The organism is Pedobacter sp. AK017, assembly GCF_014200825.1.
GTDB classification, from domain to species: domain Bacteria; phylum Bacteroidota; class Bacteroidia; order Sphingobacteriales; family Sphingobacteriaceae; genus Pedobacter; species Pedobacter heparinus.
In genome coordinates, this window is the sequence record NZ_JACHCW010000013.1 from 1 (window position 1) to 115343 (window position 115343).

90 protein-coding genes and 1 tRNA gene (1 of these 91 running past the window's edge) are annotated in these 115343 nt (G+C 42.1%); 53 read left to right on the forward strand and 38 right to left on the reverse strand.

Annotation, left to right across the window (positions count from 1 at the left end; translation table 11 throughout):
- Positions 1–255 precede the first annotated feature (255 nt).
- Positions 256–2016 carry a S8 family peptidase gene (locus HDC92_RS17870; protein WP_183876499.1) on the forward strand — a complete coding sequence of 587 codons (1761 nt, stop codon included), beginning with the start codon at positions 256–258 and terminating at the stop codon, positions 2014–2016.
- A gap of 83 nt (positions 2017–2099) precedes the next feature.
- On the opposite strand, the gene HDC92_RS17875 is transcribed toward HDC92_RS17870, so the two are convergent.
- Positions 2100–3125, reverse strand: coding sequence for a GntR family transcriptional regulator (locus HDC92_RS17875; RefSeq protein WP_183876501.1), 1026 nt, complete (start codon positions 3123–3125; stop codon positions 2100–2102).
- Positions 3126–3406: 281 nt separating this feature from the next.
- Here HDC92_RS17875 and HDC92_RS17880 point away from each other — a divergent pair, with 281 nt between their 5' ends.
- From HDC92_RS17880 to HDC92_RS17925, 10 genes are all read left to right on the forward strand, one after another.
- Positions 3407–6586 carry a SusC/RagA family TonB-linked outer membrane protein gene (locus HDC92_RS17880; RefSeq protein ID WP_183876504.1) on the forward strand — a complete coding sequence of 1060 codons (3180 nt, stop codon included), beginning with the start codon at positions 3407–3409 and terminating at the stop codon, positions 6584–6586.
- Between the two features lie 18 nt (positions 6587–6604).
- Positions 6605–8176: a RagB/SusD family nutrient uptake outer membrane protein gene (locus HDC92_RS17885; protein ID WP_255484575.1), complete on the forward strand. Its 1572-nt coding sequence runs from the start codon at positions 6605–6607 to the stop codon at positions 8174–8176.
- Between the two features lie 17 nt (positions 8177–8193).
- Positions 8194–9093, forward strand: coding sequence for a DUF5017 domain-containing protein (locus HDC92_RS17890; RefSeq protein WP_255484576.1), 900 nt, complete (start codon positions 8194–8196; stop codon positions 9091–9093).
- Positions 9090–11669 (forward strand): glycerophosphoryl diester phosphodiesterase, encoded by a 2580-nt coding sequence (locus HDC92_RS17895; protein ID WP_183876510.1) that lies wholly within the window; start codon positions 9090–9092, stop codon positions 11667–11669. The genes HDC92_RS17890 and HDC92_RS17895 overlap by 4 nt, the downstream gene beginning before the upstream one ends.
- 12 nt (positions 11670–11681) lie before the next feature.
- A complete protein-coding gene (locus tag HDC92_RS17900) occupies positions 11682–15092 on the forward strand; it encodes a hypothetical protein (RefSeq protein WP_183876512.1) in 3411 nt (1136 codons plus the stop codon).
- Positions 15079–16440, forward strand: coding sequence for an SGNH/GDSL hydrolase family protein (locus tag HDC92_RS17905; RefSeq protein WP_255484577.1), 1362 nt, complete (start codon positions 15079–15081; stop codon positions 16438–16440). Before HDC92_RS17900 ends, HDC92_RS17905 begins: the two co-directional genes overlap by 14 nt.
- A gap of 62 nt (positions 16441–16502) precedes the next feature.
- Positions 16503–18329 (forward strand): glycoside hydrolase family 97 protein, encoded by a 1827-nt coding sequence (locus tag HDC92_RS17910; protein ID WP_255484578.1) that lies wholly within the window; start codon positions 16503–16505, stop codon positions 18327–18329.
- Positions 18330–18453: 124 nt separating this feature from the next.
- Positions 18454–21183, forward strand: coding sequence for a hypothetical protein (locus tag HDC92_RS17915; RefSeq protein ID WP_255484579.1), 2730 nt, complete (start codon positions 18454–18456; stop codon positions 21181–21183).
- Between the two features lie 15 nt (positions 21184–21198).
- Complete coding sequence (locus HDC92_RS17920; RefSeq protein WP_183876516.1) at positions 21199–23493, forward strand: FAD-dependent oxidoreductase; 2295 nt, start codon at positions 21199–21201, stop codon at positions 23491–23493.
- 2 nt (positions 23494–23495) lie between these two features.
- Positions 23496–25166, forward strand: a complete 1671-nt coding sequence (locus HDC92_RS17925) for a sodium:solute symporter family protein (RefSeq protein WP_183876518.1) — start codon at positions 23496–23498, stop codon at positions 25164–25166.
- A gap of 36 nt (positions 25167–25202) precedes the next feature.
- Here the strand turns inward: HDC92_RS17925 and HDC92_RS17930 are convergent, their stop codons facing one another.
- Positions 25203–25553 carry a helix-turn-helix domain-containing protein gene (locus HDC92_RS17930; RefSeq protein WP_183876520.1) on the reverse strand — a complete coding sequence of 117 codons (351 nt, stop codon included), beginning with the start codon at positions 25551–25553 and terminating at the stop codon, positions 25203–25205.
- Positions 25534–26088: a cupin domain-containing protein gene (locus tag HDC92_RS17935; RefSeq protein ID WP_183876521.1), complete on the reverse strand. Its 555-nt coding sequence runs from the start codon at positions 26086–26088 to the stop codon at positions 25534–25536. The genes HDC92_RS17930 and HDC92_RS17935 overlap by 20 nt, the downstream gene beginning before the upstream one ends.
- Before the next feature lie 126 nt (positions 26089–26214).
- Here HDC92_RS17935 and HDC92_RS25200 point away from each other — a divergent pair, with 126 nt between their 5' ends.
- The gene (locus HDC92_RS25200; protein ID WP_255484580.1) at positions 26215–27426 is read left to right on the forward strand and encodes a PEP/pyruvate-binding domain-containing protein; all 1212 of its coding nucleotides are present in this window, start codon (positions 26215–26217) and stop codon (positions 27424–27426) included.
- Positions 27420–28652: a phosphoenolpyruvate synthase gene (gene ppsA / locus HDC92_RS25205; protein WP_255484581.1), complete on the forward strand. Its 1233-nt coding sequence runs from the start codon at positions 27420–27422 to the stop codon at positions 28650–28652. The genes HDC92_RS25200 and ppsA overlap by 7 nt, the downstream gene beginning before the upstream one ends.
- A gap of 9 nt (positions 28653–28661) precedes the next feature.
- Here the strand turns inward: ppsA and HDC92_RS17945 are convergent, their stop codons facing one another.
- The 5 genes from HDC92_RS17945 to HDC92_RS17965 all read right to left on the reverse strand — a co-directional run bounded on the left by HDC92_RS17945 (position 28662) and on the right by HDC92_RS17965 (position 34132).
- Positions 28662–30413: a sialidase family protein gene (locus HDC92_RS17945; protein ID WP_183876523.1), complete on the reverse strand. Its 1752-nt coding sequence runs from the start codon at positions 30411–30413 to the stop codon at positions 28662–28664.
- Entirely contained in the window at positions 30385–31554 is a 1170-nt protein-coding gene (locus HDC92_RS17950) for a sialidase family protein (RefSeq protein ID WP_183876525.1), read from the reverse strand. Before HDC92_RS17950 ends, HDC92_RS17945 begins: the two co-directional genes overlap by 29 nt.
- Before the next feature lie 6 nt (positions 31555–31560).
- Entirely contained in the window at positions 31561–32286 is a 726-nt protein-coding gene (locus tag HDC92_RS17955; protein WP_183876527.1) for an SGNH/GDSL hydrolase family protein, read from the reverse strand.
- A gap of 17 nt (positions 32287–32303) precedes the next feature.
- Positions 32304–33164, reverse strand: a complete 861-nt coding sequence (locus HDC92_RS17960; RefSeq protein WP_183876529.1) for a dihydrodipicolinate synthase family protein — start codon at positions 33162–33164, stop codon at positions 32304–32306.
- Between the two features lie 245 nt (positions 33165–33409).
- A complete protein-coding gene (locus tag HDC92_RS17965) occupies positions 33410–34132 on the reverse strand; it encodes a FadR/GntR family transcriptional regulator (RefSeq protein WP_015809380.1) in 723 nt (240 codons plus the stop codon).
- 122 nt (positions 34133–34254) lie between these two features.
- Here HDC92_RS17965 and HDC92_RS17970 point away from each other — a divergent pair, with 122 nt between their 5' ends.
- The 16 genes from HDC92_RS17970 to HDC92_RS18045 all read left to right on the forward strand — a co-directional run bounded on the left by HDC92_RS17970 (position 34255) and on the right by HDC92_RS18045 (position 52929).
- Positions 34255–37434, forward strand: a complete 3180-nt coding sequence (locus HDC92_RS17970; RefSeq protein WP_183876531.1) for a SusC/RagA family TonB-linked outer membrane protein — start codon at positions 34255–34257, stop codon at positions 37432–37434.
- Positions 37435–37457: 23 nt separating this feature from the next.
- Positions 37458–38927: a RagB/SusD family nutrient uptake outer membrane protein gene (locus HDC92_RS17975; RefSeq protein WP_255484582.1), complete on the forward strand. Its 1470-nt coding sequence runs from the start codon at positions 37458–37460 to the stop codon at positions 38925–38927.
- Between the two features lie 29 nt (positions 38928–38956).
- Positions 38957–40108: a sialidase family protein gene (locus HDC92_RS17980; protein ID WP_183876533.1), complete on the forward strand. Its 1152-nt coding sequence runs from the start codon at positions 38957–38959 to the stop codon at positions 40106–40108.
- Positions 40098–41033, forward strand: a complete 936-nt coding sequence (locus tag HDC92_RS17985; protein WP_183876535.1) for a succinylglutamate desuccinylase/aspartoacylase family protein — start codon at positions 40098–40100, stop codon at positions 41031–41033. Before HDC92_RS17980 ends, HDC92_RS17985 begins: the two co-directional genes overlap by 11 nt.
- Complete coding sequence (locus HDC92_RS17990; RefSeq protein WP_183876537.1) at positions 41023–41838, forward strand: SDR family NAD(P)-dependent oxidoreductase; 816 nt, start codon at positions 41023–41025, stop codon at positions 41836–41838. Before HDC92_RS17985 ends, HDC92_RS17990 begins: the two co-directional genes overlap by 11 nt.
- A 1-nt stretch (position 41839) precedes the next feature.
- Positions 41840–42940, forward strand: a complete 1101-nt coding sequence (locus tag HDC92_RS17995) for a pyridoxal-phosphate dependent enzyme (RefSeq protein ID WP_255484583.1) — start codon at positions 41840–41842, stop codon at positions 42938–42940.
- An 11-nt stretch (positions 42941–42951) separates the two neighbouring features.
- Positions 42952–43866: a dihydrodipicolinate synthase family protein gene (locus HDC92_RS18000; protein WP_143715913.1), complete on the forward strand. Its 915-nt coding sequence runs from the start codon at positions 42952–42954 to the stop codon at positions 43864–43866.
- A gap of 9 nt (positions 43867–43875) precedes the next feature.
- On the forward strand, positions 43876–44256 hold the full coding sequence (locus tag HDC92_RS18005; protein WP_015809372.1) for a RidA family protein: 381 nt from the start codon (positions 43876–43878) through the stop codon (positions 44254–44256).
- Between the two features lie 3 nt (positions 44257–44259).
- Positions 44260–45726, forward strand: a complete 1467-nt coding sequence (locus HDC92_RS18010; RefSeq protein ID WP_183876541.1) for a M81 family metallopeptidase — start codon at positions 44260–44262, stop codon at positions 45724–45726.
- Between the two features lie 19 nt (positions 45727–45745).
- Complete coding sequence (locus HDC92_RS18015; RefSeq protein ID WP_183876543.1) at positions 45746–46552, forward strand: SMP-30/gluconolactonase/LRE family protein; 807 nt, start codon at positions 45746–45748, stop codon at positions 46550–46552.
- 66 nt (positions 46553–46618) lie between these two features.
- Positions 46619–47647, forward strand: a complete 1029-nt coding sequence (locus HDC92_RS18020; protein WP_183876545.1) for a hypothetical protein — start codon at positions 46619–46621, stop codon at positions 47645–47647.
- A gap of 10 nt (positions 47648–47657) precedes the next feature.
- Positions 47658–48599, forward strand: coding sequence for an aldo/keto reductase (locus HDC92_RS18025; protein ID WP_183876546.1), 942 nt, complete (start codon positions 47658–47660; stop codon positions 48597–48599).
- A gap of 12 nt (positions 48600–48611) precedes the next feature.
- Positions 48612–49400, forward strand: a complete 789-nt coding sequence (locus HDC92_RS18030; RefSeq protein WP_015809367.1) for an SDR family oxidoreductase — start codon at positions 48612–48614, stop codon at positions 49398–49400.
- Positions 49401–49428: 28 nt separating this feature from the next.
- Positions 49429–50697 carry a spinster family MFS transporter gene (locus HDC92_RS18035; protein ID WP_015809366.1) on the forward strand — a complete coding sequence of 423 codons (1269 nt, stop codon included), beginning with the start codon at positions 49429–49431 and terminating at the stop codon, positions 50695–50697.
- A gap of 33 nt (positions 50698–50730) precedes the next feature.
- Positions 50731–52038 carry an aspartate aminotransferase family protein gene (locus HDC92_RS18040; RefSeq protein ID WP_183876548.1) on the forward strand — a complete coding sequence of 436 codons (1308 nt, stop codon included), beginning with the start codon at positions 50731–50733 and terminating at the stop codon, positions 52036–52038.
- A gap of 12 nt (positions 52039–52050) precedes the next feature.
- Positions 52051–52929: an aldo/keto reductase gene (locus HDC92_RS18045; RefSeq protein WP_183876550.1), complete on the forward strand. Its 879-nt coding sequence runs from the start codon at positions 52051–52053 to the stop codon at positions 52927–52929.
- A 283-nt stretch (positions 52930–53212) separates the two neighbouring features.
- Here HDC92_RS18045 and HDC92_RS18050 read toward each other — a convergent pair.
- A tRNA-Met gene (locus HDC92_RS18050) sits at positions 53213–53286 on the reverse strand.
- Between the two features lie 104 nt (positions 53287–53390).
- Between HDC92_RS18050 and HDC92_RS18055 the strand changes: the two genes are divergently transcribed.
- The 3 genes from HDC92_RS18055 to HDC92_RS18065 all read left to right on the forward strand — a co-directional run bounded on the left by HDC92_RS18055 (position 53391) and on the right by HDC92_RS18065 (position 56585).
- Positions 53391–53771 carry an START-like domain-containing protein gene (locus tag HDC92_RS18055; protein ID WP_015809363.1) on the forward strand — a complete coding sequence of 127 codons (381 nt, stop codon included), beginning with the start codon at positions 53391–53393 and terminating at the stop codon, positions 53769–53771.
- Between the two features lie 30 nt (positions 53772–53801).
- Positions 53802–55244: an LptF/LptG family permease gene (locus HDC92_RS18060; RefSeq protein WP_015809362.1), complete on the forward strand. Its 1443-nt coding sequence runs from the start codon at positions 53802–53804 to the stop codon at positions 55242–55244.
- A 129-nt stretch (positions 55245–55373) separates the two neighbouring features.
- Entirely contained in the window at positions 55374–56585 is a 1212-nt protein-coding gene (locus HDC92_RS18065) for a bifunctional 3,4-dihydroxy-2-butanone-4-phosphate synthase/GTP cyclohydrolase II (RefSeq protein WP_183876552.1), read from the forward strand.
- On the opposite strand, the gene HDC92_RS18070 is transcribed toward HDC92_RS18065, so the two are convergent.
- Entirely contained in the window at positions 56586–60986 is a 4401-nt protein-coding gene (locus HDC92_RS18070; RefSeq protein ID WP_183876554.1) for a translocation/assembly module TamB domain-containing protein, read from the reverse strand.
- Positions 60987–61103: 117 nt separating this feature from the next.
- Between HDC92_RS18070 and tsaD the strand changes: the two genes are divergently transcribed.
- Positions 61104–62105: a tRNA (adenosine(37)-N6)-threonylcarbamoyltransferase complex transferase subunit TsaD gene (gene tsaD / locus HDC92_RS18075; protein WP_015809359.1), complete on the forward strand. Its 1002-nt coding sequence runs from the start codon at positions 61104–61106 to the stop codon at positions 62103–62105.
- 11 nt (positions 62106–62116) lie between these two features.
- Positions 62117–62338: a hypothetical protein gene (locus HDC92_RS18080; protein WP_015809358.1), complete on the forward strand. Its 222-nt coding sequence runs from the start codon at positions 62117–62119 to the stop codon at positions 62336–62338.
- Positions 62339–62393: 55 nt separating this feature from the next.
- Here HDC92_RS18080 and recA read toward each other — a convergent pair whose 3' ends face one another.
- The 4 genes from recA to HDC92_RS18100 form a co-directional block, all read right to left on the reverse strand.
- On the reverse strand, positions 62394–63407 hold the full coding sequence (gene recA / locus HDC92_RS18085; RefSeq protein ID WP_015809357.1) for a recombinase RecA: 1014 nt from the start codon (positions 63405–63407) through the stop codon (positions 62394–62396).
- 109 nt (positions 63408–63516) lie between these two features.
- Positions 63517–64194: an endonuclease III gene (gene nth, locus HDC92_RS18090; RefSeq protein WP_183876556.1), complete on the reverse strand. Its 678-nt coding sequence runs from the start codon at positions 64192–64194 to the stop codon at positions 63517–63519.
- A gap of 102 nt (positions 64195–64296) precedes the next feature.
- Complete coding sequence (locus tag HDC92_RS18095; protein WP_015809355.1) at positions 64297–64488, reverse strand: hypothetical protein; 192 nt, start codon at positions 64486–64488, stop codon at positions 64297–64299.
- A gap of 133 nt (positions 64489–64621) precedes the next feature.
- Positions 64622–65197, reverse strand: coding sequence for an RNA polymerase sigma factor (locus HDC92_RS18100; RefSeq protein ID WP_015809354.1), 576 nt, complete (start codon positions 65195–65197; stop codon positions 64622–64624).
- Between the two features lie 265 nt (positions 65198–65462).
- On the opposite strand from HDC92_RS18100, the gene uvrA reads away from it, so the two are divergent.
- Positions 65463–68270, forward strand: coding sequence for an excinuclease ABC subunit UvrA (gene uvrA / locus HDC92_RS18105; protein ID WP_183876558.1), 2808 nt, complete (start codon positions 65463–65465; stop codon positions 68268–68270).
- A gap of 85 nt (positions 68271–68355) precedes the next feature.
- Positions 68356–68937 (forward strand): LysE family transporter, encoded by a 582-nt coding sequence (locus tag HDC92_RS18110; protein WP_255484584.1) that lies wholly within the window; start codon positions 68356–68358, stop codon positions 68935–68937.
- 6 nt (positions 68938–68943) lie between these two features.
- On the opposite strand, the gene HDC92_RS18115 is transcribed toward HDC92_RS18110, so the two are convergent.
- From HDC92_RS18115 to HDC92_RS18145, 7 genes are all read right to left on the reverse strand, one after another.
- Complete coding sequence (locus HDC92_RS18115; RefSeq protein ID WP_015809351.1) at positions 68944–71169, reverse strand: cation:proton antiporter; 2226 nt, start codon at positions 71167–71169, stop codon at positions 68944–68946.
- Between the two features lie 484 nt (positions 71170–71653).
- The gene (locus HDC92_RS18120; protein ID WP_183876560.1) at positions 71654–72589 is read right to left on the reverse strand and encodes a bifunctional riboflavin kinase/FAD synthetase; all 936 of its coding nucleotides are present in this window, start codon (positions 72587–72589) and stop codon (positions 71654–71656) included.
- A gap of 11 nt (positions 72590–72600) precedes the next feature.
- Entirely contained in the window at positions 72601–73419 is an 819-nt protein-coding gene (locus HDC92_RS18125) for a YitT family protein (protein ID WP_238326498.1), read from the reverse strand.
- A gap of 47 nt (positions 73420–73466) precedes the next feature.
- A complete protein-coding gene (truB, locus tag HDC92_RS18130; protein ID WP_015809347.1) occupies positions 73467–74153 on the reverse strand; it encodes a tRNA pseudouridine(55) synthase TruB in 687 nt (228 codons plus the stop codon).
- Positions 74150–74944, reverse strand: coding sequence for an undecaprenyl-diphosphate phosphatase (locus HDC92_RS18135; protein WP_183876562.1), 795 nt, complete (start codon positions 74942–74944; stop codon positions 74150–74152). Before HDC92_RS18135 ends, truB begins: the two co-directional genes overlap by 4 nt.
- 9 nt (positions 74945–74953) lie before the next feature.
- Positions 74954–75178, reverse strand: coding sequence for a DUF3098 domain-containing protein (locus HDC92_RS18140; RefSeq protein ID WP_015809345.1), 225 nt, complete (start codon positions 75176–75178; stop codon positions 74954–74956).
- Positions 75178–76056, reverse strand: a complete 879-nt coding sequence (locus HDC92_RS18145) for a cell division protein FtsX (protein WP_015809344.1) — start codon at positions 76054–76056, stop codon at positions 75178–75180. The genes HDC92_RS18140 and HDC92_RS18145 overlap by 1 nt, the downstream gene beginning before the upstream one ends.
- 263 nt (positions 76057–76319) lie before the next feature.
- Between HDC92_RS18145 and HDC92_RS18150 the strand changes: the two genes are divergently transcribed.
- The gene (locus HDC92_RS18150) at positions 76320–77216 is read left to right on the forward strand and encodes a DUF4886 domain-containing protein (protein ID WP_183876563.1); all 897 of its coding nucleotides are present in this window, start codon (positions 76320–76322) and stop codon (positions 77214–77216) included.
- Positions 77217–77356: 140 nt separating this feature from the next.
- On the opposite strand, the gene HDC92_RS18155 is transcribed toward HDC92_RS18150, so the two are convergent.
- Positions 77357–79327: an ATP-binding protein gene (locus HDC92_RS18155; protein ID WP_183876564.1), complete on the reverse strand. Its 1971-nt coding sequence runs from the start codon at positions 79325–79327 to the stop codon at positions 77357–77359.
- Between the two features lie 329 nt (positions 79328–79656).
- Between HDC92_RS18155 and HDC92_RS18160 the strand changes: the two genes are divergently transcribed.
- The 6 genes from HDC92_RS18160 (at position 79657) to HDC92_RS18185 (ending at position 90278) form a co-directional block, all read left to right on the forward strand.
- Positions 79657–80886, forward strand: coding sequence for an exo-beta-N-acetylmuramidase NamZ domain-containing protein (locus HDC92_RS18160; protein ID WP_015809341.1), 1230 nt, complete (start codon positions 79657–79659; stop codon positions 80884–80886).
- 122 nt (positions 80887–81008) lie between these two features.
- Positions 81009–81416 carry a lipocalin family protein gene (locus HDC92_RS18165; RefSeq protein WP_183876565.1) on the forward strand — a complete coding sequence of 136 codons (408 nt, stop codon included), beginning with the start codon at positions 81009–81011 and terminating at the stop codon, positions 81414–81416.
- A 67-nt stretch (positions 81417–81483) separates the two neighbouring features.
- On the forward strand, positions 81484–82731 hold the full coding sequence (locus tag HDC92_RS18170; RefSeq protein WP_183876566.1) for a chloride channel protein: 1248 nt from the start codon (positions 81484–81486) through the stop codon (positions 82729–82731).
- A gap of 88 nt (positions 82732–82819) precedes the next feature.
- Positions 82820–85630: a leucine--tRNA ligase gene (gene leuS / locus HDC92_RS18175; protein WP_183876567.1), complete on the forward strand. Its 2811-nt coding sequence runs from the start codon at positions 82820–82822 to the stop codon at positions 85628–85630.
- A gap of 178 nt (positions 85631–85808) precedes the next feature.
- Positions 85809–87761 (forward strand): LTA synthase family protein, encoded by a 1953-nt coding sequence (locus HDC92_RS18180; protein ID WP_183876568.1) that lies wholly within the window; start codon positions 85809–85811, stop codon positions 87759–87761.
- Positions 87762–87839: 78 nt separating this feature from the next.
- On the forward strand, positions 87840–90278 hold the full coding sequence (locus HDC92_RS18185; RefSeq protein ID WP_183876569.1) for a TonB-dependent receptor domain-containing protein: 2439 nt from the start codon (positions 87840–87842) through the stop codon (positions 90276–90278).
- Between the two features lie 4 nt (positions 90279–90282).
- Here HDC92_RS18185 and HDC92_RS18190 read toward each other — a convergent pair whose 3' ends face one another.
- Positions 90283–91944 (reverse strand): ABC transporter substrate-binding protein, encoded by a 1662-nt coding sequence (locus HDC92_RS18190; protein ID WP_317618102.1) that lies wholly within the window; start codon positions 91942–91944, stop codon positions 90283–90285.
- Between the two features lie 18 nt (positions 91945–91962).
- Between HDC92_RS18190 and HDC92_RS18195 the strand changes: the two genes are divergently transcribed.
- Positions 91963–92421 (forward strand): hypothetical protein, encoded by a 459-nt coding sequence (locus HDC92_RS18195; protein WP_015809334.1) that lies wholly within the window; start codon positions 91963–91965, stop codon positions 92419–92421.
- On the opposite strand, the gene HDC92_RS18200 is transcribed toward HDC92_RS18195, so the two are convergent.
- Positions 92408–92929: an NADPH-dependent FMN reductase gene (locus HDC92_RS18200; RefSeq protein WP_183876570.1), complete on the reverse strand. Its 522-nt coding sequence runs from the start codon at positions 92927–92929 to the stop codon at positions 92408–92410. The two genes, HDC92_RS18195 and HDC92_RS18200, sit on opposite strands and share 14 nt — an antisense overlap.
- A 183-nt stretch (positions 92930–93112) precedes the next feature.
- On the opposite strand from HDC92_RS18200, the gene HDC92_RS18205 reads away from it, so the two are divergent.
- The 5 genes from HDC92_RS18205 to lepB are packed head-to-tail and all read left to right on the forward strand — an operon-like array spanning position 93113 to position 97501.
- Positions 93113–93916, forward strand: a complete 804-nt coding sequence (locus HDC92_RS18205; protein ID WP_015809332.1) for a ParA family protein — start codon at positions 93113–93115, stop codon at positions 93914–93916.
- Positions 93917–93925: 9 nt separating this feature from the next.
- The gene (locus HDC92_RS18210) at positions 93926–94849 is read left to right on the forward strand and encodes a ParB/RepB/Spo0J family partition protein (RefSeq protein ID WP_015809331.1); all 924 of its coding nucleotides are present in this window, start codon (positions 93926–93928) and stop codon (positions 94847–94849) included.
- On the forward strand, positions 94849–95502 hold the full coding sequence (locus HDC92_RS18215) for a DUF5683 domain-containing protein (protein ID WP_183876571.1): 654 nt from the start codon (positions 94849–94851) through the stop codon (positions 95500–95502). The genes HDC92_RS18210 and HDC92_RS18215 overlap by 1 nt, the downstream gene beginning before the upstream one ends.
- 55 nt (positions 95503–95557) lie before the next feature.
- Positions 95558–96298 (forward strand): 4-hydroxy-tetrahydrodipicolinate reductase, encoded by a 741-nt coding sequence (gene dapB, locus HDC92_RS18220; protein ID WP_015809329.1) that lies wholly within the window; start codon positions 95558–95560, stop codon positions 96296–96298.
- 6 nt (positions 96299–96304) lie between these two features.
- A complete protein-coding gene (gene lepB / locus HDC92_RS18225; protein ID WP_015809328.1) occupies positions 96305–97501 on the forward strand; it encodes a signal peptidase I in 1197 nt (398 codons plus the stop codon).
- 2 nt (positions 97502–97503) lie between these two features.
- Here lepB and HDC92_RS18230 read toward each other — a convergent pair whose 3' ends face one another.
- From HDC92_RS18230 to HDC92_RS18275, 10 genes are all read right to left on the reverse strand, one after another.
- Positions 97504–98589 carry an Ldh family oxidoreductase gene (locus tag HDC92_RS18230; RefSeq protein ID WP_183876572.1) on the reverse strand — a complete coding sequence of 362 codons (1086 nt, stop codon included), beginning with the start codon at positions 98587–98589 and terminating at the stop codon, positions 97504–97506.
- A 5-nt stretch (positions 98590–98594) separates the two neighbouring features.
- Positions 98595–100181, reverse strand: coding sequence for a bacillithiol biosynthesis cysteine-adding enzyme BshC (gene bshC / locus HDC92_RS18235; protein WP_183876573.1), 1587 nt, complete (start codon positions 100179–100181; stop codon positions 98595–98597).
- Positions 100182–100227: 46 nt separating this feature from the next.
- The gene (gene rimO / locus HDC92_RS18240) at positions 100228–101562 is read right to left on the reverse strand and encodes a 30S ribosomal protein S12 methylthiotransferase RimO (protein WP_183876574.1); all 1335 of its coding nucleotides are present in this window, start codon (positions 101560–101562) and stop codon (positions 100228–100230) included.
- A gap of 24 nt (positions 101563–101586) precedes the next feature.
- Entirely contained in the window at positions 101587–102549 is a 963-nt protein-coding gene (ftsY, locus tag HDC92_RS18245) for a signal recognition particle-docking protein FtsY (RefSeq protein ID WP_015809324.1), read from the reverse strand.
- A gap of 72 nt (positions 102550–102621) precedes the next feature.
- On the reverse strand, positions 102622–102780 hold the full coding sequence (locus tag HDC92_RS18250; RefSeq protein ID WP_015809323.1) for a DUF4295 domain-containing protein: 159 nt from the start codon (positions 102778–102780) through the stop codon (positions 102622–102624).
- Between the two features lie 36 nt (positions 102781–102816).
- Positions 102817–102999: a 50S ribosomal protein L33 gene (rpmG, locus tag HDC92_RS18255; protein ID WP_015809322.1), complete on the reverse strand. Its 183-nt coding sequence runs from the start codon at positions 102997–102999 to the stop codon at positions 102817–102819.
- 40 nt (positions 103000–103039) lie between these two features.
- Positions 103040–103273 carry a 50S ribosomal protein L28 gene (rpmB, locus tag HDC92_RS18260; protein ID WP_015809321.1) on the reverse strand — a complete coding sequence of 78 codons (234 nt, stop codon included), beginning with the start codon at positions 103271–103273 and terminating at the stop codon, positions 103040–103042.
- A 104-nt stretch (positions 103274–103377) separates the two neighbouring features.
- Positions 103378–103896, reverse strand: a complete 519-nt coding sequence (locus tag HDC92_RS18265) for a hypothetical protein (RefSeq protein WP_183876575.1) — start codon at positions 103894–103896, stop codon at positions 103378–103380.
- A complete protein-coding gene (locus tag HDC92_RS18270; RefSeq protein ID WP_183876576.1) occupies positions 103886–104353 on the reverse strand; it encodes a sigma-70 family RNA polymerase sigma factor in 468 nt (155 codons plus the stop codon). Before HDC92_RS18270 ends, HDC92_RS18265 begins: the two co-directional genes overlap by 11 nt.
- Positions 104354–104687: 334 nt before the next feature.
- Positions 104688–105614: a helix-turn-helix domain-containing protein gene (locus HDC92_RS18275; RefSeq protein ID WP_162141667.1), complete on the reverse strand. Its 927-nt coding sequence runs from the start codon at positions 105612–105614 to the stop codon at positions 104688–104690.
- 325 nt (positions 105615–105939) lie between these two features.
- On the opposite strand from HDC92_RS18275, the gene acs reads away from it, so the two are divergent.
- Entirely contained in the window at positions 105940–107838 is a 1899-nt protein-coding gene (gene acs, locus HDC92_RS18280; protein ID WP_015809317.1) for an acetate--CoA ligase, read from the forward strand.
- 70 nt (positions 107839–107908) lie between these two features.
- On the opposite strand, the gene HDC92_RS18285 is transcribed toward acs, so the two are convergent.
- Positions 107909–110842 (reverse strand): M16 family metallopeptidase, encoded by a 2934-nt coding sequence (locus HDC92_RS18285; protein WP_183876577.1) that lies wholly within the window; start codon positions 110840–110842, stop codon positions 107909–107911.
- A 262-nt stretch (positions 110843–111104) separates the two neighbouring features.
- Between HDC92_RS18285 and surE the strand changes: the two genes are divergently transcribed.
- The 3 genes from surE to lpxB are packed head-to-tail and all read left to right on the forward strand — an operon-like array spanning position 111105 to position 113364.
- On the forward strand, positions 111105–111950 hold the full coding sequence (gene surE, locus HDC92_RS18290) for a 5'/3'-nucleotidase SurE (protein WP_036674772.1): 846 nt from the start codon (positions 111105–111107) through the stop codon (positions 111948–111950).
- A gap of 7 nt (positions 111951–111957) precedes the next feature.
- Complete coding sequence (locus HDC92_RS18295; RefSeq protein WP_015809314.1) at positions 111958–112233, forward strand: hypothetical protein; 276 nt, start codon at positions 111958–111960, stop codon at positions 112231–112233.
- Positions 112234–113364: a lipid-A-disaccharide synthase gene (gene lpxB, locus HDC92_RS18300; RefSeq protein WP_183876578.1), complete on the forward strand. Its 1131-nt coding sequence runs from the start codon at positions 112234–112236 to the stop codon at positions 113362–113364.
- On the opposite strand, the gene HDC92_RS18305 is transcribed toward lpxB, so the two are convergent.
- The 3 genes in view from HDC92_RS18305 to HDC92_RS18315 are tightly spaced (at most 12 nt apart) and all read right to left on the reverse strand, a layout consistent with a single transcriptional unit that may run on beyond the window.
- Entirely contained in the window at positions 113295–114557 is a 1263-nt protein-coding gene (locus HDC92_RS18305; RefSeq protein WP_255484585.1) for a phage tail sheath family protein, read from the reverse strand. The genes lpxB and HDC92_RS18305 overlap by 70 nt on opposite strands.
- Positions 114508–115077 carry an acyl-CoA thioesterase gene (locus tag HDC92_RS18310; protein WP_183876579.1) on the reverse strand — a complete coding sequence of 190 codons (570 nt, stop codon included), beginning with the start codon at positions 115075–115077 and terminating at the stop codon, positions 114508–114510. The genes HDC92_RS18305 and HDC92_RS18310 overlap by 50 nt, the downstream gene beginning before the upstream one ends.
- A 12-nt stretch (positions 115078–115089) precedes the next feature.
- Positions 115090–115343, reverse strand: the end of a protein-coding gene (locus HDC92_RS18315) for a Na+/H+ antiporter (RefSeq protein WP_183876580.1). The gene runs 1351 nt beyond the window's last position; 254 of the gene's 1605 nt are visible here — the last part of the coding sequence; its start codon lies off the right edge, out of view; it ends in the stop codon at positions 115090–115092.

Here is a 115343-nt window from a genome sequence, read left to right on the forward strand (position 1 = left end):
CGAACAGAGAAGTTAAGCCCACCAGAGCCGATGGTACTGCGGTAACACGTGGGAGAGTAGGTCGGTGCCAAATCTTAAAGAAAGCCGGTAGTCCAGATGACTACCGGCTTTTCTTGTTTCAAGCCCCCTCAAACACCTGGGCCAAAACCAAAAACTTGTTTAAACCCAAGTTTGTTAAAATATGCTAAATCTTTATCCTGAAGTCAATAAAACCGTATTATTGTATTTTACGTTAATTTATAGAAGCGCTGAACAATGAAACTGAGATCTATAGTATTTTTTATTGCCTGCTTTTTCCTGCATACTGCAGTTTTTTCGCAGGACAAGAATGTAAAGCTTCCGGCAAACTGGTATAATCTGGACCTGATAAAAGACGGATATTTTGGTATCAGTACTGAAAAGGCATATACTGAACTTTTACAGCATAGAAAGCCAAAAGAGAAGATCATTGTGGCGGTGATTGATGGTGGAGTGGACATTAGCCATGAAGATTTGAAGGATGTACTGTGGACAAACAAAAAGGAGATTGCAGGAAATGGCATAGATGATGATGGCAATGGATATGCGGATGATGTACATGGCTGGAATTTTATAGGCTCAAAAAAGGGGAACCTGGCTTATGACAATCTGGAGCTGGTAAGGATTTTCAGGGAGTATCAGCCAAAATACAGGTCTACAATTAAATCAACAATTTTGGACAGCACGCAAAAAGAGGAATTTGCCTTGTATACCAAGGTAACTGCGGCATTTGGAAAAAAATACGATGAAGCACATCAGACTTTTGCAGTTGTGGCTATGATCAATAAAGTGCTGGATTCTGTAGGGCAGATCAACCATAAGGCAATTCCTTCACTGGAAGATATTGAGCGTTATAAGGCCGACAGTGAAGAAGAGGAACAATGCAAAAAGATTATCAGGAAAGGGGCCAGGGAAAGCGGATCTATAGAGAAGTTCCACAAGGAAATGAAGGATGCTTATAAACAGTATGATGTGATGCTGAAGTATAACCTAAATCCTAAATATGATGAACGTGCGGCACTGGTGGGGGATGACTATTCGAATGCAAAAGAGCGGTTTTATGGAAATAATGATGTGGCCGGACCAAATGCGGAGCATGGCACACATGTTTCCGGTATAATTGCTGCAAATAGAAAGAACAACATAGGCATAAACGGTGTCGCCGATAATGTGAGTATTATGGCCATCAGAGTAGTGCCGGAAGGTGATGAGCGCGATAAGGATGTTGCCAATGGGATAAGATATGCGGTAGATAATGGTGCAAGAGTAATTAATATGAGCTTTGGAAAAGGCTTTAAATGGAATAAGGAGGTTGTTGATGATGCTGTTAAATATGCTGAGAAAAAAGGCGTATTGCTGGTACATGCAGCCGGTAATGATAACCAGAATAATGACCTGGAAGAAAATTATCCTACTAAATATTATGACAGTCCGGAAGCCATAGCCTATAAAAAGGCCCATAAGAAGCCAGACCTTAGTGCAATGTTGTTCAGGCCGAATGCCAATCAGCAGCAAGGCCCTGGCATGGGGCGTAATGTGCCGACACTGCCCTTGAAACCGGTAATTGATACCGCTAAGTTTAATTTGCCCCATGCCAATAACTGGATTGAGGTTGGTGCAAGTGCTTATAAGAACGATGCGAGTTTGAAGGCATCTTTTTCTAATTACGGCAAATATACCGTAGATGTTTTTGCGCCGGGTTTCATGATTAAATCAACTGTTCCGGGATCTAAGTACGAAGAGTTTGACGGTACCAGTATGGCTGCTCCTGTTGTTTCTGGCCTGGCTGCCTTAATTTTGAGCTATTATCCTGAACTTAAACCGCGTGAAGTAAGAGAGATCATTATGAAATCTGTGGTTAAGGTTGAGCAGAAGGTAAAGCATGAAAATTCAAGGGGTGAAAGTGAACGGATCAGTTTTAAGGAACTGTGTGTAAGCGGGGGTGTTGTTAATGCTTATGAAGCCTTAAAATTGGCAGAACATTATAAAACAAAATAGTCCGGTGGAGACGACCTATAGTCATGAGGTGGTAAAAGCATCTTTAATTATGCTTTTTTCAGGGGAATCAGTGACTGTTAAAGTTAAAGTGAATGCCGTTTTATAACTTTTGTGGGGTTTCTTTTTACAATGGTTTTGTCTTCCAGAATTGCTTGTACTACAGTTTTACCCATCGCTTCAAAATCTGTTGAAATGACTGTGATCCCATCTTCAAGTACTTCTTTCACCAGGGTGTCGTTGTAAGAGATCAGCCCTATATCTTTACCGAGTTTAAGTTTCTTTTTTCGGGCCAGTTTAATTAACATCACATCATCCGTATCATATCTGCTAAAGGTTACATATGCATTACCTTTCTGGAAGGTCTTTTCATCAATTTCAGATTGTATCAAGTAAGGGTGTTCAATTTCCGTACAATAATGTAAAAAACCTTCAATAACCAATCTGGCATGCACAGCTTCGGGATGTGCAACCAAAATCAGCCGGTCGTATTTCTTCAATTCATCTTTTAACTTATGAAGGCTATGGTAAATGTCGTAACCATAATCCTGGTATATACTGCTATAGTTGCCTGATAAACCTTGTTCGTTTAAATCAATGATTATTCTTTTTTTATCCGGAATTAGGTTTAGGAGTGGGGCTACATTTTCCTTCAGAAAAGTTGCAATGACATAATGCGTATATGTTCCCAGGTTTTCTTTGATTAATTTTTCAAATACCTGGTAATTATGATGGTGAAAGTAAATGTCTATATCGGCCCGGTCTTCCAATTGGTTAAAAAGAGTACGATAGAACTGCTCACGCAGGATATTCATTTTATCGAGCAGTAAAAAAACACGAAATGAGTGATGGATAGATTTTTTGCGTACGTAATATCCCTTCCTGTATACAGATTCTACAATACCTTTTTCTACAAGTTCATTTAGGCCTTTGAGTAAAGTTTCCTTACTCATTTTTAATTGTTGCTGCAGTTGTTTGAGCGAGGGTAGCTGATCTCCGATATGGAGCTGATCAATTTCAATCAATGACATAATATGATCGGCCAGTTGCTGGTATTTCATTTTACCATGACCACCTTTTTGATGCGGATTTTCAGTTAAAACTTCTGTCATGTGGATATTATTTAGACAAATGTAACTAATAGACCATACAAACCAAACCAGACAAGCTATCAAATTTTATGTAATCGCTTTTTTGGAGTGTTAAAAGGTATTTGTAAAATTTTATTTTTTTAATAGAAATAAAATGCTTTATATTTGTTTAGCAGACCAGACCATACCATACTAGATCACTTTAAGAGTGATTTATAGAACCAGAGCGATCTGTTTTGTGGCTTTTTGTGGAGGGGAAGAGAATGCGTGTAATACTACCAAACCAAATATAAATTATAAATATGAAACCAAACTTACTTTTTACCATGTTATTGGTTCTGGGTATTCCGCTGGCCGGTCTGGCCCAGGCGGTAAAAACCATAACCGGAACTGTTATTGATGAAAAAGGAGGTCCTTTACCCGGCGTAAAAGTAGTCCTTCAGGGAAAAGCTACATCGGGGGTAACAGATGGCCAGGGCCACTTTAGCCTTTCCAATACCAAAGAAGGCGATTTGCTGCTGGTCTCCATGATTGGCTACACCAGCAAAACCGTGATCGTAAGCAGCCAAAATCAGTATAAAATCCAACTGGAAACTAGTAGTACGTCCTTAAATGATGTGGTCATTATTGGTTATGGGGAAGTAAAGCGAAAAGACCTTACCGGTGCAGTGGGCTCTGTTAACATAAAAGATATGGAAAAGGCCCCGGTGGTTTCTTTTGAAGATGCCCTGGCAGGACGTGTGGCTGGTGTACAGGTCGGATCTGGCGATGGCCAACCGGGTAGTATCAGTAACATCACCATCCGGGGTGGAAATTCAATTACCCAATCAAACTCACCACTTTATGTGATTGATGGCTTTCCTTTGGAAAGTCCAGATAACAATACCATTAATCCGGACGATATTGAGTCAATAGATATATTGAAAGACGCATCCTCTACGGCAATTTATGGGGCAAGGGGGGCTAATGGGGTGATCATGATCAAAACTAAGGAGGGTAAGGTAGGCGCGCCGGTGGTTACCTATAACAATTGGCTGGGCTATCAGTACCCAGGTAAGCAGATAGAGGTGATGAGCCCTTACGAGTTTGTGAAATACCAGTTGGACTTGAATAAGACATCCGCTACCGCTTTGTATCTTAAGGATGGAAAAACCCTGGATGCATACCGGGATGAGCAGGGAATAAACTGGCAGGACCATGTAATGCAGAACGCATTTATGCAAAATCATAGCTTCTCTATGAGAGGTGGAACTGCGGCCACAAAGTATTCGGTGAGCAGCTCTTATTTAAATCAAAATGGAATTGTTATTAATGGTGGATATAAAAGATACCAGGGCCGGTTTCAAATAGATCAACGTGTGGGACAAAATATAAGAATTGGCCTTAATACCAATTATACATACGGAATCAAAAAAGGTCAGATTGCCAATTTAACCAGTGATAACCTAAACAGCAGTTCGGCAGGAAATGCCAGTTCATATTTGATGTACAGCACCTGGGGATACAGGCCGGTAACGGGTAGCGGGGATGATGGGAATTTCCTTGACCAACCTTTTGATGATGATGTTGCTTCCAATACAGATTTAAGGATCAACCCTGTGGTAAACTCCAACAACATGTATCAGTATGCTTTTAATAAATCGCTTAGTGCCAATGCTTTTGTGGAGTATTCTTTTCTGAAGTATTTTAAGTTTAAGGTAAGTGGAGGAATGACAGATACTCGTCTTGCGTTCGAACGTTTTAACAATTCCAATACGGCAGCCGGAAATCCGCGGACCGTTTATGGGCAAAACTATGGTATCAACGGTTCGCTTGAAAACCAGAATATCCGCAGTTTACTGAACGAGAACCTGCTCACCTTTAACAAAACATTCAACAAGAAACACCGTTTAGACGCTGTAGGTGGTTTTACCATGCAGAGGAATAGTATGGAGGGGGATGGATTTGTTTCTATTTTATTGCCAAATGAAGTACTGGGCGTGAGAGGGCTTGGCCAGGGCACCATACTTTCAAAAACAACTACCGGTACTTATTCCACACTGGTATCATTTCTTAGCCGGGTTAACTATACGTTTAACTCCCGCTATATATTTACCGCATCTTTACGTGCCGACGGCTCTTCCAAATTTGCTCCGGAAAGCAGGTGGGCATATTTTCCTTCCGGGGCCTTTGCCTGGAATATAGGGGAAGAGAAATTTTTGAAGGACATTAAAGCTATTTCTGCTGCAAAACTGAGGTTGTCGTATGGGATTACCGGAAACAACAGGGTTTCGGATTTTGCCTATCTACCTGTGTTAGGTATGGAAGTAGGTGCCAATACCGGGAATACCAAAAGTGGTTATTATTTTAACGGTCAATACATTAAAGGAACGGTTCCAATTGGGGTAGGAAATGAAGACCTCAAATGGGAACCTACCGGCAGTTTTGACGCGGGACTCGATCTCAGCTTTTTTAACCAGCGTCTGAGTATTACTGCTGATTTCTATCATAAAAGAACCTCTGATTTACTACTGAATGCTTCTTTGCCAACATCAACAGGATACCTTACTGCCTTTAAAAATATAGGTGTTGTGGTAAACAAGGGATTTGAGTTTACCCTAAATACGGTAAACCTGAGTTCAAAGCGGTTTAACTGGACATCCAGTTTCAACATTGCTTTCAATAAGAACAAAATTGATGAACTGAATGGCAACCAACCAAGCCTGATTACGCGGGTTACCAGCTGGAATGCCAATTTTAATAATTCACTGCCCTATATTGCTTTGCCAGGGCGGCAGGTAGCTTTATTTTACGGTTATGTTTTTGATGGACTATACCAATTGAACGATTTTAATGTATTGTCGAACGGAAGTTACGAGCTGAAAGGGGAAGTGCCTAACAATGGTAGTGCACGTTCGCTGATTAAGCCAGGGTTCATTAAATACAAAGATATCAATGGAGATGGTATTGTCGACGCAAATGATCAGACGATCATAGGTAATCCTAATCCCTTGCACATTGGCGGATTGACCAATAATTTCAGGTATGGACAATTCGACCTCAACGTTTTCTTACAGTGGTCGTACGGTAATGATATTTTAAATGCAAACCGGATCGTATTTGAAGGAGCGGAAGCAAGACCAAGCCTGAATATGTTTAAGACCTATGAAAACAGATGGTCTGTAGAAAATCAGAATAGTGTGCTGCCGGTTGCCGGTGGTTATGGCCCCAATGTATTCTCTGACAGAAATATTGAAGATGGTTCATTTCTTCGTTTAAAGACGGTTTCTCTTGGCTATAACCTATCCCCCGAACTGATGAAAAGACTGAAGATACAGTCGGTCCGCATCCATGTTTCGGCACAAAACCTGGTAACCTGGACGAACTATTCGGGTCTGGATCCTGAAGTTTCAGTGCGGCATTCTGCGCTTACACCTGGTTTTGACTGGAGCGCGTATCCACGGGCACGGACCATCACCTTTGGTATGAACCTAACTTTTTAACGATAAATGTTTTTACAAATGAAAACAACTTTATTTTATATCGCTATGATGCTGGCATTGGTTGTCACCTCATGTTCAAAGATCCTGGACACAACCCCACAGGATTTTGTATCACCAATAAATTATTACAATACAGAAAGCGAACTGCAATCTGCATTGGCCGGAGTATACGACCGTTTGGGCGATAACAGGGTTTATTCACAAGGTATGGCCTGCTATATGGTTTTTAGTGACGAGTTTTTCATGAAAAATCAGACATCGGGAATGAATGCCAATATTGTAGATGCTTCTACCCTGGAACTAAACAGGCACTGGGAAGCGATTTATACCGGCATTGAACGCGCAAATATGTTACTGGAGAACATAGATAAGGCGGTTAAGGTAACTGAAGAAAAGCGTAACGAAATAAAAGGGCAGGCACTTTTTTTAAGGGCTTACTATTATTTTATGCTGGCAGATGAGTTTGGGCCGGTACCTTTAAAGCTTCAATCCAGCAAATCGCCTGAAGAAGCCCCACTTCCGGGTACTCCTGTAAAAGATATTTATGCGCGTATAGTGGCCGATATGAAACAGGCAGAGGAGCTGGTAAAGTCGGTTTCTGACTATGGCTATAATACGCGAATTACGAAAACGACAGTACAAGGTATACTGGCCAGGGTTTATCTGACTATGGCGGGTTTTCCACTAAATGATGTTGCAAAATATGCTGATGCCAGAAGCTATGCAGAAAAAGTAATGCTATCTGGATTGCACGGGCTGAATCCTGATTTTAAACAGGTCTATATCAATCATGTGCAGGAAATATTTGACACAAGAGAAAGTTTATGGGAAGTCGAATTTAAAGGAACGAACCAGGGTGAAATACAGGAGGGTGGTATGATTGGCAGTTATAATGGCATTACCAGTGGAAACATTGAGATGGGCTATGGTTATGATTATGTGCATGCTACTGCAAAGCTTTACAATGCCTATGCAGCTGGCGACCAGAGAAAGGACTGGACGGTTGCACCTTTCAGATATGTAACTACCGGACAAACGGCGGTAAAGACCAATTGGGCGGCAGATCAGATATACGACAGGAGCAATGGGAAATGGAGACGGGAGTATGAACTTCTTCTGCCAAGAAATCAAAACTATACCGGTACCAACTGGCCTTTGTTAAGATATGCGGATGTATTGCTGATGTTTGCAGAAGCTGATAATTATGTAAACAATGGTCCATCTGCCGACGCGTACAAAGCCATCAATATGGTAAGGCGCAGGGGATATGGAAAAGATGTACTCCTGCCAGATGTCCAGGCAGATGCTGCTGCTGGTTTATCCCAGCCGGACTTTCTGGACCTGATCAGGAACGAGCGTCTGCGTGAGCTTGCTTTCGAAGGACTCCGGAAACACGACCTTGTAAGATGGGGCATTTATCCTTCTGTGATGCAGGCGCAGGTTAGAGAGTACCAGGCCAATATGCCTGCGACTTTAAAAGACCCTGCAATTGCACAGGCACAACGTGTAACAGAACGGGCCGTGCTGTTCCCGATTCCTAACAGCGAGCTGGCCGTTAACCCTAATATTAAACAAAACACAGGATGGTAACTACAAAATTGTATCAGATGAATAAGTTATTAATTGCATCTATCGTATGCTTTTTTCTGGCCTCCTGCCAGAAGACCTATGAACTGGCTGCTCCGGATGATTTTTCCGTTGAACCGGAAAAAACCAGTTATAAAATAGGTGATTCTGTGCGGTTTGTCATAAACGGAAAACCGGAGAACATTGTATTCTGGTCGGGTGAAGTAGGCCGTAAATATGAGTTTAGAAAAAGAACCGTAGTTGAAGGAAATTCCATTTCCCTCAATTTTAAGACTTTCGCCCAGTTCGGGCTCATGCCTATCGACCAGTCTGTAATAAAGGTATATGTATCAACCGATTTCAGTGGAAAATATGATGCTGCAAGTGTTAGGGCGGCTACCTGGGAAGACATTACCGATAAGGCTGTTCTTTCTTCCGGTCTGGACCAGACGCCTTCGGGGAACATTGACCTGAACAGTTTTGCTGCACGTAATAAAAGCATGGCATTGGCATTGGCTTACAAGACTAGTGTTATAAAGCCGGAAGCACAGCAAAACCGCTGGGTAGTCCGTTCTTTTGATCTTAAGAGCACCAACCAGCAGGGAGAAGAAACGGTGCTAGCTACCATGGCTACGGCGGGCTGGACTGCTTTTAACTTTAGTGGTCCTGCTACCACCTGGAGCATTACCTCGGCCCAGCTGCTTACCGTAAGGAACAGCACTGAACTGGATGACGACTGGGTGGTAACCAAACAGTTTAATCCCAACAGTACTACACCAGATATAGGGGAATCCATTAAGAACATTTCCCAAAACCTGACCAATTATACCAGGGTATATACCAAGGCTGGCGTTTACAAAGTGACGTTTGTGGCAACCAATGCCAATTTGGAGCGATCAGCAACAGTTGTAAAGGAAATAGAATTAAACATTACCCAATGAGATTGAACAGTTTAATCGTGATGCTGATTGCTTTTGCAGGCAATAGTTATGCCCAGCAAGCTGCTTTGACAAATCAGGTGCTTCGTCTGAATTGGGAAGATACCGGCAATGGGTATAAAATAAAGCAGCTATCGGTGAAAGGCCAAAATGGATGGCGCGCATTGTCGGGCACACTGGGGCAATATACCCTGCTTTACAGCGCAGGTGAACCTAAGATGGACTCTGAGGTTAAAGATAAGGACGGGAAAGAAATTCAGTTTCCTGAGCAGGAGTACCGTTATATCATCCCTACCTGGAAAGCCAATACTTCTGCAGTTTCTTTGAATAAAGAAGGGCGTTCCATATTATTTTATCCGCAAGGGTATAAAAAAGTTGGAAATACCATCGTATTTCAACAAAAAACAGATGTCGCCACCATTGAAGCTACCTGGCACCTTGACCCTGTCTACAAAAATGATCTTCGCGTTTCTATCCGCTTAACAGCTGTTAAGGACGGGTATTATTCAATAGCGAGTCCGGCAGTTAGTGCAAATGATAAAAACCACTTTGAATGGGGCTGTATTCCCGGCGTGTTTCAGGGCAACACAATCAACAGCGATTTTACTGATGCTTATGCTTATGGCCACGGAATTCCTGACAGACCAGTTGTTGTAAGAGAAAGAACAGCAGCAGCACTTACGGCCATGCTTACCAATAAAGAAGGGATTACGCTGGCCGTTACAGCCGAGCCAGGAACAGGCAGGGACCCATGGGAATATGATAGATCTACCCAGTCGAACTGGTTACTTGGCCTGTCCCTCATTAACCGTCAGGAGCAACTGAGCCCAACCTTATATCATCCGGTATTGGGGCAGCAAAAATCCTATTTAAAAAAGGGGGAAAGCATTTCGTTCAGTTTCAGGTACACCATCAATATTTCAAACTGGTACCAGGTATACCAGCATATAGTGAATGATGTTTACCGCTTTGATGAACTGCTGCATTTAAAACAAAGCAAGCAGTCCTTATCTGATCGCATGCTACAGCTTTTAAACTATGTAAAAAAGGACAGTACTTCCCGCTGGCGGACTTTTGACTATAACGGTGGTACTATTGGTGCCCAGGAATATTTAGGTGGCGTATATGAATCGGAAAAAGATGCCGTAAAAAATGCCGACTATGGTGCAATGTGGATGCTGGCCAATATTACACAGGATTCTGTCCTTATCCATAAACGGCTTAAAGATGCACTGAACTTTAAACTGGCACAGCAAAATACAGCCGTTGGATTTTTTAACGGAGCAGCTGCAGGGCAATATTATCTTTATCGTTCAAAACGCTTTACCGAAGAATGGGGCCCCTATACCGAGCCAATAGCGACCACCTATTATATGTTGCAGGATATGGGAAATGTGTCTTTATTTGAACCCGGCAATCAGCAGCTCAAATCGGGGATCCGTTTGGCGGCCGACTGGCTGCTGACTAAAATGAAGCCGGAAGGTTATTGGGAAGTAGCTTACAACAACCACACGCAGAAACCCATGTTTGAGGACCTGAAAGATTATAGGCCTACTTTTTACGGGCTGCTGATTGCATACCAGATACTAAGGGATAAAAAATATCTGGATGCCGCTGTAAAGGCGGCCGACTGGTATATTAGAAATGCGGTAGCGCAAGGTTATTTTTTAGGAGTTTGCGGAGATGCCAGGTTTGCACCCGATTTTGCAACCGGTCAAAGCGCCCAGGCATTGCTGGATCTGTTTGAGATCACAAAAGAACCAAGGTTTAAACAGGCTGCTGTTAAAACGGCCCAATTCTACACAACTTCCATATATTCCCATCCGATTCCTGATCGGAAGGGCAAAAAAAATGGAGCAAGGCAGTTGGAGGACTGGCAGATCAGCCAGGTAGGTCTAAGTTTTGAACATGGGGGTGTTTTAGGCTCTGCTAATAACAGCGGCCCAATTTTACTGGCTAGTCATGCAGGCATGTTTGTCAGGCTTTTTCAACTGACAAAAGACTCCCTGTATCTTAAAATGGCGAGGACAGCAGCTTTGAGTAAGAATGCTTTTGTAGACCCGGCCACAGGAGTTGCATCTTATTACTGGAGTGCTATGAACAAGGGTGCCGGGCCTTTTCCTCATCATGCCTGGTGGCAGATAGGGTGGATCACCGATTACCTGATGGCCGAACTTTCATTGCGCTCGCAGGGGCGGATTGATTTTCCTTCAGGTTTTCTTGCACCTAAGGTTGGCCCACATAAAACATTTGGGTTCCGGCAGGGAAAAATATTTGATCAGCAGGGGGATCTGACTTTAATCGAAAAGCTCGTGTCATTAAACAATCCCAATATGGACTATTTATGCGCCATGAATAAGCAGGATAAGGTATTTTATCTGTTTGTACTGAATAACGATGATGAAATACAGAAAGGTGCTATTCACCTAGACCAGTCAGGTTTTATTCAAGGGTATAGTCTGGACCTGAAAACTGCTGTGCGCCTTTCTGCTTCAGGCTCAAAGCTTCCTTTTTCTATAGGTGATCACATCGAAATAAAACCTTATGGCTTGCAGGTCTATGCACTTAAATATAAATAAATCTTAAAGAAGATGTACCAGAAAACCGGCCTATGTTTATTGCTAACAGCATTCTTGTTTTTAATAACAGGAACGGCTATAGCCCAGCAGGAAAAATACCTGTTGCTGGGAACCGATTTCCAGTTTAAGGGTAAATGGTTTACTGAAGTAAATAAAGATGGCATTGGTGGCAACATTTTAAGGTTTATGGAAGGGGAGCTGGACAGCACATCCGATGCGCTAACCGTAATGAACATAGGGAAGGCAGGCCGCTATACCATTTGGATAAGGACCCCTGATTTTGAAACCTCTCCGCGAACCCGGTTGTTCCAGCTTTCAGTTGGGAATGCCAGGTTAAAAAAAGCGGGCGGACATGGGAAGCCCGGATATGCCTGGGAACGTTTGGGGTATGCAGATCTGAAGAGTAGCGATGTGCTGCTGCGTCTCCACAATTTTAATTTTGGCAGGTGTGATGCCATCCTGTTTGTACAGGATAGCACCCTTAATCCAAATAACCTGGACAAGAAGGTGCTTCTGTCTTGGAAAGTAGCTCCTGCCTTACAGGAAGTGCTTAGCGAAGAAAAGAAGCGCACAAGCCCCTCACTGCAACTGAGCCCTACAGACAAGGTAATTGCAGGAATTGAAAACGAGGCCTTACGTGTACAATTTGTAAGGACGGGTGCGGATCATAAGGCTATTGCCTGTAAAACAGAAGTAAAAAAGGACGGACGGTGGCAACAGGCAGGCATTCCAAACATGGAAGACCACAGGATCTTTTTAATCAGTACTGATGCTACTGCCATCCGCTTTATTAAGTATTATCCGACCTGGGACAGCCAAACACCGAACGCCTATTTTGTTTTTAATGGCCGGAAGCATGCAGTGCAAAAGCCGGGCGCTGATATGGATCCTTTTGAAGCTGGGAATCTTAGTGAAGCCATTCCTGTATCGGCAGAAACTATTGACAAGCAAATCCTGAAAGTTCAGTATGTTACCCGCAATGGTTCCAGCATCACCGGCCTTTGGTCGCTACTTCCTGCACAACAGCATATTGATCTGCGTCTGATCTGTAAGGTTGCCCGGCCGGGATATTACAGTATGGGTGTTGCAGCCTTTCAACCTGTTGTTGATCAGGAGCTGGAAAACGTGCTGATGGCGCCGATGTTTCAATATAAACGGCTCTCTGATGGCCCACAGATGATGGTCACTTCTATGATGCAGCAACCGCTTGCCATAGTTTCATCGAAAACACAACAAGGTATTTTTTCGAGCTACGTTGCCGCAGGTCCTGAATTGTTTAAAAAGGACTGGGGGTCGGTAGATTATGCCCCTGCGGGGTTTACACTAAAAAACCATAACAACCAGATACAGCCGGTTATGTTTTCACCAGTGCTGGGAATGAACGATTCGAAATGTAGTGCAGGCGAGCTGATTGACAGAAGGTTTGTTATTGGTGTAAGGGCCGGCAACTGGGACTCGGCCATGGATTATGTATCGAAGGAGGTATTTGAGGTAAAGGATTACAGGAAACAGGAACAATCCTCGCTTACCGATGCAGTATTTAGCATGATTGAACTGGTTAAAAATGATAATGCTGCAGGTTGGGTTCCAGGATTAAAGGGTTTTTATGATATCGAAGGAGATCCTAAAACAGCTCCTACAGTGGTAAATGCTACGCCGCTGACTAATATTGCGCTCTCTGTACTGCAAAATGACGAAGAATTTTACATTAGCCGGTCGCTGCCAACAATAGAATTTACACTTTCCAGGAGCGGATACCGCTGGGCCACTGACATTGTTCCAACAGCATTTAATGCCACGCGAAAAACGCTGGAGCTGAACCCTTTTAGGTCCCAGTTTACCACCTCTTACTACGCCGGTTTAGACCGTTTGCTGGAAGGGTTGAATCCCTGGCTGAAAGGTATAGCATTGCCGGGAGATAGCCTGAGAGCAGTAAAGGGTTATTCGACCGATTTTCTTCCCTGGAACCAGGCGCTTTGGGCTTACCGGCTTACCGGGCAGGCTAAATGGCTGCAACTGGCAAAAAGAGATGCAGATCTTTTTATTCAGCATAAAATATATAACAATACCAATAAGTTGCTTAGCCATATCCCTTTTTACAATGCCACTTTTTATGCACCCTGGTGGGATTTGCTGGATATGTATGAGACCACAAAAGATGAAAAATATCTGAAAGCTGCAGAATACGGCGCTTACTTTACCATTGCGGGAATACGCAGCTATCCCAAAGTGGAAGACAGTCTGCAAACCATTCATCAGGGGAATCACTACGATGGTGTTACACGTATCTGGTGGAAAGGCAATCGGCCTTACCGCTTGGGCTTCCCCAGAGAAAAAGGTGATGTACAGGAAAAGAAAGTTCCGGAATGGCTCGTGTCGCCTGTAGGTCTGGGACTGGAGCAGCCCAGTACTTATTTTACCAGGGTAAAAGGCCAGACTGTTCATCCCGTGTTTATGAGCAGTTGGGCACCACACCTTTTGCGCGTGTTCCAATATGCAAACAAGCCTATTTACGAAACCTATGCCCGTAACGCGGTTATAGGTCGTTATACCAATTATCCAGGCTATTATGCTACCGGCTTTACAGATGTGCCTATGTCGGCAGATTTCCCTTATAAAGGCCCAGATGTGAGCTCTATTTATTATCACCACATCCCTCCACATATTGCATTTAGTCTTGATTACCTGATCACAGAAACCATACAGCGCTCTAACGGAAATGTAATGTTCCCATACAGTAAGCAGGAAGGATTTGTCTGGTTTAATAACCGGGTATATGGCGGTGGGAAAGGAAAGATTTTTGGAGAGGCAGGAGCGACACTGCGTATGCATAAAGGCCTGGTCAGCATTCAGCATCCGGGAATGAATTATGTTACAGCAGTTTCCGATAAAAACTTCTGGATCCTGCTTTCCTCGGAGGCCGGGACTGAACAAAAAGTAACTATACAATGGAGTGATGCTACAGGTGCACTGAAAGAAGGGAAAGGGCTCTGCTATCTGCCGGATGGTCAGTCCATTTCGCTGGATTTTAAAGCGGCAAAAGCCGATGTTGTTGTGCCTGCAAAGGGATTCAGGGCAATTTCCATTCCCTTAGCAGCGATACCAGCATTAAAGAAATATCAGCCGGTTAAAGACGGGATGAAAGTGATAGACCTTGGGGCGCCCTGGGGCCGGATATTCCTGTTCCGCATCCGCTCTCCCTTTGGATGGGATACTTGCTACGGATTTGCAGAAACGGCCCCTTTAAATGGCTATTCTGTAAAGGTTAACTGTAATAATAAGGTGCAGGAAATAAACCAGTATCCTTATGAATGGGGTTTTAACAAACTGGCTATGGGTGAAAGTGCAACACTGGAACTTATTTTTAAAAGCGATGATGGAAAAACAAAATCAAAAAAAATTGTACTCAATGGCAATGAATAAAATTGCAGTAAGAACTATATTACTTGGTTGTTTAATGATGTCTGCTACAGTATTTTCCCAAACCGGGCCAGCACGAGGTGACCGCGATAAGATTGCGGCTTCTCAAGCTGGAGCTTCTCCGATTTATTTTGAGGTTTCTGCTTTCAATATTCCAGCCATTGAACCTGGTAATTTTAACAATGAGTTGGAATGCAATGTCAGGGGAGGTTTTCCGGGTTTTTTTGAAAAGGTAAATCAAGGTAAAAAGGTTGTGGTCGCTTTTATCGGGGGGAGCATCACCCAGGCAAATTTTGGCTACCGCCTCCAGACTGCCAGGTACCTCGAGCAGGCTTATCCTCAGGCCAGATTTCAATGGATCAATGCGGGGGTCTCCGGTACCGGAACGGAACTGGGTGCTTTCCGGATCAAAGAACAGGTACTCAACCATAGGCCTGATCTTATTTTTATAGAATTTGCAGTTAATGGCGCCTATGCTCCCGGGATGGAGGGGATGATCCGCCAAACGATCAGAGAAAACCCTAATGCGTCTATTTGTTTGATCTACACTATTTTAACCGGTCAGACAGTTTTTTATCAAAAGAATGAACTACCGCCAAATATTAAAGGACTGGAACAGGTTGGCATACATTACAACCTCCCTGCTGTTAATTTAGGTATGGAGGCGGCGAGCCTGGAAGCAGAGGGGAAGTTGGTCTGGAAAGGTACTCAGGCTGATGAGGGTAAAATTTTGTTTTCTGAGGATGGAATTCATCCAACAACGGCAGGAGGGAACCTGTATGCAGCGGCTATAGCACGCGCCTTCAAAAAAATAGCGGCAGCAAAACAATTAAAAAAGAAGGAACTACCGGAGCCATTAATTACTGCAGCCTGGGATGAGGCAACGATGGTTGACCCATCGGCTTTGGAGGGGCTGGACAATGCCTGGCAATTAATGCCGACAGATGCCAATCCTAATCTTAAAAAGTTCAATCCCTGGTTTTCAAGCGTGTTTACCGCAAGTACGCCCGGAGCTACCTTTAGTTTTCGTTTTAAGGGAGATATGTTGGGCGTATTTGATATAGGCGGACCAGAGGCTGGACAGCTGGAATGGATTATAGACGGAAAACCGGTAAAAATTATGAACAGGTTCAACAGCTATTGCAATAACCGATACCGGGGGCAGTTTGATGTAGTTAATGTGCCACAGGGCATCCATTTGGTAAAGGTCGTTCTGTCTCGCCAAAAGGCTGATAAACTCATGATACTGCCGGAAGACAAGAGAGCAGATATAATTGAGCACCCAGAAAAATACGATCAGACAGTGGCCTACCTAGGGCGGATCTTATTGAGAGGAACATTACTGAAATGAGACAGATGGGTAAGAAAATAAGAATAACATTTGGGCTTGTGTTGTGCTTAACAAGTTGTTTTATGCATTCCGTCCGTTGTGCGGAGAAGGTTCTGGTACTTAAAAGTCCCTCATCTTCTTTAACGGTTCGTGTTTTTAAGGAGGGGGATAAAGGTTTTTTTTATACGCTTTCTTTGAAAAACAGGACGCTAATACATGCTTCTCATCTAGGTTTAAGTATTGCAGGCAGGCCCTTTTTGAATCCTGCAGCTAAACTGAAACTGATCAGCAGCAATAGCATAACAGAATCCTTTTCACTGCTCCGTCACAACTATCAGGTTAAAAATGTTTCATACAAAAGTTACCGGATTGGCATTGGCAAAAGCCTGATTGAGTTTGCTGTATTTGATCAGGGTTGCGCTATCCGTTATCATTTACCTGCTAAGCAGGTACACATTACAGCAGAGCAAACGAGTTTTGTTTTGGATGGAAGTGCAGGTGCCTGGTTCTTTGAGCGCACAAATAACTGGAAGCTTAAATCTTACGCCGGCTTGTGGACTGAAACGCGGATTGACAGTCTGGATAAAATTAGCCCTACTGGCCCTGTACAGGGAAAGCCTGTTGTGGCCCAACTGGCAGATAAAAGTTATTTGTTCATTACAGAAGCTGCATTGCAGGGGTATAGCGGGATGCGGCTTAAAGCCAATAAAAACAGTCTTACGGTAGATTTTACCGAAGGAGATAAAGGTTTTTATGTCCAGCCGGACCAGCTTCCTTTTACCCCCTGGCGCATCATCGGCTGGGCAGCAAACCTGAATGAGCTGGTTAATCAACCCCTGGTTGAAGCATTAAATGCAAACCCCGATAGTGCTTTGTTTAAAAATACGGATTATATAATGCCGGGAAAAAGTGCCTGGAGCTGGATTACAAAGGATGGGAACTACCTGGATCCTGTTACAGAAAAAAGTATCATCGATGCCGCTGCCCGGCTAAATTATACCTATACATTAATTGACGATGGCTGGGAGGAAAAATGGAAACAAAAATGGGAGGTGCTGAAAGATCTGGTAGAATATGGCCGTAAAAAAAAGATAAAGGTCTGGGTGTGGAAGGATTCCAAGTTTTTAAGGGATGTGGCGTATCGTGATGCTTTTCTGGATACCTTGGGCCGTTTAGGTGTTGCAGGAATTAAAATAGATTTCATGAACAGTGAAGCAAAGGAGCTGATAGATTTTGAGACCAGCTTTTTAAAAGCTGCCGCTAAAAAAAAGCTGATGGTCAACTTTCATGGCTGCCAGACCTCTACAGGGGAGTATCGTACCTATCCCAATGAAATGACCAGGGAAGGTATCAGGGGAATGGAACTGAACATCATGAATGAACCCATTCCAGCATGGCACAATGCGGCGTTGCCCTTTACAAGGTTTATCATGGGACCTGCAGATTATACACCTGGACTTTTTTCCAAAAGAGGGGCAACAACACTTACGCATCAGCTGGCCCTACTTTATTTGTTTGATTCACCTTTTCAATGCATTGCCGAAAATCCGGTAACACTTTTAAAAGATACCTTATATCGTCCTATACTTCCTTTGATAAGGGATTTACCAACAACCTGGGACAGTACATTGGTCCTAAATGGAAGCAGGATAGGCCATTGCGCCATTGCAGCCAAAAAGAAAGGGAATGACTGGTATTTAGCCGCAATTAACGGGCTTGCTGCAGAAAATTCCATAACCCTGGATCTATCCTTTATAAAAGACCTGTCGGCCTATACGGCAATTGTTATCTGCGATGCTAAGGGTGCATTTTCCGCTTCATCGGTAATTCCTGCCATGTTAGATAGAAAGAATATATCCATTCCCCCTTCGGGAGGTTTTGTAGTCCATTTGAAACGGAAAGATAAATAGTGTATTTATGAAAATAGTAAGCAGTACAATAAACACTTATATTAAAATCATTTGCTTTTCAATTGCTTGTTTTTCATGTATGCAGGCGAATGGGCAAAAGACAACTGACAGTAAGGGGTTTAAAATGAGCTCAAAGGGTAAAACGTACCTGTTTAAACCCGATTTTGTAGTAATCTGCAACGAAAAAGATCCAGAGCTGGCATTAAAACCCTCAGGTTTAAAAAAAGTTTCCTACAATGTCCCAACCTGGAAAACAAGTGATCCTAACCTGGCTGATTATCATCAGCAGTCAGTTAGCGCCAGTGTTGCCGGCGATGGATTTGATGATAAAATATTGAGGAGTGCAAAGCAAGATAGAACAGCCAATATCTATCATGCAGGAAAAACATACTTTCTTACTGCAACCAAAACAGTAAATTCCGGTGATTCCATCTGCTTTATCTTTCCGGAACATGCCATGTTCAGGCTAAAGGCATGGATCATCAAAAGTGGTACACCTTATCCCAGGATAGAATTTTTATTTATACCTAAAAAAGACGGCTTTTATAGTGTAGGGTATATTGGGGCACCCTCTTTTAAAAATGGTGATGTTGATGAACTATGGCAGCCGCTGATCTGGACAGAAAAAAGGGCTCCATTGCAACCCTATCTTACCGCGTCGTTTATGGCAACAATACCCACTACGCTGGTAAATGACGGGCACAATTCAATAGGTGTACTGGCAGCTTCCAGGTATTTGCCTTTTCAGCCCTTGCCACTGCTAAGTAACAGCCAGTTTGGAATTGCATTGCTGAATGACAGATCTGAATTACAGCCCCAGGTTTTTGCCCCTATGCCGGGTGGAATGAATTCGCAGATGAAGGCAGGACATTCTTTTGAGTTTTCGATGGGCCTTATTGTTGAACCATTGAGTATCACTAAAACATATGAGCAGATAGCAACCTCTGTATTCGGGTTTAAGGATTACCGGAGCAACGCCACTGTTTCTATGAATACAACTCTGGATAACCTGATTGATTATTCGAAAACACGCTACGCCTGGTTTATTGATAGCCTGAAAGGCTTTGCTTATGCTACAGATGTACCGGGGGCAGTGAAAAATGTTTCGAGCCTGAACCCTTTGGAACTGTCTATTGTGAGGGATGATCAGGAGATGTTTGATAAAAGGGCATACCCGTTAATGGAGTTTATGCTGTCGCGCGAGAAATTTCTGTTTGCGATTGACAGCAATCAGAAAATCCAATCCCCTTCCCGAAAACTAAGGGGCCCGATTGCTCCCCTATCCGAATTACAGGTATTGTCTGATGTTTTTGGTAAGAACAACTCTTTTTATGCTACCATGGCAAAAAAGGAATTTGGAACTGCACGCGTCAGAAATCTTGATGAGGAGCAGAAAGGCCGGAACTGGGTAAATGCAATGTTTATGTTTAAGCTGACCTCCGATTCGTCTTATTTGCGTTTAAGTAAGTTGCTGGCAGACCAATATCTGAAAGAAAGAGTAAATACCAGGATAAGCCAATTTGGTGATCCCTTGTTCAGCTCCAATTTTTTCTGGCCAACATTTACCAATAACTGGTCGGCCCTGCTGGAGTTATATCAACTTACTGCCGATCAGCGATATCTGGAGGCAGCAAGGGACGGGGCCAGGCATTATACCTTGTTTACCTGGATGGCCCCTGCCATACCAAATGATGCGATTACAGTGAATAAAGGGGGAAAAGCACCCATGTATTGGTACCTGAAATCAAAAGGGCACCATCAGATGTATTACCCTGAAGAAAAAGTCCCTGCATGGAGACTCTCTGAAATGGGATTAACACCTGAATCATCAGGTACTTCAACTGGTCACCGCGCTATTTTTATGTCTACCTATGCACCCTGGCTGCTGAGGATAGGCTATCAAACAAAAGATCCTTTTTTGATGAATGTAGCCAAAGCTTCTATTGTGGGGCGTTCCGAAAGTTTTCCGGGTTATCATATCAACACCGAAAGGACTACTGCCTATGAAAAAGTAGATTTTCCACTTCATGAACATAAAGACCAGAGTGTAAACTCCTTTCATTACAATCATATTCTGCCAATGGCCTCTATGTTTGTCGATTATCTGGTTTCAGATGCTTATGTAAAAAGCAATGGCAGGATTGACTTTCCAAGTGATTATATAGAGGGTTATGCTTATCTGCAGAATAAGTTTTACGGAGCTAAAAAGGGCAGTTTTTTTCAGTTTGAAAATGTTCAGCTGTGGATGCCATCCCGTTTGCTGCACATAGATGATATTGCTTTAAACTATATCAGTGCAAAAAAAGGAGATACACTATTTCTGGCTTTTATGAACCAGTCGCAGAAGGAAGTAAGTACACAAGTTTCTATAGATCCCTCGAGGGTTAATTTTTCGGACAATACCGGTTTGCGCATTTTATATCCTTCTGGGCAACCTTTGCCTTTAAAAGACGGCTCTTTCGGGATCAATGTTCCTGCGGGTGGTATTGTTGCTGTGGCTATTGCTGGTGTAAAAATCAGCAGTGGTTTTCAGGACCAGATCCTGAATGTGAAAAAAGATGAAAGGAGCGATTATACACATATCCCGGAGGGAGATACAAAGGCCTTATTGTTTAAGCTTGGTGCTTATGCACAAAAACTTTTTGTATTTCTTCAGGAAGACGATACCAGATGGAGGAAGGCCAGGATGATTTATAAGATTGATGGGAAAAGGAAACAGGTGATCGATAAAAATGAATACCCATTTGAATTTACCCTGCCCGTTGATAAAGATAAACCAATTCGTTTTTACCTGGAATTAACAGATATCCATGGAAAACTGATCAGGTCAAAAGAAACGGAATTAGGCAGATAACTAAAAAATAAAGTAATGATACGAAAAGAGGCAGAAGAAAGCCGCAGTTTAAGAATTGAAAGGTATAATGCAGATTTTGCCATAATTGGTGGCGGGATGTCTGGGGTATGCGCTGCAATAACGGCAGCCAGGCAGGGCTTAAAAGTAGTGCTTGTGCAGGACAGACCAGTTTTGGGGGGTAATGCATCCAGCGAGGTCCGGCTTTGGATACTGGGTGCTACTTCGCACATGGGCAATAACAACCGCTGGAGCAGGGAAGGGGGCATCATAGATGAACTGCTTGTAGAAAATACTTATAGAAATCCTGAAGGGAACCCTGTGATATTAGACATGATCCTGCTGGACAAAGTGAAACAGGAAAGTAATATTACTTTGCTGCTTAACACTGCCGTATATGAAGTAAATAAAATTAAAGCAGATCAGATTGACAGTATAAAGGCTTTCTGCAGCCAGAATGCTACTGAATATATAATTAGCGCCCCATTGTTTTGCGATGCCTCTGGTGATGGTATTGCAGGCTTTCTTTCGGGGGCAGCATTTAGAATGGGTGCAGAGTTAGCTGACGAATTTAATGAGCCGATGGCACCAGATGCCAGCTATGGTGAACTGCTTGGGCATTCCCTTTATTTTTATACAAAAGACATGGGCAAACCCGTTCAATTTACCGCACCGGCCTTTGCAATTGATGTTCAGAAAGAAATACCAAGATATAAAAGCTTTAATGCAAAGGAGCACGGTTGTAAGCTGTGGTGGGTAGAACATGGGGGGCGTATGGATACCGTGCACGATACCGAACAGATCAAATGGGAACTGTGGAAAGTGATTTATGGGGTGTGGGACTATATCAAAAACTCAGGTAATTTTCCTGAAGCAGAAAACTATACGCTGGAGTGGGTAGGGACAATACCTGGCAAACGGGAGAGCCGCAGATTTGAAGGCGACTATATCCTTTCGCAGTCAGATTTAATAGCGCAAAAACTCCATAGTGATGGGGTAGCCTATGGAGGATGGTCTATTGATCTCCACCCTGCTGATGGAGTGTTCAGTGATCGATCACCCTGCAATCAATGGCATAGCAAAGGCATCTTTCAGATCCCCTACCGCTGCCTCTACAGCCGGAACATAAAGAACCTGTTCCTTGCCGGGCGTATCATCAGTGTTAGCCATGTGGCTTTTGGTGGTACCCGGGTTATGGCCACGTGCGCTTATGTGGCACAGGCAGCGGCGGTAGCAGCGGCGCTATGTCTGAAATATAAAAAGTTGCCAGCCGAATTGTATCAGGAAAACTATTTGCCGCTTTTACAGAAGGAGCTGATAAAAACGGGTCAGTATATTCCGGGTGTAAGCTGGGAAGATAAAGAAGACCTGCTTCAGTATGCAGGGCTGCGGTCCAGCTCAAATCTGGAATTTAAAGGTTTTAGCAGGCAAAATTGCATATTTAAAATACTTTCTACTGCTGCTGCCCAATTGCTACCTTTACAAGCCGGTAAATTTCCATCATTTAGCGTATTGCTGAGGGCCGACATACCTACTACATTGGCTGTAGAATTAAGGGTGAGCAACAAAACAGGTGGTTTTACACCTGATACGACTCTTGCAGTAAAGCACATAGAACTGCAAGCGGGAGAACAGGAAGTAAATATAAGTTTTGATATTAGTACGGATAAAGAGCAGTATGTTTTTATTTGCTTCCTGATCAACAGCAAAGTACAACTGGCTTATTCCGATCAAAGAATTACCGGTATGCTCTCTGTTTTTAATGGAGTGAACAAGGCTGTTTCCAACAATGGCAAACAGCTGGCTCCCGATGGATCTGGAGTTGAGAGTTTTGAGTTTTGGTGCCCACAGAGGAGGCCGGAAGGCCAGAATATCGCTTTGCAGTTTAAACAAGCCATTCATACGTTTGCAGTTGGCCATATCAGAAACGGAACTGACCGGCCAACCGTACAACCCAATGCCTGGGTGGCAGATCCCAGTGATCCTGCGCCTGCCATTGAATTGGCATGGGAACAGACAAGGTTTATTAACCGGATTGACCTGGTCTTTGACACAGATACAGATCATGCTATGGAGTCGGTACTCATGACACATCCCGAAACTGTAATGCCTTTTTGCGTAAGGGATTATCATATTGAAGATGGAGATGGAAAGGTTATTTACCAAAAAACCGGCAATTATCATACAAGGAACGAAATCATATTTGACACGCCTTTACAAACTAAAAAACTAAAAGTTATATTGACGCATCCATCAGTTCATGTACCAGCGTCCTTGTTCTCTTTGAGATGTTATTCACCAAATCAATTTTAATCATGATAGATACAATAGTCGTAGTCGTTTTTTCTATTTTCATCATGCTGGTAGGCATCAGTTTTTCCAAAACGGGAAGAAACTTAAAATCCTTTTTTGCAGGGGGCGAATCTGTTCCCTGGTTTATTGGTGGTTTATCCTTATTCATGAGTTTTTTTTCTGCAGGAACTTTTGTTGTCTGGGGTGCAATTGCCTATCAACACGGATGGGTAGCGGTTACTATTCAATGGACGATGTGTATCGGCGCGTTAATTACCGGTCTTTACCTTGCGCCAAGGTGGAAAGCCACCGGCAACCTTACCGCAGCCGAGTTTATCAAGGCAAGACTGGGCAGCAATGTTCAGAAAAGCTACATTTTTATATTCACCATTGTGTCAGTATTTATTAAAGGGTCAGTTCTATACTCTGTGGCCAAACTGGTTTCTGGCTCACTGGACTATCCGCTGATGCAGGTTACAGTTGTACTGGGAATTTTAATGATTTCCTACACGGCTATAGGCGGCTTATGGGCAGTAATGGTTACAGATATTTTACAATTCGTAGTACTTACAGCTGCGGTGCTGATTATTTTGCCCATGGTATTTAACGAGGTAGGTGGTGTGCAGGGTTTTATAGACAAAGCTCCGGATGATTTTTTCAACCTGGTTCATGGCGAATATACCTGGGGTTTTATCTTTGCCTTTGCCATATACCATATCTTTTATATTGGTGGCAACTGGACATTTGTACAGCGCTATACCAGTGTAGACTCACCTAAAAGTGCTTCAAAGGTAGCTTATCTTTTTGCCGGCCTGTATATTTTAAGCCCTGTGCTTTGGATGTTGCCACCGATGGCTTACCGGGTTATTAATCCGGCACTTTCGGGACTGGATGCCGAGAATGCCTACATTATGGTTTGCAAACAGGTGCTTCCGGCAGGGCTCCTGGGCTTAATGCTGACAGGTATGTATTTCTCCACTTCGGCATCTGCCAATACAGCACTTAATGTGGTATCGGCCGTATTTACCAATGACATCTACAAAGGATCTGTAAATCCTGATGCCGATGATAAAAAACTAATGTTCGTAGCGCGTGCTTCTTCCTGGTTTTTTGGTCTGCTGATGATCGTGATTGCGCTGGGTGTTCCCTATATAGGTGGTATTGTTGAGTTTACATTAAGTGTGGGGGCCCTAACGGGAGGGCCGTTACTGCTGCCACCAATCTGGTCCCTGTTTTCAAAGCGCCTGTCCGGGAAAGCAACTATTTATATCACGTTGATATCACTTTCGGTAAATGTGGTATTTAAGATGATCATACCTTTTATAGATGGTTATAAATTATCAAGGGCCAATGAAATGTTGGTGGGGGTTTTACTGCCGTTTTTCATGTTGTTGATTTATGAGATCGTCAGAAGAAAGACTAAAGTAAGTCAGGATTACGAGAACTACCTGGTATATAAAGCAGACAAGAAGCAGGCCGCTGTAGCTATTGACGATGAAGAGCTGCAGATGATAAAAAAGCAAAATGTATTTGGTTTAAAAATGATCAGCTTCTCCTTATTGTTTATGTCTGTTTTACTGTTGCTGCTGGCTTTTATTACTTCAAAAGGAAATGGGTTAGTGGTAACCATTGCCATTGTCATCATGTTTGGTGCAATTATTCCCTGGAGGGCTTCAAGGCGTAAAGCGGCATGATGTTGCAGTTGGCCGTCATGTATTGGCAAGATTTGATTAATTTCTAAAACTCCGCCGATATTCTAAAGGCGATTTTTCGGTTTGCAATTTAAAGTATCTGTTAAAGTTTGATAAATTACTAAAACCTGAGTCGCGGCAAACTGAATTTACACTGTCGTTGCTTTCCCTTAACAATTTACAGGCATGTTCGATTCTTACCGCAATCAAAAAATCGAAGTAAGTTCTGCCGGTACGTGATTTAAAATAGTGACAAAATGCATTAGGGACCATATGGATTACATTGGCAATTTGTTCCAGCTTGATTTCTTTATAAAAATTATCCATTGTATATAGATAAACCATGGTTAACCTGGTTTCATCTATTTTTTTAAACGTTTTTTTTTTCATTGTAAGCTGATAGGCCCACTATTTCTTCAGATACACCAATTTTGTTTAAGAGCTGTAAGACTAAAGGTAGCTGCTCGTAATGAAGGGATGATTCGATTTTTTTTAAATATTCAATCACAGCCAGTTTTGTTTGTTCAGGAATTAAAAGACCTTTCTTTGCTTTTTCAAGCAGGTCTTTGATAACGATATTTTCAGGAAGCTTCAAAAAATCATTCCCCAGTTTATAAGGATCAAAATGCAGGGTTAACAATTGCAGTGGAACAATTCTTTTTGCGTGTTTCATGGCATAATCATAATATCTGTTGCTTTCAAATTTGAACATGTGCGGGATATTTGTACCTATCAGAATCATCGCGCCGCTTGAAATCCTTTTTGAGGTATGCCCTATGGAGAAGGTCCCTTCACCCGACCTAACATAAACGAGTTCTATTTCCTGATGATTGTGGAAGTTGTTCAGTGCATGATAGGCGCTTCCTTCTGCCAATGTGATTGTAGAAGTTGTAGCTTTTAATACTTGTTCAATAAAATCCTTCATTTATACTATATCTATATAAAAATAGTAAAAATAGAACTAATATTATTAATATAATATTAGTTCTGCTTAAAATTTAACAAAGGAAGCTGTAAGCAGGTGTATAGCTTTGTATTAAATATTTAAGATATGAAAGGTAACATATTTACGATGGAGCTTATTGAAGCTTCTATTGAGGACATTGATTTAGTAGGTGGTAAAAATGCATCACTTGGAGAGATGTTGCAGAAAATTACGCCCTTAGGTGTAAACATACCTGATGGGTTTATTGTAACCAGTTCAGCATATTTCCAATTTATTAAAGACAATGGTTTGGAGCAACAAATAAAAAATATTGTTGAACAGGCAAATATTGATCAGCTGAAAGCGCTGTCATCATGCGGCAATCAAATCAGGCAATTGATACAAAACGGACAGTTTTCTTCACAAATGGAAACTGAAATTATAGGTGCTTATAGAAAATTGATAGGTGATAACGAAGATAAGCTGGGTGTTGCTGTCCGTTCATCCGCAACCGCTGAAGATCTTCCAGACGCATCTTTTGCAGGGCAGCAAGATACTTTTCTAAATATCAGAGGGACTGGAAAGCTGCTTGTTGCAATTAAAAACTGTTTCGCATCACTATTTACAGACCGGGCGATTAGCTACAGGGAATCTTTTGACTTCGGTCACTTTAATATTGGTCTTTCTGTTTGTATCCAAAAAATGGTGCGCTCTGACATAGGCGTTTCGGGTGTTGCATTTTCAATTGATACGGAAAGTGGTTTTAAAGATGCTGTCATTATTAATGGTTCGTATGGTTTAGGTGAAATGATTGTGCAGGGGGCAATTAATCCTGATGAATTTATTGTTTATAAACCACTGCTTAAAAAAGGATTTGCGGCTATCATAGAGAAAAAACTGGGTAAAAAACAAGAACAGATGGTTTATGGAGTGCAACAAGGGAAAGCTGTTGAAGTGATCAGAACACCTGTTAAAGATGCAAAACGATTTTGTTTAACTGATCGCCAAATACTTCAACTTAGCAATTGGGTGATGATGATTGAAGCATATTATACAAAGTTGAAAGGTCACTGGTGTCCAATGGATGTGGAATGGGCGGTGGATGGCATCACCGGCGAGCTTTTTATTGTACAGGCAAGACCGGAAACCATACATTCCCGTAACAAGGTTGATTATATTACGGAATACCAGATTAATGATACCGAGCGCCTGCAAAAAATTATACTGACTGGTGTAGCTGTTGGTGATAAAATCGCATCTGGTAGGGTACACAATTTGGTGGGCTTGAAAAACACCTTATTCATGAAATCAATTTTTTACCAGGAGATATTATGGTAACCGAAATGACTGATCCGGATTGGGAACCTGTGATGAAAAAAGCCGCTGCAATTATTACTAATAAAGGCGGAAGGACCTGCCATGCTGCGATTGTTGCGCGGGAATTAGGGGTGCCCGCCATAGTAGGGTGTGATAATGCTACAGAAATATTGAAAACGAGCGAAGAAATTACCGTTTCCTGCGCAGAGGGAGAAACCGGTATTGTATATAGAGGCAGAATTGCCTTTACAAAGAAAGAACATCGCATTTCTGATTTACCAGAAATCAATACTCCGGTGATGATGAACATAGGGTCTCCGGATATTGCGTTTCGTTATGCCCATTATCCTGCAAAAGGGGTTGGACTTGCGCGCGAGGAATTTATTATTAACAATTACATCAAAATTCATCCATTGGCACTTCTCGGACATGAATATTTAGGAGATGCCGGGCTAACGACACTGATCAGGGAAACAATTTCGGGATATGAGAGCGAAGAGCAGTATTTCATTGAAAAACTATCTTACGGAATAGCAAAAATTGCAGCTGCTTATTATCCAAATAAGGTTATAGTTCGTTTTTCTGACTTTAAAACCAACGAGTATTATAACATGCCAGGGGGAAAGTATTTTGAACCTGCTGAGGAAAACCCGATGATTGGATGGAGGGGGGCTTCCAGATATTATTCGGACGTGTATAAAGCGGCTTTTGGGATGGAATGTAAAGCTATTAAAAGCGTACGCGAAAACATGGGCCTGGACAATGTAATTGTTATGATTCCATTTTGCAGAACCGTTGATGAACTTTCATTGGTGTATAAAACAATGGAAGAGTTTGGCTTAAAACGTGGACAAAATAAGCTGGAAGTATATCTGATGGCAGAAGTTCCTTCCAACGTAATTTTAGCAGAACAATTTGCTGAACAGATTGATGGCTTTTCTATTGGTTCGAACGATCTTACCCAATTGATATTGGGGCTAGACAGAGATTCCTCATTAGTTGCCAACCTATACAACGAACGAAATGATGCAGTGAAAATAATGATCTCCAGCCTGATCAGATCAGCAAAAAAAATGAACGTAAAAGTTGGGATATGCGGACAGGGACCGTCTGATTATCCGGATTTTGCACAATTTTTAGTAGAAGAAGGGATCGACTCTATATCAGTTACTCCTGATTCCTTTATGAAAACTGTAAATGCAATAAAGGAAATCGAGGATAAATTGGCTGTTAAAGTGATGGGCTAAAACGTTATCTTACCAGGAGGGGGACATTTTTACAGATCTAACAAGAAAACCATTATGATCTTGTATGTTTCCTCCTGGTATCCCTAAACGTAGATAATTAAGGCCAAAATAGGTATTGCGTTCAAACGGTTTTTCAGTAATGAGGTGATCGTTTAAGTATAACCAGGACTTTCCTTTTTGCATATCCCATGTCAGCCTGATTTTAAATGGTTTATCCATAAACGGCATATCTTGCGGTTTTATGGTGTGATAAATTACTGCACTTTTGGATGCCAATGAATCGTAAGAAACCGAAAAATTGTCGGTTATTGCCAGTATGATCCCCTTATTACCAGGGTTACTGATGACATTGATAAGCAGTTTACCTTTTGTGGCTATTGGGAAATTCCAAACGGCATCTTGAGTTCCATCAGTTTTACGGATCAGCAATCCCTTTTGGCTTAAAGAAAAAGCGGATCCCATGCTTGTCAAACCATCGTTATTAAAAAATGTCCATTTGGCTAAGTTCTCAGAAAAATCATCAGTTTGCGTAGTTTGCTCAAGCCAGTTTGGATCAAACTTAACAATAGCTCGTTCTTCTGCCTGGCCCGAAACCAATACGATTTTCCCATCGGCAGATTGTATGGCAGATGGATATGCAGTGCCCCTGTCACCTTTTTCTATCTGTTTTGTCGATGGGCTTGTGAGTACTTCTCTAAACCCTTTCCATGTTTTTCCTTCATCAGATGATATGGCAGCATGTAGTGTTTCCCGGCCACCAAGTGCATAGGTTCTTTTGTTATCCCATCGCTGGTTGCTGTTCCAAAACATAACAATCCGGTTGTCTGCAAGTCGCAAGGTGGCGGCCGGTGAGTCTGAAGAAATAAACTTTGTAGGCTCTGGTTGGTGCCACCTTGTACCTGAATCAGTGGAAAAAGACTGGTAGGTAACACCTTTATTGGTACGGATCAGCATCCATATTTTTCCGTCAGATAGTTCTATAATATTTGGTTCAACACCGCCATATCGGGTGGTTTGTGTTGATTCTATGGGTATTTTTAAATCATTTTCAGAAGATTGCCAGCTTTTTCCCATGTTGTCAGAATAAAGGGCACCAATGTCATGTAAACCATAATCAGTACTATTGTTGCTTGGTTTCTGGCTTCTTGCCGGTATTGCCTTAGCAAAGACCAATAAAAATCTTTTATTCTTTAACTGAATGAAACCCCTGATAGAACCAACATAACCATGGTAAATTTCTGTCGGTTCCGACCAATCTTTGCCATTGTTAAGCGTATGGCAGTACCACAAATTGAGATGCCTGCCTCGATAACCGTTTTTGCCTTCGCCGAAGATGTGGAAGATACAATGCAAGTTGCCTTCGGCATCTTTAAGTAGGGCGTTGGCATAATAAGCCTGTCCTGGCAGGTCAAATTCTTTTCGTGCTGCAGTCCAGGATAATCCATTGTCTGCAGAAGAAACCGACATGAGTTTGTTAGCATCTCCTGGTCTGTTTACAAAAAAAACTTTAATCTCGTTTTGCGAAGTACGTAATATGGTCGCTTCATTGCCAGGTCCCTTAGCCACAATAACTGGCTGATGAATACTACCGGCTTTTTTAGGTACTTTTCTTACCCGCATTCCAAATGAGTTTTCTTCCGGGAATGAATCTTTTAATGAAGCTATTCCACTATCATAATTTCTGTCGATAGAGAATGATATCAATCCAATGGATAACAGAATGAAAGAAAGTCTAATTTTTGTTGATGAAATCCTTTTCATATAATTTAACTCTAAGATCACCAAACATTGTTGTAACCCATAATTCGCCCGGATTTCGTTCTAAAAGATAGGGGTAAGATATTTGGGTGCCCTTTTTTGTTGTTTTTGCAAAGACAGTGGGTTTCGTCCATGTTTTTCCGTCATCCTCAGAAAACTTGATGGTTAATTCCTCCCGATGGTTACTTACCGGCACTTCAGACCACTGGTTGTCACCGCCTCTTAAAGGGTAGTCCGTTTTACCCTGGGGGTAGTATCTGTTCCATATGAGTACCAGACGACCGCTCTTTAATCGCTTTAGCATACCGGGAGCAGAGCTGGCATCAAAATCTGTTGCTTTGTAAGCTCCCCAATTTATACCGTTGTCACTGGAATAGGTTTCCCAGAATTTACCCCAATTGGTACGCAATAACATCCAAAGACGTCCGTCACGAAGTTGTTCTAATGTGGACTCTGTTACTCCTCCATGGTTTCCTACGCCGCCAAGGTCTATAATGTTGCTTCTTTTCCAGTTTTTACCATCATCACTGCTGGTATAAGTTACCACAGCGTGTCTGCCGGGATTGTGGCGCATCATCATCGAGGTAAAAACAACTTTGCCATCTTTTGTTTCGATCATATCCCTTATGGCTCCAGTCCAATCGTCATGCAGTTTCTGAAGGTTAGTCCAGGTTTTACCTCCATCCAGACTTCTTACTGCATAAGTTGGTAAGATTGCCCCTGGAGAGTCTCTGATATCTTTCTGCCAGTTCCAGTTTGCCTTTTCTTTGTCATTTGCGAAAGCGAGTATTATGGTGCCACTTTTGGTATATACCAGTGCTCTTTCAATCCGGATGGCAAATTTACCCGGTTCATTAAAAATAGGGTACGATTTCCATGTTTTCCCATTGTCTTTACTTATAAAACTGGATATGCTGTCTACGGTAAGCAGGCTCCCATCGGGTAAATTTATAAAAGGGCCCATCTTTAAGCCATTTATTTCTTTCACATTTTTAGCAATCCATACTCCATTTGTGGTTAGCTTTCCGCCCTTTGTATTGACGGTATCAGCAAATACAAAGTTGAGGGCAGCATTACTTTTTAGAGGCCTTAAACCGAAAGACACAATGATCAGAACGGATGCCAGGATAAGTTTTGTTTTCATACCATGTTATTTTTGTTGATTAATGATTTTTATCAATGCATCAGACATTATTTTCTGCCCTGCATCATTGGGGTGCATGCCATCAAGCAACAAGACGTCTACGCCATCAGTTTGATGAAAAGCGTTTTTATAAAACAAGGCCCATACATCCACCAGGGGTATTTCTTGTTGCTTAGCCAGGCGTTTGGTTGCCTTCATGTATTTTTTTAACCTTTTATGGCGCCAGCTTTCATATTTTTTTCCAATTGGGTTCGGCGTCATCAGGATGGGCTTGATCTTACTTTTCTTTGCCTGGTCAATAAAATAGGAGAGGTTGTTGCAGTATTGTTCTATAGATAGCCGGGAAGGGCTTTCCTTACCATTATCCTGCCAGGCATCGTTGATCCCGAAACTGATGACTAACCAGCTGGGTGCGTTGGTCAATACATCTTTTTCAAATCTATCCATTCCATGAGCTACCCTGTGGAGGTTATTGTCTTTTATGGAGCCGGAATGGCTACCAGCTACACCGGCATTGATTACACAAGAAGCTATGCCCAGCTGTGATAAGGTATCCTGAAGCCTGACAGCATACACTTTGCTGACAGTTTTTCTGGGGGCAGTGGTCGAATTACCAAAAGCCACAATTTTTAAGGTGTCTTGTGCCTGTGAATTGGTCCAAATAGTGGCTATCAGTAATAATGAGATACTGAAACGGATCTTTTTTACACAATGGGATTCAGTTCTTACCATCGCTTTGAGGTTAAGGGTTAGCTTAAAAAAGGTGCGGTTACATAGGGATTGGTTATTATATTTTTGTCAGCAAGTCGTTTCTTAATGCTGTAAACCCAGTTGCGCTGGGGATTTGGTGACAATAGTTCAAGTAATTGGGTTGTAAAATTATTCTGATGTTTCATTGCGTTTAATCTGTCGTTAGTGATAGCCGCAGTGTAGAGTTGCTTTAGCAGTCTGATAAATGCGACGCCTCCACCAGAAATAATACCATCAGCACCAAATAGCAGACTGGAATCGAATACAGATTCATCTCCCTGCATAATGGTTCCTGGTCTTTGGTTTTTGTCAGGATAGTTTCTGAGCAACTGGACAAAATTTGAATAGTTGCAACTGGAATCTTTTATACCCACCACATTTTTCATGTTCAGGATCTTCTCCAATAGGTCTGTGCTGACAGGGTTGCCGGTAAATATTGGCGCATTGTAAAATATCAATGGCCTTTCAACAGCGTCGTCGATCCTTTCCATATGTGTTAACAAACTTTCCGGATCTGGATATTTATAGTAAAAGGGACTGGTACATACAATATAGTCTACGCCACTACGGTCAATTTCAATGGCTTGCTGAATGGTCTTTCTGGTAGAAACTGCAGAAGCAGTCGCTAAAATAGGGATTCTGCCTCCAACTTGTTCCACTGTGGTATTGATTAAAGTCTTTCTTTCCTTGTCTAATAAGGCGGCACCTTCGCCCATGGTACCGAGGATCATAATCCCGTTTGCTCCTTCACCTACACAATATTCGAGCAGGTTTTTAAGAGAACAGACATCAATATTTTCTTCTTTTGTAAGTGGGGTAGGAATGGCTATAATTACACCTTCAAGTTTCTCTGAGCTCATTTGGTTATTTTAATATATATGTCGTATAAGTTTCTTTACTACAGGAGTAATTTTTCAGCTTTAACTCATCTACTTTTTGACAGTTTACATTTGATTGTAGTGTAAATATATAAATTTTAATAAGTAATACATATTTAATTTATAAAATTTACAGATTAGTATAATTACTGACATCAGAATTTTGCCAAGGCAAAAAAAAGACAGCTACTGTAAAGAGTAGCTGTCTTTTATGAAAGTGTGTTATGCTATACTTTCTCGAAATAGTTGTACAGGTGCTTCCGCATTTTATTTCTAAATTCTTCCGGTGTGCCGTTCTTCAGGACATTTAGCAAGACCCTGTGAGAAGCATATTCTGCATCCTGAACCTGACTCTTTATATGTAAGCCATTATCTACATATTCGAAAATGGGTAATAGCATTTTCTGAAAGCGCTGAATGGTCTCGTTTTCTGATATTTCATATAACATGGAATGGAACTCCACATCATATTTTAACCTTTCAATTTTATTGTCCGTTTGCTCTTCTTTAGCTACAATCTCTTCCAGCTTAACCAGGTTGGCTTCAGTTTTTCTAAGAAAAAGTATATCTGCAAGGCCCATTTCGATAACTAATCTCATTTCAAAGATTTCTTTCATAGTTTCGCCATCCAGTAATTTAGGATCCATTACCCTTTGCATATTGGTTAGAATATCCGGACGTGTAATGATCATGCCTCTGTTTTTACGGGACTCAATTATACCCAAGATTTTAAACCTGGATAATGCTTCTCTGATAGCGGTACGGCTAACATGCATGGCCAATGCCAGTTCTGTTTCTTTAGGAATAGCATCGCCTGGAGAGAAATTTCCATTTTTAAAATATTCCTGAAGATTGATCTCGATCTTGTCAACTTGTGTCAGATTTTCAACGGGTCTTATTTTTGGAGTGGCTATCTTTTTCAATTTCAATTTTTGTCCAAATGTAATCATTCCTGTTGAAAATTAATATGTAATACTTTTTTTAATATCGTTTGGATATTCTGGTATAATTTGTATTATTGTAATATGTAAGACATATTTAAAAAAATCGTGTAATCACTAAACCAATTATTATGAAAAAGCTTTTACTCTGTTGGTTGCCATTAATTCTCTTTCCTTTTTTTAAAGGATACGCTCAGGTTCCGGTTTCCGGAACTGTTAAAGATACACAGGGAGGTGTTCTGCCTGGTGTAAGTATCAAGCTAAAGGGTACTACCACTGGAGTAACTACAACTTCGTCTGGTACTTATAGTATTAGTGTACCTGATGCCAGTGCAGTGCTGGTATTTTCATTTATCGGCATGGAAAGCCAGGAAATCCAGGTGTCTGGAAAAAGGACAATTGACGTTGTACTTACTGAGCAGATGGCGGCACTAAAGGAAGTATTGGTAATTGGTTACGGTTCTCAATCTCGAGAGACAGTTACCACGTCGGTGACAAAGCTGGATAATAAGGTGCTTGAAAACGTGCCTTATGCCAATTTAACATCTGCCATGCAGGGAACCCTGTCAGGTGTTCGGGTGCAAAGTACCTCGGGGCAACCCGGAGATGCTTCCCGTGTGGTAATCAGAGGCGGAACCTCTATTAATAATCCGAATGGTGCCGCACCACTTTATATTGTAGATGGGGTAATCAAATCAAATATAAATGACATCAATTCACAGGATATAGAATCTATGCAGGTGCTGAAAGATGCGGCGGCTACTGCTATTTATGGGGCCAGAGGTTCAAATGGAGTAGTGATCCTGGTAACTAAATCAGGTAAATCCGGTATAGCCAGGATTAATTATAATTATGATCTTACCATTTCTGATCTTGGGAAAGGCTACGATATGGTATCTGCCAGAGATTATATTTATTTTCAAAGGTTAGGAATCGGGGCAAGAGGTACTGCCGATCCCAGCCAGTTGACAAAACTTGGTCTTGCCAGTAGTGCGGGTACCGGTAATGACCTTACCAATAATACAGCATTTACACCACAGTATTTATCTGATGCGAACCGATATAAACTCAATGAGGGTTGGGAAAGTATGCCTGATCCGATAGACCCTACTAAAACCATTATTTTTAAAAATACAGATTTTCAGGATGTTGTTTATCGGACGGCGCTTTCTAACAACCATACCTTGTCGGGCTCGGGAGGGACGGATAAAGCTACTTTCAGTGCGAGCCTTGGATACCAGTCTAATGAGGGGATTGCCATTTTTACGGATTATAAACGACTTTCATTTAATTTAAATGGTGATTTTAAGGTAAACGAAAAGCTTAAGATCTTTGGCAGGGTGATGTACTCCAATTCCTCCGGAAGGACAGTTACGGATGCCGGAAGTAATGTGAGTAATGTATTTGCCAGATCTGCGACTATACCGGCAACCACTAAATATAAATTTGAGGACGGAACACTAGCCCCTGGTTTAAATTCAAGTTTAGGCAACCTGGAGTATTTTTTTAATACACAGGACTTGAAAAACAGCCTGGAAAATCTGACGATGGTTACAGGTGCACATTTTGATATCTTGCCGGGGCTAAGTTTTGACCCGCAAATCTCTTTATATAAAATTACCTCGGACGGACGTTTTTTTCAAAAGGCTTACCTTAACGGACCAGGGCAACTGGTAAATTCAAGAAACGCCACCGGTAGTTATGCCAAACAGATTCAGGAACAGGCGGATGCGGTTTTTACTTATAAAAAAAACATTAAAGATGCACACCATTTAGAAGCGAAAATTGGTTTTTCTGCTTTCTGGAGAACGACTGCGGGATTAAATGCAAGCGGAAGGGGGGCATCTACGGATCTGATCCCAACTTTAAATGCTTCTGCCGTACCCGTATCGGTTGGTGGTGATGAAACTAACCAATTGATTTTGGGCTACTTTTCTAGAATTAATTATGATTATAAAGAGAAATACCTGCTTTCACTGAACGCCAGGTACGACGGGGCCTCTAACCTGGGGACTACGCACAAATGGGGTCTTTTTCCGGGGGTGTCTGTAGGTTGGAATATTCATAAAGAAGATTTTTGGACTGCATTGCCTGAACGTTTATTCACGCTGAAACTACGTGGAAGTTATGGCGTAAATGGAAACATCAGTGGTTTGGGCCCTTACCAGTCGCAAGGGCAGTATAGTGTAGGCGCTCAATACAATGGAATAGCCGCAGTTCAAAATACAACGCTGGCTAATGCAGATTTGCGTTGGGAGCAATCAAAGACCTTCGATGTGGGATTTGATCTTGGGGTATTAAATAACAGAATTAATATATTGTTTGATTATTACAGACGCAGGACGGATAACCTGCTGACCAATTTCAGTTTGCCACAATCTACGGGCTTTGCCAGTGTGTTAACCAATTTAGGTAGCCTCCAGAACAAAGGTATAGAACTGGAGCTGAGTGCGAAGATTCTTCCTGAAAAGTCTGATTTTCAATGGATTTTGTCTTTAAATGCGTCCAGGGTTAAGAATAAAATACTTAAACTTCCAAACAATGGTATAGAGAACAATCGCATTGGGGGTGTATATGTTTGGGATTCATCCAGAAACGATTACGCTTGGTTAGGAGGGTTGCAGGAGGGCGGAGAGATTGGTGATTTATATGCTTATAAGCAACTAGGTATCTATGCCACAGATGCCGAAGCACAAAGAGGCCCGAAAGACATGTTGGTGGTAGGGACAGCCAAAACAAAATTTGGTGGTGACGTAAATTGGCAAGATGCAGACAATAATGGGGTAATAGATGAAAGGGACCGTATGTTTGTGGGTAATATTTATCCAAAATGGACTGGTGGGATGGCCAGTACCATGACCTATAGAAATTTCGATCTATATGTGAGAATGGATTATACCACGGGGCATACCATTTATAACTATACCCGGGCAATGATGATAGGGCAGTTTGTTGGAGAAAACGGTTTTGTTTCTGATGTCCTCCGATCCTGGCAAACCCAGGGACAGCAGACAGATATTCCGAGAATTTATTGGGCTGACCAACAGGCGCAAAATAATTTATTCAGGGGTAATTCAGCATATTACGAAGCGGGTGACTTCCTGGCTTTAAGGGAAGTCACACTCAGTTATAATTTCTCTCCGGAATTTTTGAAGAAAATAAAAATAGCGAACCTGAGGCTAAATGCTACAGGTAGCAATCTTCATTATTTCACCAAATTTAAAGGACTGAATCCTGAAGAGGGGGGAGATGACCGGGGCAGATATCCAATTCCCAGAAACATCATCTTCGGAGCAAACATTACATTTTAATTCATTCTTTAACTGAGATAATCATGAAAAATTTATATAGAATATCGCTGTTCTCGCTAATTATTTCCTGTTCAATGTTATCCTGTACCAAGGATTTGAACCTTGATCCCATTAGTCAGATTTCAAATGCTTCTTTCTGGAAAACAGAAAATGATGCCAACGGAGGATTGTATGGTATGTATGTAAGGTTTAGGGGACAGGCGCAAAATAATCTTTTTTTATGGGGAGAAGCTAGAAGTGAGGTCATGAACCGTAGTCTTGCCGCATTAAACGGATACAATTATTACTATGACAATGCCTTGGACAGAACCAATTCTGGTCCTACCTGGCAGGGCATGTATACCGTTGTTCATGATGCCAATTTGTTGCTGAAGTATGTGCCTGGAATTAAATTCAGTTCTGAGGCCAGTAAGAATGCCATTTTGGCACAGGCATATACCATGCGCGCCTATGTGTATTTTACTATGGTGAAAACCTGGGGTGATCTGCCTCTGGTAACGGAACCGATTGAGGGATTTAGTGCCGATGCTATTCAGAAGGAAAGAACCTCGAAGATCGAGCTGTTTAAATTTATAAAACAGGATCTGGATGCAGCTTTAAATCTTTACTCAGCAAACACGTTCAGTCCGGGCAGGAGCATCTGGTCAAAGCCGGCCGCAAATGCACTAAAAGCGGATGTTTATTTGTGGACAGCAAAGAGGGAGAATGGAGGCAGACCCGATCTAAACGTTGCCTTAGCTGCACTTAACGATGCACAAGCCGGAGATGTTGGATTGCTTGACAATTATGCCAGCATATTTGATTATGGAAATAAGGGGAATAGGGAAATTCTTATGGCGGTACGCTTTCAGGATGTTGAGGCAACATCGACCATTTTTTCAGATATGTACATGTCGAGCGCTTTTATGACCAATAATACAGACGCAGCAACTAAAGCTTTAATTGGTGCATTTGGGGGCAATCCTTACTGGACGGTTTCCAATGGTGTAAGGGCACAGTTTACTGCTGATGACTTACGCAAGCAACCTTCGTTTATTGAAATTTATACTACTACAGGTACTTATTATGGCTCTATCGTTTATAAGTTTAAGGGAACAGTGATAGGAGGTGCCAGACAATTTCTGGATGATGTGATCTTGTACCGGTATGCGGATATCCTGCTGATGAAGGCTGAGGTAAAAAATGCATTGGGGCAAGATCCGAGTGATGAGATCAATCTGGTTAGGAAACGGGCTTATGGGGCCAAATACAATGACCATATTTTTGTCAGGGGAACTGATGTGCAAAACGATGAGGCCATCTTAAAAGAAAGGCTCTTGGAACTCGCATTTGAAGGGAAGAGGTGGTGGGACCTTGTGAGGTTTGGAAAGGCATTTGAAAAGATTCCTTCACTTGTGGATAGGGCCGGACAGAATGATTTGCTGTTATTCCCCATTTCGGAAACTACTTTAAGTCTGGAACCAAAAGTAAAACAAAACCCAGGTTATAAATAATATTTTTTAATTGTTATAAAACTTCTCTAATGAAAAAAGAAAAAAAACACCCGTTTACCGGCTTCAGTTTAGGTGCTGTATGTCTGTTATGTATGTTATTTTTTGGACTGGCTGGTAACCTGCTGGCACAAACAGGCCCGGGAAAGGAAACGGTTCTTACTTTAAATCCCGGGCAGGATAACCCCCGAAACAGTGAAGGGGATTTTTTGACTTTAAAGGATGGGCGGGTCATGTTTGTATATAGTCATTATACGGGAACATCTTCCAGTGATCATGCTTCGGCTTACCTGGCGGCCCGCTATTCTGCTGATGGTGGAAAAACCTGGACCAATAGCGATAGGGTAATCGTAGAAAAGGAAGGTACGATGAACGTAATGTCTGTTTCTCTATTGAGGTTAAAAAATGGGAAAATCGCTTTGTTCTACCTGAAAAAGAATTCTACTTCCGACTGTATACCTATGGTTCGTTTTTCAAGTGATGAAGCTAAAACCTGGACTGATCCAATAGCCTGCATTACAGATAAAAAGGGCTATTTTGTGCTGAACAACAGTCGGGTAATTCAATTAAAAAGTGGGAGGATACTTTTGGCGGTAGCATTGCACCAGACTCCAGAACAAGCCAAATGGTCTAACAGCGGTACTTTATGGAGTTATTACTCGGACGATAATGGAAAAACCTGGAAGCCGGGGCAGCAGGTGACCAATCCAGATGGGGTGGTGACACAGGAGCCTGGTGTGGTGGAACTGAAAAACGGAAATGTTTTAATGTTCATCAGGACAGATGCGGGAGTCCAGTATTTTTCCTATTCAAAAAACAAGGGACAAAGTTGGAGCCCTGCGCAGCCTTCTACGATTAAATCACCTGTTTCTCCGGCTTCTATTAAAAGGATTCCGTTGACAGGCGACCTGATATTGGTTTGGAACAATAACGGGGGCGACAACCCGCTGATTAAGGGAAAAAGGACACCCCTTAATGTGGCCATTTCAAAAGATGAGGGGAAAACCTGGCAAAATATTAAAACGGTAGAGGATGATCCGAATGGATGGTACTGCTATATCGCGATCTGTTTTTCAGGTAAGTATGTGCTTTTAAGCTATTGTAGCGGGGTGCAGCCCAGATTTTCGCACTTAACCGTGACAGATATTAAACGTTTAAGCCTGGATTGGGTATATGGAAAATAAAGACCATAAACAGATCATTTTTATCGACTCCGGGCTACCGGGGCCGGGGGTATTGATATCTGCAGGGGTACATGGTGACGAGTACGAGCCGATGCTTGCGGTTATGGAGCTGGTTACGGAAGTTTCATCGCTATTGCGAGCTGGAAGTGTAACCCTTATTCCGGTAGTAAATGCTACTGCTTATGAGACAAACAGCCGCTACGGAGAAGATGGTCTTGACCTGGCCAGGATTTGTCCGGGACGGACAGATGGGAGTAGTTCAGAAACTGCAGCAGCCATGATCAGTAGTCATATTCAACAGGCTGACTATTACATAGACCTGCATACCGGGGGTAAGTTATTTAATATTTATCCATTAGCGGGCTATATGTTACATCCGGTTGCAACAGTACTGGAAGAACAACGGAATATGGCCAGGGCATTTAATTTGCCACTGATCTGGGGCACGGAAGGCTCGCCGGATGGCAGAACGTTATCCATTGCCAGGGATGCAAATGTTCCTGCAATCTATATAGAATACGGGGGCGGGAATAGTGTGAAAGAGGAAATTGCTGCACTGCTTAAGGAAGGATGCCTGAACGTACTGAACAGCCTTTCTATGATCAAGCTGGAAGGCGAGAATTCCTCCTGCTTAAAGTACTGGGTAGAAGATTATACACCAGGTGGTGGATACCTGCAAGGCAAGTTTCCCTCCCCGGCATCAGGCATTTTTATAGCAGCAACTGTAGTCGGTGCAAATGTAAACAAAGGGCAGTTGTGGGGCAATGTAGTTAATCCGGTTACGCATCAGCGAACTGAAATTATAGTAGCTGAAGCGGGAATTGCACTTTTCGTAAGGGACGCTGCTTATGTAAAAGAAGGAGAAGCGCTGGGGGGCATACTGCCGGTTTCAGCATCAGGAAAATTGATCATCAATGGAAAATAACAGCGTTGTAATTTTAACGGGGGCTTCAGGTGGCATTGGACGTGCAACAGCCCTGAAATTTGCAGAAAAAGGATGCAGACTGGTTTTAGTTGATCTGGAGCACATGGCACTGGAGGCTGTGGCCGGGGAACTCGCTGCACTTTATGACACAGTATGCCTGGTTTGCGCTGGTGATCTGGCGGAAGGAGATTTCTTAAATTTAATTGTAGAACAGACCGTAGCAAAATGGGGACGTGTGGATGTATTGATCAATAATGCTGCCTGGCGTACTTTGGAAACCATGCGGACGATGAGCAGAGCGGTATGGGAAAGGACTCTAAAGGTTTGCCTGACTGCACCGGCATTTTTGTCGCGGCAGTGTGCAGAAATTATGGAGCGTATACAGGAGGGCGGTGTAATTATCAACGTATCGAGTGTGATGTCTGCCAGGGCAGGAGGAAGTAGTCCGGCCTATATTGCTGCAAAAGGCGCACTGGATAGCTTAACCTATGAGCTGGCCGTTACTTACGGAAGAAGTAACATCAGGGTTGTTGGGGTACAGCCGGGTTTTATTGAAACTGAACTGAGCAGTGACTACCTGGATCCGGAGGGAGCAAACATCAGCAATACAATGACTGCCCAAATGATAGACATGACGCCACTTGCCAGGGGTGGTACAGCCGCAGAAGTAGCAGAAGCTATTTTTTGGCTGAGTGCGGAAAATGCTGCCTTTATCAGCGGAACAACCTTGCTTATTGACGGTGGGTTTAAGCACAACATGAGCAGTTATGCCATTAAAAAAATTCAATTCCCAAAAGAATATTAACATGTGGAAGTATCAACCTTTTTTACCGCTGTTAAGTAAGGCCAATCGTATCAGCATGGGCGAGGGGCAAACTCCTCTTGTTAAGTCCAGATCCATAGGCCCGGCGCTGGGCATACCAGACTTGTATTTTAAGTTGGAAAACCTTAATCCAACAGGTTCCTACAAGGACCGTTTTGCTTCCGCTTTTGTAAGTATGATGAAAAGTCGGAAACAGGATCTTTGTATAGCAACATCCAGTGGCAATACGGGTGCGGCGTTAGCGGCTTATTGTGCCGCGGCCAATATCAGATGCATAATAACCGTGGTTGACGGGGCTCCTGATGCGAAGATTAAGCAGATGCAGGTGTATGGAGCGTCTATGTTCATGGTAAAAGATTTTGGCAAGGATCCCGAACTAAGTGCTGAAGTTTTTTCTTTACTGAACAGCTTCGCACTTTCTTTAGATCTACCCTTACCCGTAAGTGCATATTGCTATTGTCCGGAAGGAATGCAGGGGGTTCAAACCATAGCATATGAAATATTTGAACAAACCGCCAATGCTGTTCGGCATATTTTCTGTCCGGCAGGGGGAGGTGGGCTGACTTTGTCTTTGGCCAAAGGCGTAATGGAATATGGACATAGATATCAGCTTTCTGGTTTGCCCAGAGTGCATTGTGTCCAGCCCGAAGGTAACGATACGATGGCTGGTCCGCTGAGAAATAAAGAGAATGTTGCCGTTCAAAGAGCACGTTCTACCACAGCCATCAGTGGCTTGCAGGTGCCAAATGTGTTAGACGGCAATGAGGTAATTACAGCTTGTCGTTCACTTGGCGGGACAGGATATGCTGTAACAGACACCGAGGTGTTTAACTGGCATAAAAAAATGGCCCAGCAGGAGGGTATATTTTGTGAGCCGGCAGGTGCTGTAGCACTTGCAGGGCTAGCACTTGCAGTTGAAAAAGGAGAAGTAGCGGATGGAGAAAAAGTCGTTTGTCTGGTTACGGGCAGCGGTTTTAAAGATATGTTAACGGTAGAAAAACAATTTAGTCTACCTGCTTTGGAAGCAATTGATAAAGCAGCTTTTGCAGTTTGGATTGAAAAGATGAAAAAAGGAAAAATTTAATAAAAAACACAATGATAAATCATGACAACAGTATTTTCGGAGGGGTATGGCCTGCGATGTTCAGTCCTGTAGATGCAGATGGGAAACTGGTTCCGGGGGAGCTTGAAAAGTTAATAGAAATGCTTATTGCAGAAGGGGTAGATGGACTTTATCTATTGGGCTCTACAGGCCAGGGCTTTCTTTTTAATGAGCAGCAAAGAAAAGAAATTGCGGCATTAGCGCTTGAAATCAACAATAAACGTCTACCTGTTATGGTTCAGGTAGGTGCATTGAGCACCGACGAATCGGTAAGGCTTGCAAAACATGCTGCTCAGCATGGAGCAGATGGCATTTCTTCGGTTGGCCCTATTTATTATGCTGCATCTGCTGCGATGGGTATTGCACATTACACAAAGATTGCGGGTGCTACTGATCTTCCCTTCTTTCCTTACCAGATTGGTAACGCCATTATGAATGACGAAATGGTTAAACAGCTGATGCAGATCCCGAATATCAGAGGTTTAAAGCTAACAACTGCCAATTTGCTTGATATCAGTTCTATTTACCATAAATCGGTTGGTACATGGAAACTCTTTAGTGGTGCGGACGAGTTGTTGTGCCAGGCGGCTATGTGCGGTACAGCTGGAGCAATCGGTACAACTTATAACCTGGCCGGAAGCACCTGTAAATATGTCAGGCAGGAGTTTTTAAATGGTAATGTTACTTTAGGGATAGCGTTTATGCTGTATTTGCAGAACCTGATTGAAAAGATAATTCCAGTGATATGGCCGTTTTTTAATAGGGCTATGCAACTTAAGTATGGCATTACCATCGGAGATCCAAAAGCACCATTGCTGGCCCCGGCATTGCCATGGAGCGATGATGAAATATTGGCCATGGTAAATGGCCTGGATGATTTTAAAAATAAAGTTAAACCTAATTTATAAAGCATTATCATGGAAAAAAAAGTGATCAGGGGGACTAACGTACCCCAAAGCTTCCTGCCTTTTTCGCCCGGTTTAAAGTGTGGTGATTTTGTGTTTATCTCAGGACAGGCTTCAGTAGATAAGGCTGGCAACATTGTTAAGGATTCCTTTGCTGCTGAATGCAGGAGGTCCTTTGAAAATCTGAGGCTCATTTTGCAGGCTGCGGGACTTGGATTTGAAGACGTTGTTCAGGTAAGGAACTATGTAGGTAAGGAAGAATACCTTGCAGAATTTAATGCCATTTATAAAGAATTTTTTGGCGAGCCTTATCCCGCAAGGACAACTTTAATTGGGTGTCTGGGTGAGTTGTTAAAGTTTGAAGTGGATGTGGTAGCCTACGATAAAAAGTAACAGATGAGATTAAAAGTAGCCGTGATGGGGATTACCCACGAATCCAATACGTTTGTAAAAGAGCCTACAACGCTTCGTCAGTTTAGAGAAGGACACTGGATGAAGGGCGAAGCTTTGCTGAATGAATACCGTGGTGCGTTTCATGAACTGGGTGGCATGATCGAAGTGCTGGAACAGGAAGGTATTGAGATTGTTCCGGTGATGTATGCGGAAGCAACACCAGGGGGTATAGTTTCGGCGGTTACTTACGAGATTTTGTTGCAGGAGTTGTTTACAGCATTGGATAGTGCGCTTCCGGTGGATGGATGCCTGGTGGTTCCGCATGGAGCCGGGGTATCCGAATCATTTCGGGATATGGATGGGCATTGGTTAAGCCTTGTCCGGGAAAAGTTGGGCGATGGCATTCCCATTATTGGAACGCTTGATCCACATGGTAATGTGAGTGATCAGATGATTGCATCAACCAATGCATTGGTTGCATATAAGACCAATCCGCACATCGACCAGCGGGAAACTGGGCGTTTGGCCGCAAAATTATTGGTAAGTACGCTGAAGAAAAAAATAAGACCCCTTCAGCACTTAATTCAGCTACCGATGGCCATAAGTATAGAGCAGCAGTTTACGGGCAAAGCGCCATGTAAAAGTTTATATGCTTTGGCTGATGTGCTTAGCCGGCAGCAAGGTATTTTGTCGATCAGTATTATGTTGGGCTTTCCTTATGCAGATGTGGAAGAAATGGGTTCTTCTATCATTGTGGTTACTGATGACGACGAACAGCTGGCCATAGGCACCGGTAAAACGCTCGAAGCTTATATGATGGTACATAAACAAGAATTTTTTGGGCTTAAACAAGATATAGAGGATTTATTGCCGAGGATTGAAAAGAGTGAAAAACCTGTTTTACTACTCGATATGGGAGATAATGTGGGAGGAGGAGCCCCAGGAAACAGCGCCTATTTGCTGAAAGCGCTGGAAGCTAGGGGTAAGATCAGATCATTTATATGTCTTTGTGATCCTACAGCAGTGCAGCTTGCAACCCGGCATGCTGTGGGAGATACTTTTGAGATGGTTACAGGAGATCATGAGGATTTAACAATGAACTATACCAGCCGGGTAAAATTACTTTATACTGGCGATGGAAGGTTTAAGGAAACTGTGCCCCGGCATGGGGGGCAGGTTAATTTTGATATGGGTAAAATTGCTCTCGTAGTTACATCCGCAGGAAATACAATAATGCTGACTTCCCTGCGTGTTCCTCCTTTTAGTTTGAAGCAATTGACCAGTTTTAACATAATGCCTGAGGAGTTTGATGTGCTTGTTGCCAAAGGGGTAAATGCGCCCATTGCCGCTTATGCTACAGTTTGCAAGACTTTGCTACAGGTTAATACACCGGGGGTTACCTGTGCAGATATGACCCGTTTTAATTATATGAACAGAAGGAGGCCTATATTTCCTTTTGAAGAGATTTGAAAAAAATAAAGATATAGAAATGGAGCGTATTAAAATTGCTGATTTACCTTTTTATACTGAGGGACCGGTTGTGGACAGACGTGGGGATTTTTATTGCACCACCCTTAACGGAGGATTGGTTTTGAAAGTGGATAACCGAAACAAATTTGTTGAATGGGCGAGATGTGCATGTCCGAATGGACAGTTTATTTTACCTGACGGTGATCATCTGATTTGTGACAGTGAGCTGAGCGCGGTGCTGAGGTTTAATGCAGCGGGAACTTTCTTAAGAAATGAAATTAAAGGTTTTTGCGCAGATGAACGTATTTTTACACCTAATGATCTGGTTGTAGATAGCGAAGGTAATTTATATTTTACTGATTCGGTAAGGCATACAGGTAAGGTCTTTTTTATTGGCATAGGGGGAGAACAAAAGGTCCTGATCGCTAATCTTGATTATCCCAATGGGTTGGTATTGTCGCATGATGAACGATACTTATATGTAGCAGAAAGCTACCGTAACAGAATTATAAAAATAAAACTGAAAATACCTGGTCTGGAAGATGGGGGGTATGAGGTTTTTGCGGATCTACCTGTACATGTTTCGGGAGATCCACAAAAAAACCTGCCAGACGGATTGGCTTTAGGGAAGAATGGCGAACTCCTGGTGGCGCATTACGGTATGCAGGCTGTTCAAATACTTTCGGCAAAAGGGCTTTTGGAGAGTTCCATCGAATCGGGCATGCCCTTAACCAGTAACGTTTGTTTTTTAAATGATAAAAGCCTGCTGGTAACCGGAGGATTTGATGAACCTGGCCCCGGAGGGTTGTTTAAAATACTTTTTTAACTTTTTTCACATGATCAATCGTCAATGAAACTGCTATCTATTTATTTATTCTTATTGGGAAATATAATGTTGACTACTATAAATTCAGAAGCCCAGGTTATGCCGGTGTTCAGTGAGCTTACATCTTTACCCGATTCCGAGGGCTATGCAGGAATGTTTGCCGGGGTTAGCAATGGAAGGTTATTTTGCCTTGGCGGTGCCAATTTTCCTGATAAACGGCCCTGGGAAGGTGGTAAAAAGAAGTGGTATGATGAAATCTACATGTTTCAGGAAGGCAAGGGCTGTGTAAAGCTGGCTGATAAACTACCATCTCCACTTGGTTATGGAATAACTGTCAGCTATAAAAATCAATTTATAATTGTGGGTGGTAACCATGCAGCAGGATTTTCGGACAAAGTATATGGGTATGAATGGACCGATGGCAGATTAAAAATGGTCCATTATCCGCAATTGCCTGTTCCCCTAGCCAATATGGCTGGAGCACTTGTTGGCCAGCTAATCATCCTTGCCGGGGGGAATAGCTCTGCTACAGGCAGGGCAGATAAACAGTGTTATGTGCTGGATCTTGAAGCGATTGACAGTGGATGGTCTGCATTGCCATCCTGGCCAGGAAGGGAACGGATGTTACCTCTATGTGCTGTGTATGGTGGTATGTTTTATTTGTTTGGCGGAGAAACTACTGGGACTAATTCCTTAAGTCAGCATTACCGGCTTATCCTGGATGATGCCTACAGCTTTAAACCAAAAAAGGTGGATGGAAGATGGACCGGGACCTGGACTACACTTTCTCGTATGCCTAAAGGGCTGTCAGCCGGTGGCAGTCCATTACCCGTATTGGAAAATGGTGACGTAGTGTTTTGGGGTGGTGTTGATGCGTTAACCTCTTTGCATACTGATCCGCTTTCACATCCTGGAATATCGGCCGATGTGCAGTTGTATAACCTTAATAGCGATACCTGGAAATATGCAGGTAAAAAACTGGGAATTGCTGCTCCTGTTACTTTGCCTGTTGTAAACTGGAACGGGCGATGGCTTTACATTAGCGGCGAAATAAAACCTGGGATAAGGACCAATAAAATTTATGAGTTGAAATAGAAGGATAGTTATGGAATATCAGGAATTAAGAGGTTATAAATTTTCGAAACTGGCTTTGGGGACGGTAGCGTTAGGCCTGGATTATGGCATATCTAACAATAAAGGTAAACCCGGAAAATCTGATAGTTCCGATATACTTGCTAAAGCTTTAAGCTTAGGGATTAATACTATAGATACAGCAAGGGATTATGGTGATGCAGAGCTGTTGATCGGTGATTTTTTAAAGCGTACAGCAAATACAGCTCAGGTGAACCTGGTTACAAAATTTAGAATTGGTAAAGAGAATTTGTTAAATCCGGATAAGGTAAGGGCCCAGGTATACGACAGTGTTAAGTCGTCATTACATTTCCTGGGGCTTGAGCGTATCCCGGTTTGCTTACTACATAAGACGATGGATGAGCCAATGGGCCAGGTAATGAGGGTATTGCCTGAAATTTTTGAAAGTTTGAAAGAGGATGGGCTTATTGACCTGGCAGGGATTTCGGTAAACCATCCGGATGAGGCGGAAGAATTCCTTCAGCACCCCGTGATGGATGCCATACAGGTGCCGGTAAATGTATTTGACCAGCGAATAGTTGTTAATGGACTGTTGGCACGTATGCAATTGAAAAAAAAGATTGTATTTGCACGTAGTGTATTTTTACAGGGATTGTTCTTTGTACCAAAAGAAAATTTAAAAGGCAAATTGGCTGCTGCGGGTCCCTATATAGATAAGCTTAAGGAACTTGCCTTGCAAGCGGATAGGAGTGTAGCAGAATTGGCTTTTTCTTATGTAAACGGACTGGAAGGGATTACCAGTATCGTATTTGGAGCAGTAAGTGCCAAACAGGTAGAGGAAAATGTTGAGCTTTTAAGGGCAATGCCTATTCCGGATGAGGTTAAAAAATCAATTAATGAATTATTTACAGATGTGCCAGAAGTGATGATTACACCAGGACTTTGGAGCAATTAAATCATAATTAAGATGAAAATATTTAAGCTGGATGGCAAAGTGGCCATCGTAACAGGTGGTGCGGGATTGTATGGGAAGCCTATTTCATTAGCACTGGCTGAAGCTGGCGCGTTGGTCCTTGTGGCTTCTCGCGATCTGGAAAAATGCGATGCCTATGCAATGACGCTTAGGCTACAAGGCTTAAAAGCGGAGGGAATGTTCCTGGATATGGCGGACGAACAAAGCATTCGGGATTTTACAAAAAAGATCATCGAAAGACATGGACAAATAGATATACTGGTAAACAATGCGGTATCCAGGGAGGGGTTTAAAGATTTAGAGGAGGTGAGCAAAACAGAATGGGAATGTTCGCAGCAAATCAACTCCACAGGACTAATGCTAATAACCCAAGCGGTGGTTTTGGAAATGAAAGCGCGGGGCTCTGGTAACATTATCAACATTGGCTCTATACAGGGAGTTGTGGGGCCAAACTTTGGAGTTTATGGCGATACAGGGATGACAAGTCCTTTAAACTACACCTATGATAAATGGGGAATGGTTGGTTTTACTAAATGGCTTGCAAATTTTTATGGCAAGTTTAATATCAGAGCCAATTGCATCAGTCCGGGGGGGTATGGCCCTGGGGTGGCGGAACTTATTGGACAAAACGAATTTGTAGAGAACTATAAGAAGCTGACCCCACTGGGGAGGTTTGCGGAAGATGATGACATCAAAGGCCCTGTCATTTTTCTGGCTTCAGAAGCCTCGGCGTATATAACAGGGCATAATTTGCTGGTAGACGGTGGTTGGACAAGTTGGTAGTGCTAATTTTTTTTTAAGTAATAAATACATGAATATAGCAACAGAAATAACAGGTAAGGAATCTAAATTGCCGTCAAGGGCATGGCTGGTTGTAGCGTTGTTATGCATAGTGGGATGTTTAAACTATCTGGATCGTACTGTTATTACGACCATGCGCTCGTCCATTATAGAAGATCTTCCCATGACTGATGCTCAGTTTGGGCTGTTAACATCCGTGTTTTTATGGGTATATGGTTTTGCAAGTCCGGTGGCGGGCTACCTGGCGGACAGGTTTAACAGGAGCCTGGTAATTATGCTGAGTTTGTTTGTGTGGTCGGCAGTAACCTGGCTTACTTCGCATGCCACAACTTTTGATCAGTTGCTGGCAACTAGAGCATTAATGGGAATCAGTGAAGCCTGTTATATTCCTGCTGCCCTGGCTTTAATTACGGATTACCACCGAGGGCCAACCAGGTCGCTGGCAACGGGTTTTCATATGGCAGGTATTATGATTGGCCAGAGTCTGGGGTTTTTGGGTGGCTGGATTGCTGAAAAGTATGCCTGGACCACTGCATTTACTATTTTAGGAGGTGCCGGAATCGTATATACGTTTGTTCTATTGTTCATCTTAAGAGATGTGCCAAAGAGCAGCGAGGTAATGTCAAAGCCGCTGGCAGCGATAAATACAAATGTTAGTTTCTTTCAGGGTATTAAGGCATTGTTTACAGGCAAAGCATTTAATATCCTGTTGGCTTACTGGAGTTTGCTTGGTGTGGTTAGCTGGAGTGTTATGGGCTGGCTTCCCACTTATTATAAGGAACATTTTGACCTGTCGCAGGCGCTTGCAGGTCTTTATGCCACTGGCTATCTGTATCCTGCTTCATTGGTGGGTGTATTGCTAGGTGGCTATCTGGCAGACAAATGGGCCAGAGTAAATCCCCGGGCACGAATTTATGTGCCGCTTATTGGTCTCTGTATATCCGCACCCTGTATTTTTTTTGCAAGCAGCACTACGGTATTGTCGCTCGCGATTTTATTCTTCGTGTTTTATGCGTTAACCAGGGCATTTTGCGACACCAATATGATGCCGATACTTTGTATGGTTGTGGACGATCGTTACCGCGCCACGGGTTACGGTATCTTTAATATGTTTAGCTGTATTGTTGGTGGTATAGGCTTATTTGCCGGAGGTGCCTTACGCGATTCGAATGTAAACCTGAGCAGTGTATATCAGTTTGCTGCCTTAACGATGCTGATATGCGCGGCTCTTTTGTTTATGGCGAGGCCAAAACAGATAAACTCAGGCGAAAATCAATAAAAACTTGACAACATAATTTGAAATTTTATATCAATGGAAAATAAGAAATATATCGAATCTGGCGCTTTATTAGCGAGGGCAAAAAAGGTATTGGCCGGAGGTGTTTCCTCAGAGTTCAGAAAGTATAATCATCCACATGCACTGTTCTATACCCATGGAAGGGGAGCTAAGGTTTATGATGTGGATGGGAACGAGTATCTTGATTTTACTTTAAGCCAGGGGCCACTCATTCTGGGACATTCCCATCCGGAAGTACTGCACGCGATAAATGATTATTCGGAGCTAGGGCAACTTTTTGCAGGGCAACACATTCGCGAGCTGGAATTGGCTGAAAAAATCCAGGAGCTCATTCCTTCCGCCGAGCTGATGAGGTTTTGTTTAGATGGTTCTGAAGCTGTTCAAACGGCATTTCGCGTGGCCAGAGCTAAAACAGGTAAACAAAAGTTTCTGCGTTTTGAGGGACATTATCATGGTTGGCTGGACAATGTAAGTTGGGGCATATCTGCCGGTCCTGATGGATTTTTAGGCATCAGGGAAAATCCAGAGGTATATCCCTGGTCTGAAGGCCTGCCAGCCCGTGCCCGGGAAGAATTTTTGATCATCCCCTGGAACGATCCTGAGTTATTGATCGCAACTGTTGAGCAACATCACCATGAACTGGCTGCAATTATTACCGAGCCGGTGATGTGTAATAATGGCTGTATCGTTGCAGATAATGGGTTTTTACAGTGTATGCGGGATCTTTGCGACAGATTTGGGATTGCGCTTATTTTTGATGAGGTGATCACTGGCTTTCGACTATCGCTAGGTGGTGCACAGCGTTATTTTAATATCAGTCCGGACCTGTCTATTTTTGCGAAAGCAATGGGGAGCGGTTATCCAATTAGTGTGGTGGCTGGAAAAAATGAATGGATGCGTTTAATTGCCGATTCACGCGTAATTCATGCTGGTACCATGAATTCGGGAAATGCCTCTATAGCAGCGGCATTGGCTACAATTCAGGTGCTGGAACGCGAAAATCCATATGAAAATATGTTTTTGCTGGGTGAGAGGTTAATGGAAGGCTTGTGTAAAGCGGCGAAAGATACAGGTAAGCAATTACTTGTCCAGGGACCTGGGCCTATGTTTAGCATTGCTTTTACGCAGTTGGATCAGATAAAGGATTATCGGGATACACTTCAATCTGATCGCTTAAAATTAGGAAAATTCATTTCTGGTATGCACAATGAGGGGGTAAGGATTATTGGTCGTGGGTTATGGTATATCAGTGCAGCACATCGGGAGGAGGATATAGAATTTGCATTGCATAAAGCTCAAAAAGTACTTAAGGAAATGCATTAATATTTTTTAAGGATGATTGGGGATAGAAGAGTTGATATTGGATTAGGCTGTGTAACTTTTGGGCGAGAAATCGATCGGCTGAGTGCTTTTAGTATGATGGATTATGCGCTGGGTAGAGGCATTAAACTTTTTGATACCGCTGCAGCTTATCATCATGGGGCATCTGAATCTATTATAGGCAGCTGGCTGGCTTCGCGGCAGCCAGACCAAAGCCAGGTGCGGGTGGCTACAAAAGTTTCACCACCTTACTCTGCTCAAAGTATTCTCAAGTCAATAGACGAAAGCCTTAATCGTTTAGAAAAGGATACCCTGGACATATTTTACCTCCACTCCTGGGATGGCTCTGTTAAAAATTTGGAGGTGTTAAGGACGCTTGATAAATGTGTAAAACAAGGGAAAGCAAATGCGCTTGGTGCCAGTAATTTTACTGCAGACCAGCTGGAAGAAGTGATTCAATTGCAGCAATTAAATGGCCTGATGTCATTTAAATATATTCAGAATAATCATAATCTTGCTGTTAGCGATTTAACTAAAAAGTTAATGGATGTTTGTAATGTAAATCAAATAGATATTGTTACATACAGTCCACTTGGCGCTGGTTTTCTTACTGGAAAATATACAAACAGCATGCCGGATGACTCTCGTTTCAGGGTAGTCCCCGGACATCAGAAAATATATTTTACTGATCAGGCATTAAAAAAATGTGAATGCCTTAGAAAAGTTTCTCTTCTTACTGGTTATAGTATGGAGCATATCGCTATGTCATGGGCTTTACATCAATCAGGAGTTAAATATGCTCTGGTAGGAGGACGATCGTGGGAACAACTTGAAAAGGCTTTTATTGCACAAGGGTTTTATGACAAGGATATTTTTCAGGCATTAGACACTTGATTTCACTGAAGATACTTTTACATCCCCATCAGTTCTTATAAATATCGTTAAATTTTTGCCCTTTTGTTTCTGCCATAATGTAGAGAATTTTATGAGGTATTGATAATATTATGTTTAAAGCCCGGCGTATTTGGAACAAGTTGTGTGGGGGTGCTCGGCAACTGTCTCATCTGTTTTCCGACTGCTGTAAATATTCTGAAAAGCTTTATTTGAGCATACGCGTAAGAGCTTCTAAAAGACCCTTAAAACAATAAAAGCCCACTTTTTAGTGAGCTTTTATCAGTAGCGGGGAGCAGGATCGAACTGCCGACCTCAGGGTTATGAATCCTGCGCTCTAACCATCTGAGCTACCCCGCCGGGAGGTCTTTTTTGTAAAGAGTTGCAAATATAGAATAAATTACTTTTCTTTAGAAACAAATGTTAAAAATAGTCTAAAAAATTCAGGATATAAGTGCTTAACGATGTCAGAAAAGAAAAAATTTACCTTAGAATATGAATTGAGATCGTCTCCACGTATTTTATTTAGCTTTATCAGTGAGCCCAATGGCTTATCGCAATGGTTTGCCGACGATGTAATTTTCCGTGATCAGGTATATACATTTACATGGGATGATGAAATACAAAAAGCAAAGTTGTTAAGCATAAAAGAAAATAAGCTGGTTAAATTTAAATGGGTTGATGATGAACCGCATTGTTATTTTGAAATGGAAATTGTTCAGGACGAACTGACCAATGATGTGGCACTGGCCATCACCGATTTTGCTACCGATGATACGCTTGCCGAACGTACACAAATCTGGGATAACCAGATCAACTATCTCCATAGTGTATTAGGTGCTTAAATTTTCGCTGGCTTTGCCTACATTTGTATATTGAAAAAGATTCATTTACTACTTGTCAAAGCATTTATAAGGCCCTTCTTCGTCACTTTTTTTATAGTGATGTTTATTTTATTAATGCTTTTTTTATTTAAGTACGTTGACGACTTGATTGGAAAGGGCTTTGAGTGGTACGTAATACTGGAATTGATGTATTATGCATCTGCTGCAAATGTTTCAATGGCACTTCCACTTTCAATATTATTATCTTCTATCATGACATTTGGCACGCTAGGAGAGAACTATGAGCTGGTCGCCATCAAATCGGCCGGGGTATCTTTACAAAAAGCCATGATGCCCCTGCTGGTACTCATTATTTTTCTGGCCATCAGTTCTTTTCTGTTTTCTGAATACATGTTGCCAAAAGCAAATCTAAAGTTTGGTTCTTTATTGTGGGATATCAGGAATAAAAAACTGTCTTTTTTAATTAAAGAGGGAGTCTTTAACAATAGCATCCCGGGATATTCCATTCGGGTAGACAAGAAGGGAAGTGATGGCATCTCTTTACACAATGTAATGATCTATGACCATACCAGCAACAACGGAATTGCAAAGATCATCATTGCCAAGAGTGGGAAGATGTCAAAAAATGATGATTATCTGCTGCTAACTTTACATGATGGAGTAAGATATGAGGAATCAAATGGTAAAAGTTCTTCCTATAACCCAAGACAGGAATTAACCAGGATGCGGTTTAAAGAAACTGACCAGAAGTTTGACATATCCAGTTTTAAGATGAACCGTACCGATGAAGAGGGTTTTAGAGGGAATACGCAAATGCTTAACCTAAAGGGGCTCACAAAAAAGAAGGATTCACTAACTCGGGAACTGGATAGTGTAAACAAGTTTGCTGCGTTAAATCTGAGCAGTTATTACAAACAGAATAATTATACCAAAGGCTATACAAAAGTTAAAATCAAAGCAAAAAAAATTGAAGGAACTGTATTGAACACGATCCCTAAAGCTCAACGCCTAACCGTTCTTCAAAATGCCCTGGATCAGGCAAATTCTATTTTGCAAACTACATCAGGCCGACTTCAGGACCATGCAGACCGTGTAAGGAACATTATAAAGGTAGAGATTGAATTCCAGAAGAAGTTTACCCTGGCGGCTTCGTGTTTGTTGCTATTCTTTATTGGGGCACCGCTAGGGGCCATTATTAGAAAAGGGGGACTGGGTTTGCCTGTTGTAATGGCCATTGTATTTTTCCTTTTTTACCATATTATTGCTACAGTTTCAGAGAAGTCGGCAACCCAGGGCTCACTAACCCCCTTTTTCGGAATGTGGCTTGCATTTATTATTTTATCTCCTTTGGGTGCATTTTTAACCTATAAAGCAACCGTAGATTCGGCCTTATTTGATGTAAATTATTTTAAGCAGCTCATTATCAATTTCTTTAAAAAGAATAAGTCAAAAGTGTCTGCGGAAAAGGTTTAAGCAGGTATAATTTATTCATTACTTATTTATGATATTTAAGACATAAAATTGTCTTTGAAGGTTGTAACTTTGTATTGTAATTTAAATGAACCTTCAAATCGGTGATTTGAAGGTTGATATACTCATAAAATGGAAATTAAACTTGATGCAATAGAAGATGCTATTGCGGATATAAAAGCAGGGAAGGTTATTATTGTTGTCGACGATGAAGACCGCGAAAACGAAGGAGACTTTTTAACCGCCGCAGAGAATGCGACGCCAGAGGTAATTAACTTTATGGCTACCTATGGCCGTGGATTAATATGTGCACCGCTAACTGAGCAAAGATGCGATGAACTGGGTTTAGAATCTATGGTTGGGAAAAATACTGCTGCCTATGAAACAAATTTTACGGTATCCGTCGATTTGCTTGGTCATGGTTGTACAACCGGAATTTCAGCATCTGACAGATCAAAAACTATACTTGCACTGATCGATCCTAAAATAGATCCTTCAGAACTGGGCAGACCAGGACATATTTTTCCGTTAAGGGCAAAAGATGGGGGCGTTTTAAGACGCGCTGGCCATACAGAAGCTTCTACTGACCTGGCCAGACTGGCAGGAATGAAAGAGGCAGGAGTGCTGGTAGAAATATTAAAAGAAGATGGGGAAATGGCCAGGCTTCCGGATCTGATTAAGATTGCAGAAAGACATCAGCTTAAAATCATATCCATAAAGGACCTTATTGCCTACAGACTGAGCAAAGAGAGCTTGATTAAGGAAGAAGTTACGATTAATTTGCCAACTCAGTGGGGCGATTTCAAGATGACAGCTTATACACAGATAGACAACTATGCAACTCACCTGGCTATCAGTAAGGGAACATGGGCTGCCGATGAGCCTGTACTGGCCAGAGTGCACAGTTCCTGCGTTACAGGAGATATTTTTGGATCATGCCGCTGCGATTGCGGTCCGCAACTGCACAAAGCTTTGGAAATGATCGATAAAGAAGGCAAAGGGGTAGTGGTTTACATGAACCAGGAGGGCCGGGGAATTGGCCTGATCAATAAATTGCGTTCTTATAATCTTCAGGATGCGGGTTTTGATACCGTTGAAGCCAATATTAAACTAGGATTTAAAGGAGATGAACGGGATTATGGTGTTGGGGCTCAGATATTAAGGGCGCAGGGGGTAACCAAAATGCGCTTAATGTCTAATAACCCTACAAAACGGGCAGGTTTAATTGGTTATGGTCTGGAGATTGTGGAGAACATTCCTATTGAAATAGAGAGCAATGTCCACAATGAGCTTTACTTAAAAACAAAGCGGGATAAGATGGGCCATCAGATTATGAAAGGCTAATTATTTCCTTTTAGGATTTTTCTGATTATTTATTATACCCTCCTTATTTTGGGGAGGCTGGACGGCAGAAGGTTTTTTTTCCTCTTCTGCCGTCTTTTTTTCAAGTTCCAGTTTCTTTTGTTTTTCTTCCCTGCGCAGTTTTCCGGAGATTTTTTGAACAAATTCCCTGAAGCTGTCAAATTGCTGGGTATAGATCAGACCCAAAGAGGTTACATTGGTGTTTTGTATGCCGGTGTTGAAAATGCTTTGCTGTGTTGGAGGTTTATTGGCCAGCTTACCTACCAGTGTACCATCTTTCTTGATCAGTGCCAGCACCTCAACTTCACTACCTACATTGTCTCTTGAAAAACCAATTGGCGACAGATCGTTGGTGCTGTTCTTATCTACAATCCCTGCATTTAAAACAATCCTGTCCTGAAAAAACCTGAAGGATGCATTGGCCTCGCTCAACGAACGGATGTTGATGTCTACGAAATCCAGGTTCAGTGAGGAAAGTACATTGTTAAACTGGTTAAACAGTAATTCTGTTGCCGTACTGGCTACTCCGGATTTTAACTGTTTGCCTAGGTCTTCTTTTCCACTTCCGGGCGCAAAACTACGTCTGATAATCAGACTTAAGGCCTGCAGGTTCCGGTTGTTATCATCATTAAAATACGTCTGCATTTCTTCTTTAATAGCAGGATTGGAAGGAAAAAAAACATCCAGTTTAATGTCAGGTTTTAATAGCAGGCCGGTAAGGCCCATTTCAACCTCAGTAAGCACCCTTTGATTGGCGTTACTGCTTTCTCTGTTGGCAGCCGCATAAAGATCGCTGGTGCTCGCCCTGAGTGCATAAATAGCTTTTAAGTTGATCTGCGCAGCAGAGGGGTTTCCTGTCCACCTGATTGTTCCCCCCTGTCGGATGGTAAACTTCTTATTAATGACTTCCTGAGCTGTAAAATCAAAACTGCCACTTTCAATGATATAGTCGCCCGACATTTCAAAATCGCCGAAGCTATTGATTTTAAGGGCCAGGTTTTTTGAATAACCTTTACCACTCAGGTTACCCAATGTTGTAAAAATATTTGCAGTACTATTGGCATCTACATTTAGTTTTAAGCTCATGGTCAGGCCATCAAAACTGGTCTGTTTTTTTACATAGCTGGCAGTGTCTTTACTTATAAAAGTGATAAAGTCTTTACTTGAAACAGTTTCAGAGCTATTTAAGGGTAAATTAAATACAGTTCCCTTTTCTGTTTTAGCATCAATGTCAATAAACATTTTATTTGTCGGACCTTTAAATTTAAAAGTACCAGTGGCATAAGCTTCTCCGAAATAGAGGGAATTATCTTTCTCGGTCGTGTTTAAGGCCATGAAATTGGTGGCATTTACAACAACATCAAGCGTAGGGTTATTGATGTCATTTAAATCCACTGTTCCATTTGCTATCGCTTCATTATTATCTGTATCCAACAATTTGAGGTCGTTAATGTCAATCACACTATTGTTAACCCCAACCTCATCAGAAATTGTATATCTTGTTTTAAGGTAATTGATGGTCATGGCAGCCTCATCCAGTGTAAGGCTTCCTTTAATTGATGGTTTGTCAAAAGGACCGGTCACAGTCAGATCAGAGGAGACATGACCTTTCAGATCTGATACCAGGTTATTAATGAAGGGCTCAAAAACAGCAAGCTCACTTTTATCCAGCCTTACTTTCAGGTCAATTTCCTTTTTTTCAAGGTCCAGATTTCCGGTGGCCCTTAAAGTTTCTCTGTCTGTAGTCACAATTTTGGTGTATATATTGGCTGTATTTTTAGCCTTGTCATACGATGACGTGTCTGTCAAGGTCCCGATGTAAGTGTCATTAAAAACCAGAGAATCGATTTTAAGGTTATCATGAATTTCGGGCGATTTAAGAATGTTGGCTAGTTTTGTTTCACCGTTTACATTTCCGCTCAATTTTAGTCCAAGTGTTTTCACAAAAGGATTTAATGTAGTCAGGCTAAAATCTTTAAAACCTACCAGTAGCAGATCTTTAGGGTCACTTGACAGTGTTCCATCCAAAGTAAGCAGCTGCCGGCCATTGTTAAGGTCAAAATTGCTGATCTCCGTTTTTCCTTCATGAAAATTTATCCTCACTTTTTCCTGGATTTTCCATTCTTCGTTGTTGACAACCAAAATAGAAGGAAGTATACTTATGCGTGCAGTTGTATCACTGGCAAATTCAATCAGTCCATTTAAATCCAGTTGGTTAACATCATCCTCGTTAGAAAGCTTAACGTTTAAGGAGAGGCTGTCATTCCGCAATATATTGGAGATGTTTACATTTTTAATATGCAGACTGTCGTTCAGGTCAACCCTGTCTGAGGTAAAAATGGCCTGCAGCTGATTCGTACTTGTATTTTCGTCAATAATGATGTTGTTTACAACTATCCCTTTATACTTAAGTTTTTTGATAAAACCATTTAAAGTGGCAGTATTGTTTGGAGAATCGAAATTGCCGGTCAATATGGCCTGATCTTCAATTTCCAGTCCGGGTACCAGTAATTCGGCAATAGGTTCAAATCTTTTTATAACGAGGTTAAACTGAAATATCTGATCCCCATACTTTACAATATCAGCTTTTAAAGATGGGATATACTTTTTAGCCAATGCTTTATAATAGGATGGGATAGTATTTAAGTCGTACTGACCTTTAATGCTGGCATCAAATATATCGGATTTTATGGTTAAACTGCGTTCTTTGCCCAGTCCACTAGCCTGCAGCTCTACAGAATCTATGTTGTAAATCCCTTTAACATTATCTAATCTTATTTCCTGTAGCCTCAGATTTCCCTGTATGTTGTTCAGATTGTTACCAGAAAAGTTGGTACTGAATACAGCATCAATTTTTAAAGAATCCTTATATAATTTGAGTGCCCTTAATTTGGCATTTTTTATAGTTGCTTTAAAGTTGAACACTGGAAGTTTTGGGTTCAGGTTAACACCGCCATCAAAAGCAAGCTGAACATTTTTATCGTTAATGGTGAGTCTTCCATCAAAATATTTCTTGTCGAAAGTGCCATCTATTTTAACGTTTCTATATCTGTAGCTGTTAAAATCAATATAATCGATATCTCCATTTAGTTTTTCAGAAAGACTGTTGACCTCTGTACCCCGGCCTTTTACATATAAAGAGGCCGAGAGCCTGCCCAGTGTTTTTTCGTCTATCAGCGTACCGATGTCAAAATCGTAAGTTTTAACATTTCCTGTATAAGAAGGGATTCCCTTCCTGTCTATTTTCATGTTTACGTCAGACACCAATCTGCCAAGGCGGGTTTTGAATTCGCCATAAGCAATAAAATCGTTTTTAAAGCCTGTAAAAGATCCATTGAAATTGATGTTTCCAAATTTATTGACCACTTTTGGGACAACGGTTCCATTTTTGCCGGTAATACTGGATACGATCTCATCCAGGTCTGTTTTATTTGTGCCGGCCATCTCTATCTTCAGGTCCATAAAAGTTTCCTTGATATAAGGCAGCCCCTTTAACATAAAATCGCCCTTAATATAGGTAGCTTTTCCGGCCTTAACAGCCAGTTTTTTTGCCCTTAAATTATTAACCAAACCGGTAATTCGGCCATCTATATCAATATCCAGGTTCATCTGGTCTAGTTCGGAAGTAAAAAAAGAGACATCACGGGATGAAATGTGACTATCTACAAAATTGGCATTCATCCTTACCTTATTGATATAATCATCAAAATCTGCAAAGCGTTTAAAGCGCATCTGAAAATAATCAGACAGCCGGCTTTTGTTGGTTACCAGCAACAGTTTCTTTAGTTCAATGCTATTGGTATCAATGGTGGTAAATGCCGTGAGGTTTTTTAAATAGAAACCGCTTTTTTCTTTAAAGGTAAGATCCTTTATGTTGGTTTGCAGGATATGATCTTTTGTATTTAGCTTCTCGAAAATTCCATTCAGATTACTGAGGGCTACATCGTCAAAGTTTATACCTTTCATAGCGGTATCCTTTTGTCTGTAGTTTTTATACTTAAAACCAAAGTTGTTCAGGATAATCCTGTCGAAGGAAATCTGGTAAGGCTTTTTTTTCTTTTTTACAGTGGGTGGGCCCGAATCAAAATAGTCAATAATGAAATCAAGGTTGGTAGACCTGTCTTTATATGATTTCAGGTAGAAAGTGCCGTTATTAATTTGTATTGTATTAACGGCGATGATACGGTTTTTTAAAGAAAACCGGTTCATGTCGACCAGAAATTTTGGTGTGTTGAGTATAGTATCCTTTTGCTGATCAAGAACCAGCAGGTCCTCAATCACAACAGATTTGAAAGGTTTGATGTAAATGCCACTTAAGGAGATGGTTGTATTCAGTTCTTTTGACAAATAAGCTGCAGCTTTTTTAGCCACGTAGGTCTGCACAGGTCTGAACTGAAGGGCAAAAAGAATGACCGCAACAAGTAATATTACCGATGCAACAAGCCAAAGCAGTATTTGTAATAGTTTTTTAATAGTTTTGTAGCTTAATTATAAATAACCGTGTCTGTAATACTTGCTATAGAATCTTCTTGCGATGAAACTTCAGTTGCTATATGTAACAACGGCAAAATTACTGCCAATGTTATTGCAAACCAAACAATTCATGAAAATTATGGTGGCGTAATACCTGAACTTGCATCAAGGGTACATCAACAAAATATCGTTCCGGTTATACAACAGGCATTAACTGATGCTAAAGTAAGCAAAAAGGAATTAAGTGCCGTTGCATTTACCAGGGGACCAGGTCTTTTGGGGTCATTGCTGGTTGGTGTTTCATTTGCCAAATCATTTGCTTTGGCGCTTGATTTGCCCTTAATAGCCGTTAACCACATGCATGCACACATTCTGGCACATTTTATTGATGATCCCAAACCTGCATTTCCTTTTTTATGCCTTACGGTTTCGGGAGGGCATACCCAGATTGTATTGATTAGGAGTTATTTTGACATGGAGATCGTGGGGGAAACTCTTGATGATGCTGCTGGCGAGGCTTTTGACAAGACTGCCAAAATCCTGAATCTTCCTTATCCGGGCGGACCACTGATAGATAAACATGCAAAAGAAGGAAATCCGCTGGCCTTTAAGTTCCCTGAACCTCAGATAAAAGATTTAAATTACAGTTTTAGTGGCTTAAAGACTGCTATCTTGTATTTTATCAGGGCGCAGGAAAAAGAAAATCCTGATTTTATTGCCGGCAATTTAAATGATATCTGCGCATCTGTACAACATAGTATTGTTGATATTTTGCTCAATAAATTAAAAAAGGCGGCCCAGCAATATGGAATAAAAGAAATTGCAATAGCCGGTGGGGTTTCGGCAAACAGTGGCCTGCGACATGCACTTCAAAAAATGGCGGGACAGCAGGGTTGGAATGTTTATATCCCCGCATTTCAGTATTGCACAGATAATGCTGCCATGATTGCCATTGCAGGATATCATAAATATTTAAACGGTGATTTTGTTGGCCAGGATGTGGCTCCACTTTCACGAATGGAATTTTAAAATAAGAGATTATGAATGCAGCTAGCTATGTTTTTTTTGGATTACTGTTAATCCCATTGATAGTTTTTTTAGGTTGGTTGATCAAAAAGGATAAAAAAAAGAATTATATAGGCCTCTTTGTGCTGATTGCAATGGCTGTGATTGCGTTGATTGCTATTCTGAAATATGACAGTAAGTTTATGGAAACAGGGGCGGGTAGCACATTAAAATCGCAGCCACCGAGTTACAGGTAATAAAAAGGCTGATGTTTTTTATACCATCAGCCTTTTTATGCTAGGCAATCGATGTTTAAACTTTTTCTTCCAGTTTTTCTCCGGTTACTTCAGCACGTATTTTTGCTTCAATTTCTTCAGACAATTCCGGGTTATCCATTAACAGTTGTTTTACGGCATCTCTACCTTGTCCAAGCTTAGTATCACCGTAAGAGAACCATGAACCTGCTTTTTTGATGATGTTAAAATCAACACCCAGGTCGATGATCTCACCCGTTTTAGAGATTCCCTCACCAAACATAATGTCAAATTCAGCAATACGGAAAGGGGGGGCAACTTTATTTTTTACAATTTTCACTTTTACCCTGTTCCCGGAAACTTCATCAGAATCTTTGATCTGGGAAGTCCTGCGGATATCGAGACGTACTGAGGCATAGAATTTCAAGGCATTACCACCGGTTGTAGTCTCAGGATTACCAAACATTACCCCAATTTTTTCACGCAGCTGGTTGATGAAAATACAGCAACATCCGGTTTTAGAAATGGTTCCTGTTAATTTACGTAAGGCTTGAGACATCAGGCGCGCATGTAAGCCCATTTTAGAATCACCCATTTCGCCTTCAATCTCTGCTTTTGGTACCAATGCGGCTACAGAGTCGATCACGATTACATCAATCGCACCAGAGCGGATCAGGTTATCTGCAATTTCCAGGGCCTGTTCGCCATTGTCCGGCTGAGAGATCAGCAGGTTGTCTACATCGACACCCAATTTTTTGGCATAGCCTTTATCAAAAGCATGTTCCGCATCCACAATTGCAGCTATACCACCTTTTTTCTGTGCTTCAGCTATAATGTGTGTAGCTAAGGTCGTTTTACCTGAAGATTCAGGCCCGTATATCTCAATAATCCTTCCTTTTGGTACACCCCCAATGCCCAAAGCAATGTCAAGGCTGATAGATCCGGTAGAAATGGATTCAATAGGCTCTACAGCATTATCCCCAAGTTTCATCACAGTACCTTTACCGTATGATTTTTCTAACTTATCTAAAGTAAGTTGTAGTGCTTTTAATTTGTCTGCGTTTGTGCTCATAGTATTATAATTCTTGTTAGGCTAAACATTAGCTATATGCTTAACTTTAGTGCTAATTATATTAGCAAATATAATGTAATTTAATTTTAAATCAATAAATAAAGTTGTTTTATTTTACCTGACCTGTAATATCACTAATTATTTTAGTTATTTTATTGTTGTTTTGATAATATTTACAAAAATGTGTGATCTCACAAATACTGCATTTAGGTGAGCGTGCTACACATACATATCTGCCATGCAATATTAACCAGTGGTGGGCTATATGGATGGTGTGTTCCGGGAGGTTTTTAACCAGGTCTTTTTCTACTGCTAAGGGGGTTTTTCCATTAGTTAGCCCTATTCTGTTGGCTACCCTGAAAACATGGGTGTCAACGGCCATTGCGGGTGCATTATAAATTACGGAAGCAATCACATTGGCTGTTTTGCGGCCAACTCCGGGCATTTTCTGCAGCTGGTCAACATCCGATGGTACCTCATTGTTAAACTCATGTAACAACATATTGGCCATTCCTACCAGGTGCTTGGCCTTATTATTCGGATAGCTTACACTTCTGATGTAATCAAATACTATATCAGGGGTCGTTTCTGCAAGTGCTTTTGCATCTGGAAAACGCTGGAACAGGGCAGGGGTAACCTGGTTGATGCGCTTGTCGGTACATTGTGCAGATAAAATCACTGCAACCAACAGTTGAAAGGGATTGTTGTAATGTAGTTCTGTTTCAGCATTGGGTTGCCTGGCAGAAAAATGGGCCACAAAAAGCCGGTATCTTTCTTTTTTGAGCATAGGCAAACTTAGATAAATAATATTGTTCTTTCAATGGATGCTGAGGAAATGCTTTGTCATAAAAAAGCTGCCGGTTTCCCGACAGCTTAATTCTTTTTTAAATTACAAGCTTCTTGAGTAAGCCAGGATCCTGGCAATGCTTTCATCTGCCGGGTCTTTTTTCAGCGAATCCAATTGTGTTTTAATATGATCATAAAACATGGCGTCGATTCCTTCAGTTTCATCTGCAGGAGTACCGTCCTGCTTTTGTTGCTGGTAATTTAAGTTGTCAATTGAAGTAAAGGTTTCCATCATAAGCAAATAACGTGTATTGTTTTTTTATTAATAAACGCAATTGCTGTTAATTTATTTTAACCCTAACTATAATTATTTGTAATTTATTTTTTACAAATGAAAAATGCCCTTCTAAGGTGATAATGCTCTTTTATTAAGAGATTTCTTTCACTTTCATCATTTTACGGAGGTTATTCAGTGCATAACGCATCCTCCCAAGTGCGGTATTTATGCTCACCTCCGTCAGGTCTGCAATCTCCTTAAAGCTAAGGTCTGCATAATGGCGCATAATTAAAACCTCTTTCTGATCGTCGGGCAATAAATGGATCATTGTCCTCAGGTCAAAATGGGTCTGTTCCCTCAGCATTTTATCTTCTGCACTTTCTTCATGAAACTGAAGCAGGTTAAAAACGTCTGTGCCGTCGGCACTTGTAATTACCGGGGCCCGTTTTTCACGTCTGAAATAATCTATCACCAGATTGTGTGCAATGCGCATCACCCATGGTAAAAATTTGCCTTCCTCATTGTAGCGCCCGGACCGTAAAGTGTTGATCACTTTTATAAAAGCATCCTGAAATATATCTTCAGCTAAATACTGATCTTTTACCAAAAGATATATAGATGTGTAAATTTTAGACTTGTGTCTTTTCAGAAGTTCTTCCAAAACGGTCTCATCACCATTAAGGTATAACTTAATCAATTCCTGATCACTGTATTGTTGTAATTTCATAGGAGTATCCTTACTAAATTCCCTTGCTGCTTGCTAAAAAATTATTTAGTAGATGTTTTCTTCTATATGAGTTCTCCTATCAGTTTGTTTGTTAGTGGTTTGATTTATCAGTTAATATTTCAAAAGAAGGATTTTTTTATCATAAAACCATATAAAAAGTGTTAAAAAAAATTAAAAGTGGTCTCAGAGCCTTATTTTTGTATTTCCACAAAAAACCAATATTGTGTTATTTGGGTTATATTAGCGTCATTCTATCCGGAAATCAATGAATAAAGAAATCAATAAAGATCCACATACAAACATTATCATAAAAGGTGCCAGAGTTCATAATCTTAAAAATATAGATGTTGCCATACCTAAAAATAAACTGGTGGTGATTACCGGAATGTCGGGCTCGGGCAAGTCTTCGCTGGCTTTCGATACTTTGTATGCAGAGGGGCAGCGCCGCTATGTAGAGAGTTTGTCTTCATATGCCAGGCAGTTTATGGGAAGGATGAACAAGCCCGATGTGGATTATATTAAAGGGATAGCACCGGCAATAGCAATTGAACAAAAAGTGATCACCTCCAACCCGCGCTCCACCATTGGTACTTCAACAGAAATATACGACTATCTGAAACTCCTTTTTTCCAGGATCGGCAAAACCTATTCGCCGCAATCGGGCAAAGTTGTAAAAAGAGATACTGTTACCACTGTTGTTGATTTTATATCTGCACTGGGCAATGAAAGTGTGGTTACCATCTTTTGCCCCTTATTCCCACACAACAACAGGTCCTTAAAAGAAGAGCTGGCGGTGCTTTTACAAAAGGGTTTCCTCAGGGTTTCCTATAAAAAGAAGGTACTTAAAATAGAGGATATCCTGGAAGATAAGGATTTTAAGGATTTTGAACTTAAGGATGAACAAACTGTGCAGATATTGATCGACCGCATTGTAGTCAACCCAGAAGAAGAAACGTTAAGCCGTATTGCCGATTCTGTACAAACTGCATTTTTTGAAGGAAAAGGCGATTGTTATGTAGAACACGAGGGGAAGTCAAACCATTTCTGCGATAGGTTCGAACTGGATGGGATCCGCTTTGAAGAGCCCACGCCTAATTTTTTTAGTTTCAACAATCCTTATGGTGCCTGTAAAAGGTGCGAAGGGTATGGCAGCGTGATCGGTATAGATGAAGATCTGGTGATCCCCGATAAGAGTAAAAGTGTTTACGATAATGCTATTGCACCCTGGCGGGGAGAAAAAATGCGCGAATGGCTGAACAAACTGGTCAGAAATGCCGAGAAATTTGACTTCCCGATCCACCGCCCTTATAGCGAGCTTACAGAAAAGGAACAGAAACTGATCTGGGCAGGCAACAAGTATTTTGGCGGACTGGATGATTTTTTTAAAGAGCTGGAAGAGCAGACCTATAAAATCCAGTACCGGGTAATGCTTTCGAGGTACAGAGGAAAAACCATCTGTCCGGATTGTAAAGGGTCAAGGTTGCGCAAGGATGCTGCCTATGTTAAAATAGAAAATAAATCTATCATGGATGTGGTACTGATGCCATTGGCTACCATACTTGATTTTTTTGAAAACCTGAAACTTTCTGATACAGAGCAAAAGATCTCCAAACGCTTACTGGCCGAGATTGTAAACAGGGTACTGTATCTAAACAATGTGGGCCTGGGCTACCTGACTTTAAACCGTCTTTCCAATACCCTTTCGGGAGGAGAATCGCAACGAATTAATCTGGCCACTTCTTTAGGCAGCAGTCTGGTGGGCTCCATTTACGTGCTGGACGAGCCCAGTATAGGCCTGCATCCCAGGGATACCAATAAGCTGATAGAAGTACTGCAGGCCCTCCGTAATGTGGGCAATACTGTGTTGGTTGTAGAGCATGAAGAAGAAATGATGAAGGCTGCCGATCACATCATTGACATAGGCCCCGAGGCAGGCACGCATGGGGGCAACCTCGTATTCAGTGGTACTTATAAAGAAATTATAAAGGATAAAGACAGTTTAACCGGCCGTTACCTTTCAGGTGCCGAAAAAATAGCCATCCCTGCCAAGCGCAGAGCCTGGAAAGACCATGTTTTAATTAAAGGGGCAAGAGAGAACAACCTTAAAAACATTGATGTAAAAATCCCACTGGGTATATTTACAGTAGTCAGTGGTGTTTCGGGCTCCGGAAAAACCAGTCTGATCAAAAAAATCTTTTATCCTGCCTTGCAAAAAGCGATAGGCAACTATTCCGGTGAGCAGACCGGTGCATGCGATGGTATTTATGGCAATTACGACCTGGTGAGCCAGGTGGAAATGGTAGATCAGAATCCTATTGGCCGTTCGTCCAGGTCAAACCCCGTTACTTATGTTAAGGCATGGGATGATGTAAGGGCCTTGTTTTCGGCCCTGCCCGCCTCAAAAGCTGCAGGTCTGAAACCAGCTGCCTTTTCTTTTAATGTGGAAGGCGGGCGCTGTGATGTTTGCCAGGGAGAAGGAGAGGTGAAGATAGAAATGCAGTTTATGGCCGATATTTACCTGCCCTGCGAAACCTGTGGCGGCAGAAGATTTAAGCAGCAGGTACTGGATGTAACCTACCAGGATAAAAATGTAGCAGATATACTGGACCTGACCATAGAAGAGGCTGTAGCTTTCTTTAGCAATGAGCCTAAAATACTGCATAAACTGCAACCCCTGGTTGATGTTGGCCTGGGCTATGTCCATCTGGGCCAGTCCTCTAATACCCTCTCGGGCGGTGAGGCCCAGCGGATTAAACTGGCTTCCTTTTTAATTAAAGGAAACAATGCCAATAAAACCATGTTCATTTTTGATGAGCCCACCACCGGCCTGCACTTTCACGACATTAAAAAACTGCTGATCGCACTGAACACCCTGATCGAGCAAGGCAATTCTGTCCTGGTGATAGAACACAATATGGACATGATCAAATCAGCTGACTGGGTCATCGACATTGGCCCGGAAGGCGGGGATAAAGGTGGCAATGTTGTTTTTGAAGGTACCCCGGAAGCATTGCTTTCTGCCAGATCATCCTACACGGCCAGGTATTTAAAAGACCATATGAAACCAGCATAAGTTTGTCGAATGTTATGAATCCTATGAAATCATTGTATCTTCGCGCATGCTTTTTTTAACACTCTTTCTGGGAATTGTCTTAAATATGGTCGGTTATATTCCCCCGGGAAACATTAACCTTACAGTGGTTCAGATTACCATTACCAGGGGCATTCGTCAGGCATTGTATTTTATCTTTGCCTTCTCTACTGTAGAAATCCTTTTCACCTTTGGTGTTATGCGTTTTGTACAATGGCTGTCGAGCGAAATTAACCTCGAAAACACCATTGATGTAGTTATGGTATTCATGTTTGGGATATTGGGGGTATTAACCTGGAAGTCCAGAAAAGAAATGCCCAAGGCCGATTATTCTAAAAAGGACAGCATCAGGTATGGCATGTTATTGGGGATTATTAACCCTATGCAAATCCCTTACTGGCTGTTTGTAGGCACTTACCTGATCTCGCATGAATGGATCGATATCGGTTACCTTTCCCTTTCTGTTTTTAGTATTGGCTCGGGCGTTGGCGCCGCACTTGCCCTATACGGTTTTGCGCGTTTTGCCCAGTATATACAGGAAAAGTTTGCCTTAAGCAGCTATATTGTCAACAAAAGTATTGCCCTGCTTTTCTTTGCGCTTTCTGCCTATCACATAGGAAAGATCACGTATATCCACTGGATCAAATAAAAACAATTATTTCAGCAGTTCAGGAACCTTTTTATTGTTCCCAACTATCCAGACAATATCTTCATTTTCAAAAACCATATTCGAATCTGGATTTAATATGCGCTCACCATTGCGTTCTATTCCTACCACCAGGCCCTGTGTAGTTTCCCTGATACCCGAGCTGCGGATGCTTTGTCCGTATACCGGCGAATTTGCATTGATCACAATCTTTTGTAAGGTCATGTCCTTCTTCGGGAAATTGGCCGCTTCTTCATGCTCATCCACACTTCCTTCAAAAAGTTCCTTGATCATGGCCAGCTGTGCATCAGTACCAATCACCAATACCTTATCATTGGGATATAATCTTTCATCGCGCCCAGGTGTAGGAATCATAATCTTGCCACGCTCTATCAGGGCGATATTCACCCCGTATTTTTCCCTGATGGAAAGTTCTATGAGCGTCTGGCCTACCAGTTTAGACTCTGGCGCTACCACCAGCTCAGCAAGGTGGGTATCCCAGGGCAAAATCTCGGGTTGTGCATTTTGGGCTTCTCGGGCATTTAAGTTCAGTAAAAAGCGGCTTTCCAGTCTGTTGTAAAAACCTTGTAGCTTTCTTGAAAAAATCACCATACCCGAAACAATCAGCACAACAGCAATGGTAATGGCCAGCCATGTACTATAAAACTGGAAAATGAGGAAGCCTACAAAGAAAATGGCCAGGGCAATGCGCAAAATCTCCAGTGCAATCAGCGGCCCACGGGTATATTTTTTATTCAGCCACAAATGCGAATAGGCTTTTCTTTCAATCCTTCGTATGGCCAGGGCCCATAAAAAAGGTGTCATAAAAATTAAGGTCACCACCAGGCTAATGATGATACCCTTATTTCCATTGATGATGTTCCCCGTAATAAATGGCTGAAGATACTTAGCTCCCAGAAAAACCAGTGCAATCAGGATAACAGAATGGATAATGGTATTAAAGGTATAGGATTTTAAAAGTATTTTCCAATCGCTCAAAGTAGTAATTCCGGCTGTGCTGGAACTGTATCTGTTTAGGCCCTCTACCCATTTTTTAGGCAGGTTACGCTCTAAAAAGAAATAGAATGGTTCCGAGGCTTTGATCAGGTAGGGGGTGGTGAAGGTTGTAATGGCCGATACTGCCACAGCAATTGGATAAAGAAAATCGCTGGTTACCTTTAAGGTTACCCCCAGGGTAGCAATGATGAAAGAGAATTCACCGATCTGAGCCAGGCTCAGGCCCGTTTGTACCGAAGTTTTAAGCGGCTGACCGGAAAGCAGTGCGCCCATACCCGAGCTTAAAAATTTGCCAAGGATGGTTGCCAGTGTAATGATGAGGATTGGCACCGCATAATCCACCAGGATCCCTGGATCTATCAGCATCCCTACCGAAACAAAAAATATAGCTGCAAATAGATCCTTAACAGATTTGGTCAGGTGCTCTATGCGTTCTGCCTGAGTGGTCTCGGCTAAAATGGAACCCATAATAAAAGCCCCCAGGGCAGGAGAAAATCCGACCTTAACGGCCAGTAATACCATGATCAGGCATAACGCTATCGATACCACCAGCATGGTCTCATCATTCATCAGCTTTTTGGTGGCCTTTAAAAAGGTAGGCACCAGGAATATGCCCCCAATGAACCATAAGACAAGAAAAAAGCATAGTTTTAAAATAGATACCAGCATTTCTGCACCGGCAAACTGCTGGCTTACTGCCAGGGTAGACAACAATACCAATAACAAAATGGCCACCAGGTCTTCTACAATGAGTACTCCGAATACCAGGCCGGCAAACTTTTTGTGTTTTACACCCAGTTCTTCAAAGGCCCTGATGATAATGGTAGTGGAAGATACAGAGAGGATACCCCCTAAAAATATACTGTCCATAGTAGCCCAGCCCATCGCTTTACCGGCTACAAAACCAATAAGCAGCATAAATACCACCTCAACAATTGCGGTAATAGAGGCCGAACCACCCACTTTAACCAGCTTTTTGAAACTGAACTCAAGCCCCAGGCTAAAAAGCAAAAAGATTACACCAATCTCTGCCCAGATGTGGATGCTTTCATTGTCAGTAACAGTTGGAATAAATTTTATATGCGGACCAACAAGTAAACCAGCCAGGATGTAGCCCAAAACCAGTGGCTGCTTAATTCTTTTAAAAAGCAGGGTAGTTATTCCTGCGGCTGCAAGTATCAAACCTAAATCAGTAATCAATACTGGTAAGTGTATCATAAGAAACGTGTATTTTTATTAGGGTATAAATATTATGTCAAAATGGGTTTAGCATAATTGTTTTACCAAAAAACATGTTTGGGGTATAGATGATCAAATATGAAGGAATAACAGCTACTGGTAAAACAACCGTATGTCCTGGTTGTCAGCAATTGATAGTTACCAGGCTTTTGTAGTGTTGCTGAAAACAGGCAACAGCCCAGTCCGGGTTTTTTAACCGTATGCTGTACAAAAGGTAGATCTTCAAAAAGTATCTTTTTAACAGTAGTATGTTGTTTTTTGCTGAATTTGTACAGGTAGGTATCTACAATGACCGTTTTTTTTTGAGGTTTATTTTTTAATGCGCTGTGTGTTTTTCCCAATGCAAATTGCAGGGAAAGCACTTGTATAAAAACGAGCATTATGATACCATAAAAACACCTCATTGCTGTAAATATAGCAAAAAAAGGCCTTTTATCCGAATAATTAAGGCATTAAATTTAAATTACTCCAGTGTGGCAAAGTAAGCGAGGGTATCTTCTTTATCTTTTTGCAATTGTATTTTTAAGGCCTCCAGGCCTGTAAATTTCACATCATGCCTTAAAAATTGCAGAAAGGTCATGGTTATACCCTGGCCATAAATTTCACGGTCAAAATCAAAAATATTGACTTCAATATTACGGGTCATGCCATTAATCGTAGGGCGCTGCCCAATATAGGCCATGCCCTTAAAAGATTGTTCCTCCATGTCCACCGTTACTGCATAAATCCCATCAGAGGGAATCAGTTTATAAGTCTCTTCAATAAAGATGTTGGCTGTTGGAAAACCTATGGTCCTGCCAATTTTATCCCCTTTTATTACTCTGCCGTGTAAAGAAAAATTATAGCCAAGGTATTCCGCGGCCAGGGCAACCTGCCCGTTTAACAGGGCATTGCGTACTTTGGTAGAACTTACGGCCACATCGTTAATGTCCTGTTCCGGTATTACTTCAATCTGATAACTATAGGTCCTGGCCAAGGCCAACAGCTCGGGCATACCGCCTTTTCTGTCTTTCCCAAAACGGTGGTCGTAACCTACAATTAAGTTTTTGATGCCTATGGTATCCACCAAAATGTTTTTAATGTATTCCTCAGCACTCAGGTTAGAAAAATCGCGGGTAAAAGGCGTAATGATCAGATGGTCAACACCCAAAGCGGCCAGTATTTTTGCTTTCTCGTCAATGGTATTGATCATTTTGAGATCCTGGTTTTCAGGGTCAATGATCAGTCGCGGATGCGGAAAAAAAGTAAGGATCACGCTTTCACCACCAGTAGCCCTTGCCAGTTCACACAATCTTTTAATAATTTTCTGATGGCCATAATGTACCCCATCAAAAGTGCCAATGGTAGCAACAGCATTGTTTAATCTTTTAAACTCAGAAAAATGATGGTATATGTTCATTGGTATATGCTTTAATGTAAGGCCTGGCGTTTTACTACCCCGCCTCTGATATCGGCAATCTGCTGTTGTATAACAAATGCATCCGGATCAATTTGCCTGATAGCGGTCTGCAGTTTTCCCATTTCCAGCTTTGTGACCACTGTATATAGAATATCGATATCTTTTTTTATACCGTAGCCACCTTCGCCTTTATATATGGTAACCCCCCTTTTCATCTGGTGGATAATGAATTTTTTAATATTCTCGTTTTTCTCCGAGATCACGGTAACGCCGGTATACTGCTCAATTCCGTTTACAATATAATCAACCGTATTTGAGGCCGATAAATAAGTAAGAATGGCATATAAAGCCTTGTCCATACCTAAAAATATGGCTGCTACCGAAAAAATAAGGATGTTCAGGATGAGGATAATGTTGCCAACGGTAAGGGTGCTTTTTTTACTGATGTACAACGCCAATACTTCGGTGCCATCAATTACACAACCACCGCGCATGGCCAGGCCAATGCCACCACCTAAAAACAATCCACCAAAAAAGGCAATCAGTAAAGGGTCATGGGTAATGGATTTAAAAGGGGCAACGATCAGTAAAATGGCCAGCAAAGCAATCGCAACAGAAGTTTTGATAGCAAAAACTTTACCTATTTGCCTGTAACCCAGAATTACAAAGGGAATATTGATGACCACGATGAGGTAGGAGAGTTTTAGTCCGGTGATGTTGCTGATCAGCAGCGAGATCCCGGTAACCCCACCGTCAATAAAACCACTGGGCAGTAAAAAACTTTTTAATCCAAAACAGGCCGACACAATACCGCATGTAATTAAAAACATGTTTTTGGTAAAGTTCAGTTTTTTAGTTTTGATATACCCCCGCATCTCTATGCTTTTTTCGCTCTAAGGTAATCAACAAGATCATTTACTTCAAGCGCATTTTCCAATAAAAAGTTTCCGCTGCGCGTGCGTACCAGTTTAGACAGGTAGGCGCCATTGTTTAGCTGTTTCCCAAAGTCAGCAACCAACGATCTGATATAGGTGCCCTTACTGCACACTATTCTGAAGTCGATTTCCGGCAGGGCTATCCGGGTAATTTCAAAAGCAGATACTGTAACGTTACGCAAACGCAGTTCTGTTTCTTCCCCCCTGCGCGCTTTTACATAAAGGCGCTCACCGTTTACCTTTACAGCCGAATGGGCAGGCGGGTATTGCTGTATGTCGCCAATAAAAGGCGCTGTAGCAGCATAAATGGCACCCTCAGTAATCCCATCCAATGGAAATTCCTGGTCAACCACCGTTTCCAGATCATAAGATGGGGTAGTGGCCCCAAGCACCATTGTGCCAGTATATTCTTTTTCTTCAGCCTGAAAAGTATCGATCTGTTTGGTCAGTTTTCCGGTACATAAGATCAGCAGGCCGGTGGCCAGCGGATCTAAAGTTCCGGCATGTCCTACCTTTAGCTTTAATGGTTTCAGCGAGTTCCTGATCTTTCCTACCACATCAAAACTGGTCCATTTATAGGGCTTATTGATGAGCAGTAACTCTCCCTCAACAAAATTGAATTCCCTCATATTACGTTTATTTCAACCCCCGAATAATACAGTGCAATTAATACCACACCAATGATTATTCTGTACCAGCCAAAAATACGGAACCCGTGTTTAGATAAAAAGCCTATAAAAGATTTAATGGCAATTATGGCTACAATAAAGGCAATAAGGTTGCCAAAAAGCAGCAGTTTTATATTTTCCGTATTTAAAAGGTGATAACCCTTCAAAAGTTTATAGCCTGTTGCAGCGCACATGGTAGGTACGGCAAGAAAAAATGAAAATTCGGCTGCCGCATGTCTGGTCAGCTTTTGCTGCATACCCCCAATAATGGTGGCTGCACTTCTGCTTAAGCCTGGAAAAACAACTGCCAGTACCTGGAAACACCCAATTTTAAAGGCATTTACATTGCTGATATCTGTTTCTTTATCGATGGTCTGGTTGTTAAAGAACCGGTCTATAAACAACAAAACAATTCCACCGAGCAGTAATACTACTGCTATAAATACGGGATTACCTAAAGTTTCGTCTATAAAATCATTAAGCAGATAGCCAAAAAACAGGGCTGGTATTACAGCAATGATCAGCTTTACATAAAACTGCCACTTGCTAAAATCAAAGAATTTTTTCCAATACAGTACTACCACTGCTAAAATGGCCCCTAGCTGTATGGCTACTTCAAAAAGCTTTACAAAATCATTTTTTCCAATCCCCATAAAGGAACTGGCAATCACCATGTGTCCGGTTGATGAAACAGGTAAAAACTCTGTTAACCCTTCTATTACGGCCAGAATAAAGGCCTGCAAATAATCCATGAAAAGAGCTTATTTCTTTAAAATGGCATACACGCCAAATCCAAACCCGAATAAAACAACCATAGGGGCCAGCAAGGTTTTTCTGAAATCGTAAATATCTGTAGTGCCGATCATCAGGATAAACCCGAGTACCACAATTGCAATGCTGATCAGTAACAACTGGTAATTCTTTTTGCTGAACACCAGTTCATTTTTTGCATCCTGACTTGCAGGAGATGATTTTTTTTCTACCATTATCTGTAAAGGTCGTAAATTTTTAAATTTAAATATCTGCTCACTGCAAATGAAGTGCTGATGGCGGTAATAAAGATCCCCACACCCACCAGGCCCAGCAGGACAATGCCAAATTCGCTGTAGTTTCTCAGGATCACCATTTCAGGAATTTCTTTCTGGGCGTAATAAAGAATGCCCAGCAAAATTAAAATGGCTATAAAAGCTGCAATGAGGCCATGTAATGCAGCAATCAAAATGAAAGGTTTACGTATAAAATTACGGGTGGCACCCACCAGCTGCATGCTTTTGATGAGGAAGCGCTGGGAATAAATGGCCAGCCGGATGGTATTGTTGATCAATGCAATAGAAATGATCAGTAATATAGCAGCAAAGCCCAGGATGATGAGTCCGATCGTATTGATGTTTTTATTTACCATATCAATCAGTGAGCTTTGGTAAATCACTTCTTTTACAATTGGGTTTTTACCAATATTGGCTTTCAGTGCATCAATGCCCTTGTTGTTTGCATAATCTGCCTTTAAATAAACATCAATAGTGGATAGCAATGGATTGTAACCTAAAAAGTTCACAAAGTCTTCTCCTAAATCAGTTGTCAGGTTCCTTGCAGCCATTTCTTTGTTTACATATACTGTACTTTTTATGGCTGGGTTGGCGTTCAGCTCTTTCTGAAAGGCAAGAACTTCTGTCTCTTTCGCGCCTTCATCCACAATAATGTTCAAAACAATATTTTCCTTTACGTAGTTAGAAAGGTTCTTAGCATGCACTAAAATCAACCCGAGCATACCCAGCATCAGTAAAACCAGGGCAATACTGAAAATAGTAGAAATGTATATGGTCTTTGTCTTCTTAGAAGCATCGCTAACTTCAAATTCTTCCATGTAATTTTATTTATGTTCTGCGAAAATAAAAAATATAAGCCACTAAAGTACAAAGCTACAACGTAAAATCGTTTGTTTTTATTTTCTTTCCTGGTTTGAGGTGATGGTTTTCAGGGATATCTTTAATGGATAATCCAATAAATAATGAATTCTGCCTGATTATTTGATTGACCTGAATTTTTTTTTTCGGACTTATTGACTAATATTAGCCCTGGTAAACCACTGAGCTGTTTTAGCTCAACTGAGTATAAAATTATAAATAGATGAAAATTTTAATCAAAACCAAACTTGTTATAGTACTGGCATTAACCATGTGTTTACAACTGAATGCACAGCAGGCCGGCAAAACTTTAAAAGTATTGCTGATTGGCAATAGTTTTTCACAGAATGCCTCGCGTTATTTGCCTCAAATGGCCGAAGAAGCGCATGTAAAATTGGTTTTAGGCAGGGCAGAAATGGGCGGTTGCTCTTTAAAACGCCACTGGGATTCGGTTTTGGTAAATGACATCGATACCAACAGGGGTAAGGCTTATAAAGGTCAATCACTAAGACAGCTGTTGCAATCACAAAAGTGGGATATCGTGACCATGCAGCAATATTCTTTATTGTCTGGTGATGAAGGCACTTACCAGCCCTATGCAACGAAAATTTATGACCTGGTTAAAAAGTATCAGCCAGATGCGAAGGTATTTGTTCATCAAACCTGGGCCTACCGCGCAGATGCAGTAAACTGGGGAATGATAGCTTCAGAAAAACGTGCAGAAAACAATAGAGAAATGTGGGAAAAATCGAGGGCAGCCTATCACCTTATGGCAAAGAACCTCGGTAATTTGCCAATTATCCCATCCGGTGATGCTTTTTATCAGGTTGCCACCGACAGCAAATGGGGTTTTAAAAAAGATACTGCATTTGATTATGCTAACCCTGTTTATCCTGCACTGCCTTCACAGCAAAACTCGATCAATGTAGGCTATAGCTGGGGGAAAGACAAGAAACTACAGTTTGATCCCAATCATGCAAATGAAGCAGGGTGCTATCTGGCAGGTTTGGTATGGTACAAGCATTTGTTGAAGGGAGATCCAACCAAACTGAAGTTTAAACCAGCTGCTGTGTCGGATGAATTTGCCGCATTCCTGAAAGCAACAGCTTCGAAGAATTAAAGTTCCAAAGAGGCCATCTTCAAATTTCCACATGTCGTTCAGGTCTCTTTCTGTTTCTTGAATAAAGAAGTAAGCTACTTTTGAATCGCTTCTTGTCTTCTATTTACATGCTTTTTTAAGTTCCCATCAATGTTGCTATATCATATTAAAACACCCCGGTTCTTAGCTACATTGTATAACACTTCAAACATTCTTTCGGGTGAAAAAGGTTTATTCAGAATGTCAAAAATATGCATTTTAGCCAGCTTCAATTTCACCTCTGTCATAATATCGGCAGTAAAAATAACAATGTGTATTCCGGGGTACTGCTGCTGTATAAGATCCGCCAAAGCATAACCATCAATTTCGGGCATATGCAGGTCCAGCAAGGCCACATCATACTGGTTGTCATTTAACAACGCAAGGGCTTCCTTTCCATTATAAGCACAGTCTGGTACGCTGCCGAAGTATTCCAGCTGGTTTTTAGCCACCATTACATTAATTGGGTTGTCTTCGACAAATAAAATGCGCAAACCTTTTAACCTACCTTCGTATACCGTAATTTCAGGCCCAGGCCTGAAAGTCCCTGGCGAATTCTCGTCAGTAGCTAAATCAAAATTCAGTTCAAAATAAAATTCTGTTCCTTGGCCGGCTGTACTTTTAAGCAAAATGCGCCCATCGTGTAGTTCCACCAATTTCTGGGTAATTGCCAAACCTAAACCTGTTCCCGTATGTTTACGGTGCACATCCTGTTGTACTTGCTTAAAGCTTTCAAAAATGGTTTCATGTAACTCCTCCGGAATACCCATTCCGGTATCTTTTACAGAAAAATGTACATTAGCTTTGTTAGCTGTCAATGCCACAAGGCTCAATGTAATGGTCACCGCTCCACTTTCTGTAAATTTAATAGCATTGCTGATCAGGTTGTTCAAAATCTGCCCAAGCCTTACCGGATCGGCAATCAGTCTTTGTGGAATATCATCATCAATAAAGCTTTTCACCACAATGCCTTTAGCCTCGGCCAGCGATTTAAACTGATTTTTGATATTCCTTACCAGCTCAAAAATGTTCACTTCTGCCAAAACCAGTTCCAGCTTATCACTTTCTATTTTGGTAAGGTCCAGGATATCATTAATGAGCTGCAGCAGATGGTCGGCCGAAAAGATCAGGCTACGCACATACTCTTCCTGGTCCATGGTATGTTTAAGTTTCAACAAATTGGCAATACCAATAATTCCATTTAAAGGTGTGCGGATTTCATGACTCATTACCGAAAGAAAATCCGTTTTTGCCTTTGCCGAATGTTCGGCAATATCCTTTGCCCGAAGTAGTTCCAATTCAATCTCCTTCTTTTGGGTAATGTCTGTAATGGCTCCTCTTAACACCACCACCTTATTGTCTGCTACAATGGGTGTACCAACGGCCCTAACCCATTTTCTTACACCAGCAGGCGTACATAGTCTGAGTTCAAGATCGTAAGGTATTTGCTTTTCAATCGCCTCTTTTACTTGTTGTTCCATTATCTGGGCATAACCTTCTTCGTAGCGCGAAAGTACGCCTTCAAAAGTAGGAACAAAAGTCTGCTCATCAACGCCATTAATTTCATAAACCTGCTTTGTCCAGAACACTTCTCCTGTCAGTAAATTAAATTCCCAGCCACCCGTGGTACTCAATTCCTGACTCACATCCAGAATCAGGTTGCTGCGCTCCAGGTTTTGTTTGATTTCCTGAAACGCCAGTTCGCTTTGGGTGCGATCTGTGATGTCCTCTAAAAAACCGATGTAGTAGGAAATAACACCATAGTCATCAAAAATAAATTTCGCGTTCACTTTAAGCTGGCGTAGTCCTTCAGAAGGATGATGAATCCGATAAACAAAATCGAATATTTCTTTTCCTTCCGCCATCACATCCTTTAACAGATTGTTTATAAGCACAATGTCATCCTCATAAACGATGCTCATCCAACCTTTCCCAAGCGATTCCTCCACACTTAATCCTGAGATATTTTCCCATTGCCGGTTTAGAAACAAACAATTACCTACTGTATCAGCCTGAAAAGCACCCATCGGACTAATTTCCAGGATCTTCTGTATTTCTGCTAATTTTTTATCTGCAATGCTTGTATTATTCATGAAATGCTACATTAGGGATGTATTTCGTTAAATTACCAATATAATTACAGCTATGCAAAAAAACATGCCTTACTTGTAAATGAATAAATTGAATAAATAACACCGATTTTCGGGCCATAGTGTTCCTGTCGCTTTGAGAATCGTATTTAAATATCACGTTCAATATTTTAATTGGTAATGTAACTAATCCCACAGAAGGAAGAAATGCTGAACCTGCTTGTCACCCAAGCTATATGATACTTTGGTTAAATTTACTAATTTAGACCCTGCGGTTTGGAGGCATCCTGCATAGTACTAATTGATAATATAGAAATTTAACCCTTCTAAAAATGATGAAATTTACTTCCTTACTTTTTTTAACGCTTCTGGCGATCAGCAACATCAAATCTACCGCACAAATTGCATCGTCAAAGCAAGGTACATCCAAAAAGTCGGGAATTGTCACAGGTGCCGACCAGACTGAAAAATATTTGCCTTATCTAAAAGGAAAACGAATTGGCCTGGTTGCAAATCAGAGTTCCATTATCGGCAAAAAAAGCAGCGTAGATAGTTTAAAGAGCCTTGGAATTAAAATTGTAAAAGTGTTTGGACCTGAACATGGTTTTAGGGGCAATGCCAGTAATGGAGCCGTGGTAAACAACGAGATAGATGCGAAAACCGGCATTCCTATCATCTCTTTATACGGCAAAAACGAGAAGCCAACAAAAGAACAGCTGGCGGATATCGACCTTATGGTTTTTGATATTCAGGATGTGGGCTGTCGCTATTATACCAATATCAATACACTTGAGTATGTGATGGAAGCCTGTGCAGAAAACAACAAAGAACTGCTGATTCTTGACAGACCTAATCCTAATGCATATGTAGTAGACGGCCCGGTAATGACTGATGATAAATTTAAATCTGCCATAGGGATTCATTATACACCCATGACGCATGGCATGACTATCGGTGAGTTTGCACAATACCTTAACGGCGAGGGATACCTGAAAGAAAGATGCAGCATAAAGATTATAAAAGTTGCCAACTATAACCATGACATGTCTTATGTATTACCCATACATCCTTCACCAAATTTAAATACCCAGCAGGCTGTAATGCTTTTCCCGAGCTTATGTATGTTTGAGGGAACAGCGATCAATGAAGGCCGGGGAACTTATATGCCATTTACTATATTGGGAGCACCTGCATTGAAAGGCAAGTATTCATTTTCCTACAAACCGGTAAGTATTCCCGGAATGAGTGAGCGGCCAAATCACAAAGACTCCGTTTGCTATGGCCTTGACCTTCGCAATTATGATATCAGCAAGCTTCGGAAGAGCCGCCAGATTAATTTATCGTGGTTAATTGAATTGTACAATGCTTATCCGGATAAAGCCCGCTTTTTTGGTCAGGAAAGAGCCAGTACAGGTGTATCTCCCTTTGATCTGCGCATAGGTACCGATCAATTAAGAAAACAGATCATAGCCGGAGTATCGGAAGCTGACATCAGAAAAAGCTGGGAGCCTGGATTGCAGAAGTTTAAGGCTATACGGGCGAAGTATCTCCTATATCCGTAATTGTTGTGGGTAGATTTTGTGTAACATTTTTGTACCAAAACATTTTTTTTCCGTTACAGTTCTAATTAACTACGGTTAAAAAAGTTTTAAACCGGAATGAAATAACCCTAAATCTTATCCCTATGAGAAAACAAATTACTTTCGCGCTTACTTTATTATTGATTGTTACCGGCATCAGCGCCTGCCAGAAAGATGAAGATACCAGCAATAAGAAAAATATGACCGGCAAGTGGCAGGTGGCCAAAATTGAGACCAGTGTTGCCGGGGCCGAACTGGTCACCTATACCGGTGTTTCATCAGATTACTTAGAGTTTCGTAACAATGAAGAGGACGAAGTAGTGGTAAACCTGAAAGGCAATAACTACATCGGAACTTATGCCGTGCTGCAAGGAACCGGCTTAAACATTAGTTACGGTGGCAAATTGTATACCGCACAGGTGAATACCCTTACCGCCAATAAACTGGAATTTACTGCCAACGTAGAGGGTGCAACTGTAAAAACTACAGAAAAATACTACCTGACCAGATAACGGGCTGGTTGCTTTAAAATCTTTTATATTTGCCATGAGCCATTTAACCCGTGGTATGATATAATTTATGGCTAAAACAACAGTTAAGGCTTCTTTTATTGCTTATGGTTTTAAATGGCTGGTTTTAATCCTGATTGTTGGGGTGGCTGCAGGCACATTATCGGCCCTGTTTCTGGCGGCTTTAAACCTGGTTACCATTTTCAGGGACAACCATACCTGGATGCTGTATCTGTTACCTTTTGCGGGTCTGGTTATCGGGTTTGTATACCACCATAAGGGAAAAGAGGTGGAAAGAGGAAATAACATCATATTTGATACGGTACACAACCCTGCAGCTATAATCCCTTTTAAAATGGTGCCGTTGGTGCTGACCGGAACAGTGGTTACCCATCTGTTTGGCGGATCTGCAGGCAGAGAGGGCACGGCCTTACAAATGGCCGCAGCTACCGCCGATCAGCTGCACAAGCCTTTTAAATTGAATGCTGCCGAAAGGACCATTTTACTGATTGCAGGTTTAAGTGCGGGTTTTGCCTCGGTTTTTGGAACTCCCCTGGCCGGAATTGTTTTTGGGATAGAAGTGCTGTTGCTTGGAAAAATACCTGTAAAAGCAATTTTGCCGGCAATAGCCACAGCTTTTATCGGGGCTTATGTTACTGAACTCTGGGGTGTAGGCCATACGCATTACAGTATAGCGCTTATATTGCCCTTAACGTTCAGGGGCATTGCCTACAGCGTGATCGCCGGTCTGGCATTCGGACTGGCCGCCATTGCTTTTGTAAAGCTGACAGAAGGTTTTTCACATGGGTTTAAAAAGATCAGTTACCCGCCTTTACGACCTTTTGCGGGTGGAGTGCTGGTGTTGCTGCTTTTTTTACTGCCCGGCACCTATAAATTTGCAGGCCTTGGCATTCCTGCAATACTGGACTCCTTCAATACAGCAAGCCAGGGTTCTGATTTTGCCTTAAAAATCCTGTTCACGGCCATCACCCTGGGTTCGGGTTTTAAAGGTGGCGAGGTTACCCCGCTCTTTTTTATTGGTGCCACTTTGGGGAGTGCCTTATCTGTATTTCTTCCACTCCCTGTCGGCCTGCTTGCCGGAATGGGCTTTGTAGCTGTTTTTGCCGGTGCAGCTAAAACACCGCTGGCCTGTTGCCTAATGGCCATGGAACTGTTTGGTCTTTCCTGCGGCATATATGTAGCCATTGCCTGTACCGTTTCCTTTTTTATTTCGGGCAGGCACAGCATTTACAATGCACCGGAAAACAAGACGCCCAGACATTTCCTGTTTGGTAAAATCAGGAACCTCTTTTTCTGAAGGCAGCCTGCAAAGGCTTATTTTGTAAAACCGTTTCGCTAACAACCTTTATTTCTTTATTTTCGCGCTACAAAAAGGAACAGCAATAATGGATTACCAATTTAAAGAGATAGAACAAAAGTGGCAGAAATTCTGGGCGCAGCATAAAACATTTAAGGCAGCTGATGCCAGTAATAAACCTAAGTTTTATGTATTGGATATGTTTCCTTACCCCTCAGGGGCCGGGTTACATGTTGGTCATCCGCTGGGATATATTGCCTCCGATATCTTTTCAAGGTATAAAAGGTTAAAGGGCTTTAATGTGCTGCATCCCATGGGTTATGATTCTTTTGGGTTGCCGGCCGAACAGTATGCAATACAGACCGGGCAGCATCCTGCATTAACAACTGAAGCCAATATCAATACTTACCGTAAACAGCTGGATGGGCTTGGATTTTCTTTCGACTGGAGCAGGGAAGTGCGTACCAGTGATCCGGAATATTATAAATGGACACAGTGGATTTTTATGCAATTGTTTAACTCCTGGTATAACCTGGAAACGGACAGGGCAGAAGATATAACCACGCTGATAGAAAAATTTAATGCCTCGGGCAGTGCCGACGTAAAAGCTGTTTGTGATGAAGACACAAAGACCTTTATGCCGAGCGACTGGGCTGTTATGACTGATGAGGAAAAACAGGAAGAACTGTTAAAATACCGACTCACTTATTTAAAGGAAAGCACTGTAAACTGGTGTGCTGCATTGGGTACAGTGCTGGCCAATGACGAAGTAAAAGATGGTTTTTCTGAGCGTGGAGGGCATCCGGTAGAACAGAAAAAGATGATGCAATGGAGCATGCGGATCTCTGCTTATGCAGAGCGTTTGCTGCAGGGTTTAAATACGATAGACTGGCCTGAGCCGGTTAAAGAGATGCAGCGCAACTGGATAGGTAAAAGTATCGGTGCCGCTGTGAAGTTTAAAATTGAAGCTGCAGTCAGCAAAGCATTGCCTGCTGGTGTAGATGCCATTGAAGTTTTTACTACCCGCGTAGATACCATTTTCGGAGTTTCGTACCTGGTACTGGCGCCTGAACATGAGCTGGTGGCGGCCTTAACTACGCCCGGACAACTTGATGCGGTGAACAGTTATATCGCCCAGACCAAAAAGAAATCTGAACTGGACCGTATGGCCGATACCAAAACCGTATCGGGTGCTTTTACAGGAAGTTATGTGATTAACCCGGTAAGCGGTGAGCGCATCCAGCTGTGGATTGCCGATTATGTGCTTGCTGGTTATGGAACCGGTGCGGTAATGGGTGTGCCGAGCGGCGACCAGCGCGACTGGTTGTTTGCTACGCATTTTAACCTGCCAATTGTGCAGATCCTGGATGCACAACAGGATATTGAGCATCAGGCCGATGCTACTAAAGACGGAAAATACATCAATTCCGGTTTCATTAACGGAATGAATTATACGGAGGCTACGGCTACTTTAAATGCCTGGCTGGAAGAGCAGGGGCAAGGTAAAGCGAAAATAAATTACCGCATGCGCGACGCGATATTTGGTCGCCAGCGCTATTGGGGCGAGCCAATCCCGGTATATTTTAAAGATGGCCTGCCCTATTTAATTAAAGCAGAAGAACTGCCTTTATTGCTGCCCGAAATTGATAAGTATTTGCCTACAGAGACAGGCGAGCCACCATTGGGCAGAGCCGAGGATTGGAAATATGAGGATGAATACGAGTACGAGCTGAGCACCATGCCCGGCTGGGCTGGATCCAGCTGGTATTGGTACCGTTATATGGATGCAAAAAATGATTCGGATTTTGCTTCAGCAGAAGCCATTAAATACTGGAAGGATGTCGACCTGTATATCGGCGGAGCTGAACATGCTACAGGCCACCTGCTGTACAGTCGTTTCTGGAACAAGTTTTTAAAAGATCTGGGCTACGTGCAGGAAGAAGAGCCTTTCAAAAAGCTGATTAACCAGGGTATGATCCAGGGCAGGAGCAACTTTGTATACCGGGTAATTGATGAAGAGGGAAGGGGTACAAATAAGCTGGTTTCCTATGGCTTAAGAAAAGATTATAAAACATCGGCATTGCATGTAGATGTGAATATTGTAGACAATGAGGTCCTGAACATTGAGCAGTTTAAGCTGTTCAGACCCGAATTTGCAGATGCAGAATTTATTTTGGAGAATGGCAGATACATCTGTGGTGTTGAAGTAGAGAAGATGTCCAAATCCAAGTTTAACGTGGTAAACCCTGATGTGCTGATAGAGAGTTACGGTGCTGATACCTTACGCATGTATGAAATGTTTCTGGGGCCGCTTGAACAGAGCAAACCATGGAATACCAATGGCATTGAAGGGGTATTTAAATTCCTGCGTAAGTTTTGGCGCCTGTTCCATAATGAAGCATGGACATTTCATGTAAACGATTCGGTGCCCTCTAAAGCGGAACTAAAAGCCCTGCACAAAATCATTAAAAAGGTGCAGGATGATGTTGAAAGGTTCTCTTTCAATACCTCTGTTTCCAGCTTTATGATTGCAGTGAACGAGCTGACTGATCTGAAATGTAAAAACCGTCAGGTGCTGGAAGACCTGGTGGTGGTACTTTCACCTTATGCACCACATATATGTGAAGAGCTTTGGATGTTGCTGGGCAATGAGGCTGGCAGCTTGTCCTATACACCATATCCAACCTTTAATCCGGCTTACCTGGTTGAAGATGAGTTCAGTTACCCTGTTTCGGTAAATGGTAAAACCCGTTTAAACCTGAGCATGAGCCTTACTTTAGAGGCTAAAGAAGTAGAAGAAACCGTTTTGGCCAATGAAGATGTGCAGAAATATCTGGAAGGTAAGGCACCTAAAAAAGTAATTGTAGTGAAGGGCAGGATTGTCAATATTGTGATCTAAGAGCGCAGCTTTCAGCGTTTTTTTGATTAAACAGCGCACCTGGTTCAGCAAATATAACTGGCCCGGGTTCTTTATTTCCGGGTTTTCTAAGTAAAAACAGTTTTGTCAGAAAAAAATGACTAAGTTCAGTATTTAAACAGAATTGAAGCTTACATTTGCAGGCTTAAATTAACCAGATATGCTGAACAAATTATTTAAAGGCAGGTATAGCAGCTTGTTCTCTTTTCTACTTGTCTTTATTTTTAGCTCTTTCCTGATCAGGACTGTATTGCTCTTTATCTCAATTGGAAAAGCAGATTTTACTATTTTAGGCGTAATTCAGATTTACCTGCTGGGCTTTGTTTATGACCTGGCTGTAGGTTTGTTTTTAACAGGCTTGTATAACCTGTACCTGCTTTTTCTGCCACGTAAATGGGCCAATTCCATAGCAAATAAGGTCCTTACTTATGCGGGGCTTTTTATCATCTTGCTCATTTCTTTCTTTTCTTTTTTTGCCGAACTTACTTTTTGGCAGGAATTTGAGAGCAGGTTTAACTTTATTGCTGTAGATTACCTCATTTACACTACCGAAGTAATCAATAACATCATTGAATCGTATCCTTTGCCATTACTGATCAGCGGGATATTGCTGCTGGTGGTATTGGTGTTCTGGTTGTTTACCAAAAAGAAGGTCTTCCGGTATACCTTTCAGTCGGCCATGCCATTTAAACAAAGAATAGCAATATCTGGTGTTTTATTGCTGGCAACCATCATTTATCCGCTGGTGCTCAGCAATTCTTTTGCAGAATCTGGTACCAATCGTTACCAGAACGAGCTTTCAAAAGCAGGTATCTACTCCATTTTTGCAGCCTTTAAAAACAATGAACTTAATTATAAGGATTTTTATGCCTTGCTTCCTGACGATAAAGCTTTTGCCCTGATGCGAAAACAGCTGCAGGATCGGCACAGTGCATTTGTCAGTACAGGCCATTCGATAAAAAGAACAGTTAAGAGTGACAAACCCTTGTATAAACCCAATGTGATCATGATTACGGTGGAGAGCTTGAGTGCAGATTTTCTTGGGCATTTTGGCAATACACAGCATTTAACCCCGGTACTGGATTCGCTGTCGCAACACAACCTGGTATTTAACAATATGTTTGCAACGGGCACCCGTACCGTAAGGGGAATGGAAGCCCTCTCGCTTGCTATTCCTCCAACACCGGGAAGCAGTATTGTAAGGCGAAGTAAAAATGAAAACCTGTGTACTGTTGGTTATATTTTTCAACAGGCAGGTTATACCCGGACTTTCTATTATGGTGGCGATGGTTATTTCGATAACATGAATGAGTATTTTGGCAGTAATGGTTTTGACATTACCGACAGGGGCAGGAACATTAAGGTAGGCGAGAGTTACCTGACCAAAAGGACCATCATTCAGGATAAACAGGTAACCTTTGAAAATGCATGGGGAATATGTGATGGCGATCTATTTGATGCCGTGATAAGGGGTGCCGACCAAGATTACCAGAATGGTAAGCCTTTCTACAATTTTGTAATGACCACCTCTAACCACAGACCTTTTACCTTTCCTGATGGTAAAATTGAGGCCAAAGTGAAGAACAGGGAGGCCGCAGTGCGGTATACAGATTTTGCTATAGGCGACTTTTTGAAAAAGATGCAGAAGAAAGCCTGGTTTAAAAATACAGTGGTGATTATTGTGGCCGACCATTGTGCGGCCAGTGCGGGAAAAAATGAGATCGACATCAGTAAATATCACATTCCCTGTATTGTACTGAACCTGCCGGTAAAAGGTAAAGTAGCAATTGATCAGCTTTGCTCGCAGATAGACCTGTACCCCACTTTGTTCGACCTGCTGGGCTGGAATTACGAGAGTAACCTGTATGGTCAGAATGTTTTAGAACCAGGCTACCAGCCCCGTGCTGTATTAGGTACCTACCAACAGCTGGGATATTTAAAGCAGGACAGCCTGGTTATATTGGGGCCACAGCAAAAAACCGAGACCTTTATTTATCACCGGGAGAACAATGAACAGGTACCCAATCCATTGTCCAGAACGGTTATTGAGCAGGCCATGGCCAATTATCAAACGGCTTACGACCTGTTTAAAAACGGTGGCCTGCACCAGTAAGTGTTTGGATAGTTTCCCATTATAATGAATTTTCGGATGAGCTGTAACAATCTTTATCTTTCGTCAACTAATTGTAGTATGAAAACTTATAAGAAACCAATCATTTTACTATTTATATTTTTAGCAACTGCTTTTAATGCCAGCGCGCAATTTTCACTGGGCGGCGGTACAACATCTACGGTTACCGGTCGCATTACGGCTATAATCATGGATTCTCTGACTAAAAAGCCTGTCGACTATGCCAGTATTTCCCTGATTAAGGTGAAGGACAATAAATCTGTTAACGGTGGAGTTACCGATGCGAAAGGAAAGGTAGTATTGCAAAATGTTGTACCCGACGAATATAAACTGACGGTCGGCTTTATGGGCTATAAGACCAGGACGTTGAATGTGAAAACCACGCCAGAAAAACCAGACCACAATACAGGGATAATTTACATCAGCCCTATTGCAGGTAATTTAAAGGAAGTAGAGATTACAGGGCAGAAAGCACTGATAGAAAATAAAGTAGACAAACTGGTCTATAATGCCGAGCAGGACATTACCAATGCCGGCGGCGATGCGACCGATGTGATGCGCAAAGTTCCAATGCTTTCGGTTGATATTAACGGGAATGTGCAGCTGAGGGGAAGTTCCGTGCGGGTACTGATCAATGGTAAGCCATCGGGAACTATGGCCAATAGTGTGGCCGATGCGCTAAAAATGATCCCTGCAGAGCAGATCAAAAGTGTAGAGGTGATTACCAGCCCCTCTGCGAAATACGATGCTGAAGGTTCGGGTGGGATCATCAACATCATTACCAAAAAGAAAACCGCCGAAGGAGTTAGCGGAAGTATAAATACTACCGTAGGTACGCGTTCCAATAATGGAAACTTTAGTTTGAATGCCAAAACCGGGCGTTTATCCGTAAATGGAAATCTGGGGTTAAACCAGGCCTACCCGCAAAATTCAAAGGTGGTTACTTTTAACAGTGCCACTATAGATGGGGTTACCAATACGGTATTACAGGATGGTTATTCCAAATGGTCGAGGGTAGGTTACAATGGGAGCTTTGGCCTGGATTATGATGTGAATGCCTATAACAACTTCAGTACCACGGTAAAAATGAACCGTTTCTCTAATGGAGGGCCCGGCAGTTCAGACATCCTGAGAAATGGCATTGCTTCTACCAATTTCAGGGATATGGACATGAGTTTTAATAACCTTGACTGGAACGTAGACTACCGTAAAACAAGTAAAAAAGAAGGAGAAGAGTTTAGCGTATCTGCACAATTGTCGACCGGTCGCAATGGTAGTGATTTTACCAACAGATTTACCAGCGCAGGGATTCCTGATGTGGTGATACTTGGCCATAACACAGGTAAAAACAATGAGTATACCCTTCAAACCGATTATACCTATCCTTTTAGCAAAACAACTACTCTTGAAACAGGCTTAAAAGGGATCTTCAGGAACATCATCAGCGATTATGACCAGTCGGCACAGGATTTTGATTATGACCAGAATGTGGCTGCGGCTTACGGGGTGATGGGTTTTAAACTGAGCAAGAAAATTACGGTTAAGGCCGGCTTAAGGGCAGAATATACCAAAATAGGTGGACTGGCAGGTAATACGTTTAATTTTGACAACGATTATTTTAACCTGTTTCCTAGTATGGTGATCTCGCAGACCTTAAAAGCTATGACCACCCTGAAGCTGAGTTATAACCGTAGGGTGCAAAGACCCAGCCTGTTTTATCTGAATCCCTTCAGAAATGAAAGTGATGTGTTTAACCCTATGGAAGGAAACCCGAAGCTGTCGCCCGAACTTTCGGATAACATAGAGCTGGGTTATTCCACTTTTATAAAAGGTTCTGTAATTAACGTTTCGATGTTTTACCGCAATACACAGAATGTAATAGAAAGTGCCATAAGGCCAATTGTTGACAATGGCATAAGTAAAAACCTGACTACCTATATCAATGTGGGTACCAGTCAGTCTTACGGTTTTAACGTATTCGGTTCTTATAACCCTAAACCGAAATGGACCTTAATGGCCAACCTGGGGCTAAACACCTACGAAATTAACAATGCAGAGAACAATATAAATACCGGTACCTTTTTAAATTATACTGCTTTTGCCCGTTCTGCTTATGCGCTGCCTGGTGGCTGGAGCACCGAGCTATGGGGTGTGCTGAATGCACCAAAACGGACCTTCCAGGGAAAAACCGATATGATGTATTTTTATGGAGGAGCGGTTAAAAAGGAAATCCTGAAGAAAAAAGCTACGATAGGATTAAATGTGCTGAACCCGATTAACCGCGATCTGAACATCAAAACTACCAATACCACCGCCAATGCTATCCAGCGCACCGATATCCATTATCCTTTGCGTTCCTTTGGGTTGAACTTCAGTTATAATTTTGGAAAAATAAACTACAATGCCCAGTCTAAAAAGAAAAAGGGGATCAACAACGACGACCTTAAGAAAGACGAGCAGCAGGGTGCTGGGCAAATGGGTGGTGGCGGACTAAAATAACCGCTTAATTTTCCTTCCTGACAGTCTTCAATATCATCAGGTTTAACGCATTCATCTGCAGGCCACTGATATTGTTCTGTGTCATCACAAGCGATTGATCGTAGAGTATCGGCACTACGTTGGCATATTCTACGATCATTCTATCCATTTTCTGATACAGCAGGTAACGCTTTTGGTTGTCGCTTTCGTAATAGCTCTGTTCAAAAAGACGGTCAAACTCATCGTTAAAATAACCTGTATAATTGGGGCCGTTCGGTACTTTGTTCCTGTAATAGAACATGGCCAGGTAGTTCTCGCCATCCGGATAATCGGCAATCCAGGAGCCCCTGAAAAAGTTTACCCCATTTTTTGAGATCAGGTCGCGCAGACTGGCACTTGGGCTTACATCAACCTTTACATTGATGCCTATGGCACTTAGCTCCCCCTGAATAAATTCGATCAGGTCTTTATAAGTGGTAGAAGTGCTGAGGGTAATCTGCGGCATACCCTTTCCGTTCGGGAAACCAGCTTCGGCCAGTAGGCGGGCTGCTTTTTGCGGTTCGTAATGGTAACCTTTAACCGCTGTACTGTCAAAACCAGGCATGCCATGCGGGATAAATCCAGAGGTGGCCGGCATGCCGATGCTGTTCCTTAAATATTTGATCAGCTTGGGTTTATCAATCGCATAATTAATGGCCTGTCTTACCTTTTTATATTTTAAGGGCGAATTTTTAGCAATGGCCTTCGAGGTGTCTACCAGGATACCTACGTATTCTGTGCACAGATAAGGGCCTTTTCTGAGCTTGAATTTGCCTTTGTACTTACTGGTCATTTTTCCGCTTTTGGTTAAAATATCGTCCCGGTAGCTGCCATCAACCTTATCAAAATAATCCAGGTCCTTTTTAATGAAATTCATGAAGGCACTCTGCTTGTCGCTAATAAAAGTAACTTTTACCGCATCCAGGTAGGGCAATTGCCGGTCGCCTTCTTTTTCCCAGTAATGTTCGTTTTTTAACATCACCAGTATCTCATCCTCTTTCCAGTACTTGAATTTAAACGGACCCGTGCCTATAGGGTGACTACGGAAATCCTTACCATAATGCTCTACAATTTCTTTCGGAACCACTGAGCAGTACTGCGTAGTGAGCAGGTTCATAAAAGCAGGAAAAGGCTTCATGAGTTTTACCTGGAAAGTCGTGTCATTTACCGCAATAAAGCTATTGATGTCTTTTACCTTATCGCTGAAGATCCATCCCCCGGATGAAGCCACTTTTGGGTCTATAAGCCTGTAAAAGCTGTATCTGAAATCTGCTGCAACAGCTTTACGGCCTTTGCCACCCGGAAAAATCGGGTCGTCATGAAAATAAACATCATTGCGGAGGTGAAAGGTGTAGGTTAAGCCGTCTTTCGAAATTTCCCATGTTTTAGCAATACAGGGCAAGGTATTTAAGGAACTGTCAATCTGTACCAGTCCGTTAAAAATCTGGTTGATCATCCAGATGGCATTCTGGTTGCGCGCAAAAGCGGGATCAAGGGATGTTACATTTTGATCAAGGTTCATGCTAAAAACCTTTTTTTCTGCATTGGAAGATTGGTTTTTACATGCTGCAAAAGTTAAAATGAGCAGCAAAGAAAAAATATTGCTTAGAATACGGCGCATCAGTTCAGGAATAGTAATTTTGTACAAAGTAATAAATAAATCTATATGTCTTTTTTAAATGCGGTTATAAATAAAGTTAAAGATGAGACTTTAAGAGAAGATCTTCAGGAAAGGGTAGATATAATCCAGCATAAAATAAAGTTTATGGAAAAGGTACCTGTAGCCTGTCTGGATACACATAACAAATTAAATTATGCGCTGGAAGAAGTGATTGTAGATGCCGGGGGGCTGCTGCACGATTTTACCGATACCGCAAAAGTGGTCATCTATATGGAAAAGGGGCGCACCATGCTGGAACTGATGGGTATTGTACCTGCACTACTGCAAAATACATGGCCTGCTGTGGCTTATAACCAGGTTTACCTGATGAACGGGCTTGACCTGGATTTTGACGATGCCAGGGACCTGGTAGCATTACTGGAAGACATTGCAGAAATGCTGCATCCGGGATCTTTTGTGTTTGGCAATGAAGGGATTGACTGGCTGAGCTTTAAAACGCAATAAACTTGTCCATCTGCTGTCCTGTAAATTTTAAAGTATCTTCTTTAAACAGGTTGCCATTTTCATCAAATTCGGTTTTAATGGCAGAAATGTGGATCCTTAAGGGCAATACATGTAAATGCAGGTAGCTGCAAACCCCACCAAAATGATCTATTCCCCTGATGTTGCCATACCTGCCAGAGGAAAGCCCCACTAAAGCCGCTTTTTTATCATAAAAACTCTCGGGAAAGTTACAGGCATCTATAAACGTTTTCAGAACCCCGGGAAAGCTGCCGTTGTATTCGGGTATAATAAAGAGAAATTTGCTGGTTTGGGTAACCAGCTGCTGGATGGGCTCAAAACCCGGACTTCTTTTTCCATAAAGGTCAGACGCAATCAGGCTTTCCGGCAGGTCTTCCAGATTAAAAAGGTTGGTTTGTAACCCTTTTTCTGCCAATGTTTTCTGGTAATATTTTGCAACTTTTAAGGTATTACTTGCCGGCCTGTTTGTGCCCGATATGATGGTTACCATGTATAAATTGTTAATAAGATGTGTAAAACACTTATGGCATTAATACTAATTTTGCCATTTAGTTTGTATCTTAGCTAATCGTTAAAATATGCCTAAATCATTACAAAAATAGCATTTTTTATAGATTTACTTCAACGTAAATTAAAGCCTTATTAAATAATTGGTAAATTATTAAAAAGATAAATGAGTAAAATTATTGCATTGGCAAATCAAAAAGGTGGTGTAGGTAAAACAACATCATCTATAAACTTAGCCGCAAGTTTAGCCGTACTGGAATACAGGACATTATTGGTTGACGCAGATCCTCAGGCAAATTCTACCTCCGGTATTGGTTTTGATCCAAGAAATATCAAGAACAGCATTTACGAGTGTATCATTAACGATATCGAACCTACAGAAGCGATACAAAAAACAGAGACTCCTAACCTGGATCTGTTGCCTGCGCACATAGACCTGGTTGGTGCCGAGATTGAGATGATCAACCTGAACAACAGGGAGTATAAAATGAAGGCTGTACTGGAAAAGATCAAAGATCAGTATGATTTTATCATTATTGACTGTTCTCCTTCCCTGGGCCTCATCACCATCAATGCACTTACAGCTGCAGATTCTGTGATCATCCCTGTACAATGCGAATATTTTGCGCTTGAAGGTTTGGGTAAACTCCTGAACACAATTAAAATTGTACAAAACCGTTTAAATCCTGAACTGGAAATTGAGGGTATTTTGCTGACCATGTATGATGTACGTTTGCGCTTGTCCAACCAGGTGGTTGAAGAAGTGAAGACACATTTTCAGGAATTGGTTTTTGAAACCATTATTCAACGTAATACCCGCCTGAGTGAAGCACCAAGTTATGGTGTTTCTGTAATTATGCACGATGCAAATTGCAAAGGGGCCATCAATTATCTGAACCTTGCACGCGAGATTGTTCGTAAAAACGGAATGGTTAAAGAAGTGCAGGATGTAACCACAGCAATTATATAATTATTTTTAATGACATCTTTTCAGCGAAAAACAGGTTTAGGCAGAGGATTAAGTGCGCTCTTAGATGATAGCGAATCGACTAATCCACCTAAAAATAATGGGGTTAACCCGGTAAGCGAAACCAGGCAGGAAACCAGTAGTAACAACGGGATCGGCCTGATCAATATCAGCGAAATTGAGACCAATCCTTACCAGCCGCGTACTGAATTTGATCAGGTGGCTTTAAATGAGCTGTCGGAGTCTATCAAGGTGCAGGGACTGATCCAGCCGATCACAGTTAGAAAGCAGTCGGCCAACCACTACCAGCTGATCTCGGGTGAGCGCAGGCTGCGTGCCTCTAAACTGGCAGGCTTAACACAAATACCAGCATACATCCGGCTTGCAAACGACCAGCAGATGCTGGAAATGGCGCTGATTGAGAACATACAGCGCGAAAACCTGAATGCGATAGAGGTAGCCCTCAGCTTTCAGCGCATGCTGGACGAATGTAACCTGAAACAGGAGCAGCTTGGCGAAAGGGTAGGTAAAAACCGGACCACAGTAACCAATTACCTGCGCCTGCTGAAATTACCCCCGGCCATCCAGATCTCTATCCGCGACCAGAAAATATCTATGGGACATGCCCGTGCACTGATCAATGTAGAACAGCCCGATAAACAACTTTTTATCCACCAGGAAATTATTGATAAAGGACTTTCGGTTAGAAAAGTAGAGGAACTGGTAAGGAGCATCAACAGCGTTGAAGTAAAACCAAAATTCCAGCTTAAAACCAAATCAGTACCGGCCGAATATCAGAAGCTGCAGAAGGACCTGGCTTCTAAATTTGCCACAAAAGTGAAGCTGAAGGTAGGCGAGAACGGCAAAGGGGCAATAGAAATCCCCTTTATGTCCGACGACGACCTGAACAGGATCTTAGAGCTGCTTGACTGGTAATGTATAAGTTGCTGCTGTTATCGGTGCTGTTGTTTTTTGCTGGTCTTACCACAAGTGCCCAGATTGCGCCCGGCAAAAAGACTGCAACCAGGGAAAAAACAGAGGCAAAAAAAAAGGATAGCACAGTACTGCAGACCTCCAGAGGAGATTCTATAAAGCCTTATGTAAACATGGGTAAGATTGCTGGCCGCCGCGCTGCAATCAGGTCGGCTATGCTGCCGGGACTGGGCCAGATCCGCAATGGCTTTACTTTTTACAGGGGCTTAAAAGTGGCCGGTATTTACACCGGGGCAACCCTGCTTACCATTTCTTATATGGACAACAGCAAAAAGTACAGCATCTTTTTAGATGAGCTGGAATATAGAGCAAAAAATAACAATCAGTCGCCACCGGGAAGCCCTTATGCGAGTTCACCTACCGACCGGCTTACCCAGGCTAAAGATATTTACCGCCGAAACAAACAGGTTATTATTTTTTCTTATGTAGGCTTATATTTACTGAATATTGTAGAAGCCTATATTGATGCGCGCCTGGCAAACTTTGATGTAGGCGATGTAAGCCAGATAAAAGTAACACCTGACCTGATCAATACCAATACGATATATGGCTTTAACCCGGTTACTCCCGGAATAAAGCTTAGTTTAACGTTTTAAATAAATAGAAGGATGAAAACTGCGCAGGCAGCTGCTTAACCTAAAAAAGATATATATGAAATTAGCCTTACTCGGTTACGGTAAAATGGGACAGATCATTGAGCGCTTTGCCCTGGAAAGGGGCCATGAAGTGGTCCTGAAGATCAATATTGACAATACAGAAGATTTAACGAGGGAAAACCTGTCGAAGGCCGATGTGGCCATCGATTTTAGTGCCCCTGATGCAGCTTTGAGCAATATCTACGCCTGCTTTGATGCCAACCTGCCAGTGGTGGTTGGTACCACCGGCTGGTACGGGCAACTGCAGGAAGTAAAAAATGAGTGTTTGAGCAGTAACAATACCCTCCTTTACGGGTCAAACTTTAGCATAGGGGTTAACCTGTTTTTCCATATCAATAAAGTAATGGCGAAACTGATGAACGACTATCCGGCCTATGAAGTACAGGTAGAAGAAATCCACCATACCCAGAAGCTGGACTCACCAAGCGGTACCGCTATGACCATTGCTGAAGGGATTATTGAGCAGATGGACAGAAAGACCGAGTGGGTAAATGAACTGGTAGGTACCCAGTTTGACGATGTGGTGAAAAAAGAGCAATTGCTGATCGAATCGCTCAGGATGGAAAACGTACCGGGTACACATACCGTACTCTACAGTTCGGAAGTGGATGAAATAGAACTGAAGCATACCGCCCATAACCGTGCAGGTTTTGCATTGGGTGCAGTAGTTGCCGCCGAATGGTTACAAAATAAACAGGGCTTTTATAACATAGCCGATATATTTAATTTTAAATAACAAGATATGAGTTGGAAATTCTGGCAAAAAACTAAAGAAGACAAGCCAAGAAAGAAAAAAACAAGAAGCCGTGAATGGCTGGATGCCATTGTTTTTGCCGTTGTTGCCGCCACCATCATCAGGGTCTTTTTTATAGAAGCTTATACCATCCCTACCGGTTCCATGGAAAGGTCTTTACTGATCGGTGATTTTTTGTTTGTAAGTAAAGTAAATTATGGAGCAAGGATACCTATGACCCCTGTTGCTTTTCCTTTTGCCCATCATACCATGCCTTTAACGGGCACCAAGGCGTACTGGGACGGGGTGCAATGGAAATACCGCAGGTTACCGGGATTGTCTGATATCAAAAGAAATGATGTAGTTGTTTTTAACTATCCACAGGGCGATACGGTTGCCCTGGAACAACAGGATATTGATTATTACCAGATGGTAAGAAGTGAGGGCTGGAAAGAGATCAATACCCGTTATACGGTGGTGAGCAGACCGGTCGATAAAAGAGAGAACTACATTAAACGGTGCATCGGTATAGCCGGTGATACGGTAAGCATGAAGGCAGGCCTGGTTTCTGTGAACGGGAAACCTGAAAAACTGAAACCTACGGGACAGTTTTCTTATGAAGTGACCTTTAAAACGCCTGATGTGAACCCCGCAGTTTTCGAAGATATTGGTTTTAACATCAGCAATGACATCAACAGCGTAGATCCGACCACCTGTTATTTCAATGGTTCTGAACTGATGATGGACCAGGTGCGGAAACTTGATTTTGTTAAATCTGTTAAAGAGCTGTCAAAACCGGAAGGACAGCGTGAAGCAGATATTTTTCCTTTTGATAAAAACAGAAACTGGAATGTAGATAACTTTGGGCCAATTGTTATCCCTAAAAAAGGGTGGACGGTGAAGCTAGACAGTGTAAATATGCCACTTTATGAGCGCAGTATCCGCATTTATGAAGGCAATAAACTGGAAAAATCGGGCAATGGCTGGCTGATCAACGGAAAGCCTGCCGATACTTATACATTTAAAATGGATTACTACTGGATGATGGGTGATAACAGGCACAACTCCCTGGATTCACGTTATTGGGGCTTTGTTCCGGAAGACCATATTGTGGGAAAAGCGTTATTTATCTGGATGAGCTTTGATAGCAACGCCAAATTCTTCCACAAGATCAGGTGGAGCAGGTTACTCAGGGGCATCCATTAAGATCAGGATAAACCAGCAATGCCCAGTTTAAGGGCAAGTGCATTTAAATCATCTACAACGGCATCTATTAAAGGGATGCCGTTTTTTTTGCGCTCCTTTTCCGCAGCATATTCCGGTTCACCGGGAATGATAACGGGTTTCTCCTGGTCTATAGGCGCTGCACTTTTAAAGCGTGCAACCCAATTGTCCAGGTGCTCTTTAAAATCCTGCGCCGGTCTGAAACCATCTACACGCATGGCGCCAAAAAAATGGCCGATGCCTTCGCCAACAGGATCATTGGGCGGATCAAGAAAAGCTACAAAAGGGGGCACCCAGGGGCCATAATTGGCACCTGAAAGCACTGCAGATAAAATGTCAACCGTTGCACCCAGGCCATAGCCCTTATGACTGCCATGATCTTTATCGCTGCCCAGGGGCAGGAGTGAGCCACCTGCCTTAAGTTCGTGTGGGTTTACTGATGTTTTTCCTGCTGCATCCTGTACCCAGCCTTCCGGTATTACTGTATTTGCCCTTTGTGCAATTTCCAGTTTTCCGTTTGCAGCTGCAGCAGTAGCCATATCTACCACAACCGGTGGATATTTGCCGGCAGGAAAAGCATAGCACATGGGGTTGGTGCCCAGCAGGCGTTCTGTAGTATAGGTAGGGGCTACAAGCGGACTGGCATTGGTCATGCTGATACCGATCATGTCCTGTTCTACTGCCATTAAAGCATGGTAGCCTGCTATACCAAAATGATTGGAGTTTTTTACCGAAACCCATCCGCTGCCATAAGTCCGCGCTTTTTCTATCGCAATTTTCATGGCAAAAGGCGCTACAACCAGGCCCAGGCCACTATCGCCATCAACTGTTGCCGTAGTGGCTGTTTCGTGCACTACTTTTACAACCGGCCGGGCATTGATGCGTTTCTTTTCCCATAACCTTACATAACCACTTAAGCGTGCTACGCCATGCGAATCAATGCCCCTTAAATCAGAACGCAGTAAAACATCGGCTGCCAGTTTTGCGTCGGTATCCGGACAACCCATCTGTATAAATACATTTTCGGTAAACTGACGTAAATGTTGCTCGGTAAAGGTGTAAAATGTCATGTTATTCAGGCAAATAATACAGTGAACTGATGGTCAAGAGGTTTGAAGCTGCTGATCAGCGATTCGATGAAATCATCGCCATACAGCACAAACATGGGAGCAATATTCAATACCCTTTCCTGCAATACCCCGGTCGGAAAAAGTTTTTCTTTCAGATTTTCTATCTGTGCCAGTGAAGTTTTATGCTTGCGCTTTTCTGCCCTCAGCATTTTCTTTTCCAGGCTGGCTATTAATTTGAGTGCTTTGGTTTTGGCCGCATCGGCAGATTGCGAAAGGCTCTTGTCAATTTTATAGGCATTCAGTTTGATCTGGTCAAACACCGCCCGTATAGCGCGTTCCTCATCGTCCAGTGAAAGCTGCAAATTCACATGTGCCTTCACCCATTCGTTTTTAAGCGTTTCAGTTTTACTGAACAGGTTTTTATGGCTGATACCTAGTATTTCCATCCTTGTTTCGCTGCGTTTATCGATCACCAGGGCCGAGTTGCGCAATAAAAGCACAGGAAAATCTATCTGGTAATGGTCAAAGTTATTTTTCAGCTGTAACCAGTAAGTAAGTTCTGCTCCGCCACCTACATAAGCGAGATTGGGTAAAATCACTTCCTGGTACACAGGGCGCATCACTACATTGGGACTAAAACGCTCAGGGAAATTTGTAATTTCAGTTTTAAGTGTATGCTGATCAAAACTGATATCCGTGTTCATCACGATATACCGTCCATCTTCTTCCACAATCCGTTCCCTCAGTTTATCGGTCATGTAAAAGAAATTAATTTCTCTGGGGTTTACCTGCGGCTTATGGCCCAGGGCTTCCAGTGCGGCATTACTTTCACTGATCAGTTTAAAACTCTGCTGCTCCGTAATGTCTTTATATATGATCTCTGCAAACTCCTGTTTAAGCCGGTGGTCATCAGCATCTATGCAAACCAGGCCATATTTCCCAAACAAGGCATTCACCAGGTCTCGGGTGGCATCACTCAGTTTTTCATGACCAGTATAGGCATGGTCTACCCGGTCAGAAAGGCACAGTCCGTTTTCGCTAATGCCCAGATAACCTTTGTAAGCGATGAGGGTGTCCTCAATATCGGCAGTACCCAATCGTCCCGTTGCCCCAGCAGCCTGTTTGTTCCAGGTCAGCATCTTGTCCTCAACTTTTACATGGTTGATCTCTTCAAAATCATGGTCTTCAGTAGCCATCCAGTAAACCGGTACAAAATTATATTCCGGAAACTCTGCTTTTAAGTCGGCCGCCAGATTTATGGCCGTTACAATTTTATAGATAAAATACAACGGGCCGGTAAATATATTGAGCTGATGGCCGGTTGTAATGGTAAAGGTCTTTTTGTCATTAAGCAGTCCGATGTTTTTGATCACCGCTGCCGGTGTTTTTATACTGGCATATTGTCTTTGTAAAGTTTCCACCAGCAGATCTCTGTCGGCCTTAAAGTTGCGATTGGCAATGGCCTGGGCAAAGCCCTCAAAGCTGGGGCTATACCTGTAAAATGCCTTTAACTGATCATTTCCACTGATGTAATCGAGTACAACGGCAGAGAAAGCGTTTGTTTCCTGATAAGAGATGTATTTAGCCTGCATTGCCACGAATTTAAGTTAATAAACCATAATTCTTAATTTGCGGCTTTTATTTTACAATCTGTCCATATAGATCAAAATCTTCCGCCCGGTCAATCTTCACCTTTACAAAACTGCCATTGGCGGCATAGCCCGTGCTGGCATCAATTAAAACTTCGTTGTCTACCTCCGGCGAGTCAAATTCAGTACGGCCGATAAAGAAGTCGCCTTCTTTTCTGTCAACCAGCACCTTATAGGTTTTGCCAACCTTTTCCTGGTTGATGTCGTACGAAATTCCCTGCTGCAGTTCCATGATGGCGTCTACACGTTCCTGTTTTATTTCATCAGGCACATCATCCACCAAACTGTGGGCATGGGTTTTTTCTTCATGCGAATAAGTGAAACAGCCAAGTCTGTCAAAACGGGTTTCTTCCACCCAATCCATCATTTCCTCAAAATCCTGTTCCGTTTCGCCCGGGTAACCGCAAATTAAGGTGGTACGCATGGCAATGCCCGGTACCTTATCCCTGATCTGGTTTACAATGTCTATGGTTTTTTGTTTGGTAATGCCACGGCGCATAGATTTCAACATGTTGTCTGTAATGTGCTGTAAAGGCATGTCCAGGTATTTGCAGATGTTCTCGCGTTCGTTCATGGCATCCAGGATTTCCATTGGGAAACCGGAAGGGTACGCGTATTGCAACCTGATCCACTCAATACCGTTCACATCAGACAATCTGCGCAGTAGTTCATCCAGGTTACGTTTACCGTAAATATCCAGGCCATAATAAGTGAGGTCCTGTGCGATTAATATCAGTTCTTTGGTACCCCCTGCAGCCAATATTTTAGCTTCATTTACCAGTTCCTGCATGTCGCGCGAAACGTGCTTGCCCCGCATAAGCGGGATGGCGCAAAAAGAGCAGGGGCGGTTACAGCCTTCTGCTATTTTAAAATAGGCAAAATGGGAAGGCGTAGTCAGTAAACGTTCGCCAATCAGCTCATGCTTATAGTTTGCACCTAAAGCGTGTAGCAGGTTATTTAAATCGTTGGTGCCAAAAAAAGCATCAACATTGGTAATTTCAGCTTCCAGTTCTGGTTTATAACGCTCCGATAAACATCCGGTTACAATAACCTTTCCCACTTTTCCTTCTTCTTTAAGCTGACTGTATTGCAATATGGTATCAATAGATTCCTGTTTTGCATTGTCAATAAAACCGCAGGTATTGATCACTACGATATCGTCTTTACCCATTTTATTGGCCTCATGCACCACATCCATGCTATTGCCGCGCAGCTGACCCATTAAAACTTCCGAATCGTAGGTGTTTTTTGAACAACCCAATGTAATTACATTGATTTTAGGTTTTTTAACAGGTACTATCTTTGACGGTGTTTTTGTATTCATGTTATATATTGGGTATTCTTTTTATTAGTTAAACAGGCTGTCAACAAATGCTTTTTTATCAAACAATTGCAGATCGTTCATGCCTTCGCCTACGCCTATGTATTTTACCGGAATTTTAAACTGATCAGAAATCCCAATCACTACACCGCCTTTTGCGGTACCATCCAGTTTGGTAATGGCCAGCGCATTTACATCAGTAGCTTCAGTAAACTGTTTGCATTGCTCAAAGGCATTTTGTCCGGTCGACCCATCCAGTACCAGCAGTATTTCGTGTGGGGCAGAAGGGATCACCTTTTGCATTACATTTTTAATTTTCCCCAGTTCGTTCATCAGGCCCACTTTATTGTGTAAACGGCCGGCGGTATCAATGATCACCACATCCTCGCCATTGGCTACTGCCGATTGCAGGGTATCATAGGCTACCGAAGCGGGGTCAGACCCCATGGCCTGTGCCACTACACGTACACCAACCCGTTCGCCCCAAAGTTTAATCTGTTCTACAGCAGCAGCCCTGAAAGTATCGGCGGCGCCTAAGACAACTTTAAGGTTTTCCGCTTTCAGTTTATGTGCCAGTTTGCCTATGGTGGTGGTTTTGCCTACACCGTTTACACCAACTACCATAATTACATAAGGCTTGTGCTGTCCGTATTCAAACTGGCGGAAATCATTGCTGTTGTTCTCTGCCAGCAGCAGCTGGATCTCATCGCGCAGCAGGTGATTCAGTTCAGTGGTAGATAAGTACTTGTCTTTCGCTACGCGCTGCTCAATACGTTCAATGATTTTTAATGTTGTACTTACACCCACATCCGAGGTCACCAGTACTTCTTCCAGGTTGTCGAGCACATCATCATCAATGCTCGATTTACCGGCAACTGCCTTTGTGATCTTGCTAAAAAAACCTTCTTTTGTTTTTTCTAATCCCTTATCCAGAGCCTCTTGCGCTTCAGGCGCAGTTTCTTTTTTCTTGAAAAAATCGAATAAACCCATACGAATGTATAACAAAACAAAAAAAGCCCTCCCGATAAAAAGGGACGGCTTTAATATGATTAAATATTAAAATTATTTTCTAGATGCAGCGATAGCATCCTGAACGTGATCGTTGTGAACAATAACTTCTTTGAAAGAATAAGCACCTTTAGGTGATTTAGTCATTGTAATAACTTTCGAATATTCTTTTCCTTTGCCCGTTTTAAGGGTTGCAACTACCTTTTTTGCCATGATTTAATGGATTGTATTTTTTAAATACTAAATGTATTACTTAATTTCTTTGTGTACCGTTACTTTTCTCAATACAGGGTTAAATTTTTTCAATTCCAAACGCTCTGTAGTGTTTTTACGGTTTTTAGTAGAGATATATCTAGACATACCAGGCATGCCGCTAGTTTTATGCTCTGTACACTCTAGAATAACTTGTACTCTGTTACCTTTTTTTGCCATTTTATTTATCTTAAGGTTGATTCACATCAACCAATGTTATTTACAAATATCCTTTTTTCACGAAACGGTTGATCGCCTCAGTAATACCAATTTTATTAATGGTTTTGATTGCTGAAGTAGATACTTTCAGTGTTATCCAACGGTCTTCTTCAGGAATATAAAATTTCTGAAGTTGTAGGTTGGGATAAAACTTACGCTTGGTTTTAACGTTTGAGTGAGAAACATTAAAACCTGCCATTGCCATTTTTCCGGTTAAATCACAAACTCTTGACATGCCTTTATTTATAGTGTTTAATTATACTTTCTTAATTTTTTAAGAGTTTGCAAATATCAATAAAATATTTGTAACCATCAAGCCGTGCCCAAAATATTTTCAATTTATTTTTCAGGCTGTCCTTGTTTCTTTTTACTTAGCTCCTGCTGTTGTTTTTCCATTTGTTTCATCATCTGCCGGTTTTCCAGGTAATAATAAATAGCAAAGCCTAAAAATATTTTTCCAAGTATAAAAATGCCCAGCAGTATCCATCTCCATATTTTATGGATGCGCATGTGGGTAGAGGAGCCTTCAACTTCAATAAACTGACCATCTTTGGCGGGTATTTGTTTCTCTTCAATTCCAATTCTTTTTGAATGGACTTTTAACATTCCCGGATGCTCCTCTTCTGTTTTGGCCAGTTCTTTAAGGTTGTCATCAATTTTGTCCCATACCCTTGTCGGAGGTTTAATCGCCATATATTTGGCCAGGTTTTCCAGATCAACTTCCATTCTGTACAAGGCATCGTCAATTTCGGGGTGTACTGCTTTAAGGTATAATAGTTTATGGGTTTCTGTTTCACTGGCCGAGCCCGATAAATAAGCTTCCAGGGCTCCGCTTTTTATGTATTCATTAATGTCCACAAGTATTTCTTATTTGGTCGAAAGCCTCTTTTAAGGTTTTTCTGATTAAATCTTCGGGTTTATTTTCATTTTTTGCAAGGGTTTGGATTAGTCTGCCTTTATAGTACACTTCCTTAAGCACGTGCCTTTGTTCGGTAGACAATTTGGTAAAGCATTTGTTGCTGGCGCTATTTTTTTGAGGATCCAAACCTATAGCCATAGCCATTTCACTAAATCCTATGAGTTTAGACCGCGCAAAATTTAACAACTGGCTCCAAATATTGTATTCGTCCCAGTTCCATACATTATAGTTGCGTGCAATGTCTGTAAATATGTTTACAAGAAATTCTTCCGCTATTTTCTCATTGTCTATAACCTGGTTAATGTAACCCAGCAGCATTCCGCCATATTGGTCATAAACCTGTTTCAGGCGTTCGTCCCCGTTTTTAACAGATAGGTTTTGATTGATTTGGAGCATTAGAGTCTGGTTTTTGATGCGTTTTTGTTATAAGTGACTAATTTAAAGTTAGTTGCCTGCCACTAAATTAAATAAAGTTTTGCAAATCAACCAATAAGTTTGGCAAAAGCTTTTTGTTCATTTTTAAATTAGCTTTTTGAATACATTTGTTGCGTAGCTCAGCCGGTATTTTATTCGAAGGGGTTTAACATCTTATAGATTAAGAATACATGGAAATGGCAGGGTTTGGTATTCCCATTATTAATTTATGGTTAACCCATCCTTAGTCCACCTTTTCCCTGGAAAAACGTGGGCTCACTGTGGGCTGACTGTGGCCTTACTGTGGGATCAATATTTACCGTTTCGTACCCATTTTAGGTGGATAACCATAATACATTTTAAAGACTTTACTAAAATGAAAGATATTTTTATAGCCTGCAGTAAGTGCAATTTGCCCCACAGTAAGCCCGGGTTGTTTTAGCAATTCCATTGCCTTTGCCATACGCAGCTTTACAATAAATTTGCTTACAGTCAGACCAAAGGTTTTTACAAAGAGTCGGTTCAGCGTGCGGGTGCTGGTGTTAAATTGTTTCGCAATTTCGTAGGTGTCGCCCAGATTGGATTGGGTATAGTTTTCCATGAGATAGGCTTTGATCTTATAGGCCGTATCATTTGCATGTGCCGCGTCGGATGTGGTATCCTGGGGTTCTGTCAGCGGCTGAAGCGCAGCTTTATTTTCCAGGTATTCCGTTTCCGACAGGTTAAGCATAGAGGCGCAGTACCTGGCAGGCAAGCCACTAATCTTGTATTTTTCAAGAAACAACTTTACCCTTTCCTTTACCGGCAGCCTTAACATCTGTACCAGGTGATCGGCGGCCTGCTTGTCCAGAAAAATGATATGCTGTACCAGTTTATTGGTTTCAGGATATTGTTGCAGCTGCATCACATCGGCCCTGTTGATCTCAAGAACGGTTACATCGCCTACAGCAACAAATTTAAACCGGATAGGTATCTGCTCAAAAAAACTGTCCAGATCGGTTACAATTTGCAGTGGCTGATAGATCCTTTCTACAATTTCCTCACCTTCGTTACCTTCCCTGATCACAACAATAAATCCGCTGATCAATTGCCAGGCCTTATTGGCCAGCTGGCCGGGTTTTAAAAATAAGTGCTTGTCTTTTTTAACTTTTTCGGTCATCATAGGCTGCAGGTCGTTCCAAAAGCCAGCCGAAAGGGGAAACATTTTGTGTAAATAGTCTAATAGACGGTCAATGTTGTTCATAGGTGTTGAGAGGTTAGGCAGAAATAAGAGCATACATCAGCATTTAAAAATGCATCATTATGTAAACCTAGTAAACTTTACAGTTAACATCAAAATTTTTATACAGAATTGCTACGGTATTACTCCGGCTGGTGTGTATTGACCAGTGGTCTTATACTCCTTTTTTTAGAAAAATATCTGCCTTTATGATTATGTGTTTACGTAACCGCTTCTAATAAGCTTCTTTACGCTTTTTGCATTTTTATCTTATAAAACATACTATAAAAGTTTTGATAGCTTTTTAATAAAGCTATATTTGAACTTTAGTATCGAAATAAATTAAACCATGCAAATTAAATCATTTGAAGAGTATCAAAAAACCTATCAGTATAGTGTAGATTACCCTGAGCAGTTTTGGGAGGGTATTGCCAATAATTTTCAGTGGAGAAAAAAATGGAATAAAGTGTTGTCCTGGAATTTTTCTGAACCTAATATTAAATGGTTTGAAGGGGCTAAATTAAACATCACTGAAAACTGTTTAGACCGTCACCTCGCAGAAAATGGAGATAAACCAGCCATTATCTGGGAACCAAATGATCCTCAAAAAGAAAGTATTACCTTAAGTTATAAAATATTACATGAGCAGGTTTGCCGTTTTGGCAACGTGCTGAAAAAGAATGGCGTGAAAAAAGGCGACCGGGTATGTATTTACATGCCAATGGTGCCTGAACTGGCTGTTGCTGTACTGGCCTGTGCCCGTATTGGGGCAGTACATTCAGTAGTATTTGGTGGTTTCTCTGCCAAATCTATTGCCGACCGCATCAATGATGCAGAATGTAAAGTGGTTATCACAGCCGATGGTGCATTTAGAGGAAACAAGCAGATTCAGCTGAAAGAAGTAATTGACGATGCCCTGATTGGCTGCCCGACAGTGGAAAGGGTAATCGTTTTAACCCATACCCGTATGGCCGTATCCATGCTGAAAGGACGTGACGTATGGTGGGAAGATGAAATTAAACTGGTAGATACCAATTGTCCGGCTGAAGAAATGGATGCGGAAGACCTGCTGTTCATTTTATATACTTCGGGTTCAACCGGCAAACCTAAGGGGGTGGTACATACCATTGGCGGTTATATGGTATATGCTGGATATACCTTCTCTAACGTATTTAACTATCAGCCGGACGAAGTGTTCTTCTGTACGGCAGATATCGGCTGGATTACCGGCCACTCTTACATTGTATACGGGCCGCTCTCGCAGGGCGCTACCACTTTGATGTTCGAAGGTATCCCTACTTTCCCTGATGCATCGCGCATGTGGCAGGTGGTAGAAAAACATAAAGTAAACATTTTATATACTGCACCAACGGCCATTCGTTCCTTAATGAGCTTTGGTGAAGAACCGCTTAAAGGAATAGACCTGAGCTCTTTAAGGGTATTGGGGTCGGTAGGTGAGCCTATAAATGAAGAGGCATGGCACTGGTTTGACGAGAACATAGGCAAAAGCAAATGTCCGATTGTAGATACCTGGTGGCAAACGGAAACAGGCGGCATTATGATCTCGCCGATCGCTTATGTTACGCCAACCAAACCAAGTTTTGCTACGCTACCTTTGCCGGGTATCCAGCCGATGCTGGTAGATGAGCAGGGTAAGGAAATTGAAGGCAATGGCGTAAATGGAAACCTGTGTATCAAGTTCCCATGGCCTGGCATGCTGCGCACTACTTATGGCGATCATGAGCGTTGCAAGCTAACTTATTTCTCGACCTACAAAGACCTTTATTTTACAGGTGATGGTTGTTTAAGGGACGAGGATGGTTATTATCGCATTACCGGCAGGGTAGATGATGTGATCAACGTATCTGGCCACCGCATTGGTACAGCAGAGGTAGAGAATGCCATCAACATGCATGCCGGTGTGGTAGAAAGTGCAGTGGTAGGTTATCCACATGATGTAAAAGGGCAGGGTATTTATGCTTTCGTAATTAACCCTAATGTCCATAATGATGAAGACCTTACCCGTAAAGATATCCTGCAAACGGTAACCCGGGTTATCGGCGCTATTGCAAAACCGGATAAGATCTTGTTTGTATCGGGTTTGCCTAAAACACGCTCGGGTAAAATCATGCGCCGCATTTTAAGGAAGATCGCTGAAGGCGAAACTTCTCAGATCGGCGATACCTCTACTTTATTGGATCCTGCAGTGGTAACGGAGATCATAGAAAAAGCAGGACAGCTAAAATAATACCCGGATTTAATTGGGTAAAAAAAGGGGCATGAATTTCATGCCCCTTTTTTGTTTTTCAATACCTGGTTTAATAACCAAATATCTGTTCCAGGCTCAGCTTGGTCACAGTGCCAAATTTCTGCAGGTCTTCCATCTTTACGTTCTTCTCTGAAGCAACAATGCAATAATTATAGGCCTTGTTGGCTACATTGTTTTCATGAAAGGTTTTTATGTCCCCAAATGTAAGGGGTTTTAAACCCTGGTATACATCCATTCTCGAATCATGGTCAAAGCCCAGTTTCTTATCGGAAAAGTAAGCGCCAATAATGTCGTTTTTGGTAATCCGGCTGGTTTCAATGGCATTCAGCGCATTGTATCTTGAAGCATCAAAAGCCTTGTCTGTTCGTGGTAAGGTATTCAGTAGTTCGTTCATGCCTTTAACGGCATCATTCATTTTGTCGGCCTGGCTGCCCACATAAGCCACCATGGTATAATTTTTCTCTTTTTTATCCGGTGAAGAAAATACAGCAAAAGTAGAGTAGGCCAGGGCTTTTGATTCACGGATGGTCTGGAATACCACAGAACCCATACCGCCGCCAAAATAGCTGTTAAATAAGTTTATTTTTGGTGCCCATGCCTGGTTATAAGGCCCGCCGTTGCGTACCCAGCGGATTTCCGACTGCACCATGTCATAATCGGCAAAATATACCTGGTTGCCATTTTCGGCCGCATAGCTGAATTTTTTAGCAGGGGCTTCGGGTGTAAATTCTTTGGGTAAATTGTGTAGTTTACTGATGCTAGCAGTAAAAGCAGCCAGTGTTTGTGGCCCGTAATATGTAATGGTATGCTTGTAGTTGTTGATGTTGTGCAATATATAGACCAGCTGATCTGAAGTTATGTTCTTTATTTCTTCGTTGCTTAGGGTATAGTTGAACGGATTGCTGGCGCCATACTGGGCATAAGTGGTTAGGCCACTTAAAATAGAGGCTTTATTGAGCTTGTTGTTTTCCCTTGATTTTAAGATGCGGCTTTTCAGTTCTGTCAGGGCCTGCTCATTGGGTTTGCAGTTGGCAAAAATATGTTCAACCAGGCTTACGGCCTGATCAAAATTTTCCTGCAGACCGCTGATGTTGATACTGGCCACCTCATTGCTCACATTAAAGGAATAACTGCAGGCGATGTTATAAAACTGTTTGCTGATCTCTTCTGCGGTGTATTTGTCGGTACTTAAAAAAGCAAGGTACGAGGCTGCATAAGGTTGTAGCCTGTAGTTCCAGGCACCAATATCAAAACGGTAGGTCAGGTTAAAAATACTGTTGTCCTTGTTTTGTACGGCAATTACATCGGCAATGCCGGCCTTTCCAAAGTTCAGGTCTTTTTTATAATCTAAAAATTTAGGTGCAATGGGTTTTACCTGCATGGCCAGCAGGTTTTTAGTGAATTCAGAAGTCTCGCCGGCATTGGTGTTTACTGGTGTGATGACCGGTTTTTCTACCTTCTGTATACTCTTGTCTTCGCCTTTGTGCTTAAAGGCTATTACATAGTTGTCTTTAAAAAACTGGTTGGCAAAATCTATCACCTGCTTTTTGGTTATTTTAGCCATGGCATCCAGGGCATTTAAAGATTTGTCCCAGTTTTCGGCACGGTTCAGGATAAATTCATTGGTTACAGATTCTACCCGGAAACTGTTCTTGTCAAAAGCTTCCAGTAAGCCCAGTTTACTGTTGGCTACCGTAGCTTTGATCAGGCTTTCATCAAAATCTCCCTTTTTAAGGATGTCCAATTGTTGCAGCAATAACTTTTGGGCTTCTTCCAGGCTCTGGCCTTGTTTAGGTTGTGCAATAAGTGTGAAAATGCCATAATCTTTCATCTGCTGGTAACCTGCGCTTGAGCTCAAGACTTTTTGCTGTTTGTTTAAGTTGATGTCGAGCAGTCCCGCCTTTCCATTAGATAGGATGCTCGAGATCAGGTCGAGCAGCATGCTTTGGGTAGTATTTTGTGCATAACCCCTGTACGACATCCTTACACTTTCGGCGCTTGGCCCATAAATGTCTATTTTTTGCACCTGCGTAAGTGGTTTTTCAGGTGCCGGATTGTACAGCTCAAATGGTTTGGCTTTCATATAAGCAAAGGCCTTATCTACTTTTTTGATCATCTCGTCGGGGTTAAGGTCGCCGGCAAGTGCAATGACCATATTGTTGGGTACGTAATATTTGTTGTAATATTTTCTGATTTCCAGTAAGGAGGGATTCTTCAGGTGCTCAACAGTACCGATGGTGGTTTGCTGTCCGTAATTATGTGTTGGGAACAGCAGGGCTCCGGTTTGTTCGTTTACTTTCCAGCCATCATTGTCGAGCCCCCGGTTTTTTTCTTCATATACTGCTTCCAGTTCCGTATGGAAAATACGGAAAATGGGATTGCGGAAGCGTTCTGCCTGCAGGGCCAGGAACTGATCGGTCGCATTTGAAGGAAAATCTTCATTGTAAACGGTTTCTTCGTACCAGGTATGGGCATTGGTGCTCTGGCCGCCAATGGCCTTCATCATTTTATCGTATTCGTTGGCGATAGCGTAGTTAGAGGCTTCTCCTGATGTTTTATCGATCTGGGCATAGATTTCCTTGCGTTTTGCCGGATCTGTGGTTTCGTGGTACTGTTCGTACAAAGCATCGATCTTGTCCAGCAGGGGTTTTTCTTTGACAAAGTCCATTGTGCCAAATTTATCGGTGCCTTTAAACAGCAGGTGTTCCAGGTAATGGGCCAGGCCGGTGGCTGTACGCGGATCGGTATTGCTGCCGGCCCTTACGGCCAGGCGGAATTCAATGATCGGCTCTTTGGGGTTTGGTGATAAAACAACCGTAAATTCATTTTTTAAAGTATAGAAACGGGATTTTGTAGGGTCGTTGGTTACGTATTTATAAGTGTAACCACCGGCAGAGGCTGTTTTCCATTGATAAGTGGACTGCGCCATCAGGCTTGTACCTGTTATCAGCAAACAGACAAGCAATAATAATTTGTGTTTCATTAAATATAAGTTTTAATACGGTTGTGAAGCTGGCTGTTTAATTTAGACAGATCCAGCTTTAATAAGTTACGGTCAAATATAAGCTGATTACTGAATTTTTATGCCCTAATTCTTGTACTTTTGCTGCTACAAAGGTTATAAGGGTTTTTGTGTATTAAAACAGGTGATTTTAACACATTGCCGGGCCCTTTAACCTAAGCAAATCAGTATAAAACCTTATTGATTTTCCGGATCACAGGGTAAAAATGATTAATTTTAAACGATGAAAAAGCAAAATTCGAGACCCAATATTTTAGTAGTGAACGATGATGGCATTACCGCTCCGGGAATTAAAAACCTGATAGATGTAATGACAGAACTGGGCAATGTGGTGGTTGTGGCGCCTGATGGGCCTCAGTCTGGCATGGGCCATGCCATTACGATCGGTAAACCATTGCGTTTTGATGCAGTAGATTTGTATCCCGGTGTAGAGATGTACAAATGTTCGGGTACCCCGGTAGATTGCGTGAAGCTGGCCGTTAACAAGATCTTTAAGGGTAAAAAGCCCGATCTTTGCGTTTCGGGAATTAACCACGGTTTAAACAATTCCATTAATGTGATTTACTCAGGCACCATGTCGGCCGCCGTAGAAGGGGCTATAGAAAATATTCCTTCTATCGGGTTTTCCCTGGATGATTTTTCTCAGCAGGCCGATTTCAGCCATTGCAAAAAATACATTAAGGTCATCGCAGAACAGGTGCTGGCGCATGGACTGCCTGCTGCAACGCTGCTGAACGTAAATTTCCCAAAAGGGGATGGCTTGAAGGGCATAAAGATCTGCCGGCAGGCCAATGCGAAATGGGCTGAAGAGTTTGATGAGCGTAAAGACCCGTACGAACGTCCATATTATTGGCTAACAGGTGTTTTTCAGAACTATGATAAAGGTGAGGATACCGATGTATGGGCTTTGGAGCATGGTTTTGTATCGGTAGTGCCGGTACAGTTCGACCTTACTGCACACCATGCCATCCCGGTATTGAACACCTGGGATTTTGATGCAGTGGATGCTAAGCCAGAAACAAAGGCTGCAGGCAGAACCCCTGCACCCGATGGATTATCATTAGGTTAAAAAGGAGATGCAGGAACAGCTGAAACGTCTTAAGAACTCTGTATTTACAGGCCTGGGTATCGGACTGCTTATTCCGGGTATCCTGCTGTCCATTGTATGGTACATGATGCACAGATTCGCATTTTTAGCCAAGGCCGATCTGCTGCTGATTGGCTGCATTGCTGCAAATGCCTTACTGATGCATTATTTTTTTAAACTGAACAAGGAGAACATTGGCCGGGGCATCATCAGTGCCACCTTTTTATGGGCTTTTGCTTTCTTTTTTTATAAAATAAACCGGTAAATGAGGTATTATTTAATAGCTGGCGAAGCTTCCGGTGACCTGCACGGGGCCAATTTAATGAAAGCCTTAAAGGCAGAAGACGGGGCTGCCGAATTCAGGTATTATGGCGGCAATAAAATGAAGGCCGTAGGTGGTGTACTCGATAAACATTACTCGGAGATGGCCTTTATGGGCTTTACCGAAGTGCTGCTGAACCTGAGGACCATTTTTAAAAACATTAAGGCCTGCAAAGCTGCAGTAATGGCCTATCGGCCGGATGTACTGATCCTGATCGATTTTCCTGGCTTTAACCTCAAAATAGCTGAATTTGCCAAAGCAAATGGCATGATGGTCTGTTATTACATTTCGCCAAAAGTATGGGCCTGGAACCAGAAAAGGGTACTTAAGATCAAAAAGGTAGTAGATAAAATGTTTTGCATTTTGCCTTTTGAAGTTGATTTTTACCGGGAATGGGGCATGGAGGTTGATTATGTGGGCAATCCTTTACTGGATGAAATTGCCCAGTTTACACCTGATCCCGAATTCCGGAAAAAATACGGACTGGAAAAAGAGCTGATCGCCTTATTGCCCGGCAGCCGCCGGCAGGAGATTGAACGCCTGCTACCGGATATGCTGAGTGTAACGGCACAATTTCCTGATCATCACTTTGTGGTGGCGGCAGCACCCAGTTTTGACGAAGCATATTACCGGCAGTTTATAAAAACGGAGAATGTAACCCTTGTTTTTTCGCAGACCTATAACCTGCTGCAGGTAGCTAAGGCTGCAATTGTGGCTTCGGGAACAGCAACCCTGGAAACGGCCTTGTTCCATGTACCGCAGGTGGTGGTGTACCGCGGCGGTGCAATTTCTATAGCTATTGCCCGTGCACTGGTCAAAATCAGGTTCATATCGCTGGTTAATTTAATTATGGACAGGGCTGTGGTTACCGAGCTGATCCAGAACGATTGCAATACCGGCAACATTACGGTTACGCTGAAAAATATACTACAGGGGCCCATAAGGGAAAAGATGCTGGACGATTACCGGGAGCTTTCCGCTAAAATGGGTACTGCCGGAGCTTCTCAGCGCACAGCCAGACTGATCCTGAACAGTATGAACTCTGCAGGTCGTATGGCGGACATGCCAATCTGAACAATCATCCTTCCTTCCTGGATATCCAGCGCGGTCATGCTCAGGCCGAGGCCAATGGATACATGAAAAGCATGTTCAGGTTTAGCGCCCTGTAAAGCCCCTTGCTGCCATAAGTCATACAGATAATTTTCCAGCATAGCACGTACCTTTGTCCAGGTATTGGCATCATTAGGTTCAAATACGAAATTGTTGAGTGCTTTTTTGCAGCTTTCTTCCACCATGATAAACAAGCGGCTTATAGAAATATAACGCCATTCATTGTTGTTACCTGCCAGGGTCCTGGCGCCCCATACTACTACGCCTTTACCGGTAAATGTCCTGATCACATTGATCGATTTTCCTGCCACTTCATCTACATTAAGTTCATCCTGTGCCCGGCTGCTGATTTGTTTTGAGGGAGCGGATACCAGGTTCAGGCTTACATTTGCCGGTGCTTTCCACACACCCCGGTCACGGTCGGTAGCCGCATAAACACCCGCTATGGCAGCTGATGGGGGAAGGACAGCCGAATGGAGTGTAGTTTTCAGATAAGGGTGGTAGGCTGCGCCATATTTTAAATGGAGCGGGCCAATGCCATCTGCGCTGCGCAGGGTCTGGGGATCGTCTCCATAACAATCGATCAGTACAAAACGGTCCTTAAGTTGGGCAGCCTGTAATAATGCCGCCCGGTATACGGTGTATGCTTCAGCGGCAGTGTGCAACAGAACGGCCTGGGGAATGACCAGCAGGCTGGGTTCGTCGTACCTTTCTGCCATTGCCAAGCCTGCAAGCAGGTTGTCAATAGCAATCGTTTCCAGGGCATTTCCAACGCTGACGATATAGCAGGGGCCGCCTCCGTTCGCGAAAAATAGCTGCAGGTGGGGGTATAGGCTTAAACTGCCGGATGTTGTTTTTCCGAAATAACTTTCGTATTCCAATAAGGAGCTGATGCGTTTGGCCTCGCTTACAGGGATATCATTGATCAGCACCGATGTCAAAGGATCATCTGTACTAATTCCTGCTTTTTCGGTATAACCAATAAATATGGGGATGGCTGTAGGTACCGGTGCTACCGATGGAGGTAAACCTGGTATTTCTTCTACATATACACCCGGGGCTTTATACGTTTTTGCCATACCTGAAGTTACGATTATTTCTTTGAAGTCAGGCCAGTTTGCAGCGCTCACCGGCCAGTAAGGCCATACACTGTTCATCTTTTTCAGGAATGCTGACCTGTTCCAGTTCTTTGTTGTAACTGCGTCGGATTTCTTTACGGCTTTTGGCCTCAATAAAGCGCCTTACCTGGTCATGGTTCTCCAGTATCAATCCAGGTACCTGTACGGTTACATTTTTCTCGTCTTTGGCCACCATGGTAAAGTAACAGGTATTGGTATGTTTGATGGTGTTGGTTTTCACATTTTCGGAAATTACCCTGATGCCCACCACCAGTGAAGTGTTGCCCACATAGTTAATGGAAGCCATGAGTGAGACGAGTTCGCCCACTTCTACAGGTTCCAGAAAATTGACCGTATCTATAGAAGCTGTAACACAATAATTGCCTGCATGTTTGGCCGCGCAAACGTAAGCCACTTTGTCCATTAGCGACAGCAGGAGCCCACCATGTATTTTTCCGCCGAAATTGGAGTAGGCGGGGATCATCAGTTCTGTAAGTACGGTCTGTGAAAAGCTTACCGGTTTATAGTCTGTTGGTTCAGATTGAGGGGTTTGGGTCATGATGCTTATAGGTTAATGCTTGTTTAAGCGCGCTTCTTCCAGGTCCAGGTTGTCTTCCATATCACGCAGTACTTCATGGTCGTATTTTTTTGTGGCTTTCATTTTTTTCAATCCCTTTCTTCTCAGCTCAATCAGTTCCAGCATGATCTGTCGGTAAAGCCTTCTTACCGATACCACCTCTTCTTTTTGTGATTGCGCTATTAAAGTGCGTTCAGTAGCCCTGATGCTTCTTTCCAGCTGCTCCTTAACGCGGGCGATGGTTTCAA

Coding starts and splice junctions, on each gene's coding strand:
- HDC92_RS17870 (WP_183876499.1), top strand. CDS start 256: ATGAAACTGAGATCTATAGTATTTTTTATTGCCTGCTTTTTCCTGCAT.
- HDC92_RS17875 (WP_183876501.1), bottom strand. CDS start 3,125: ATGACAGAAGTTTTAACTGAAAATCCGCATCAAAAAGGTGGTCATGGT.
- HDC92_RS17880 (WP_183876504.1), top strand. CDS start 3,407: ATGAAACCAAACTTACTTTTTACCATGTTATTGGTTCTGGGTATTCCG.
- HDC92_RS17885 (WP_255484575.1), top strand. CDS start 6,605: ATGAAAACAACTTTATTTTATATCGCTATGATGCTGGCATTGGTTGTC.
- HDC92_RS17890 (WP_255484576.1), top strand. CDS start 8,194: ATGAATAAGTTATTAATTGCATCTATCGTATGCTTTTTTCTGGCCTCC.
- HDC92_RS17895 (WP_183876510.1), top strand. CDS start 9,090: ATGAGATTGAACAGTTTAATCGTGATGCTGATTGCTTTTGCAGGCAAT.
- HDC92_RS17900 (WP_183876512.1), top strand. CDS start 11,682: ATGTACCAGAAAACCGGCCTATGTTTATTGCTAACAGCATTCTTGTTT.
- HDC92_RS17905 (WP_255484577.1), top strand. CDS start 15,079: ATGGCAATGAATAAAATTGCAGTAAGAACTATATTACTTGGTTGTTTA.
- HDC92_RS17910 (WP_255484578.1), top strand. CDS start 16,503: ATGCATTCCGTCCGTTGTGCGGAGAAGGTTCTGGTACTTAAAAGTCCC.
- HDC92_RS17915 (WP_255484579.1), top strand. CDS start 18,454: ATGAGCTCAAAGGGTAAAACGTACCTGTTTAAACCCGATTTTGTAGTA.
- HDC92_RS17920 (WP_183876516.1), top strand. CDS start 21,199: ATGATACGAAAAGAGGCAGAAGAAAGCCGCAGTTTAAGAATTGAAAGG.
- HDC92_RS17925 (WP_183876518.1), top strand. CDS start 23,496: ATGATAGATACAATAGTCGTAGTCGTTTTTTCTATTTTCATCATGCTG.
- HDC92_RS17930 (WP_183876520.1), bottom strand. CDS start 25,553: ATGAAAAAAAAAACGTTTAAAAAAATAGATGAAACCAGGTTAACCATG.
- HDC92_RS17935 (WP_183876521.1), bottom strand. CDS start 26,088: ATGAAGGATTTTATTGAACAAGTATTAAAAGCTACAACTTCTACAATC.
- HDC92_RS25200 (WP_255484580.1), top strand. CDS start 26,215: ATGAAAGGTAACATATTTACGATGGAGCTTATTGAAGCTTCTATTGAG.
- ppsA (WP_255484581.1), top strand. CDS start 27,420: ATGGTAACCGAAATGACTGATCCGGATTGGGAACCTGTGATGAAAAAA.
- HDC92_RS17945 (WP_183876523.1), bottom strand. CDS start 30,413: ATGAAAAGGATTTCATCAACAAAAATTAGACTTTCTTTCATTCTGTTA.
- HDC92_RS17950 (WP_183876525.1), bottom strand. CDS start 31,554: ATGAAAACAAAACTTATCCTGGCATCCGTTCTGATCATTGTGTCTTTC.
- HDC92_RS17955 (WP_183876527.1), bottom strand. CDS start 32,286: ATGGTAAGAACTGAATCCCATTGTGTAAAAAAGATCCGTTTCAGTATC.
- HDC92_RS17960 (WP_183876529.1), bottom strand. CDS start 33,164: ATGAGCTCAGAGAAACTTGAAGGTGTAATTATAGCCATTCCTACCCCA.
- HDC92_RS17965 (WP_015809380.1), bottom strand. CDS start 34,132: ATGATTACATTTGGACAAAAATTGAAATTGAAAAAGATAGCCACTCCA.
- HDC92_RS17970 (WP_183876531.1), top strand. CDS start 34,255: ATGAAAAAGCTTTTACTCTGTTGGTTGCCATTAATTCTCTTTCCTTTT.
- HDC92_RS17975 (WP_255484582.1), top strand. CDS start 37,458: ATGAAAAATTTATATAGAATATCGCTGTTCTCGCTAATTATTTCCTGT.
- HDC92_RS17980 (WP_183876533.1), top strand. CDS start 38,957: ATGAAAAAAGAAAAAAAACACCCGTTTACCGGCTTCAGTTTAGGTGCT.
- HDC92_RS17985 (WP_183876535.1), top strand. CDS start 40,098: ATGGAAAATAAAGACCATAAACAGATCATTTTTATCGACTCCGGGCTA.
- HDC92_RS17990 (WP_183876537.1), top strand. CDS start 41,023: ATGGAAAATAACAGCGTTGTAATTTTAACGGGGGCTTCAGGTGGCATT.
- HDC92_RS17995 (WP_255484583.1), top strand. CDS start 41,840: ATGTGGAAGTATCAACCTTTTTTACCGCTGTTAAGTAAGGCCAATCGT.
- HDC92_RS18000 (WP_143715913.1), top strand. CDS start 42,952: ATGATAAATCATGACAACAGTATTTTCGGAGGGGTATGGCCTGCGATG.
- HDC92_RS18005 (WP_015809372.1), top strand. CDS start 43,876: ATGGAAAAAAAAGTGATCAGGGGGACTAACGTACCCCAAAGCTTCCTG.
- HDC92_RS18010 (WP_183876541.1), top strand. CDS start 44,260: ATGAGATTAAAAGTAGCCGTGATGGGGATTACCCACGAATCCAATACG.
- HDC92_RS18015 (WP_183876543.1), top strand. CDS start 45,746: ATGGAGCGTATTAAAATTGCTGATTTACCTTTTTATACTGAGGGACCG.
- HDC92_RS18020 (WP_183876545.1), top strand. CDS start 46,619: ATGTTGACTACTATAAATTCAGAAGCCCAGGTTATGCCGGTGTTCAGT.
- HDC92_RS18025 (WP_183876546.1), top strand. CDS start 47,658: ATGGAATATCAGGAATTAAGAGGTTATAAATTTTCGAAACTGGCTTTG.
- HDC92_RS18030 (WP_015809367.1), top strand. CDS start 48,612: ATGAAAATATTTAAGCTGGATGGCAAAGTGGCCATCGTAACAGGTGGT.
- HDC92_RS18035 (WP_015809366.1), top strand. CDS start 49,429: ATGAATATAGCAACAGAAATAACAGGTAAGGAATCTAAATTGCCGTCA.
- HDC92_RS18040 (WP_183876548.1), top strand. CDS start 50,731: ATGGAAAATAAGAAATATATCGAATCTGGCGCTTTATTAGCGAGGGCA.
- HDC92_RS18045 (WP_183876550.1), top strand. CDS start 52,051: ATGATTGGGGATAGAAGAGTTGATATTGGATTAGGCTGTGTAACTTTT.
- HDC92_RS18055 (WP_015809363.1), top strand. CDS start 53,391: ATGTCAGAAAAGAAAAAATTTACCTTAGAATATGAATTGAGATCGTCT.
- HDC92_RS18065 (WP_183876552.1), top strand. CDS start 55,374: ATGGAAATTAAACTTGATGCAATAGAAGATGCTATTGCGGATATAAAA.
- HDC92_RS18080 (WP_015809358.1), top strand. CDS start 62,117: ATGAATGCAGCTAGCTATGTTTTTTTTGGATTACTGTTAATCCCATTG.
- recA (WP_015809357.1), bottom strand. CDS start 63,407: ATGAGCACAAACGCAGACAAATTAAAAGCACTACAACTTACTTTAGAT.
- nth (WP_183876556.1), bottom strand. CDS start 64,194: ATGCTCAAAAAAGAAAGATACCGGCTTTTTGTGGCCCATTTTTCTGCC.
- HDC92_RS18095 (WP_015809355.1), bottom strand. CDS start 64,488: ATGATGGAAACCTTTACTTCAATTGACAACTTAAATTACCAGCAACAA.
- HDC92_RS18100 (WP_015809354.1), bottom strand. CDS start 65,197: ATGAAATTACAACAATACAGTGATCAGGAATTGATTAAGTTATACCTT.
- uvrA (WP_183876558.1), top strand. CDS start 65,463: ATGAATAAAGAAATCAATAAAGATCCACATACAAACATTATCATAAAA.
- HDC92_RS18110 (WP_255484584.1), top strand. CDS start 68,356: ATGGTCGGTTATATTCCCCCGGGAAACATTAACCTTACAGTGGTTCAG.
- HDC92_RS18115 (WP_015809351.1), bottom strand. CDS start 71,169: ATGATACACTTACCAGTATTGATTACTGATTTAGGTTTGATACTTGCA.
- HDC92_RS18120 (WP_183876560.1), bottom strand. CDS start 72,589: ATGAACATATACCATCATTTTTCTGAGTTTAAAAGATTAAACAATGCT.
- HDC92_RS18125 (WP_238326498.1), bottom strand. CDS start 73,419: ATGTTTTTAATTACATGCGGTATTGTGTCGGCCTGTTTTGGATTAAAA.
- truB (WP_015809347.1), bottom strand. CDS start 74,153: ATGAGGGAATTCAATTTTGTTGAGGGAGAGTTACTGCTCATCAATAAG.
- HDC92_RS18135 (WP_183876562.1), bottom strand. CDS start 74,944: ATGGATTATTTGCAGGCCTTTATTCTGGCCGTAATAGAAGGGTTAACA.
- HDC92_RS18140 (WP_015809345.1), bottom strand. CDS start 75,178: ATGGTAGAAAAAAAATCATCTCCTGCAAGTCAGGATGCAAAAAATGAA.
- HDC92_RS18145 (WP_015809344.1), bottom strand. CDS start 76,056: ATGGAAGAATTTGAAGTTAGCGATGCTTCTAAGAAGACAAAGACCATA.
- HDC92_RS18150 (WP_183876563.1), top strand. CDS start 76,320: ATGAAAATTTTAATCAAAACCAAACTTGTTATAGTACTGGCATTAACC.
- HDC92_RS18155 (WP_183876564.1), bottom strand. CDS start 79,327: ATGAATAATACAAGCATTGCAGATAAAAAATTAGCAGAAATACAGAAG.
- HDC92_RS18160 (WP_015809341.1), top strand. CDS start 79,657: ATGATGAAATTTACTTCCTTACTTTTTTTAACGCTTCTGGCGATCAGC.
- HDC92_RS18165 (WP_183876565.1), top strand. CDS start 81,009: ATGAGAAAACAAATTACTTTCGCGCTTACTTTATTATTGATTGTTACC.
- HDC92_RS18170 (WP_183876566.1), top strand. CDS start 81,484: ATGGCTAAAACAACAGTTAAGGCTTCTTTTATTGCTTATGGTTTTAAA.
- leuS (WP_183876567.1), top strand. CDS start 82,820: ATGGATTACCAATTTAAAGAGATAGAACAAAAGTGGCAGAAATTCTGG.
- HDC92_RS18180 (WP_183876568.1), top strand. CDS start 85,809: ATGCTGAACAAATTATTTAAAGGCAGGTATAGCAGCTTGTTCTCTTTT.
- HDC92_RS18185 (WP_183876569.1), top strand. CDS start 87,840: ATGAAAACTTATAAGAAACCAATCATTTTACTATTTATATTTTTAGCA.
- HDC92_RS18195 (WP_015809334.1), top strand. CDS start 91,963: ATGTCTTTTTTAAATGCGGTTATAAATAAAGTTAAAGATGAGACTTTA.
- HDC92_RS18200 (WP_183876570.1), bottom strand. CDS start 92,929: ATGGTAACCATCATATCGGGCACAAACAGGCCGGCAAGTAATACCTTA.
- HDC92_RS18205 (WP_015809332.1), top strand. CDS start 93,113: ATGAGTAAAATTATTGCATTGGCAAATCAAAAAGGTGGTGTAGGTAAA.
- HDC92_RS18210 (WP_015809331.1), top strand. CDS start 93,926: ATGACATCTTTTCAGCGAAAAACAGGTTTAGGCAGAGGATTAAGTGCG.
- HDC92_RS18215 (WP_183876571.1), top strand. CDS start 94,849: ATGTATAAGTTGCTGCTGTTATCGGTGCTGTTGTTTTTTGCTGGTCTT.
- dapB (WP_015809329.1), top strand. CDS start 95,558: ATGAAATTAGCCTTACTCGGTTACGGTAAAATGGGACAGATCATTGAG.
- lepB (WP_015809328.1), top strand. CDS start 96,305: ATGAGTTGGAAATTCTGGCAAAAAACTAAAGAAGACAAGCCAAGAAAG.
- HDC92_RS18230 (WP_183876572.1), bottom strand. CDS start 98,589: ATGACATTTTACACCTTTACCGAGCAACATTTACGTCAGTTTACCGAA.
- bshC (WP_183876573.1), bottom strand. CDS start 100,181: ATGCAGGCTAAATACATCTCTTATCAGGAAACAAACGCTTTCTCTGCC.
- rimO (WP_183876574.1), bottom strand. CDS start 101,562: ATGAATACAAAAACACCGTCAAAGATAGTACCTGTTAAAAAACCTAAA.
- ftsY (WP_015809324.1), bottom strand. CDS start 102,549: ATGGGTTTATTCGATTTTTTCAAGAAAAAAGAAACTGCGCCTGAAGCG.
- HDC92_RS18250 (WP_015809323.1), bottom strand. CDS start 102,780: ATGGCAAAAAAGGTAGTTGCAACCCTTAAAACGGGCAAAGGAAAAGAA.
- rpmG (WP_015809322.1), bottom strand. CDS start 102,999: ATGGCAAAAAAAGGTAACAGAGTACAAGTTATTCTAGAGTGTACAGAG.
- rpmB (WP_015809321.1), bottom strand. CDS start 103,273: ATGTCAAGAGTTTGTGATTTAACCGGAAAAATGGCAATGGCAGGTTTT.
- HDC92_RS18270 (WP_183876576.1), bottom strand. CDS start 104,353: ATGCTCCAAATCAATCAAAACCTATCTGTTAAAAACGGGGACGAACGC.
- HDC92_RS18275 (WP_162141667.1), bottom strand. CDS start 105,614: ATGAACAACATTGACCGTCTATTAGACTATTTACACAAAATGTTTCCC.
- acs (WP_015809317.1), top strand. CDS start 105,940: ATGCAAATTAAATCATTTGAAGAGTATCAAAAAACCTATCAGTATAGT.
- HDC92_RS18285 (WP_183876577.1), bottom strand. CDS start 110,842: ATGAAACACAAATTATTATTGCTTGTCTGTTTGCTGATAACAGGTACA.
- surE (WP_036674772.1), top strand. CDS start 111,105: ATGAAAAAGCAAAATTCGAGACCCAATATTTTAGTAGTGAACGATGAT.
- HDC92_RS18295 (WP_015809314.1), top strand. CDS start 111,958: ATGCAGGAACAGCTGAAACGTCTTAAGAACTCTGTATTTACAGGCCTG.
- lpxB (WP_183876578.1), top strand. CDS start 112,234: ATGAGGTATTATTTAATAGCTGGCGAAGCTTCCGGTGACCTGCACGGG.
- HDC92_RS18305 (WP_255484585.1), bottom strand. CDS start 114,557: ATGAACAGTGTATGGCCTTACTGGCCGGTGAGCGCTGCAAACTGGCCT.
- HDC92_RS18310 (WP_183876579.1), bottom strand. CDS start 115,077: ATGACCCAAACCCCTCAATCTGAACCAACAGACTATAAACCGGTAAGC.